The organism is Massilia sp. NBRC 108631 (assembly GCF_059704565.1).
This window is the reverse complement of the sequence record NZ_BAAKJE010000245.1, coordinates 1-101,579: the sequence shown is the minus strand read 5'-3', so window position 1 is coordinate 101,579 and position 101,579 is coordinate 1. Positions and strand designations below refer to the sequence as shown.

Here is a 101,579-nt window from a genome sequence, read left to right as displayed (position 1 = left end):
GAAATCGTTGGTATCACCGACACCGTGAAAACCACCTGCACCGGCGTGGAAATGTTCCGCAAGCTGCTGGACCAGGGTCAGGCCGGCGACAACGTTGGTCTGCTGCTGCGCGGCACCAAGCGTGAAGACGTACAGCGTGGTCAGGTTCTGGCGAAGCCAGGCTCGATCAAGCCGCACAACCACTTCACCGGCGAGATCTATGTTCTGTCGAAAGACGAAGGCGGCCGTCACACCCCGTTCTTCAACAACTATCGTCCACAGTTCTACTTCCGTACGACTGACGTGACCGGTTCGATCGAACTGCCAGCGGACAAAGAAATGGTTATGCCAGGCGACAACGTGTCGATCACCGTCAAGCTGATCAACCCGATCGCGATGGAAGAAGGTCTGCGCTTCGCAATCCGCGAAGGCGGCCGTACCGTCGGCGCCGGCGTGGTAGCCAAGATCCTGGGCTAATCCCCGGCTTTTGACAAGAAGGCAGTGCCGTTCGCGGCGCTGCCTTTTTTTGTCGCAGGGACGAGCATGGCGGCCGTTTTGGTGCTATGATCTCGCCTCTTAGCTGTACAGAGTTCACTTATTGCCGTGCGCGCCCGCGCCGGTTCGTTCTTTTAAGGAATTAACATGTCCGCACCAAACCAAAAAATCCGTATCCGCCTGAAAGCTTTCGACTACAAGCTGATCGACCAGTCCGCTCTGGAAATCGTTGACACCGCGAAGCGCACCGGCGCCGTGGTAAAAGGTCCAGTACCTCTGCCAACCCGCATCCAGCGTTACGACGTGCTGCGTTCCCCGCACGTCAACAAGACCTCGCGCGACCAGTTCGAAATCCGCACCCACCAGCGCCTGATGGACATCGTCGACCCAACCGACAAGACCGTTGACGCGCTGATGAAGCTGGACCTGCCAGCTGGCGTGGACGTAGAAATCAAACTGCAATAATTGATTTCGGCCAGGCGGCGGCCCAACAGCCTGCCGCCAGCCAAGGAAAGGCCGGCCCCTCGCGGGGCCGGCCTTTTTGCATTGTGGGCCGCCGTTGGCCCGCGCTTCACACCACTGCGGCGCGCTGCGCCGGCGGCTTGCGGCCGAGCAGCTGGGACAGTTTGCGCAGGGCGCCGGCCAGCCGGGCCCGTTCGCGGATGCTGCCCAGCGAGATGCGGATGGCGTTCGGCGGGCTGGCGCTGCCGTCGAAGGCGCCGGAGGGCGTGACGGCCAGCCCTTCGGCATGCGCGGCGCGCGCCAGCTGCTCCGGGCTCCAGTAATCCGGCAAGGCCAGCCAGATGTGGATGCCGCCCGGCGCGAATTGCAGGCCGGCCAGGATCTGTGCGGCCAGCTGCCGGCGCGCCTGCGCTTCTTCGCGCACCCCGGCCAGCAGGCGCTGCGCGGTGCCGTCGTGTATCCATTGCGTCACCAGCGCGCCGGCCAGCGGCGAGGGCATCAGCACCAGCGCGCGCAGCGCTTGCAGGAAGCGTTCGCGCACCTGCGCGTCGGGCAGCAGCACGAAGGCGGTGCGCAGGCCGGGCGCCAGGCACTTCGACAGCGTGGCGATGTAGTGCACCCGGCGTGGCGCCAGCTGCGCCAGCGGCGGCGGCGGCGCGGCTTCGCCGCCGTCGGCCAGCAGCCAGTAGGGATCGTCCTCGATGATGGCGGCGCCGCAGCGCGCCGCCGCCAGCACGATCTCGCGGCGGCGCTGCGCCGGCATGGTGTGCGCGGTGGGATTCTGCAAGGTCGGGTTGAGGTAGACCAGGCATGCGCGGTGCGGCTTGCTGTGCTTGCGGCAGGCCTGCTCCAGCGCCTCCGGCCGCATGCCGTGTTGATCCACTTCCACCGCCGCCACGCGCCGTCCCAGCTGCGCGGCGGCCGAGCGCAGGCCGGGATAGATGGCCGGTTCGGCCAGGATTACGTCGCCCGGCTTGCTCAGCGCCAGGATCAGCGCCGCCAGCGCGCATTGCGCGCCTGGACAGGCCACGATATGGTCCTCATCGAGCTTGCCGAACATCGGCGCCAGCCACATCGCCCCTGCGGCGCGGTCGGCCTGGCTGCCGCCGCCCAGCTGGTAGCTCATCAGCAGGTCGCTGTCGGTGCGCATCAGCACCTGGTTCAGGCCCCGCTTCAGCATGTCGTCGAAGTCCGCGCCGGCCGGCGGCGGCGGGATGTTCATGCCCAGGTCCAGCATCGGCGCCAGCTCCACCTTGGGCGCCGCCGCGTAGGTGCCGGCCGCGCCCTTGCCCTGCACCAGCTGGCGCCGCTTGGCCTCGTCGTAGGCGCGCGTGACGGTGGTCAGGTCCACGCCCAGCCGCGCGGCCAGGCTGCGCTGCGGCGGCAGGCGGTCGCCCGGCTGCAGGTGGCCGTCGGACAGCGCGCGTTCGATCGAGTCGGCGATCTGCAGGTAGCGCGGGCCGCCGTTCTGACGCAATTCCCCCAGCCAGGCCAGCTCTTGTATGGATGATGCTTGCGGCATTTGGTCTCGATGTATGGAATTTGTCGTGGAACGGCGTGCGTTGATGGCAAATTATCCCTACAAGGCGCGCCATGCGCAAGCAGCAGGCCCTCGCCCGGCGCTGCCGCCCCAACCGCGTCCCGTACTGTATCCGGGGTGGACTTTGCGGGTGGGCGGCGGTAGAGTCTGCGGGTGTTGAACTTGTGGAATTGTTATGGCGAGAAGTATCCTGATCGTGGAGGATGAACAGGCGATTGCGGACGGCATCGCTTATGCGCTGCGCACCGACGGCTTCGCGCCGCTGCACGTGACGCTGGGCGAGCAGGCGCTGGCGGCCATGTGCGGGGAGCAGGGGCAGCCTGTGCCTGAACTGGTGGTGCTCGATATCGGCCTGCCGGACATGAGCGGACTGGAAGTGTGCCGCCGCCTGCGCCAGTTTTCCGATGCCCCCGTGATCTTCCTGACCGCCCGCAGCGACGAGATCGACCGCGTGGTGGGCCTGGAGATCGGCGCCGACGACTATGTAAGCAAGCCGTTCTCGCCGCGCGAACTGGTGGCGCGCATCCGCGTCATCCTGCGCCGCATGGCGCCGCCGCAGCCGCGCGCAGCGTTGCCGCCCCAGCTTGCGGCCGGCGCCGGCGGCGCATCGGCCCCGGCTGGGCCGGCCGCTTCGCCCGGTTCGCGCAACGTGGCCGGGCTGGAGCTGCGCGCGCTGGAGGCGCGCATCCTGTACTGCGGCCAGGCGCTGGAGCTGACGCGCTATGAATACCTGCTGCTGAAAACGCTGATCGAGCATCCCGGCCACGTGCTGTCGCGCGCCCAGCTGATGGACCGCGTGTGGACCGGTGCGTCCGATACGCTGGACCGCACCGTGGACGCCCACGTGAAGTCGCTGCGCGCCAAGCTGCGCGCGGTGGCCCCCGACGCCGACCCGATCCAGACCCACCGCGGCCTGGGCTACAGCCTGGCCACCGCATGAAAATAGGCTTGCGCATCCTGCTGGGCTACTTCCTGGTGGTGGGCCTGGCGGCGTGGTTCCTGCTGAACGTGTTCATGGCGGAGGTCAAGCCCGGCGTGCGCGCCACCCAGGAGGACACGCTGGTGGGGACCGCCCACCTGCTGGCGGCGGCGGTGGCGGGCGACATGAAGGCCGGCACCTTGCTGTCGTCCGGCGTGCTGGAGCGTATGCGGGACGCCTTGCGCGGCCCCATCCGCGCCAACGTCAGCGGCATCGACCGCGAGCGGCTGGACTACCGCTTCTACATTACCGATGCCAGGGGCATCGTGCTGTACGACAGCGACGGCCGCGACGCCGGCAAGGACTATTCGCGCTGGAACGACGTCTACCTGACCCTGCGCGGCAAGTACGGCGCCCGCAGCACCCGCTCCGATCCGGACGACGAGGACAGCACCGTCATGCACGTGGCCGCGCCCATTGTGGCGCAGGGCAAGCTGATCGGCGTGCTGACCGTGGCCAAGCCCAACGCCAGCGTGCAGGCCTTCGTGGAACGCAGCCAGCAGAGCATCCTGCGCGGCGGCGCGGTGCTGCTGGGACTGTCGCTGCTGATCGGCCTGGCCGTCACGTCCTGGCTGGCGCGCGCGCTGGGCAAGCTGATGGCCTACGTGTCGGCGGTGGAGGCGGGACGCAAGGTGGTGCTGCCGGAACTGGGCAAGAGCGAAATCGGCACGCTGGGCCGGGCGCTGGAGGCCATGCGTGCGCGGCTGGAGGGCAAGGAATACGCGGAGCAGCTGATGCACACGCTGGCGCACGAGCTCAAGTCGCCCATCGCCGCCATCCAGGCGTCGGCCGAGCTGCTGCAGGAGGAGATGGCGGAGCAGGAGCGCCGCCATTTCCTCGGCAATATCGTGAGCCAGAACGCGCGCCAGAAACAGCTGATCGACAAGCTGCTGGCGCTGGTGCGCGTGGAGCAGCAGCAACGCCTGGAGGCTGCCGAGAGCGTCGAACTGCACGCGCTGGCGCGGCAGGCGGGCGCCGATTTCGCCGGGGCGCTGGCCGCCGCCGGCGTGACGCTGGAATACGCCGACGCGGCTCGGGAAGGCGGCGAGGGCGGTGACGGCGGTGACAGCGCTGGCAGCGCGGGTGCGGGTGATGCCGGCGCGCCGCTGCTGGTGCGGGGCGACTCGCTGCTGCTGCGCCAGGCGCTGGGCAACCTGCTGGACAATGCGATCGGCTTTTCGCCGCCGGGCGGGGTGGTCCGCATCGCGCTGTGGCGCGCCCAGAACGAGGCCGGCATCGACGTGTGCGATCAGGGGCCGGGCGTGCCGGCTTATGCGGCCGAGCGCCTGTTCGAGCGTTTCTATTCGCTGCCCCGTCCCGGCGGCGGCAAGAGCACCGGCCTGGGCTTGCCTTTCGTGCGCGAGGTGGCCGCGCTGCACGGCGGCACGGTGACGGTGGCCAGCGCGCCGCAGGGCGGCTGCCGCGCGCGCCTGGTGCTGCCGCTGCCGCTGGCAATCTAGCCCCCGCGCCGCCACTTCATCCCCACTGCATACAGAACGCATCGTCACTTCGCCTGCGTTTTCTAGACTGGCCGCTTTCTAACCAAAGGAAGCGCCATGCAAAAGAAATTGCTTATGAAGGTCTGCATCATTGCCGCGCTGATGCTGCTGCTCTGCATCCCGCTGCTGATGATACAGGCCACCGTCCACGAACGGATGGCTTACCGCGACGAGGCGGCGCGCAGCATCGCCGAGGATTCGGTCGGCGAGCAGACCGTGATCGGCCCGGTGCTGGTCATCCCTTACACGGAGGAGATCGAAACCCGGGTCGGCGGCGCCGGCGACGAGCCGTCGCGCGTGAAGAGCGCCACCGTGCGCCGCCTGCATCTGGTCTACCCGGACGAGTTGAAGGTGAACGGCAACGTCGGCACCGAGCGCCGTTACCGCGGCATCCACCAGGTGCTGGTCTACAACGGCCAGTATGAATTCAGCGGCGGTTTCACCTTGCCGCAGGCGGCCGATCTGCCGCGCAGCGGCGGCACTGCCCGCATCGTGGCGGTGGGGCGGCCGTATGTGTCGCTGCCGGTGGCCGATGTGCGCGGCGTGCGCGCCATCCCGAAAATCAGCTGGAACGGCGCGCTGCTGGAGTTCGGCCAGGGCGCGCTGCTGGGCGCGTGGCAGGGCGGCATGCACGCGCTGCTGCCGGCCGATACGCTGGCGGCGGCTACGGCGGCGGGGGCGGCCCCGGCCAAGTTCAGCTTCAAGCTCAACCTGGCGGGCATGGAACGCCAGCATTTCGTGCCTGTGGGGCGCAACAATGTGGTGGCGCTGACGTCGAACTGGCCGCATCCGCAGTTCGGCGGCCGCTTCCTGCCGGAGGCCCGTACCGTGTCCGAAGCCGGCTTTACCGCCACCTGGCGCGTGCCGTCGCTGGCGTCCAATGTGCAGCAGCTGCTGGCGGTGCAGGCGCAGTCGCAGGAGGGCGCCCCGCCGGCCGCGGCCCACGCGGCAATGGCACGGCGCGCCCCGCCCGGTGCGGCCGATGCACCCGGCGCAGCGGGCGGACAGCTGGACTCGTTCAGCGTGGCCTTCGTCGAGCCGGTCAATATCTACAGCCAGGCCGACCGCGCCAGCAAGTACGGCTTGCTGTTCGTGGCGCTGACCTTCGCCGCCTTCTTCGTATTCGAGATCCTCAAGCGCCTGCCGATCCACCCGGTGCAGTACGCGCTGGTGGGGCTGGCGCTGGCGCTGTTCTTCCTGTTGCTGCTGGGCCTGTCCGAACATGTGGCGTTCGCGCTGGCCTACCTGGGCGCCAGCGCTGCCTGCATTGGCCTGCTGTCCTATTACCTGGGCTATGTGCTGCGCGACCGCTGGCGCGGCCTGGCCTTCGGCAGCGGCCTGATCCTCCTGTATGGCGCGCTGTACGGCCTGCTGATCTCGGAAAGCAACGCGCTGGTGCTGGGCAGCCTGCTGCTGTTCGCCGTGCTGGCGGCGCTGATGGTGGCCACGCGCAAGGTGGACTGGTACCAGATCGGCAATTAAGCGCTAGGCAGGCGCCAACGCAGCGGAGCCGGGCGGGCCGCAGGGACGCCGAGGGGCGCAGCGGGAACATGCCGTACGGCAAAACATGGGATAATTGCCGGCTTTGCATCGTTCCCCCCGATTGGACCCCCGCCCATGCAGTTTCTTTCCCGCCTTCAATCCTGGGCCTGCCGCCGCAGCGCGCCGTTGAACCACCCGCGCGCGGCGCTCCGCCTGTACTGGATCATGCCCATGCTGTTCGGCTTGCTGTCGCTGGTGCTGGGACAGGATGACAACTGGGATTTGCGCAACTACCATCTGTACGGGCCGCACGCCTTCCTGCATGACAAGGTCGGCCTGGACCTGGGGCCGGCCCGCTTCCAGGGCTATTTCAACCCGGCCCTGGACCTCTCGTATTACCTGATGACGCAGTATCTGCCGGGGCCGCTGGTCGGCTTCCTGCTCGGCTGCCTGCACGGCCTGAACTTCGTGCTGCTGTCGGCCATTGCGCGCCAGCTGCTGCCGGCCGCCTCCGCCCGCACCACGCTGCTGCTGGCGCTGGCCTGCACCTGCGCGCCGGCCTTCCTTGGCGAGGTGGGCAATTCCATGGGCGACAACACCACCAGCCTGCTGGTGCTGGGCGCCCTCTACCTGGTGCTGCGCCAGTGGGAGGCCTTGCAGCCGTGGGGCGCGCGGGCGGCGCTGGCGGCGGCCGCTGCCGGCGTGCTGATGGGCCTGGGCCTGGGCTTGAAACTGACCAATGTCACCTACGCGGTGGCGCTGTGCCTGGCCTTTTTCGCCGTGCCGCTGGGGTTCTGGGGCCGCGTGCGGCTGGCCTTTGTGTTCGGCGTCGGCGTGCTGGCGGGCCTGTTTGCGACGGCCGGCTTCTGGCTGCTGAAAATGTGGCAGGTGTTCGGCAACCCGCTGTTCCCGCAGTTTAACAATCTGTTCCGCAGCCCGCTGGCGGCCGAGCGCGGCGTCATCGACACCTATTTCCTGCCCAAGAACCTGGGCGAAACCCTGCTGTGGCCCTTCGTCTTCACGCACGACATGCTGCGCGTGGTGGAAGTGCCGCTGCGCCAGCTGATCTGGCCCATGGCCTACGTGGCCGTGCTGGCGCTGGGCGCGGCCTGGCTGCTGCGCCGCCTGGGCGTGCTGGCGCCGCGCGCGCCGCTGCCGGGGCGCAGCCGCTACTTCCTGCTGTTCTTCTGCCTGGCCTACCTGGCCTGGATGCAGCTGTTCAGCATTTACCGCTACCTGGTGCCGATTGAGCTGCTGGCGCCGCTGGTGGTGTGGTTGTGCCTGCACGCCGTGCTGCCGGCGCCGGCCGCCGCGCGTAGCGGCGCCTGGCTGCTGCTGGCGGCGGCGGTGGCGGTCTGGCCGTTTACCAGCTTCGGCCGCGCCGGCTGGAGCGAGCGCAGCTTCAGCGCCGAGGTGCCGGCGCTGGCGCAGCCGGCGCAGAGCGTGGTCTTCATCGCCCAGCCCCATCCGCCGCTGGCGTGGCTGGCCATGTTCTATCCGGAACAGGTGGCGTTTGCCGGCCTGGGCACGGGCTTCCCGGAGTCGCCGCGCTACCGCGAGCGCATGAAGGCCCTGATGACGGAGCGCAGCGGCCCGCACTACCTGATGCTGGCCGGGGCGCGCAATCCGAAAGCGTCCGGCCTGCGCCGCAAGCGCGACGCGGCCGCGCTGCTGGGCCTGACCGGCAGCCCGGCGGGCTGTGCCCGCCTGACCAGCCTGCTGCGCCGGGTGCGCTTCCAGGTTGACGTGCAGCCGGCGCCGGACGGGCGCTGCACGCTGGAACTGCAGCCGCGCTACCAGCTCGACCTGGCGGCCATGGACCGCGCCGTCGAGGCCGAAGCGGCGCAGCAGGCGCGCCAGTACGGCGTGCTGCTCGAGCCGGGCAGCTGCCGCTCCTATGCCGCCGCGGTGGGCACGGAAGCCTATCCCTACCGGCTGTGCCGGGTGCAAATCGCGCCCTGAGGCCCCGGTTTTGGCGCGCCGCCAGCCCGTGTGCCGCGGCGCGGCAAATAATTGACATACCCCGTACTAAGTTGTTGCGTCAAGAGTCTTTTCGCGCTACACTAGCCGGCTTCGGTATGGATTCCATCTTTTTACGGGCCGTACTAATTTTTGTAGTTAAACAAAGCCCCGCCCAATCGTAGGTGGGAATGGAGAAAAAATGAGCCTAGGCCTCCTCGGTCGCAAGGTTGGCATGATGCGCATCTTCACGGATGATGGGGATTCGATCCCAGTCACCGTGCTGGACGTGTCGAACAACCGCGTTGCGCAAATCAAAACCCCTGAAACGGATGGTTACTCCGCTGTTCAGGTCGTCTTCGGTCAACGTCGCGCTTCCCGCGTGACCAAAGCCGCAGCCGGTCACTACGCTAAAGCTGGTGTTGAAGCCGGTACTCTGTTGAAAGAGTTCCGCGTTGACGCTGCTAAAGCTGCAGAATTGAAAGCTGGTGAAGTTATCGCCGCTTCGCTGTTCGAAGTTGGTCAGAAGATCGACGTTCAGGGCACGAGCATCGGTAAGGGCTACGCCGGTACCATCAAGCGTCACAACTTTGCTTCCGGTCGTCAGACCCACGGTAACTCGCGTTCGCACAACGTACCAGGTTCGATCGGTATGGCGCAGGATCCGGGCCGTGTATTCCCAGGCAAGCGCATGACCGGCCACATGGGTGACGTGACTGTTACCACCCAGAATCTGGAAATCGCTCGTATCGACGCCGACCGTCAGCTGCTGCTGGTCAAGGGCGCGGTACCAGGCGCGAAAAACGGCCAAGTGGTCGTCTCGCCTGCTGTCAAAGTCAAAGCAAAGAAAGGGGCTTAATCGATGGAACTCAAGCTCCTGAATGCTCAAGGTCAAGCATCTTCCAACGTTGCCGCCGCTGACACCGTCTTCGGCCGTGATTACAACGAAGCCCTGATCCACCAGATCGTGGTTGCCTACCAAGCCAATGCTCGCAGCGGCAACCGTAAGCAGAAAGACCGCGAAGAAGTCCACCACACGACCAAGAAGCCATGGCGCCAAAAAGGCACCGGCCGTGCACGTGCTGGTATGTCGTCGTCGCCACTGTGGCGCGGCGGTGGTCGCATCTTCCCGAACTCGCCTGACGAGAACTTCACCCATAAAGTGAACAAGAAGATGTACCGCGCTGGTATCTGCTCGATCCTGTCCCAACTGGCTCGCGAAGAGCGCCTGGTGGTTGTTGAAGACTTCGCCATCGAAGCTCCAAAGACCAAGCTGCTGTCGCAAAAGCTGAACGCCATGGGTCTGGAATCGGTGCTGATCATCGCTGACAACATCGAAGAAAACCTGGAACTGGCTTCCCGTAACCTGCCGAACGTGCTGGTTGTTGAGCCACGTCACGCAGATCCAATGTCGCTGGTCTTCTACAAGAAGATCCTGGTCACCAAAGCGGCACTGGCCAAGATTGAGGAGATGCTGGCATGAGCGCAGTCATCAAACACAGCGAAGAGCGCCTGATGAAGGTGCTGCAGGCTCCGGTCATTTCCGAGAAGGCCACCATGGTCGCGGAAAAGAACGAGCAAATCGTATTCCGCGTACTGCCGGATGCGACCAAGCCTGAGATCAAGGCAGCCGTTGAACTGCTGTTCAAGGTTGAAGTCCTGTCGGTGCAAACCGTCAACCGCGAAGGTAAGGTTAAGCGTTCGGGCCGTTTCATCGGTCGCCGCAACCACACCAAGCGTGCTTTCGTGTGCCTGAAGCCTGGCCAGGAAATCAATTTCTCCGAGGAGGCTAAATAATGGCACTCGTAAAGATGAAGCCAACCTCCCCAGGCCGTCGCGGCATGGTGAAGGTAGTGAACCCGGACCTGTACAAAGGTCGTCCGTTCGCTGCCCTGGTTGAAAAGAAATCCAAAACTGCCGGCCGTAACAACAACGGCCACATCACCACCCGCCACATCGGCGGTGGTCATAAGCAGCACTATCGCCTGATCGACTTCAAGCGTCAGAAGGATGGCATTCCTGCGAAAGTGGAACGTATCGAATACGATCCAAACCGCACCGCGAATATCGCCCTGCTGTGCTACGCCGACGGCGAGCGCCAGTACATCATCGCCACCAAGGGCATGTCCGTTGGCGACGCAGTGATGAACGGTTCGGAAGCGCCGATCAAGTCGGGCAACTGCCTGCCTATCCGTAACATCCCGGTCGGTACCGTGATGCATTGCGTCGAAATGCTGCCAGGTAAGGGTGCCCAGATGGCCCGTACCGCCGGCGCCGGCGTGGTGCTGATGGCCCGCGAAGGCACCTACGCCCAGGTTCGCCTGCGCTCCGGTGAAGTGCGCCGCGTGCACATCGAGTGCCGCGCGACCGTAGGCGAAGTCGGCAATGCCGAACACAGCCTGCGCAAGATCGGTAAGGCTGGCGCGATGCGCTGGCGCGGTGTTCGTCCTACCGTTCGCGGTGTGGTCATGAACCCGGTCGATCACCCGCACGGTGGTGGTGAAGGTAAAACGGCAGCCGGTCGTCATCCAGTGTCCCCATGGGGCCAGCAGACCAAGGGCAAGAAGACTCGCAGCAACAAGCGTACTTCTTCGATGATCGTCTCGCGCCGCGGCAAGAAATAAGGATAAACCATGACTCGTTCATTGAAAAAAGGGCCGTTCTGTGACGCCCACCTGGTGAAAAAAGTCGAAGCCGCGCAAGCGACCAAAGACAAAAAGCCAATCAAAACCTGGTCGCGCCGCTCGACGATCATGCCTGACTTCATCGGTCTGACGATCGCTGTGCACAACGGCAAGCTGCACGTGCCAGTGTATGTTTCCGAGAACATGGTTGGTCACAAGCTCGGCGAATTCGCGCTGACCCGCACGTTCAAGGGCCACGCTGCTGACAAAAAGGCTAAGAAATAATGGAAACCAAAGCTATCCTCAAAGGCGTGCGCCTGTCGGATCAAAAAGGCCGCCTGGTGGCTGATCTGATCCGTGGCAAGAAGGTTGACGCTGCGCTGAACATTCTGCAGTTCAGCCCGAAAAAAGGCGCGGCCATCATCAAGAAGGTTCTGGAGTCCGCAATCGCGAACGCCGAGCACAACGATGGTGCCGACATCGACGAACTGTTCGTGAAAACGATCTACGTCGAAAAGGGCCCGATCCTGAAGCGCTTCACCGCGCGTGCAAAGGGCCGTGGCGACCGCATTTCGAAACAATCCTGTCACGTGTACGTGACTGTCGGTAACTAAGGAGCCACGATGGGTCAGAAAATTCATCCAACCGGTTTCCGTCTGGCGGTCACCCGTAACTGGGCTTCGCGCTGGTACGCAGGCAACGGCAATTTCGCTGCCATGCTGAACGAAGACCTGAAAGCTCGCGCTTTCCTGAAAAAGAAACTGAAGAACGCCTCCGTCGGCCGCATCGTCATCGAGCGTCCGGCCAAGAACGCGCGCTTCACGATCTACAGCTCGCGTCCAGGCGTGGTCATTGGTAAAAAAGGCGAAGACATCGAAGTACTGAAGTCGGCGCTGACCAAGATCATGGGCGTGCCGGTGCATGTGAACATCGAAGAAATCCGCAAGCCGGAAATCGACTCGCAGCTGATCGCCGATTCGATCTCGCAGCAGCTGGAAAAGCGTATCATGTTCCGCCGCGCCATGAAGCGCGCGATGCAAAACGCCATGCGTCTGGGTGCCCTGGGCATCAAGATCATGTCGTCGGGCCGTCTGAACGGCATCGAAATCGCGCGTAAAGAATGGTACCGCGAAGGCCGCGTGCCTCTGCATACCCTGCGCGCCGACATCGACTACGGCACCAGCGAAGCGTCGACCACGTACGGCATCATCGGCGTCAAGGTCTGGGTATACAAGGGCGACCGCTCGCCGACCGGCGAAGCGCCAGTCATCGAGACCCCAGCCGACGAGAAGAAAAGCCGCGGTCCACGCCGCGACGACGGCAAGCCTTCGGGCCGCCCACGTCCAGGTCCAGCCGGTGCTAAACCATCCCCGGCAGGTGCTGCCCGTGTGCGTTCCGCGAAACCGGCCGCCGCTGCACCAGCTGAGAAAGCAGGAGAATAACCATGCTGCAACCAGCACGCAGGAAGTATCGTAAAGAGCAGAAAGGCCGCAACACCGGCATTTCGCACAGCCGCGGCACCGCCGTGTCGTTTGGCGAATTCGGTCTGAAGGCAGTTGCTCGCGGTCGCATCACCGCACGTCAAATCGAAGCAGCGCGTCGCGCCATGACCCGTCACATCAAGCGTGGCGGCCGTATCTGGATTCGCGTCTTCCCGGACAAGCCAATTTCGAACAAGCCTGCCGAAGTCCGTATGGGTAACGGTAAGGGTAATCCAGAGTACTACGTGGCTGAAATCCAGCCAGGTAAAGTACTGTACGAAATGGATGGCGTCGCAGAAGAACTGGCGCGTGAAGCGTTCCGCCTGGCTGCTGCCAAACTGCCTCTGGCTACCACCTTCGTGGTGCGCCAGGTTGGCCAATAATAGGAGTGAAATATGAAAGCATCTGAACTCCGCGGCAAAGACCAGGCAGCTCTGCAAAAAGAGCTGAACGACCTGCTGAAGGCCCAGTTCGGTCTGCGTATGCAAGTCGCTACGCAGCAGCTGAGCAACACTTCGCAGCTCAAGAAGGTACGCCGCGACATCGCGCGTGTGAAGACGGTAATGAATCTGAAGGAAGCCAAATGAACCAACCAGTGAAACAGTCGCTCAAGCGCACGCTGATCGGTAAAGTGGTGTCCGACAAGATGGACAAGACCGTTACCGTTCTGATCGAACGTCACGTGAAGCACCCTCTGTACGGCAAGATCATTGTGCGCTCGGCGAAATACCACGCACACGACGAAACCAACCAAGTCAAAGCCGGTGATACGGTCGAGATCCAGGAAGGCCGTCCGATCTCCAAAACGAAGGCGTGGACGGTGACTCGTGTAGTGCAAGCTGCACAAATCGTTTAATTGACCAGCCGCCGCACTCTTCGGAGTGGGGCGGTTTTCAATTAGTTCTTGCAAGCCCGCAGGTTTTATGTGATACTTGCGGGCTTCGCTCATGTATCGCCGCAAAGTGTCTCTCCGCAGACGCGCACCTGCGGTCAGTACTTGTTCGAAGGTCAAGCACCCAAACAGTGATGCGAATCACTGGCGGGACCAAGACTGACCGAGAGGTCCGCATTGTGTGGATTCTTCGGCTTAAGTTGGGAAAGAGAATACTATGATTCAAACTGAAAGCCGGCTCGAAGTGGCCGACAATACCGGTGCCAAAGAAGTCATGTGCATCAAGGTATTGGGCGGCTCCAAGCGCCGTTATGCTGGCATTGGCGACGTGATCAAGGTAACCGTCAAGGTTGCCCAGCCACGCGGCCGTGTCAAAAAAGGTGAAATTTACAACGCTGTGGTTGTGCGTACCGCTAAAGGTGTGCGCCGCCAAGACGGCTCCCTGGTGAAGTTCGACGGCAACGCCGCCGTGCTGCTGAACGCCAAGCTGGAGCCGATCGGTACCCGCATCTTCGGACCTGTCACGCGCGAACTGCGCACTGAGAAGTTCATGAAGATCGTGTCCCTGGCACCGGAAGTCCTGTAAGGAGTCAGTAAATGGATAAGATTCGTAAAAACGACGAAGTCATCGTTTTGACCGGTAAAGACAAGGGCAAGCGCGGCACCGTGCAACAGCGTGTAGACGCTGAGCATGTCGTGGTTGAGGGCGTCAATGTCGCGAAAAAAGCGCAAAAGCCGAACCCGATGACTGGCGTAACTGGTGGCATCGTTGACAAGACCATGCCTATTCACGTGTCCAACGTTGCTCTGTTCAACGCTGCGACCGGTAAGGCAGATCGCGTAGGCTTCAAGGAAGTGGATGGCAAAAAAGTCCGCGTCTTCAAGTCCTCCGGCGAAGTAGTGAAAGGGTAATAAGAAATGGCCCGTCTGCAAGCAGTCTATAAAGACAAAATCGTTGCCGAGCTGACCGAGAAATTCGGTTACAAGTCGGTGATGGAAGTGCCACGCCTGACCAAGATCACCCTGAACATGGGTGTGGGCGAAGCAATCGCTGACAAGAAAGTCCTGGAGCACGCTGTTGGCGACCTGACCAAGATCGCCGGCCAGAAGCCGGTGACCACCAAGTCGCGCAAAGCTATCGCCGGTTTCAAGATCCGCGAAGGCTATCCGATCGGTACCATGGTGACCCTGCGCGGCGCCCGCATGTACGAGTTCCTGGATCGTTTCATCACCGTGGCCCTGCCGCGCGTGCGTGACTTCCGTGGCGTGTCCGGTCGTTCGTTCGACGGTCGCGGCAACTACAACATCGGTGTTAAAGAACAGATCATCTTCCCAGAGATCGAGTACGACAAGATCGATGCGCTGCGTGGTATGAACATCTCGATCACCACCACCGCGAAGACCGACGACGAAGCGAAAGCTCTGCTCGCCGCCTTTAAATTCCCGTTCAGGAACTAATAGATCATGGCAAAACTCGCACTGATTAACCGTGAACAGAAGCGTGTCGACCTGGCAAACAAATTCGCTGCCAAGCGCGCCTCGCTGAAGGCCATCATCGACGACCAGTCGAAGACGGAAGAAGAGCGTTACGAAGCCCGCCTGAAACTGCAGGCGCTGCCACGTAACTCCGCTCCGACCCGTCAGCGCAACCGTTGCGCCGTCACCGGTCGTCCACGCGGCACCTTCCGTAAATTCGGTCTGGGCCGTATCAAGCTCCGTGAATTCGCCATGCGTGGTGAGATTCCGGGTATGACTAAAGCCAGCTGGTAATAGGAGAACAAGCAATGAGTATGAGCGATCCTATCGCCGATATGCTGACCCGCATTCGCAACGCCCAAGGCGTTCAAAAAACGACCGTGGCCATGCCATCGTCGAAAGTCAAAGTAGCGATTGCCAACGTCCTCAAGGACGAGGGTTACATTGAAGATTTCGCTGTCGCCGAAGCCGGTGGCAAGTCGGAACTCAAAATCGGTTTGAAATATTATGTAGGCCGTCCTGTTATCGAGCGCCTTGAGCGCGTGTCCCGTCCGGGCCTGCGCGTGTACAAGGGCAAGGATGAAATCCCAACCGTGATGAACGGCCTGGGCGTTGCCATCGTGTCGACCCCGCAAGGCGTCATGACCGACCGCAAAGCACGCGCTACCGGCGTCGGCGGCGAAGTCATCTGCTACGTCGCGTAAGGAGCAATAATGTCTCGTGTAGCTAAAATGCCTATCGCTGTGCCAGCTGGCGCTGAAGTCGCCATCTCCGCACAAGCGATCACCGTAAAAGGCCCGCTGGGCGTACTGACCCAGTCCCTGAACGGCCTGGTGAAAGTAGAAAACAACGCTGGCACCCTGTCCTTCGACGTGGCCAACGACAGCCGCGAAGCCAATGCCATGTCCGGCACGCTGCGCGCGCTGGTGAACAACATGGTCACCGGCGTCACCAAGGGCTTCGAGAAGAAGCTGAACCTGGTTGGCGTGGGTTACAAGGCGCAAGCCGCTGGCGACAAGCTGAACCTGTCGCTGGGCTTCTCGCACCCGGTTGTGCACGCGATGCCAGAAGGCGTCACCGTGGCAACCCCAACCCCGACCGAGATCCTGATCAAGGGTATCGACCGTCAAAAGGTTGGCCAGGTGGCCGCTGAAGTTCGCGCTTACCGCGCTCCTGAGCCTTACAAGGGCAAGGGCGTCCGTTATTCGGACGAAGTGGTTAAGATCAAAGAAACCAAGAAGAAGTAATTAGGGGCTGACGATGGATAAAAAAGAATCTCGTCTGCGTCGCGGACGTCAAACCCGGATCAAGATTGCGCAGCTGAAAGTGAACCGCCTGTCGGTACACCGCACCAACCTGCACATCTATGCAAACTTGACCTCCCCGGATGCCAAAGTACTGGTTTCGGCCTCGACCGCGGAAGCGGAAGTGCGCGCAGAACTGGCCGGCAAATCGGGCAAGGGTGGCAACGCCGCCGCCGCCGCACTGGTGGGCAAGCGCGTAGCAGAAAAAGCACTGAAAGCAGGAATCACCGAAGTTGCGTTCGACCGCTCCGGTTTCCGTTACCACGGCCGTGTCAAAGCGCTGGCAGAAGCTGCCCGCGAAGCCGGTCTGAAGTTCTAAGGGTACGATCATGGCAAAAATGCAAGCTAAAATGCAAAGCGACAAGCCGGATGACGGCATGCGCGAAAAAATGATCGCGATCAACCGCGTGACCAAAGTGGTCAAGGGTGGTCGTATCATGGGCTTCGCGGCGCTGACCGTCGTTGGTGACGGCGATGGCCGCATCGGCATGGGTAAAGGCAAATCGAAAGAAGTGCCAGTGGGTGTGCAAAAGGCAATGGAAGAAGCCCGCCGCAACCTGATCAAAGTGCCGCTGAAAAACGGCACGCTGCATCACACCGTCATCGGCCGCCACGGCGCGTCGAAAGTGATGATGATGCCAGCCAAGCCGGGTACCGGCGTGATCGCTGGTGGCGCCATGCGCGCGATCTTCGAGGTAATGGGCGTGACCGACGTGGTGGCGAAATCCACCGGTTCGAGCAACCCATACAACCTGGTGCGCGCGACCCTGGACGGCCTGTCGAAAATCAGTACTGCTGCTGACATCGCTGCGAAACGCGGCAAGTCGGTGGAAGACATCCTGGCTTAAGGGGAAACCACATGAGCACTATCAAAGTCAAACTGGTGAAGGGCCTGATCGGCACTCGTCAAGACCACCGCGCCACCGTGCGTGGCCTGGGTCTGCGCCGCGTCAACTCGGTTTCCGAGCTGCAGGACACCCCATCGGTACGCGGCATGATCACCAAAGTCGCCTACCTCGTGAAAGTCGTATCGTAAGCCTTGGCTTATGATCTGGAGAAATCAATGGAATTGAATACCATTCAACCAGCAGACGGCGCGAAGCACTACAAGCGTCGCGTCGGTCGCGGTATCGGCTCCGGCCTGGGTAAAACCTCCGGCCGTGGTCACAAAGGTCAAAAATCGCGTTCGGGCGGCTTCCATAAAGTCGGTTTCGAAGGCGGTCAGATGCCTCTGCAACGCCGTCTGCCTAAGCGCGGTTTCAAGTCGCTCAACGCCACCTTCAAAGCTGAAGTGCGCCTGTCCGACCTGAACAACCTGCCTACCGGCGAAGTCGACATTCTGGTCCTGAAGCAAGCCGGCGTGCTGGGCGTGCTGGCCCGCGACGTGCGCGTGATCGCCTCCGGCGAAATCACCAAAGCCGTCGTGGTCAAAGGCCTGAAAGTCACCGCGGGCGCGAAAGCGGCCATCGAAGCGGCTGGCGGCTCGGTAGCCTGAGCTGATAGCTAACAGCTAGATCGGAGCGAAAATTGGCGACCAACCCACAACTTGCTAAGAGCGCCGCAGCTGGCTTCCCTTGGGGCCGCCTGTGGTTCCTGCTTGGCGCATTGGTGGTGTATCGTATCGGCGCTCACGTTCCTGTACCGGGTGTCGACCCGGTACAGCTGGCGGCCCTGTTCAAGCAACAGGAAGGCGGCATCCTGGGCATGTTCAACATGTTCTCCGGTGGCGCCTTGTCCCGCTTTACGGTGTTTGCGCTCGGTATCACGCCCTACATCTCGGCCTCGATCATCATGCAGTTGCTGTCGATCGTGTCGCCACAGATGGAGGCGCTGAAGAAGGAGGGCGAATCCGGCCGCCGCAAGATCACCCAGTACACCCGTTATGCGACGGTGGCGCTGGCTCTGTTCCAGGCGCTGGGTGTGTCCGTGGCACTGGAATCGCAGCCTGGTCTGGTGCTGGATCCTGGCCTGGGCTTCCGCTTCGTGACGATCGTGACGCTGTTGACCGGCACCATGTTCCTGATGTGGCTGGGGGAGCAGATTACCGAGCGCGGTCTCGGTAACGGCATCTCCATCATCATCTTCGCCGGTATCGCCGCCGGTCTGCCTGGCGCCCTGGGCGGCTTGTTCTCCCAGGTGTCGACGGGTTCGATTGGCAGCTTCTCGGCCATCCTCATCGTGGTACTGGTCGCCCTGGTGACCTACGCCGTGGTGTTCGTGGAGCGTGGACAGCGCAAGATCCTGGTCAACTACGCCAAGCGTCAAGTCGGCAACAAGATCTACGGTGGCCAAACCAGCCACCTGCCGCTGAAGCTGAACATGGCCGGCGTGATCCCGCCGATCTTCGCATCGTCGATTATCCTGTTCCCGGCTACGCTCGTGGAGTGGTTCTCGAAGGGTGCCGACAAGTCCAGCCCGGTCGTCGGTTTCATGAAAGACCTGGCTGCGTCGTTGAGCCCTGGCGAGCCGATCCATGCGTTGTTGTACGCCATTGCAATCGTGTTCTTCTGTTTCTTCTATACCGCGCTGGTGTTCAACAGCAAGGAAACAGCGGACAACTTGAAGAAGAGCGGGGCCTTTGTGCCAGGGATCCGTCCCGGTGAGCAGACTGCCCGCTACATCGACAAGATCCTGACGCGATTGACGCTGGCCGGTGCCATCTACATCACGCTGGTGTGTTTGTTGCCGGAGTTTATGAATGCCCAGTGGAAGGTCCCCTTCTACTTTGGCGGCACCTCCCTGTTGATTATTGTGGTTGTGACCATGGATTTCATGGCCCAGGTGCAAAACTATGTGATGTCGCAGCAATACGAGTCGCTGCTGCGCAAAGCAAACTTCAAGGGCGGGATTCCGACGCGTTAAGCGCGGCAAACATAACGAAAAATGGCAAAAGACGACGTCATACAGATGCAAGGCGAGATTCTGGAGAATCTCCCCAATGCAACATTTCGAGTGAAGCTGGAAAACGGGCACGTGGTGCTCGGGCACATTTCGGGTAAAATGCGGATGAACTATATCCGCATCCTTCCTGGCGACAAGGTGACGGTCGAACTGACACCTTATGATCTGAGCCGGGCCCGCATCGTGTTCCGGACCAAGTAAATAAACAATCGTACTAGAAGAGAGTGCAAAAATGAAAGTTAACGCTTCAGTCAAGCGCATCTGCCGCAACTGCAAGATCATCAAGCGCAAAGGTGTGGTCCGCGTAATCTGCGTCGAACCGCGTCACAAGCAGCGTCAAGGTTAATAACCGTTATTTATCGAGGAATAACGAATGGCACGTATTGCAGGGGTTAACATCCCAAACCACCAACATACCGTTATCGGCCTGACCGCCATCTACGGTATCGGCCGCCCACGCTCGCAGTTCATCTGCCAGGCGACGGGTGTTCCATCCAACAAGAAGATCAAAGATCTGGACGACAGCGAGCTGGAAAAGCTGCGTGATGAGATCGGCAAGTTCGTAGTTGAAGGCGACCTGCGCCGCGAACTGTCGATGAACATCAAGCGTCTGATGGATCTGGGCTGCTACCGCGGCATGCGTCACCGCAAGGGCCTGCCGGTCCGCGGCCAGCGCACCCGCACCAATGCACGTACCCGCAAGGGCCCGCGCAAAGCCGCTCAATCGCTGAAGAAATAATCTTAGGAAAATATTATGGCTAAGCAACAAAGCAGCGCAGCAGCAGCTCGCGTACGCAAGAAGGTCAAGAAGAACGTTGCAGAAGGCATCGCACACGTTCACGCTTCCTTCAACAACACCATCATCACCATCACCGACCGTCAGGGCAACGCTCTGTCGTGGGCGACCTCCGGTGGCGCTGGCTTCAAGGGTTCGCGTAAATCGACCCCGTTCGCAGCGCAGGTTGCTGCTGAAGCCGCAGGTAAAGTGGCTGTTGAGTGCGGCGTGAAGAACCTGGAAGTGCGCATCAAGGGCCCAGGCCCTGGCCGCGAATCCGCAGTGCGCGCACTGAACAACCTGGGCATCAAGATCACCGAGATCCAGGACGTTACCCCAGTACCGCACAACGGCTGCCGTCCTCCTAAGCGTCGTCGTATCTAATGATGCTGCCGGCGGCGGGGCAACCCGCTCCCGCCGGCGTCGTCCTCTTGGAAGCAAAAAACCGCTGGAACAGTGGGCCGGAAACGGCTATACTGTCCGGCTGTTCTCGCCTGTCGGATGGATTTCGACGGGTTTTTCGTTTTGTCAGCCACCGTCCAAGCTGAAAGTGAGCTGGACTAGCGCCTAACCGCACGCATAGTCGCGCCGCGGCTGGGGCGTCATATTTAAAGGAAAACACCGTGGCACGTTATATCGGACCAAAAGCAAAGCTGTCCCGCCGTGAAGGCACCGACCTGTTCCTGAAGAGCGCCCGCCGCTCCCTGGATTCGAAATGCAAACTGGACGTCAAGCCAGGCCAGCACGGCGTGAAATCGGGCGCCCGCACCTCGGACTTCGGCAACCAGCTGCGCGAAAAGCAAAAAGTAAAACGCATGTACGGCATCCTGGAACGCCAGTTCCGCCGCTACTTCGCCGAAGCCGACCGCCGCAAGGGCAACACCGGCGAAACCCTGCTGTCCCTGCTGGAAACCCGCCTGGACAATGTGGCTTACCGCATGGGCTTCGGCTCGACCCGCGCTGAAGCGCGCCAGCTGGTATCGCACAAAGCCTTCACCGTGAACGGCCAAGTGGTCAACATCGCTTCCTACGCCGTGAAAACCGGTGACGTGATCGCCGTGCGCGAAAAAGCCAAGAAGCAAGTGCGTATCGTTGAAGCGCTGTCGCTGGCGGAACAAGTCGGCATGCCAGCCTGGGTGTCGGTTGACTCCAAGAAAATGGAAGGCACGCTGAAATCGCTGCCAGAGCGTAACGAAATCGCTCACGACGTCAACGAATCGCTGATCGTCGAACTGTACTCGCGTTAATCGCAGTAAGTAGCCTCCGCCCACTGGGTTTCGCCCAGTGGGCTTTTTCACTAATGCCATCAGCCTTATCGGTGTAATGAGCCGAGGGTATTGAAAAGGACATTTCATGCAAAACAGTTTGTTGAAACCACGTATCATCGACGTCGAAGCCCTGGGCGCCGGTCACGCTAAAGTCGTGATGGAGCCGTTCGAGCGTGGCTATGGCCACACCCTGGGCAATGCGCTGCGCCGCGTGCTGCTGTCGTCCATGATCGGCTACGCGCCGACCGAAGTGACGATTGCCGGCGTGGTGCACGAGTACTCGTCGCTGGACGGCGTCCAGGAAGACGTGGTTGACCTGTTGCTGAACCTGAAGGGCGTGGTCTTCAAAGTCCACAACCGTGACTCCGTCACCCTGACCCTGAAGAAGGAAGGCGAAGGCGCCGTCCTGGCATCGGACATCGACCTGCCGCACGACGTCGAGCTGATCAATCCGGACCACGTGATTGCCCACCTGACCGCAGGCGGCAAGCTGGACATGCAGATCAAAGTGGAAAAAGGCCGCGGCTATGTGCCGGGCAACGTCCGCCGCCTGTCCGAAGACACCAATAAGACCATCGGCCGCATCATCCTGGACGCGTCGTTCTCGCCAGTGCGCCGCGTGTCTTACGCCGTGGAATCGGCCCGTGTGGAACAGCGTACCGACCTGGACAAGCTGATCATCAACATCGAAACCAACGGCGTGATCACGCCGGAAGAAGCGATCCGCCAGTCGGCCCGCGTGCTGGTGGACCAGTTGAATGTATTCGCCGCCCTGGAAGGCACGGAAGCGGCCGCCGAAGCGCCATCGCGTGCTCCGCTGGTCGATCCTATCCTGCTGCGTCCGGTGGACGACCTGGAGCTGACCGTACGTTCGGCCAACTGCCTGAAAGCGGAAAACATCTACTACATCGGCGACCTGATCCAGCGTTCGGAAAACGAACTGCTGAAGACGCCGAACCTGGGCCGCAAGTCCTTGAACGAAATCAAGGAAGTGCTCGCTTCGCGTGGCCTGACTCTGGGCATGAAGCTGGAGAACTGGCCGCCTGCCGGCCTGGAGAAGTAATTTTGCTGTACCCGCGCGCGGCATGTGCCGCGCGCGTTTAACCCTTATGAACCGGTCCGCGCCCTGGCGGGCAGCGATAGCTGTCCCCCTGGCGATCGAAGAACCTGGCATTAAACATCATCGAAAGGAAGTACCATGCGTCACCGTCACGGCCTCCGTAAGCTGAACCGTACCTCGTCCCACCGCCTGGCTATGCTGCGCAACATGACCGTTTCCCTGCTGCGTCATGAAGCCATCAAAACCACCGTTCCTAAAGCTAAGGAACTGCGCCGCGTGATCGAGCCGATCCTGACCCTGGGCAAGACCGACACCCTGGCCAACAAGCGCCTGGCTTTCGCTCGCCTGCGCGACCGCGAAATGGTTCTGAAGCTGTTCGCCGAACTGGGCCCACGCTACGCCAACCGCAACGGCGGTTACCTGCGCATCCTGAAAATGGGTTTCCGCGTGGGCGACAACGCGCCGATGGCTTACGTTGAACTGCTGGACCGTCCAGAGATCACCGAAGCTGTTGAAGTTGCCGACGAAGCGTAAATCACGCTGAGTCAGGAAAAAAGCCAGGCGCTGCCTGGCTTTTTTTATGGCCGGGCGGGAAAGCGCGGCCAGGTGTACCATAGGCGGGTTTCAGTTCTCGAAGGCAGTCATGTCCCGCTTTGCCCACTTCCTCGTCCGCCTGCTGGCGTTGACGGTCCTGCTGTTTGCCGCGCCGGCCCGCGCCGAGGAAGACTTCCTCGATCCGGCTGTCGCCTTCAAGTTCTCCGCCCGCATGCTGGACGAGAAAACCGCCAGCGTCACCTATGACATCGCCGACGGCTACTATATGTACCGCGAGCGCTTCATGTTCAAGGCGCAGGGCGCCACGCTGGGCGCGCCGGACATTCCGCCCGGCAAGGTCAAGTTCGACGAAACCTTCAACAAGGACGTGGAAACCTACCGCAAGCAGGTCACCATCACCATCCCGGTCGACACCGCCGGCCCGTTCACCTTGCTGGCCACCTCGCAGGGCTGCTCGGACAAGGGCTTGTGCTACTCGCCGCAGGAGGCCCAGGTCAAGCTGGTGGGCGCCGGCGGCAGCGGCGCGGCCATGTCGCTGCCTGGCGCCGCAGGGCCGGGCGCCGCGTTGGCCGGCGTGGACGCGGCCGGCGCCGGCGGGGTCAGCGAACTGGGCAAGATCGAAGCGGCGCTGCAGGGCGGCCGCCTGCTGGTGATCCTGCCGCTGTTCGCGCTGCTGGGCCTGGGCCTGGCGTTCACCCCCTGCGTGCTGCCCATGGTGCCCATCCTGTCCTCGATCATCGTCGGCGAAGGTGCGCGCAGCAGCCGCGGGCGCGGCCTGCTGCTGTCGCTCACCTATGCGCTGGGCATGGCCATCGTCTACACCGCGCTGGGCGTGGCGGCCGGGCTGATCGGCGAAGGCCTGGCCGCCGCGCTGCAGAACCCCTGGGTGCTGGGCGCCTTCGGCCTGCTGATGGTGGCGCTGTCGCTGTCCATGTTCGGCCTGTACGAACTGCAAGTGCCGGCCGGGCTGCAAAGCCGGCTGAGCACGGTGTCCAGCCGCCAGTCGTCCGGCAAGCTGGCCGGCGTGTTCGCCATGGGCGCCATTTCCGCCCTCATCGTCGGCCCCTGCGTGGCCGCGCCGCTGGCCGGCGCGCTGGTCTACATCAGCCAGACGCGCGACGTGGTCATCGGCGGCGGCGCGCTGTTCGCCATGGCGGTGGGCATGAGCGTGCCGCTGGTGCTGGTGGGCGTCTCGGCCGGCACGCTGCTGCCGCGCGCCGGCGGCTGGATGGACAATGTGAAGAAATTCTTCGGCGTGCTGCTGCTGGCCATGGCGCTGTGGCTGGTGTCGCCGGTGCTGCCGGCCTGGGTGGCCATGCTGGGCTTCGCGCTGCTGGGCATAGGCTACGGCGTCTACCTGCTGACGGCCGGTAGCCGGGGCCGGGCCGGCACGGGCTGGCTGGGCAAGGCGGCGGCCGTGGTGTTCGTCCTGCTGGGGGCGGTGCAACTGGTCGGCGCAGCCACCGGCGGGCGGGACGTGCTGGCGCCGCTGGCCCACCTGGGGCGTGGCGGCGAGCAGCCGGTGCACTTCCAGCGCGTCAAGACCGTGGCCCAGCTGGACGCCGCGCTGGCGCAAACCGGCGGCAAGACCGCCATGCTGGACTTCTACGCCGACTGGTGCGTGTCCTGCAAGGAAATGGAAAAGCTCACCTTCGTCGACCCGGCCGTCAAGGCCAAATTGGCCAACACCGTGCTGCTGCAGGTGGACGTGACCGCCAACGACGAGGACGACAAGGCCATGCTGAAGCGCTTCAAGCTGTTCGGCCCGCCCGGCATCATCTTGTTCAACCCGCAAGGCCAGGAAATCCCGGACTCCCGCGTGGTCGGCTTCCAGAATGCGGAAACCTTCCTGAAATCGCTGGACAAGCTGCAATAAACCAAGGGGCGCCGTGGCGCCCCTTGTGCTTGATGCAAGCCCGATCAGCTATGGTGCATGGCGCCGTGGCCGCCGCCAGGACGGTGGCCGCGTCGGTGGTGGCGCTGGGTGGCTTGGTCGAAGGTCTTCTGCTGCTCGGGCGTCAGCTGGGCGTAGAAGGTCTTCAGCGCGGCCAGGCGGGTTTCATGCTGGGCGATCATCTGCTTGTGCATCTCCAGGCGCCGCTCGGCGCGCTCCGGCGCACTCAGCTGGGCCAGCGCGGCGCGGTCGGCGCGGGCCGCCGGCAGCTTGGGCGCGCTGGCGGCGACGAAGGCGTTCCAGGCCGGTTCCTGCGCCGCCGTCAGCTTCAGCTTGTCGTGCAGCGCGGCCTGGTGCCTGGCCATCATTTCCTTGAATGTGGCCTGGCGCTCGGCGGCCCTGGCGGCGCGCTGCTCCTGGGTCAGGGCCTGGCCGTGGCGGCCCGGGGCCGGGGTGTCGGCGGCGAAGGCGCTGCCGCCCACCGCGCCCAGGCTGAGCACGGCCATGCCGATGATCAGGGATTTGCGTATCGTGTTCATGGTAAGTCCTTTGAGGTTGGGTTCGGTGGCTACACTCGATGTGCACTGCACATGGAGGCCATCTTGGCAGCGCGGTGTTGCCGCTGCATTGCCCCAGCCGCCGCTTTTGTATCAAACTGTTTCGCCGGGACTGCAGCGCTTGCAGATATACAAGCCGATACAAACCCTTATTGGCCTTCCCCCTCCGAACTGAGGATAATTGAGGCATGGAACAAACTTCTACCATCCTGATCGTCGACGACGACCGCGATATCCGCTCCCTGCTGGCCGACTACCTGGAGGCCAATGGCTACCGCGCGCAGTGCGCGGCGGACGGCGGCGCCATGTGGAAACAGCTCGACGAGGCGCGCCCGGACCTGATCGTGCTGGACCTGAACCTGCCCGGCGACGACGGCCTGAGCCTGTGCCGCAAGCTGCGCGCCACGTCGTCGCTGCCGGTCATCATGCTGACCGCCCGCAACGAGCCGCTGGACCGCATCCTGGGCCTGGAAATGGGCGCCGACGACTACCTGCCGAAACCGTTCGAGCCGCGCGAATTGCTAGCCCGCATACGCAGCGTGCTGCGCCGCAGCCACGCCATGCCGTCCAATGCCGGTTCCGACAAGGTGCAGCAGATGCGCTTTTCCAACTGGACCCTGGACCTGACCGCGCGCCACCTGGTGAATCCGGACGGCATCGTCATCATGCTGTCGGGCGCCGAGTTCCGCCTGCTCAAGGTGTTCCTGGAACACCCGAACCGCGTGCTCAACCGCGACCAGCTGCTGAACCTGACCCAGGGCCGCGACGCCGACCCCTTCGACCGATCGATCGACATCCAGATCAGCCGCCTGCGCCAGAAGCTGGGCGAGGACGCGCGGGTGCCGCAAATCATCAAGACCGTGCGCAACGGCGGCTATGTGCTGGCCGGCGCCGTCAGCGTGGAGCCGGGCACGTGAAAGCGTTCCTCAGTTCGATGACGGGCCGCGTGTTCCTGGTGCTGCTGCTCGGCATCGTGGCCTCGGCCACGCTGACGCAATACCTGGCCGTCAACGAACGCCAGCGCACGCTGGAGCGCTACCGCGACTCCTACGCGCTGGACCGCGCGGTGGAACTGCTCTCCACGGTCGGCGTGGTCAAGCCGGAAGGGCGCGCCACCTACCTGAAGATCACCAGCCAGGGCGGCCTGCGGCTGGAAGCGACCAGCGACGCCATCAACACCGCCCACCCGCAATCCGATTTTTCCCGCCACCTGGGCGAGCGCCTGGGGCAGGACTACGTGCTGGCGCCGCTGGCCGAGCGGCCCGCCGCCTGCGACGCGCCGCGCGAGATCAACTCCATCTTCGGCCCGGCCCAATGGCGCGGCACCTGCGAGGCGATCAATGTGGGCATGCCGGACGGCCAGGTGCTGCGCCTGACCATCCTGCCGCCGCGCTCGCCGCCCCCGACCGGCCAGAATGAGCTGCTCAGCCTGCTGCCTTTCCTGTTCAGCATAGTCGGCCTGGCCTACCTGGTCACGCGCATGGCGGTGCGCCCGCTCAAGCAGCTGGCCCAGGCCGCCAAGGACCTGGGCAACGACATCAACCACGCGCCGCTGGAACTGCGCGGCGCCAGCGAGATCCGCCAGGCCAGCGCCGCCTTCAACGCCATGCAGGCGCGCATCCGCCAGCACATCTTCCAGCGCACGCAAATGCTGGCCGCCATCACGCACGACTTGCAGACCCCGCTGACCCGCATGCGGCTGCGGCTGGAAAAAGTGGCCGACGGCGACTTGCAGCAAAAGCTGCTGGGCGACCTGTCGGCCACGCAGCAGATGGTGAAGGAAGGCCTGGACCTGGCGCGCAGCATGGACAGCACCGAAAACATGCAGGCGCTGGACCTGGACTCGCTGCTCGACAGCGTGTGCGCCGACGCGGCCGACGCCGGCCAGGACGTGGCCCTCAAGGGCCGCGCCGCCATGGCGCTGATGGGCCGTCCGCTGGCGATCCGGCGCTGCCTGGTGAACCTGCTGGACAACGCCGTCAAGTACGGCCAGAGCGCCAGCGTGACGGTGGAGCGCATGGTGGGCGCGGCCCGCATCCGCATCCGCGACGCCGGCCCCGGCATTGCCGCCGACCAGCTGGCGCAGGTGTTCGAGCCGTTCTACCGCATCGAGACGTCGCGCTCGCGCGAATCCGGCGGCACCGGCCTGGGCCTGACCATCGCGCGCAACATCGCCGAACAGCACGGCGCCAGCATCGCGCTGGCCAACCACCCGGACGGCGGCCTGGAGGTCACCCTGGTACTGCCCGAATATTACGCCGGGAAATGATTCCCGCTTTGCACTCACCTAAAACAACATGAAAAAGACGACACTGGTAGTTCTGGTGGCTGCGGCCGCCGCGATCGGCGCGGGCGCCTGGTATTTCGGGCAGCCGGCGGCAGCGCCGGCCGGGCAGGCGGGCGCCCAAGGCAAGGGACAGCAGGGGCAGCAGGGACCGACCACGGTCAACGTGGTGGCGCCGCAGCGGCAGGACGTGCCGGTGCTGCTGACCGCCAACGGCACGGTGTCGCCCATCAGCACCGTGGACCTGCACCCGCAAACCACCAGCACCATTGTCAAGGTGCACATCAAGGAAGGCCAGTTCGTCAAACAGGGCGAGCTGATGTTCTCGCTCGACAGCCGCAGCGAACACGCCAACGTGGAGAAAGCCCAGGCCCAGGTGATGCGCGACCGCGCCACCCTGGCCGACCTGGAGCGCCAGTACCAGCGCAGCATGGAGCTGCTGGCGCAGAAATTCATCGCCCAGGGCGCGGTCGACACCCTGCGCAGCCAGGTCGAGCAGGCGCGCGCCGTGCTCAACGCGGATCTCGCCGCCGCCCAGGCTGTCAAAGTGGACGCCAGCTACACCAGCATCCGCGCGCCGCTGACGGGCCGGGTGGGCGCCATCAACGTCTACCCGGGCAGCCTGGTGCAGCTGTCGACCTCGCTCACCACGGTGACCCAGCTGAACCCGATCAATGTCGCCTTCACGCTGCCGGAAAGCGCGCTGGCCGGGCTGCTGGCGGCGCAACAGGCCGGCGCGGTGCCGGTCGAGGTGGAATCGGGCGGCAAGCTGTTCAAGGGCAAGCTGAGCTTCATCGACAACGCAGTCGACCCGATGGCCGGCGTGATCCGGGTGAAGGCCGAGTTCGACAACAGCCAGACCCAGCTCTGGCCGGGCCAGTACGTCGGCGCCAGGCTCACCGTGCAAACGCTGAAAGACGTGCTGGTGGTGCCGCAAAACGCTATCATTAACAACACCAGAGGTACTTTCGTGTACACCGTCGCCCCGGACCAGACCGCCGCGGTGGCCAATATCAAGCGCCTGCACACGTTCGGCCCCTACGCCGCCGTGAGCGGCCTGAACGGCGATGAGAAGGTCATCGTCGAAGGCAAGCAGAACCTGCGTCCCGGCGGCAAGGTGCGCATCGCCGACGCCGCGTCGCCGGACAAGAAAAAGGGCGCGGGCGAGGGCGGCGGGGCTGCCAAGAAAAAGGATAGCGCGGCATGAACCTGTCCGAATTGTGCATACGCCGCCCGGTGATGGTGGTGCTGCTGTCGCTGAGCCTGATCCTGGCCGGCGTGCTGGCCTACGCCCACATCCCGGTCGCCGCGCTGCCCAGCTATAACACCCCGGTCATCAACGTCGGCGCCGACCTGCCCGGGGCCAGCCCGGAAACCATGGCGTCCTCGGTCGCGCTGCCGCTGGAGAAGCAGTTCTCCACGATCGCCGGCCTGAGCATGATCACCTCCACCAGCACCCTGGGCAACACCTCGCTGACGCTGGAGTTCGACACCAGCATCGATGTCAACGAGGCGGCGGTCGATGTGCAGGCCGCGTTGCTGCGCGCGCAGCGTTCGCTGCCGCAGGAAATGACGGACTTGCCGTCCTACCGCAAGGTCAACCCGGCCGACGCGCCGGTGCTGTTCATGACCATGACCTCGCCGTCGCTGAGCCTGTCCGAACTGAACGACTATGCGGAAAACCTGGTCGCGCCCAGCCTGTCGACGCTGCCCGGCGTGGCCCAGGTCACCGTCAACGGCCAGAAGCGCTTCGCGGTGCGCATCCGCGCCAAGGCTGACCTGCTGAACGCGCGCAACATGACGCTGGACGAGCTGGCCGCGGCCATCCGCGCCGCCAACGCCAATACCCCGCTCGGCATCCTGGACGGCCCCAGCCAGACCCTCACCATCCAGGGCAACGCCCAGCTGATGAAGGCGGCCGAGTTCGCCGAACTGATAGTCGCCACCCGCAACGGCCAGCCGGTGCGCCTGAAGGACGTGGCCGAGGCCGAGGACAGCTACCAGTCCGTCAAGACCGCCGGCAGCTACAACGGCGAGCGCTCCATCGTGCTGCTGGTGCAGCGCCAGCCGGACGCCAACACGGTGCAGGTGGTGGACGGCGTGCGCCGGCTGCTGCCGCGCTTCACCGCCCAGCTGCCGGCTTCGGTCAAGATCAACCTGGTCAACGACCGCTCGGTGTCGATCCGTGAAGCCATCCACGACGTCAACCTGACCCTGGCGCTGACCGTGGTGCTGGTGGTGCTGGTGATCTTCCTGTTCCTGCGCAAGGCCGCCGCCACCTTCATCCCGGCCATCACCATGCCGATCTCGCTGCTGGGCGCACTGAGCCTGCTGTACGCCTTCGGCTACAGCCTGGACAACGTGTCCCTGCTCGGCATCACCCTGGCCGTGGGCCTGGTGGTGGACGACGCCATCGTGGTACTGGAAAACATTGTGCGCCACATCGAGCTGGGCAAGAAGCCGCTGCAGGCGGCGCTGGTCGGCTCGCGCGAAATGGGCTTCACCATCATTTCCATTTCGATTTCGCTGGTGGCGGTGTTCATCCCCATCTTCTTCATGCCCGGCGTGATCGGCCTGCTGTTCCATGAATTCGCGGTGGTGGTGGCGCTGTCGGTGCTGGTCTCGGCGGTGGTGTCGCTGACCCTGGTGCCCATGCTGTGCGCGCGCCTGCTGCCGAACGAGGCGCACGCCGCCGCCGGCGACGACACCTTCATCGGCCGCTGGTTCGAGGCCGGCTTCTCGCGCCTGCGCAACGGCTACGCCAGCACGCTGGACATCGCGCTCAAGCACCGCTACGTGGTGCTGGCGCTGGCCATCGGCACCTTCGTGCTGACCGTGGTGCTGTACGCCACCATCCCCAAGGGTTTCTTCCCGGAAGAAGACCTGGGCCAGATCCGCGTCACCACCGAGGCGTCGGAAGACATTTCCTCGGCTGCATTGCTGGAGCTGCAGACCCGGGTGGCGCAGGTCATCATGGCCGACCCCAACGTGCAGGACGTGACGTCCTTCGTCAGCGGCGGCAACGGCGGCCGCATGTTCCTGGTGCTCAAGCCGCGCGGCCAGCGCGCCAAGATGCCGCAGGTACTCGACAGCTTGCGCAAGGCCACCAAGGCGGTGCCCGGCATGGCCGTCTACCTCAGTCCCGTGCAGAACCTGCAGCTGGGCGGCCGCCCCAGCAAGAGCCGCTACCAGTACACGCTGCAGTCGGTCAGCCCGGATGCGCTGAGCGACTGGGCCAACAAGTTCCAGGAGCGCATGCGTTCGGACAACGACTTCCGCGACGTCACCAGCGATTCGCAGAACAAGGGCTTGCAGGCCTCGCTCAAGATCGACCGCGACAAGGCCAACACCCTGGGCGTGGAAATCAGCGCCATCCGCAGCGCGCTCTACCTGGCCTTCGGCGAGCGCCAGGTGTCGACCATCTACTCGTCCGCCGCCAGCTACTTCGTGATCCTGGAGGCGGCCGCCGAGGACCGCCAGTTCGACGACGCGCTGACCAAGATTTCCGTGCGCAACAAGGCCGGCAACCTGGTGCAGCTGTCCAGCTTTGCCAGCGTGGAGCGCACCGTGGGCCCGACCTCGGTCAACCACCAGGGCCAGCTGCAGGCCATCACGCTGTCGTTCAACCTGGCGCCGGACGTGCCGCTGGGCGTGGCCACCAACAAGATCGACAAGATGGCGCTGGACATGGGCCTGCCCGCCTCCATCATCACCACCTACGGCGGCGACGCGGCGGTGTTCCAGAGCTCGCAGGGCAGCCAGCTGATCCTGATCATCGCCGCGCTGGGCGTCATCTACGTGCTGCTGGGCGTGCTCTACGAGAGCTACATCCACCCGCTGACCATCCTGGCCGGCCTGCCGTCGGCGGCGGTGGGGGCCTTGCTGACCTTGCGCATCTTCAACCTGGACCTGACCATGATCGCCATCATCGGCATCCTGATGCTGATCGGTATCGTCAAGAAGAACGCCATCATGATGATCGACTTCGCGCTGGACGCGCAGCGCAACCAGGGCATGGCGCCGGCCGACGCCATCCGCGAAGCCTGCGTGCTGCGCTTCCGCCCCATCATGATGACCACGCTGGCCGCGCTGATGGGCGCCTTGCCGATCGCGCTGGGCCTGGGCGCCGGCGCCGAACTGCGCCAGCCGCTGGGCCTGGCCGTGGTGGGCGGCCTGATCTTCTCGCAGGTGATCACGCTGTACATCACCCCGGTGATCTACCTGTTCCTCGACAAATACAGCGGCAGCGGGCCGATGGACGACGCGGCCCTGGCGGACGAGCCGGAGCCGGCCAAGGCGCCGGTGGAGCTAAAAGCTGTCAGCCTTGCCAAGCACTGATATCATACGGCGGGCCGGAAGATTTCCGGCCCGTTTGCTTTTGGCAATCTTGTGATACATACGGTAACATCCATCAAGACCGGGTCCGGGTAAGCTGGCGTACTCGGGTGTTTGTAAAGAAAGTCCGTTTATCTTGTTCCAGTTCAGCCACACCCACGGGGCCGACCACAGCCACGAATATTGCGAAGCATGCGGCCAGCGGCTGCCTCCGCCCGGCAGCTACGGCTATGGCGGCTATGGCGGGCCGAGCCGGCACAAGCGCATCGGCATCGGCATCTCGATCGCGCTGCACCTGCTCATCGTGCTGTACTACCTGTTCCATCCCCAGCAAAAGATTTCCCTTAAACCGCCCGCCAAGGAAGGCGAGATGGTGTGGGTGGCGCCGCTCAAGGACAAGCCGGCCCCGAAAGCCAAGCCGGAACCGAAGAAGCCCGAAGTGGCCAAGGCGCCGCCGCAGCCGCGCCGCGACAGCAAGGCCGTGGCCAGGAAGACCGCGCCGCCCAAGCTGGAAACCTATGTGCCGCCGGTGCAGGCCACCATGAAGCCGCCGCCGACCCCGGCCGTGGAAGAGGACATGATGGCGCGCGTGGAAGCGGCCCGCAAGCGCCGCGCCGACGCCAATCCGCAGCCGGCGCAGGAGCCGCAGGAAAGCGACGCCGAGCGCGCCAACCGCATCGCGCGCGCCAACATCATGGGCGCCATGGGCCGCAACGCGGCCGGCGAGCGGGAAGACACGGGCGGCATCTTCTCCATCATCAACAAATCGGGGCTGAGCGCGGACATCAAGTTCCGCGGCTGGAACACCAACTTCAAGCGCCAGTGGTCGCAGCAGGTGCATGTCGAACTGGGGACCGATCCGGACATCGAGACGGCCATCGTGCGCCGCATGATAGAGCTGATCCGCAAGGAGAAGCCGGGCGAGTTCCAGTGGGAATCGCACCGCCTGGGCAAGGTGATCACGATGAACGCCGGCCGCCAATACCAGGCCGAACTGGAAGCGTTCCTGCTGAAAGAGTTCTTCCCGAACTACCGGCGATAAAAAAACGGGGCTCGCGCCCCGCTTGCTTGTTCCGTCTGCTTACGCCGCCTTCAGCTTGCGCGCGATGTCGAGCGCGAAGTAGGTCAGCACGCCGTCGGCGCCGGCGCGCTTGAAGGCCAGCATGGCTTCCATCATCACCTTGTCGTGGTCCAGCCAGCCGTTTTGCGCGGCGGCCTTGATCATGGCGTACTCGCCGCTGACCTGGTAGGCGAAGGTCGGCACCTTGAACTCGTCCTTCACGCGGCGCACGATGTCCAGGTAGGGCATGCCGGGTTTCACCATCACCATGTCGGCGCCTTCCTGCAGGTCCAGCGCCACTTCGCGCAGCGCCTCGTTGCCGTTGGCCGGGTCCATCTGGTAGGTGTTCTTGTCGCTCTTGCCGAGGTTTTTGGCGGAACCGACCGCGTCGCGGAAGGGGCCGTAGAACGCCGACGCGTACTTGGCCGAGTAGGCCATGATGCGTGTGTGGATGTGGCCCTTCTCTTCCAGCGCGGCGCGGATGGCGCCGATGCGGCCGTCCATCATGTCCGACGGCGCCACCACGTCCACCCCGGCGTCCGCCTGGCACAGGGCCTGGCGCACCAGCATGGCGGTGGTGACGTCGTTGAGCACATAGCCGTTGTCGTCGATCAGGCCGTCCTGGCCGTGGCTGGTGTACGGGTCCAGCGCCACGTCGGTCAGGATGCCCAGTTCCGGGAAGGCCTGTTTCAGGGCGCGCACGGCGCGCGGCACCAGGCCGTCCGGATTGGTCGCCTCGATGCCGTCCGGCGTTTTCAGCGCCGCGTCGATCACCGGGAACAGCGCCAGCACCGGGATGCCCAGCGCCACGCATTCCTCCGCCACCGTCAGCAGCAGGTCCACCGACACGCGCTCCACGCCCGGCATCGAGGCCACCGGCTCGCGCTGGTTCGTGCCTTCGAGGATGAAGACCGGGTAGATCAGGTCGGACGCGGTGACGGCGTTCTCGCGCATCAGCGCGCGCGAGAACGGGTCGCGGCGCATACGGCGCATGCGGATGGCGGGGAAGGGCGTGTGGTGGGCCATGGCTACAGTTTTTCCTTTGCTGGTTTAGTCTTCCGGCGTCTCGTCCGGTGTATCGATGAGCTCTGCCTGGGCGGCGGCGTCGTCTTCGGCCAGGCCGGCCAGTTCGACGATCTTGGCGGTGGCTTCTTCCAGGCCGACGCGCTTGAGCGCCGAGAACAGCTGCACGGTGAACGGGAAGCCTTCGCCGTCCTCGTCCACGTAGCTGGCCAGCTTGGCTTGCGCCTGGCGCAGCACGGTGGTCGATTCGCTGCGGGTCAGCTTGTCAACCTTGGTCAGGATGCAATGGATCGGCTTGCCGGTCGGGGCGAACCATTCCAGCATCTGGATGTCCAGGTCGGTGAACGGGCGGCGCGAATCCATGATCAGGATCAGTGCGGCCAGCTGTTCGCGCTGCTGCACATAGTCGCCCAGCAGGCGCTGCCAGTACAGCTTGGTATTCCCGGACACTTCGGCGTAGCCGTAGCCGGGCAAGTCCACCAGCATGGCCTGGATTTCCTCGACCTTGGTCGGGTCCTTGCGGTGCATCGCCACGTGGGCGCCGCCGATCGAGAAGAAGTTGATGTGCTGGGTGCGGCCCGGCGTCTTGGACGCGAACGCCAGTCCCTTCTGGTTGCACAGGATATTGATGGAGGTCGACTTGCCGGCGTTGGAGCGGCCGGCAAAGGCGATTTCGGGCACCGTGGTATTGGGCAATTCACGCAAGTGATTCACGGTGGTAAAGAAGCGGGCTTGCCAGAGTTTGGACATGGGGAGGGGTGGGCAGAAATGCAACAAAGAAAGCTAAAAGCGCGAAAAGCTATTGTACAATAAGGGGTTACGAATTGTTGCCATGTAAAAAAGCAAATCAGCGCGCAAACAAAAGTTCAGCGAGCGGCAAAATAATACATCGCAGTCCCACCATTTTTTTCACTAGTCTCAGGGTGTTTGAATGAATCGTGCGTTTTCACCGTTGGTAAAGTCCTTGCTCCTCGCAGTGTTGGCCGTTTCGGGTGTCGCATCGGCTGCCGAACATGCTGCTCCCGCCAAAGTAGATCCTGCCAAAGGCTCCACCCTGTATGCCGACGGCGACAACGCCCGCGGCCTGCCGGCGTGCGTCTCCTGCCACGGCGCGGCGGGCAACTCCACTATCGCGGCCAACCCCAAGCTGGCCGGCCAGCCGGAAGCCTACCTCTACAAGCAACTGGTGAATTTCGCCTCGCCGTCGCGCAACAACCCGGTGATGAGCACCTACGCCAAGATGCTGACCGACGATGAAAAGAAGAACATTTCGGCCTATCTGAGCGCGCAGGTGCAAAAAGCGGGCGCGGCCAAGAACAAGGACACCGTTGAGCTGGGCAAGAAGATCTATCGCGGCGGCATTGCCGAGAAGAACGTACCAGCCTGCGCCAGCTGCCATGGCCCTGCCGGCGGCGGCATTCCTGCCCTGTACCCGCGCCTGGCCGGCCAGCACCAGGATTACACGGTGGGCCAGCTGACCGCCTTCCGTGGTGAAGGCCGCAAGAACAGCGCCGAGATGAGCACCATCGCCAAGCGCCTGTCGGACGACGAGATGAAGGCGGTAGCCGACTACGTGGCCGGCCTGAAGTAATTCCGTGTATTTATGCGCCGATATGGCGCTTATCAGTCCGTGAATATCGAAAAGAGGGCGGCCGCGTGAGCGGGCTGCCCTTTTTGTTGGTATTCTGCTGCCAGTCCTTTTTGAGATAGTGTCCGCATGAGCACCACCAGCACCGCCGGTATCAAACTGAAAACCCGCCGGCCAGCCTTCGACGCGACCGTCGAATTGCTGTCGTCGATGCGCTTCGCCATCAGCCTGCTGACCATGATCGCCATCGCCTCCGTGATCGGCACGGTGATGAAGCAGAACGAGCCGATGTCCAACTATGTAAACCAGTTCGGGCCGTTCTGGTTCGAAGTGTTCAACAAGGTGGGGCTGTACGCCGTGTACTCGGCGTGGTGGTTCCTGGCCATCATGGGCTTCCTGGTGGTGTCGACCACGCTGTGCATTGTGCGCAACACGCCCAAGATGATGAAGGATATGCGCAGCTGGCGCGAGAACGTGCGCGAGCAGTCGCTGCTGAACTTCCACCACAAGAATGACTGGAACTCGCCGCTGCCGCGCGCCGCGCTGGCGCAGCAGATGGCGCAGCGCCTCGGCCACGCCGGCTACCGGGCCAAAATCGTCGAGAAAGAGCACGCCACCCTGGTCACCGCCAAGCGCGGCGCGGGCGCCAAGTTCGGCTACATTTTCGCCCACACCGCCATCGTGGTGATCTGCATCGGCGGCCTGCTTGATTCGGACATGCCGATCCGCTTCCAGGAATGGTTCATGGGCAAGAGCCCGTTCGCCGGCAGCGGCGTCATCGCCGAGATCCCGGCCCAGCACCGCCTCGGCCTGGGCAACCCCACCTACCGCGCCAACACTGCCATCCCCGAGGGGCAGGCCAGCAACACGGCCATCATTCCGCGCGCGGACGGGGTGCTGATCCAGGAGTTGCCGTTCACCATCCTGCTCAAGAAATTCAATATCGACTTCTACAGCACCGGCATGCCCAAGCTGTTCGCCAGCGAAGTGGAAGTGCGCGACCATGAAACCGGCAAGACCTTCAGCTCGGTGATCGAAGTCAACAAGCCGCTGGTCTACAAGGGCCTGGCGGTGTACCAGTCCAGTTTCGAGGACGGCGGCACCAAGCTCAAGCTCAAGGGCTACCCGATGGCGGGCGCCGGCAAGGACAGCTTCGACCTCACCGGCGAGGTCAACTCGGCCACGCCGCTGGCGCTGGGCCAGAGCCAGCAATACAGCGTCGAGTGGAGCGGCTTCCGCCCCTTCAACGTGGAAAACATGGCCTCCCAGGATGCGCGTTCCGTGGCCCAGGGCGAAAAGCTGGAGCAAAGCTTCGCGCGCGGCCTGGACAAGCAGCTCGGCTCGGCCGCCAAGAATGCCAACAACAAGGATTTGAAGAACGTCGGCCCGAGCGTGCAGTACAAGCTGCGCGACAAGACCGGCCAGGCGCGCGAATTCCAGAACTACATGCAGCCGGTGACGGTGGACGGCGCCACCGTGTTCCTGGCCGGCGTGCGCGCCAGCCCGGCCGACCCGTTCAGCTACCTGCGCATCCCGGCCGACGACGATTACACCGTCAAGGAATGGATGCGATTGCGCGCCGCGCTGCACGACCCGGCGCTGCGCGCCATCGCCGCCGAACGCTATGCGCGCCGCGCCATGCCGGGCGGCGCCGACGCGGCCAAGCCTTCTGCCGGCCAGGCCGCCGGCGGCGCCGTGCTGCGCGACCAGCTGGCGCTATCGTCGGCGCGCAGCCTGAACATGTTCGCCGGCGCCGAGGCGGGCCAGGACAAGGACGGCGGCGCGGCAACGGGCGGCTTCATGGCCATCTCGCGCTTCCTCGAGAAAGTGCCGCAAGCGGAACAGGAGAAAGCCGCCGACATTTTCATGAAGATCCTGAACGGCAGCATGTGGGAGCTGTGGCAGGCCGCGCGCGAGAAGGATGGCCTGGCCCCGCTGGAAGGCAACGAGAAGCATGGCCGCTTCCTGCAGCTGGCCACCAACGCGCTGTCCGACGCCACCTTCTACGGCGCCCCGGTCTACCTGCAGCTGGACGAATTCAACGAAGTCAAGGCCTCGGTGTTCCAGGTGACCAAGTCGCCGGGCAAGAACGTGGTCTACCTGGGCTGCCTGTTCCTGGTGCTGGGCGTGTTCTCGATGTTCTACATCCGCGAGCGCCGCCTGTGGGTATGGATCAAGGACGGCGCCGAAGGCGGGGCGCATGCGCTGATGGCCATGAGCACGCAGCGCAAGACCCTCGACTTCGACAAGGAATTTGCAGACTTGAAGGAAAAGCTGCCGCAATCGGCGTAAGCTGCATGGCATGGAGCAGTACTGGAGACCAATATGGAAATGACACAAACCCAAACCTATAGCCAGACGCCGGGCTATTTCAAGCGCCTGAACGCCTTCGACTGGCTGTTCGCGCTGGCGCTGGCCGGCGGTGCGCTGTTCGCGCTGAACCGCTACGGCGCCTATATGGACATCTACGAAAAAGTGATCCTGCTGGCGGCCGCGCCGTCGTTCGCGGCGCTGGGCTGGCACTGGAAACCGGTGCGCTGGTTCCTGCCGCTGGCCTTTGCGCTGGCGCTGCTGGCCGTGTCCTTGTACAGCGGCAACCTGGACGCCGCCAACCAGAAATTCTGGCTCAAGTACATGCTGTCCAGCCAGTCCGCCATTTTGTGGATGAGCACGTTCTTCTTCCTGTCCACGCTGTTCTACTGGATCGGCCTGGTGGGCCATTCCTCGATGGGCTTCGTGGTCGGCTCCAAGCTGTGCTGGGCGGCGCTGGTGATCGGCATCACCGGCATGCTGGTGCGCTGGTACGAATCCTACCTGATCGGCGCGGACGTGGGCCACATTCCCATCTCCAACCTGTATGAAGTGTTCATCCTGTTCGCGCTGATCACGGCCATGTTCTACCTGTACTACGAAGCCCACTACAAGACGCAGCAGCTGGGCCCCTTCGTGCTGCTGGTGATCTCGGCGGCGGTGGCCTTCCTGCTGTGGTACACCGTGTCGCGCGACGCGGCCGACATCCAGCCCCTGGTGCCGGCGCTGCAAAGCTGGTGGATGAAGATCCACGTGCCGGCCAATTTCATCGGCTATGGCACCTTCGCGCTGGCCTCCATGGTGGGCTGGGCCTACCTGCTCAAGCACGAGAAGATCCGCACCCTGTGGCAGGCGCTGGTGATCGCCCCCATCGTGCTGCTGGCGCTGGCCTGGCTGATCGCCTACGTCTCGGGCGCCGGCGAAGCGGTCATCAAGGGCATGGTCAATGCCAGCCGCTTCACGGCCGTGCTGGTGGTGCTGTTCGCGGTCACCAACCTGATGCGCGACCGCCTGGTGGCGCGCCTGCCGGACGCCGAAACGCTGGAAGACGTGATGTACAAGGCCATTTCGGCCGGCTTCGCCTTCTTCACCATCGCCACCATCCTGGGCGCGCTGTGGGCGGCCGAAGCGTGGGGCGGCTACTGGTCGTGGGACCCGAAAGAAACCTGGGCGCTGATTGTCTGGCTCAACTATGCAGCCTGGCTGCACATGCGCCTGATGTCCGGCCTGCGCGGCAAGGTAGCGGCCTGGTGGGCGCTGGTGGGCCTGCTGGTGACCACCTTCGCCTTCCTGGGCGTCAATATGTTCCTGTCCGGCCTGCATTCCTACGGCAAGCTGTAAACGCCGGCTGCTGCGGCGCCAAGCCCCCGCTCACGCCAGTGACCGGGGGCTTTTTGTATGGCTTTGTATCCGCTTTTCGGCGGACACAGACGCATACAAATGCGAGATATCGCGCCTGTGGCGGATTGGTGTAAGGTTACCCCTGTCTCGTTCGACAAAGCCAGACGAGTCCCTTTACTCCCGGAGTCATCATGTTGATCAAACGTAGCCCGAACGGTATCGACCTGCCGTTCTCGTCAGAAATTACCCCGCGCGCGATCTTTGAGTCGCGCCGCAGCTTCATCCAGCAGATGGCGGTGGGGTCCATCGCCGGCGGCGCGCTGCTCGAGATGGCCACGCGGCAAGCCTTCGCGCAGGGCACGCCCGGCAAGCTGGGCGCCAAGCTCAATCCCGCCTATTCCGCGCTCGACAAGCAGACCGCGTTCAAGGACGCCACCACCTATAACAATTTCTACGAATTCGGCACCGGCAAGGACGACCCGGCGCGCAACGCCCACACGCTGAAACCGCGCCCGTGGACCGTCAGCATCGAAGGCGAGGTCAAGAAGCCCCTGACCCTGGACCTGGACCAGCTGCTCAAGCTGGCGCCGCTGGAAGAGCGCGTCTACCGGCTGCGCTGCGTGGAAGGCTGGTCGATGGTGATCCCGTGGGTGGGCTATTCGCTGTCCGAGCTGATCAAGAAAGTGGAGCCCACCGGCAACGCCAAATACGTCGAATTCATCTCGCTGGCCGACAAGGCCCAGATGCCGGGCGTGGGCAGCCGCGTGCTGACCTGGCCCTACCGCGAAGGCCTGCGCATGGACGAAGCCATGCACCCGCTGGCGCTGCTCACGCTGGGCATGTACGGCGACGTGCTGCCCAACCAGAACGGCGCGCCGGTGCGCATCGTCACGCCGTGGAAATACGGCTTCAAGTCGGCCAAGTCCATCGTCAAGATCCGCTTCGTCAAGGACCAGCCGCGCACCGCGTGGAACGACGCCGCGCCGTCCGAATACGGCTTCTACTCCAACGTGAATCCTGACGTGGACCACCCGCGCTGGTCGCAGGCTTCCGAGCGCCGCATCGGCGAAGACGGCTTCCTGGTGCGCAAGCGCAAAACGCTGATGTTCAACGGCTACAACGACGTGGCGCCGCTGTACGCCGGCATGGACCTGAAGAAGTTCTTCTGACATGGCCTTCACTCCCACCGCGAAGCAGGTGACGGCGCTGAAGGCGGCGGTGTTCGTGCTGTCGCTGCTGCCGTTCTTCAACCTGGTCTGGCTCACGGCCAGCGGCCAGCTGGTCGAGCCGCTGCAGTACATCACGCGCGCCACCGGCGACTGGACCTTGTACTTCCTGTGCATCACGCTGGCGGTGACGCCGCTGCGGCGCCTGACGAAATGGAACTGGCTGCTCAAGCTGCGCCGCATGGTGGGGCTGTACGCCTTCTTCTACGGCCTGCTGCACTTCACCACCTTCCTGTGGTTCGACCATTTCTTCGACGTGCAGGAAATGCTCAAGGACGTGGTCAAGCGGCCCTTCATCACGGTCGGCTTTATCGCCTTCGTGCTGCTGATTCCGCTGGCCGTGACCAGCACCAACGGCATGGTGCGCCGCCTGGGCGGCAAGCGCTGGCAGTGGCTGCACCGGCTGGTGTACGTGATCGCCCCGCTGGGCATCTTGCACTTCTGGTGGATGAAAGCGGCCAAGCACGACTTCTCGCAGCCCATCATCTTCGGCCTGGTGGTGCTGGCGCTGCTGGGCGTGCGGGTGTACTGGGCGCGCAGCAAGGCGGCCGCGGCGGGTTACGCGGGCGCCGCCCGCTAAGCCGCCGCTGCGGCGTTACTTGATCACGGACTCCAGCGCGAACAGGTCGGCCGGGTTTTCGCGCTGGCGCACCACGTGCACCTGGGTGCCGTCGACGATCAGCTCGGCCGCGCGGCCGCGCGTGTTGTAGTTGGACGCCATCGTCATGCCGTAGGCGCCGGCCGTCTTCATCACCAGCAGGTCGCCTTCCTTGACCGCCAGCGCGCGGTCGCGCGCCAGCCAGTCGCCGGACTCGCAGATCGGACCGACCACGTCGTACAGCGCGCCGCCGTCGGCCTGCACCACCGGCTGCATGTCCATCCACGCCTGGTACAGTGCCGGGCGCGCCATGTCGTTCATGGCCGCGTCGACGATGCAGAAGTTCTTTTCCTCGCCATGCTTGATGAACTCGACCTTGGTCAGCAGCACGCCGGTGTTGCCGACGATGGAGCGGCCCGGCTCGAAAATCACCTTGATCGGCCGGCCGGCGTGGCGCTCGGCGCGCCACGCGTCCACGCGCGCGAACACGCGGCCCAGGTAGTCGGCCACCGCCACCGGCGCGCCGTCTTCCTCGTCGCCGTAGTCCACGCCGATGCCGCCGCCCAGGTCCAGGTGGTGCAGGTGGATGCCCTCGTCGCCCAGCGCGTCGATCAGCTCGATCAGCTTGTCCAGCGCTTCCAGCAGCGGCGCGTCGTCCAGCAGCTGCGAGCCGATGTGGCAGTCGATGCCGGCCACGTCCAGGTGCGGCAGCTGCGCCGCCGCGCGGTAGGTGGCCAGCGCGTCGCTGAAGGCCACGCCGAACTTGCTGGCCTTCAGGCCGGTGGCGATATAGGGGTGGGTCTTGGGATCGACGTTGGGATTTACGCGCAGCGACACGCGCGCGCGCCGGCCCATGCTGCCGGCCACGTCGTTCAGGCGGTGCAGTTCCGGGATCGACTCCACGTTGAAGCACAGGATGTCGTGCTGCAGCGCCAGGCGCATCTCTTCCACGCTCTTGCCCACGCCGGAGAAGATCACCTTCTTCGGGTCGCCGCCGGCGGCGATCACGCGCAGCAGCTCGCCGCCCGACACGATGTCGAAGCCCGCGCCCTGGCGCGCCAGCAGGTCCAGGATGGCCAGGTTGGAGTTGGCTTTCATGGCGTAGCAGACCAGCGCATCGCGCCCTCGGCAAGCATCGGCGTATGATGCAAAGTTATCGAGCAGCTGCGCTTTGGAATACACGTAGGCTGGGGTGCCGTACTGTTCGGCGATGGCGCTCAGCGAGACGCCTTCGGCGTGCAGCACGCCGTTCTGGTAAGAAAATTGCGACATGGAATGGCTTATTTAGCGGACGATTGTTGGGATGCGGGAGGAGTCGAAGGCACGGGGGCGGACGGCGGCGCCACGCCGGGTTTGCCCTGGGTATTGGCAGAGGCGGGTTTGGCAGGCTGTTTGGGTAAATACAGCGGGCCTTGCTGGCCGCAGCCGCCCAGCAGGGCGGCGGTGCAGGCCAGCGCGGTGAATTGCAGCGCTAATGTGGACTTCACGATTAAAATCACAGTTTGACTAGAGAGCTTGGAGTGTAGCATGACCGAAACAGAATTTTTGACCCTGGCCGACGCCACCCTGAACGCCATCGAGGCCGCGCTGGACCGCCTGAACGACCAGGACATGGTGGACGTCGAATGCAAGCGCAGCGGCAACGTGCTGGAAATCGAGTTCATCGACAACGGCTCCAAGGTCATCGTCAACAGCCAGGCGCCGATGCAGGAGCTGTGGGTGGCCGCCCGGTCCGGCGGCTTCCACTACAAGCGCATCGACGGCCGCTGGATCAACACCCGCGACGGTTCGGAACTGTTCGCGGCGCTGTCCGACATCACCACCGCCCAGGGCGGCGCGCCGGTGGTGATCAGCGAAGCATGAAGAAAGGGGCCGGCGGCCCCTTTTTCTTGGCTTAGAACAACTCGTTCTTGACCGCGTCCTTGGCCTTCTCCTCGGCCGGCGTGGCGCGCGTGGCGCCTTCCAGGCTGGTCACGCCGGTGCCCGGCGGATTCTCCGCGTAGTAGTACTCGCCGTCCACCACGATCATGCCTTCCGGCACGGCCCGCTCTTCGATCGGGATATTTTTCAGCGCCTTGCCCATGTAGCCGATCCAGATCGGCAGCGCCAGGCCGCCGCCGGTTTCGCGGTTGCCCAGGTTTTTCGGCTGGTCGTAGCCGATCCAGGCCACGCCCACCAGCTTGGACTGGTAGCCGGCGAACCAGGCGTCGATCGAATCGTTGGTGGTGCCGGTCTTGCCGGCGATGTCGGGCCGTTTCAGCGACAGCGCCTTGGTGGCCGTGCCGAAGCGCACCACGTCCTTCATCATGCTGTCCATCAGGAAGGCGTTGCGCTCGTCGATGACGCGGTTGGCGTCCACCCCGGCGCGGTCCGGATTGGCTTGCGACAGCACCTTGCCGTTGGCGTCCGTCACCTTCGAGATCAGATACGGCGACACCCGGTAGCCGCCGTTGGCGAACACCGCGTAGGCGCCGGCCATCTGCAGCGGCGTCACCGCGCCGGCGCCCAGCGCCAGGGTCAGGTAGGGCGGGTTCTTCTCCGCCTCGAAGCCGAAGCGGGTGGTGTACTCCTGGCCGTACTTGGCGCCGATGCGGTGCAGGATGCGGATCGAAATCATGTTCTTGGACTTGGTCAGGCCGCGCCGCATGGTCATCGGGCCTTCGTACTTGCCGTCGTAGTTCTTCGGTTCCCAGGCCTGGCCGCCGGTCTGGCCGGCGTCGAAGGAAATCGGCGCGTCGTTGATGACGGTGGCCGGCGACAGGCCGCGCTCCAGCGAGGCCGAGTAGATGAAGGGCTTGAACGAGGAGCCGGGCTGGCGCCACGCTTGCGTCACGTGGTTGAACTTGTTGCGGTTGTAGTCGAAGCCGCCCACCATGGCCTTGATGGCGCCGTCCTCGGTGGAGGCGGCCACGAAGGCCGATTCGATTTCCGGCATCTGGGTGATTTCCCAGTCCTTCTCCTGGCGCATGACGCGGATCACGGCGCCGCGGCGGATGCGCTTGTTCGGCGCCGCCTTCTCCGACAGCCAGGACTTGCCCATGTCCAGCCCGGCGCCGGTGATGGCGATCTCCTCGCCGGTGGCGGTCACCGCCGTCACCTTCTGCGGCGTGGCGTTCAGCACCATGGCGGCCACGATGTCGTCGCTGTCCGGATGCCCGGCCAGTTCGGACTCGATGGCGTCGTCCGCCTCTTCCTTGTTGGCCGGGATGGCGATGTAGGCTTCCGGGCCGCGGTAGGCGTGGCGCTTCTCGTATTCCATCACGCCCCGGCGCAGCGCCAGGTAGGCCGCGTCCTGGTCGGCCTTGGTGATGGTGGTAAACACGTTCAGGCCGCGCGTGTAGGTGTCTTCCTTGAACTGCTCGTAGACCAGCTGGCGCGCCATCTCGGCCACGTACTCGGCATGCACGCCGAACTCGCTGCTGTCGGTCTTCACTTTCAGCGGCTCGGCCTTGGCGGCCTGGAACTGCGCGTCGCTGATATAGCCCAGCTGCGCCATGCGCACCAGGATGTATTGCTGGCGGGTGCGCGCGCGCTTGGGATTGACCACCGGGTTGTAGGCCGACGGCGCTTTCGGCAGGCCGGCCAGCATGGCCGCCTCGGCCACGCTAATGTCTTTCAGATTCTTGCCGAAATAGATCTGTGCGGCCGACGAGAAACCGTAGGCGCGCTGGCCCAGGTAGATCTGGTTCATATACACCTCGAGGATCTGGTCCTTGCTGAGGTTTTTCTCGATTTTCCACGCCAGCAGGATCTCGTAGATCTTGCGCTTGAAGGTTTGCTCGCTGGACAGGAAGAAGTTGCGCGCCACCTGCTGCGTGATGGTGGAGGCGCCCTGGCGCGCGCCGCCGGTGGCGTTGTGCACCGCCGCGCGCAGGATGCCGGCGTAATCGATGCCGCCGTGGTCGTAGAAGCGGTCGTCCTCGATCGCCAGCACGGCCTTTTTCATCACGTCCGGGATTTCCTGGATGCGCACCAGGTTGCGGCGCTCTTCGCCGAACTCGCCGATCAGCACATTGTCGGCCGAGAAGATGCGCAGTGGCATCTTGGGACGGTAGTCGGTCAGCGAATCCAGCTCGGGCAGGTTGGGGTAGGCCATCGCCAGGCCGAACACCACCAGCAGTACCGCGACCATCGCCAGGCCCAGCAAGGAGGCCAGCGCGGTCAGCAGGATTTTCTTGGAACGGGAAGGGGAGGCTTTGGCAGATTGGGCAGTGCTCATGCGCTTGGCTCTTTCGCTATGGTTTCGCTATGGTTATCCGGCCCATTATAAGCGAGCCCAGATAGCAGCGGCGCCTTCCGCATCCTACCGGAAATCAGGAAATATTAACTCTGAGTAACAAAACAACTTAGTTGTTCTTGCGCTCACACAGAGGGAAAACGGGGCGGAGAAAGTGTGGCGAAACGCGCACAGACGGCCAATTGTGCGCAGTAGAAATACCTTTACACTGGATTCATCTTATTGCTAGGATTTAATGTACCGCATCACTTCTGTCTCCTAAACGCTGGTTTTCAAACGAGTTCCCTTATGCATTCAACCACAGGTGTTGCAATATGAACCTGGATCTCGGCAGCCTGTTCGGTGGCGGCAACCCCCCGCTGATCGGCGTGGACATCAGCACCTCCAGCGTGCGCCTGGTGGAACTGTCGCAGGCGGGCAAGGAAGGCTGGCGCCTGGAGCGCTACGCCGCCGAGCCGCTGCCGCGCGGCGCCGTGGTGGACGGTAATATCGAGAACATGGAGCAGGTGGTCGACGCGCTGCGCCGCGTGTGGAAGAAAAGCGGCACGCGCGCCAAGCTGGCCGCGCTGGGCATGCCGCCGGCCTCCGTGATCACCAAGAAGATCGTGCTGCCGGCCGGCATGGCCGAGGACCAGCTGGAAGTGCAGGTGGAATCGGAAGCCAGCCAGTACATCCCGTTCGCGCTGGACGAGGTCAGCCTCGATTTCGACGTGATCGGCCCGGCGCCCAATTCCCCCGACGATATCGAGGTGATGCTGGCCGCCTCGCGCCGCGAAAAGGTCGAGGACCGGGTCGCCATCGCCGAGGCCTCCGGCCTGAAGGCCACCGTGATGGACGTCGAGTCCTACGCCGCGCGCGCCGCGCTGGACCGGGTGCTGGTGCAGTTGCCGGAAGGCGGCGCCGGCCAGATCGTGGCGCTGTTCCAGATTGGCGCTCAGGTCACCCATATTTCGGTGCTGCTGGACGGCGCCACCATATACGAGCGCGAGGCGCCGTTCGGCGGCAACGCGCTGACCCAGGAGATCGTGCGCAGCTACGGCATGGCCTTCGACGAGGCCGAGACGCGCAAGAAGTCGGGCGAGCTGCCGGACAGCTACGGCGCCGACATCCTTGCGCCCTTCCTCGAAAGCGCCGCGCTGGAAGTGACGCGCGCGATCCAGTTCTTCTACACCTCCACGCCCTATACCCGGGTCGACCAGCTGTTCCTGGCCGGCGGCTGTGCGCTGATCCCGGGCCTGCTCGACATCGTGGCCAGCCGCAGCAAGATTTCCAGCGCCGTCATTTCGCCGTTCAAGGGCATGCAGCTGGGACCGGGCGTGCGCGAGCAAGCCTTGCGCGCCGAGGCGCCGGCCTACCTGGTGGCCTGCGGCCTGGCCATGCGGAGGTTTGGCTGATGATCCATATTAATCTGCTGCCGCACCGCGAGGCCAAGCGCAAGCAAAAGAAGGCGGCGTTCTACGCACTGCTGGTGCTGGGCGCGCTGATCGGCGCGGCCATCGTGCTGGCCGTGGGCGGCTACAACGCGCGCGGCATCTCGATCCAGGAGCAGCGCAACAAGGTCATCAAGGACGCCATCGTGGTGCTGGACAAGAAGATCGTCGAGATCGCCACGCTGAAGCAGGAAATCGAAGCGCTCAAGGCGCGCCAGCAGGCCGTCGAGGACTTGCAGGGCGACCGCAACCAGCCGGTGTTCCTGCTGGACGAACTGGTCAAGAACATGCCGCCCGGGGTCTACCTGCGCGCCTTCAAGCAGGAGGGCCAGAAGGTCACGCTGCTGGGCTATGCGCAGTCGCAGGAGCGGGTCTCGGAGCTGCTGCGCAACGTGGCCGGGGTCTCGCCGTGGCTGGAGCGGCCGGACCTGATCGAAGTCAAGTCGACCGGCCTGGGCCAGGGCAAGACGGCCAAGAAGGTGGTGGAGTTCAACATGATCGTCAGCATCAAGCGTCCGCGCGACAAGGACAAGCCGGCCGACGGCAAGCCGGGCGCCAAACCTGCGGCCGGCGCCAACGCCGGCGCAATGGCTGCGGCCAGGAACTGAGGGCCGACCATGGCGATAGATATCAAAGATGCGAGCGCCGCCCTGGCGGACCAGTTCCGCGGCCTGGGCGGCCGCCATCCCGGCCAGTGGCCGCTGGCGCCGCGCCTGCTGTGCGCGGTGGCCATGGTGGTGGGCGTGTCGGCGCTGGGCTATTTCGCCTACTGGAGCGGCCAGTTCGAGGCCAAGGAAGCGCTGGTGGCCGAGGAGCAGCGGCTGCGCGGCGAATACACCATCAAGACCCAGCAGGCGGTCAACCTGGAAGCGCTGCGGGCCCAGAAAGCACAAGTGGACCAGTACGTGGAACGGCTGCAGAAACAGCTGCCGAGCAAGGCCGAGATGGCCGCGCTGCTGTCGGACATCAACCAGGCCGGCCTCGGGCGCGGCCTGCAGTTCGAACTGTTCAAGCCGGGCCAGGTGGTGGTGCGCGACTACTACGCCGAGCTGCCGATCGACATCAAGGTGTCCGGCAACTACCACGACATCGGCGCCTTCGCCAGCGACATGGCCAACCTGCCGCGCATCGTCACGCTGAACAATATGGCGCTGACGGCCGGCAAGGACGGCAACCTGACCCTGGACGCGGTGGCCAAGACCTTCCGCTATCTGGACCCCGACGAAGTGGCGGCGCAGCGCAAGGCGGCCGCCGACAAGAAAAAGGCGGCCAAAAAATGAGCAAGCGCCTTGATACGCTGCGTGATAAGCGGCACGCCCTCGCGCTGGCCGGGCTGCTGGCGCTGGCCGGCTGCGGCGACAGCGACGTGCAGGAAGTGCGCGACTGGATGAAGCAGGTCGACGGCCAGGCCGTGGTGGCCGTCAAGCCGATCAGCGAGCCGAAGACGTTCGTGCCTTACGCCTATGCGGCGCAGCAGGAAATCGACCCGTTCAGCCCCAACAAGCTGCTGGCCGAGCTGGCGCGGCTGGACCGCAAGCCGGGCGGCGGCCTCAAGCCGGACATGGAGCGCCGCAAGGAGTTCCTCGAGACCTTCCCGCTCGACACCGTGAAAATGGTGGGCACGATGGAAAAGGCCAAGGTGGTGTACGCCCTGCTGCAGGTCGACAAGGCGGTGTACCAGGTGCGCGCCGGCCAGCACGTGGGCCAGAACTACGGCCTGATCACCGGCATCACCGAGGACGCCGTAAACGTCAAGGAAATTGTCCAGGATGCCACCGGCGACTGGGTCGAACGCATGTCGAAGCTGGAACTGCAGGAAAGCAAGGAGAACCAAAAATGAACCGCCTTTACACTTCCGCGTTCCGACAGAGGCTGCCGGGCGCCGCCATGCTGGCGGCGCTGTGCTGCGCCATGCTGGCCTGGATCCCGGCCCGGGCCCAGCCGGGCAACGCCATCGAATCGATCACCACCAACCAGCAGGGCGCCAACGTGATCGTCAAGATCGCGCTGAAGAACGCGCCGGAAAAACTGCCGATCGGCTTTGCCATCACCAACCCGCCGCGCATCGCGCTCGACTTCGGCGCCACCGTCAACGCCAGCGGCAAGACCACCCAGGAAATCAATCAGGGCGAGCTGCGCAGCGTCAACGTGGTGCAGGCCGGCGAGCGCTCGCGCCTGGTGTTCAACCTGAAACGCAGCCTGAACTACGCCACCGCCATCGACGGCAACGCCGTCATCCTCACCATCGACGGTTCCGGCGGCCTGGCCACGGCGGTCGACGCCACCGGCTTGCCGGTCAAGCAGCCGGCGGCGCCCGCGGCGGCGGGCAAGCAGCAATTGCGCGACCTGGACTTCCGGCGCGGCGCCAACGGCGAAGGCCGCGTGGTGGTGGACTTGCCGAACAGCCAGGTGGCAGTCGACGTGCGCCCCACCGCCGCCGGCCTGGTGATCGATTTCCTCAAGACCGGCCTGCCGGAGACCCTGCGCCGCCGCCTGGACGTGACCGACTTCGGCACGCCGGTGTCGCAGATCACCACCGTGCCGCAAGGCGACAATGTGCGCATGACCATCGAGGCCAAGGGCCTGTGGGAGCAGAGCGTGTACCAGAGCGACACCCAGCTGGTGGTGGACGTCAAGCCGATCAAGGAAGACCCCAACAAGCTGACCCAGGGCACCCAGGGCTACCGCGGCGAAAAGCTGTCGTTCAATTTCCAGAACGTGGAAGTGCGCGCCGCGCTGCAAGCGATCGCCGACATTTCCGGCCTGAACATCATCACCAGCGACAGCGTGGCCGGCAACCTGACCCTGCGCCTGAAGGAAGTGCCGTGGGACCAGGCGCTGGACGTGGTGCTGCAGGCCAAGGGCCTGGACATGCGCAAGAACGGCTCGGTGCTGTGGATCGCGCCCAAGGAAGAACTGCTGACCAAGGAAAAACTGGAGCTCGAGCAGCGCGCCCAGATCGCCGACCTGGAGCCGCTGAAGTCGGAAATCTTCCAGCTCAATTACCAGAAGGCCGAATCGTTCAAGACCGTGTTCGGCCTGGACGGCGCGGCCGACGCCAAGAACCGCGTGCTGTCGCGCCGCGGCAGCGCCATCATCGAGCCGCGCACCAACCAGCTGTTCGTCACCGACATCGCTTCCAAGCTGGATGACATCCGCAAGCTGATCGCCAAGACCGACATCGCCTCCAAGCAGGTGCTGATCGAGGCCCGCATTGTCGAGGCCAGCGACTCCTTCACCCGCAACCTGGGCGCCAAGCTGGGCTTTGCCGACATGCGCACCATCCGCGGCGGCGACGCCGGCTACCAGCTGGGCGGCGGCAACACCCGCATCGGCATCGGCGGCAACCTGACCGGCGTGGGCCAGACCACCGGCCAGGTCAGCATCGCCAACGCCAACGACAGCTTCAACAACACCCAGTTCGTCAACCTGCCGGCCGCGCCCATCAACGGCGCCGCCGCCGGCAGCCTGGCCATCAGCCTGTTCTCCTCGGCCGCCAACCGCTTCCTGAACCTGGAACTGTCGGCGCTGGAGGCGGACGGCACCGGCAAGATCGTCTCCAGCCCGCGCGTGGTGACGGCCGACAAGACCGTGGCCATCATCGAGCAGGGCCTGGAACTGCCTTACCAGGTGGCCACCAGCAGCGGCGCCACCTCCATCGTGTTCCGCAAGGCCAACCTGCGGCTGGAAGTGACGCCGCAGATCACGCCGGACGGCAACGTGGTGATCGACGTGGACGTAAACAAGGACAGCGTGGGCCAGGAAACCCGGGCCGGCTTCGCCATCGACACCAAGCACGTGAAGACCCAGGTGATGGTTGACAACGGCGGCACCGTGGTGCTGGGCGGCATTTACCAGCAGACCGAGCGCAACAGCGTGAGCAAGGTGCCGCTGCTGGGCGACGTACCGGTGCTGGGCTATCTGTTCCGCACCAATTCGCGCACCAACGACAAGACCGAATTGCTGGTCTTTATCACGCCGAAGATTGTCGCCGAGCGGCTGTCCGCACGCTGAGCCCCGGCCCGCTAACGCAACCAGATTTTTTATGATTACAACGGAAAACAGCATGATGAAAAAATTCAAGGAATGGCTGGCACTGTCGCTGTGCGCGGGCCTGCTGGCGGCGTGCGGCGGCGGCGGCGGCAATCCCGGCGCGGTCAATCCGGGCGGCGGCGGCGGCACCACCACACCGGTGGTGCAGACGCCCACCATCGCGCTGGCGCTGGTCAACAGCGGCGGCACGGCCAGCAATGCGCTGACCAGCGTGGCGCCGTTGACGGCGCGCGCCACCGTCAAGGACAAGGACGGCAAGGTGGTGCCGAACGCGCTGGTGACCTTCGCCTCCAACAGCGCGCCGGGCGGCTCGCCGCTGGTGGTGTTTTCCCCGTCGGCCGGGACCACGCTGACCGACGCCAACGGCGTGGCCACCGTCACCATGCGCCCGGCCAGCCTGGTCGTCAGCGGCGCGGGCACCGTCACCGCCTCGAGCACCGTGGGCGGCACCAACGTGTCGGCGGACGCCAACTACAGCGTCGGCGCCACCGCGATCACGCTCAGCCCCCTGCGCCTGTCGCCGGCCACCATCGGCGCCTACGGCTCGTCCGTGATCGCGGTCGACGTGCTGACCGGCACCACCAAGTACACCGAACAGCAAATGACGGTCAACTTCACGTCGGCCTGCGTCACCGCCGGCAAGGCCACCCTGGCCGCCACCGCGCCCACCAGCAACGGCACCGCGCAAGTGGTGTTCCGCGACCAGGGCTGCGGCAATAACGACGTGGTTACCGCCACCCTCAACAGCGGCGCGGCCACCCCGGCCACCGCCAGCGCCACGCTGACCGTGGCCAGCCCGTCGGCAGCGTCGGTGCAGTTCGTGGGCGCGGCGCCGGTCAGCCAGTCCATCGTCATCAAGGGCGAGGGCGGTTTCGGCCGTACCGAAACGGCCACCCTGACCTTCAAGGTGGTGGACATCTTCGGCAAGCCGCTTGCGGCCCAGCAGGTCAACTTCAGCAAGGCGGCCGGCGTGGACGTGACCATCAACAAGGCCAGCGACAGCACCGACGCCAACGGCGAAGTGATCACCACCGTCAACTCGGGCAGCACGCCGACCTCGTTCCGCATCACCGCCACGCTGGCGGCCAACCCGGCCGTGTCCACCATCTCGGACTCCATCGTGGTCACCACCGGCAAGCCGGTGCAGCAAGCCTTCTCGCTCAGCGTGGGCAGCCCGAACGTGGAAGGCTGGACCTTCGACAGCGGCCCGGTCACCCCGGCCACCACGGTCAGCATCCTGGTGGCCGACCAGGCCGGCAATCCGGTACCGGACGGCCTGCCGGTGGTGTTCCAGAGCAACCTGGCGTCGGTGGGCTCGTCCAGCAAGGGCGCCTGCAACACCGTCAACGGCGGCTGCTCGGTGGACTTCCGCACCCAGAACCCGCGCACCGCGCTGCCCAACCTGCCCGTCACGCCATGCAACTCCGGCAGCGGCCCCGGCGTCAGCGGCGACAGCCCCCGCACCGGCCTGGCCACCATCTGCGCCAGCACCACCGACGGCACCAACACGCTGTTCGCCAAGACCGGCATCTTCCTGAGCGGCAGCTTCGCCGACAACGTGTGGTTCTCCGACACCGCCAGCCCGACCGCGGTACGCCTGAGCGGCGCCGAGTTCGACCTGGGCACCGTGGGCGCCAACGATTCGCGCGTGTTCACCCTGCAGCTGAACGACATCAACAACAATCCGATGCCGGCCGGCACCCGCGTGGACATTTCCAACCCCGTCAACGCGGCCGCCACCGGCGTCTCGCCTGCCACGGTGCAGGGCGTCTTCCCCGGCGCCGGCATCGACAGCAACACGGTGCGCGTGGGGTCCTCGCACGTGGTCACGGTGGGCAGCGTGCAGCCGAAACCTTGCCTGACGGCACTAAATGCAACTTTCAACGTGACTATCACCACGCCGCGCAACAATGTAACCAGTTATCCGTTTAAACTGCGGTTCAGCTGCCCGTAAGGAGGCGGCTGCGGCACCGGCCCCGGCCGGTGTCCGCTTAACTGAAAATTGGATCATTAGTGGCTGATACTTACGGCAGTAACATTTATCTGGTCGGACTGATGGGGGCGGGAAAGACCACCATAGGCCGCATCCTGGCTCGCAAACTGGGCTTGACCTTCATCGATTCGGACCACGAGATCGAGGCCCGCACCGGCGCCTCCATCCCGTGGATCTTCGAGATCGAGGGCGAGCAGAGTTTCCGCCGCCGCGAAGCCGACGTGATCCGCGACCTGACCGCCCAGCGCGGCGTGGTGCTGGCCACCGGCGGCGGCGCCATCCTCAATCCCGACAGCCGGGCCCTGCTGCGCGAGCGCGGCACGGTGATCTACCTGCGCGCCAGCATCAATTCCATCCTCGCGCGCACCGCGCACGACAAGAACCGCCCGCTGCTGCAAACGGCCGATCCGCGCAAAAAGCTGGAAGAACTGATGGCCCAGCGCGAGCCGCTCTACGAGGAAATGGCCCACATCGTCGTCGATACCGGCCGACCTAACGTACAATCGATGGTTCACTCAATTCTGAACCAGCTGGACGCGCTGGCTTGCCAGGCCGCGCCCAACTGTGTCACCACGGCACAACCATCGATGAACGAACAAACCACCATCCTCCTGAACGTCGAACTGGGCGAGCGCAGCTACCCCATTTCCATCGGACCGTCCCTGCTGGCCGACGGCGCGCTGCTGGCGCGCTACGTGGCCGGCAGCAAGGTCGCCATCGTCACCAACACCACCGTCGCGCCGCTCTACCTGGACGGCGTGCGCAGCGCGCTGCAGGCGCACGGCAAGGACATCATCGAGATCATCCTGCCGGACGGTGAAGAGTACAAGACCTGGGACAGCCTGATGACGGTGTTCGACACCCTGCTGGCTGCCAAGGCCGACCGCAAGACCACCTTGCTGGCGCTGGGCGGCGGCGTGATCGGCGACCTGACCGGCTACGCGGCCGCCAGCTATATGCGCGGGGTGGACTTCATCCAGGTGCCGACCACCTTGCTGAGCCAGGTCGATTCCTCGGTGGGCGGCAAGACCGGCATCAACCATCCGCTGGGCAAGAACATGATAGGCGCGTTCTACCAGCCGCGCGTGGTGATCGCCGACACGTCGACCCTGGAAACCCTGCCGGACCGCGAACTGTCGGCCGGCCTGGCCGAGGTGATCAAGCACGGCGCCATCATCGACGCCGAGTTCTTCGACTGGATCGAAGCGAACATCGGCCTGCTGGTGGCGCGCGACAAGGGCGCGCTGGCCTACGCCATCGCCCGCTCCTGCGAAATCAAGGCCGACGTGGTGCGCCAGGACGAGCGCGAGGGCGGCCTGCGCGCCATCCTCAATTTCGGCCACACCTTCGGCCACGCCATTGAAAACGGCCTGGGCTACGGCAACTGGCTGCACGGCGAAGCGGTCGGCTGCGGCATGGTGATGGCGGCCGACCTGTCGCGCCGCATGGGCCTGGTCGACGACGCCACGGTGGCGCGCGTGCGCGCGCTGGTGGCCGCCGCCGGCCTGCCCACCGTGGCGCCCGACCTGGGCACGGCGCGCTGGCTGGAGCTGATGGAAGTGGACAAGAAGAACGAGGGCGGCGCCATCAAGTTCATCCTGCTCAAGCCGCTGGGCAGCCCCAGCATCACCAACGCGCCGCAGGACCTGCTGCTGGAGACCCTGGCCGCCTGCGTGCAGGCCGGCTGAGATGAGCAGCGAAGCCCACCTCGCCCCGTACGCCGTGCATTCGGACCAGGGCGTGGGGCGCCGCTATCCGGAAACGCCGCACGCTTCGCGCAGCCAGTACCAGCGCGACCGCGACCGCATCATCCATTCGACGGCGTTCCGCCGTCTTGAATACAAGACCCAGGTCTTCCTCAACCACGAGGGCGACCTGTTCCGCACCCGCCTCACGCACAGCCTGGAAGTGGCGCAAGTGGGCCGCTCGCTGGCGCGCAACCTGCGCCTGAACGAGGACCTGGTGGAAGCGGTGGCGTTGGCGCACGACCTGGGCCACACGCCCTTCGGCCACGTGGGCCAGGACGTGCTCAACGACTGCATGCGCGAGCACGGCGGCTTCGAGCACAACCTGCAAAGCCTGCGCGTGGTCGACACGCTGGAAGAACAGTACGGCGCCTTCGACGGCCTGAACCTGATGTTTGAAACCCGCGAAGGCATCCTCAAGCACTGCTCGCTGGCCAACGCCAAGTTGCTGGGGCCGGTGGCGCAGCGCTTCATCGACCGCACCCAGCCCTCGCTGGAAGCGCAGTTGACCAATCTGGCCGACGAGATCGCCTACAACAGCCACGACATCGACGACGGCCTGCGTTCCGGGCTGATCACGATAGCGCAGCTGGAGCAGGTGGAATTCTTCGCCCGGCTGTGGCGCGACGTGCAGCGCGCGCATCCCGGCCTGAGCGGCCGGCGCGCCATCTATGAAACCCTGCGCCGCCTGATCACGGCGCTGGCCGACGACCTGCTGGCCACCTCCGGCCAGCTGCTGCTGGACGCCGCGCCGAAGAATCTGGACGAGGTGCGCCGGGCGCCGCCGCTGATCCGTTTCTCGGACCAGATGCGCAAGGACGCCACCGAGCTGAAGCGCTTCCTGCGCGCCAACCTGTACCGGCATTACAAGGTCAACCGCATGCGGGTGAAAGCCAGCCGCATCCTGCGCGAGCTGTTCGAGGCCTTCATGGCCGCCCCGGTGCTGCTGCCGCCCGACTACGTCGATGCCAGCGGCGACGCCACCGCGCAGGCGCGCAAGATCGCCGACTACATCGCCGGCATGACCGACCGCTACGCCATCCGCGAACACCGCCGCCTGTTCTCGCTCGAAGAACTGTAGCGTCACCTGATCCGCGTCAAGCGCCGTGTGCGCGCCACTTGATCGCCGCCCTTGCGCGGCGCATGATGAACGCATGGCCACCACCCTGTCGGTTGTGATCGCGGCCGCCAGCACCACGCTGGCGGTGCTGCGCATGGCGGGATAGCCGCGCCGGCTAGAACATGCGCGCCTGCGCGGCGGCGCTGTCGCCCAGCAGTTCGAGCAGCAGCTTCTTGACGGGGGCGGGCAGGGCGGCGTCGGCCGCGCGGGACGCGTCCAGCCAGACGTGGCGGCCATCGGCGGCGAACGGCGCGCGCTCGGCCAGGGTCACCAGCAGCGGCGCGATGTGCAGCTTGTAGTGCGTGAACACATGCGTGACCGTCATCAGCCGCTCGTGCGACTCCATCTGCCCGAACACATGCACCGCAGCCAGCAGCGCCGCCTGGTCCGCCGGCGGGATGTCGTCGTCCTCGGCCAGCGTGTGGCCGTCCAGCTCCGGCAGGGACAGCAGGCCGCCCCAGATGCCGGTTGCCGGCCGCTGCTCCAGCAGCACCTGGCCCCGGTCGATGATCACCAGCATGGTGGCGTGCTTCTCCGGCGTCGCCTTCTTCGGCTTGCGCACCGGCAGTTCCTTGGTGCGGCCGGTGGCGAACGCCACGCAGCGCGGCTGCATCGGACAGCGGCCGCAGTCCGGGCTGCTGCGCGTGCACAAGGTGGCGCCCATGTCCATCAGCCCCTGCGTGTACGACTCGATGCCCTGCTCGGGCAGCAGCGCCTCGGCGCGCAGCCACATGGCCTGTTCCACCTGCTTCTCGCCGGGGTAGGCGGCTATGCCGAACACGCGCGCGAACACGCGCTTGACGTTGCCGTCCATGATGGCCGCGCGCGCGCCGCCGGAAAACGCCGCGATGGCGGCCGCCGTCGAGCGGCCGATGCCGGGCAGCTCGGCCAGCAGCGCCGGGTCGGACGGGAACACGCCGCCGTACTCGGCCACCACGCGCTGCGCGCACTTGTGCAGGTTGCGCGCGCGGGTGTAGTAGCCCAGGCCGCTCCACTGCGCCATCACGTCCTCCACCGGCGCCTCGGCCAGCGAGCGCAGGGTGGGGAAGCGCGCCAGGAAGCGCGCGTAGTAGCCCAGCACGGCGGACACCTGGGTCTGCTGCAGCATGATTTCCGACAGCCACACCAGGTAGGCGTCGCGCGTGTTCTGCCACGGCAGCGTGTGGCGGCCATGTTGCTGCTGCCAGGCGATCAGGTCGGCGGAAAAAGTGGGGTCGGCATAGTCCGCCGCGCCTTCGGGCGCCAGCGGATGGGTCAAACGTTTCATGGAATTCCTTGGATTATGCGGCGGCGTCCAGCGCCACGAACTCCGCATTGATGGCGATGCTGATATTGCCGGACAGTTCGGTGAGCCGCGCCTTGAGCTGCTCCAGCTCGGCCTGGCTGCGCTCGAAGGCCTCGATCTTCTGTTCCAGGCTGTCGGTCGCGTCGTGGATGCGCTGGATCGACGCCAGCCGGTGCTTGAGCTGGTCCTTGTGCTGCCGGATCTGCGCCTCCAGCGGCGCCATGATCACCTTCAGCCACGCCTCCACGTCCGCGTTGGCCGCCTTCAGGCAGCGCTTCACGGCCGAGGCGATGGAGTCGAAGAAGCGCTCCATCAGCACCACGCGGCTGGTCATCAGCAGGGTCACGGTGCCGAACTGGGCGTCGTAGATGTCCTCGATGTCGGCAATCTCGTCGCGGTAGCGCTCCAGCGAAAACGGCATCGGCGGCGCCAGCGTCAGGCCATGCTCGCTGGAGAATTTACGGTACATCACTTCCATCATGTCGCGGATTTCGGTGGTCTTGTGCTCGGACGCCTGCAAGTCGCGCTTGATATTGTCGAAGAAGATTTTCACCGCCTCGCGCATGCCGGTCGAAAAGCGGCTGCGGTCCATGGCCGCGCGCACGCCCAGCACGTGGTCGCGCAGGATGTCCATGCCCAGGCTGGTGTACAGCTCGGTGGACAGGCGCGTGAACACGGCGCGCGTGGCCTGCAGCTTGAACAGGCTGCTGTCGAACTCTTTCTTCTCCACGTCGATGCGGCGCATCATGTGCGCCACCACGCTCTGGTTCTTGCCGCGCAGGCTTTTCAGTTCGTGCAGCTGCTCCATGATGCCGCGCAGGCGCGCGCCCACCAGCGCCTGCTGCGCGCCGCTCAGCGTGCCCAGTTCTTGCGCCAGCTGCTTGCGCACGATGTCCTTCTTGGCCGGGATCAGCTCATTGAACAGCGCTTTTTCCAGCAGGCCGAGGCGGCTTTTCTCCAGCAGCGCCGCGTCGCTGTTGATCTTGCCCACCAGCGCCTTCTGCGCCGACACCGGGAACACCTGGCGCGGCTCCAGGGCCAGCATGTGCGCCGCGTGCTCCTGCTGGCGCGCGATCTCGGCGTTGACCTCGGCGTCGCTGCGCAGCTCGTCCCACATGCTGTCGATCTTGTTCAGCACCACCAGCCGGCCCGCGCCGTTGCCGATGTGCTTGCGCCACACTTCGATGTCGCTCTTGGTCACGCCGGTGTCGGCCGCCAGGATGAACAGCACCGCGTGCGCGTGCGGGATCAGGTTCAGGGTCAGCTCGGGCTCGGTGCCGATGGCGTTCAGCCCGGGCGTGTCCAGGATCACCAGGCCCTGCTTGAGCAAGGGGTGCGGGAAGTTGATGATGGCGTGGCGCCACAGCGAAATCTCGACCATGCCGTCGTCGTCCAGCGTGACCTGCATGTCCGGGTCGTCCTCGTCGTACAGGCCATAGCGTTTGGCTTCCGCCACGCTCACGTGGCGCGTCAGGCTCACCTGCCGGAACACCTCGTGCATGGCGGCCGGCGAGTCCAGCTCCAGCGGCAGCATGGTCCAGGCCGAGGCGTGTTCGCGGTAGTCGCTGGTGGACAGGTTCTCGGCCCGCGTTTCGATGGGCAGCAGGCGGATGCAGGCCGGCCACGCCGGGTCGTACATCAGCTCGGTGGGGCACATGGTGGTGCGCCCGGCGGCGGACGGCAGGATGCGCTGGCCGTAGTCGGCGAAAAAGATGGAGTTGATCAGTTCGGATTTGCCGCGCGAGAATTCGGCCACGAAGGCCACCGACAGCTTGTCGTCGGCCAGCCGCGCCAGGGTGCGCGCCACGCGCTGCTCGGTGGCGGCGTCGGCCAGTTCGGCGCCGTGCAGCCACGCCTGGTACTGCTGCAACGCCACCACCACGCCGTGGCGCCACGCACTGTACTGTTCAAGATCCCTGACCATGCTTCCCTCTTATTTCTGGCACTGCACACAATAGAAGGTCGAACGCTGCCCCTGCTTGACCTGGCGCACCGGCGTGCCGCACACGCGGCAGGGCATGCCGGTACGATCATAGACGAAATAGCTCTGCTGGAAGTAGCCGGACTGGCCATTGACGCTGATAAAGTCGCGCAAGGTGCTGCCGCCCTGGACGATGGCCTCGGCCAGCACGTCGCGGATGGCCTGCGCCAGCTTCTGGTAGCGCGCCAGGCTGATGCGGCGGGCCGGCGTCTTCGGATTGATGCCGGCGCGGAACAGGCTTTCCGAGCAGTAGATATTGCCCACGCCCACCACGATGTCGCCTGCCAGCAGCACCTGTTTGACGGCCGCGCCGCGCGTGCGCGTCATGCGGTGCAGCAGCTCGCCGGTGAAGGCGCCCTCCAGCGGCTCCACGCCCAGGCCGCGCAGCAGCAGGTGTTCCTCCAGCGCGCCGTCGGCGCTGGCGTGCCACAGCACGGCGCCGAAACGGCGCGGGTCGGTCATGCGCAGGATCTGCGGCCCGCCGCCGGCGTGCGCGCCCACCACGAGGTCAAAATGATCATGTTTTTGCGGCGGGATGCCGGGCGGCAGCACGCGCAGGTGGCCCGACATGCCGAGGTGGATGATCAGCGTGCCGTGCTCGAACTTGAGCAGCAGGTACTTGCCGCGCCGGCCGGTGGCGGTCACCGTGCGGCCGGCCAGCGCCTGCTCCAGTCCGGCCGGGAAGGGCCAGCGCAGGCCGCTGCGCCGCAGCACCACGCCGCGCACGGTGCGGCCTTCGATATGGGGCGCCACCCCGCGCCGGGTGACTTCAACTTCTGGTAATTCTGGCATGGATCGCTTTAAATTAGCTTTAAATAACTTTCGTTACACCTGCAAACGGACGATGACGGTGGCTTGGCGTAAAATCAGGCTAGTTTCCGACCAGTCAGGACTATCCTTTGAAAAACGCACTCGTCATTGTAACCCTCTCCGCAGTGCTTTCCGCTTGCTCCGTTGCGCCGCAAAAACAAGCCGATACGGCCGATCAGCCCGTTCCCGCTGCCGGGCCGGAAACCCGCGACACGCCGGCCATGCAGGCCGTGGCCGCCGCCGCCGCCGTGCAGGCCACCGAGCCCTTGCCCAGCGTCGAGCTGACCAGCGACCTGTTCTACAAGCTGACCAAGGCCGAACTGGACTTCAAGCGTGGCCAGTGGCAAAGCGCCTACGTGACCATGATGGTGCTGGCCCAGCAGACGCGCGACCCGCGCCTGGCCCAGCGTTCGGCCGAAATGGCGCTGGCCGCCAAGCAGGGCGGCGAGGCCATGGCGGCCATCCGCCTGTGGCGCGAGCTGGCGCCGGAGTCCGACGAGGCGGCCCAGTATTTCCTCGGTTTTTCCGTGCTGGGCGACGACCTGAGCGAAGCCGAGCAGGTGTTCGCGCAACGCCTGAAGGCCGCGCCTGCCAATTCGCGCGGCCTGGCCATGTTCCAGATGCAGCAATTCCTGCTGCGCGCCAAGGACAAGGCCGCCGCCTTCGCGCTGATGGAGCGCGTGCTGAAACCGTACGGCCAGACGCTGGAGGCGCATCTGGTCCTGGCCCAGGGCGCCTACGCCAACAACGACGCCGAACGCGCCGCCAGGGAAGCGCAGCAAGCCATGCGCATCAAGCCCGATTCCGAACTGGCGCTGCTGACCATGGCGCAGGTGACGCCCGATGCGGACGCGGTGACCAGGATGGTCAACGGCTTCCTCGCCAAGTATCCGAATTCGCGCGAAGTGCGCGCGGCCTACGCGCGCATGCTGGTCGAGCAGAAGCAGTACGACAAGGCGCGCGAGCAGTTCCAGTTCCTGCTGAAAAGCCAGCCCGACAATCCGGCCACGCTGTATGCGCTGGGCATCATGTCGATGCAGGGCAACGACACGGCCGCCGCCGAAGGCTACTTCAAGCACTTCGTGGAAGTGGTGGACAAGGAGGGCGGCGACGAGCGCGACCCCACCAAGGCGCTGCTGATCCTGTCGCAGATCGCCGAGGAGCGCGGCGACTACGCGGCCGCCCAGTCGTGGCTGGAGCAGATCGACGGCGGCGAGCCGCGCTTGCTGCTGACGGTCAAGCTCAAGCGCGCCCAGCTGGCCGCGCGCATGGGCGACCTGGCCGGTGCGCGCAAGCAGCTGACCGAGATCAAGAGCGAAGACCCGGCCGAACTGGCCCAGGTGGCGCAGACCGACGCCCAGCTGCTGCGCGACGCCGGCCGCAGCGGCGACGCCTACGCGGTGCTCGAAGACGGCGTGCTGCGCTACCCGAACAGCCCCGACCTGCTATACGACTTTGCGCTGGCGGCCGAGAAGCTGGGCAAGATGGAATTGATGGAAACCAGCTTGCGCAAGGTGATGGAAATTGCCCCGGACAACCACCATGCCTACAACGCGCTGGGCTATTCGCTGGCCGACCGCAACCTGCGCCTGGAGGAAGCCTATACGCTGGTCGAGAAGGCCATGCAGATGGCGCCCAACGATCCCTTCATCATGGACAGCATGGGCTGGGTGCAGTTCCGCCTGGGCCGCCTGAAGGAAGCCGAAGCGCTGCTGCGCCAGGCCTACACGCTGCGCAACGATCCCGAGATCGCCGTGCACCTGGGCGAAGTGCTGTGGGCGCAGGGCGACCAGGGCGGCGCGCAGAAGCTGTGGCGCGAGGCGCGCGCCAAGGATCCGCAGAACGACGCGCTGAAGAGCACGCTGGCGCGCCTGAATACGAGTTTGTGATGGAGAGCTTATGATGCGCACACCGATAGCCTCCATGCTTTGCGCGGGCGGCCTGAGCCTGCTGTTGTCCGGCTGCGCCAGCCTGGGCGGCGGGGCGGGAGGGGCAGGCACTCCCGCTGCGCCGCCGCCTTCCGGCGCTGCCGTTGCACCTTACCGCGACACGCTGGAGCTGGCCGGCAAGCTGTCGGTCACCTACAGCCGTGACGGCAAGCAGGACTCCAGCCATGTGCGCTTTATCTGGGAGCAAAGCCCGCAGCGCACCGACGTCACCATCACCGCGCCGCCGCTGAACCAGACCGTGGCCACCATCAGCGTCACGCCGCAGGAAGCGGTGCTGACCGAGAGCGGCAAGGCGCCGCGCCGCGCCGCCGACATCGGCGCGCTGAGCGCGCAGGCGCTGGGCTGGACCATGCCGGTGTCCGGCCTGCGCGAATGGCTGCAGGGCTATGCCACCGCCGCCGGCGGCCAGCGCTTCGTCGCCAGCCCGGCCGCCAACACCGTGACCACCGCCGACGGCTGGCGCATCACCTATGTGTCGTGGCAGGATGGCGCCCCCGGCGCGCCGCCGCGGCCCAAGCGCATCGACGCCGAGCACGGCGCCATCGGCACGCTGGATGAGATGTCCATCCGCATTGTCCTCGACTCACCGCAAGCATAATGACCGAACTGAAGAATCTCCCGGCCCCGGCCAAACTGAACCTGTTCCTGCACGTGACCGGCCGCCGCGCCGACGGCTACCACATGCTGCAAACCGCCTTCCAGCTGATCGGCCGGGGCGACCTGCTGCACATCCGCGTGCGCACCGACGGCCAGCTGCGCCGCAGCAACGACATTCCCGGCGTGCCGGAGCAGCAGGACCTGGTGATCCGCGCGGCCGCGCTGCTGCAAGCCGAGGCGCTGCGCCGCAGCGGCGTGCTGCACGGCGCCGACATCACGGTGGACAAGGTGCTCCCCATGGGCGGCGGCCTGGGCGGCGGTTCGTCCGACGCGGCCACCACCTTGATGGCATTGAACACGCTGTGGAACGTGGGATTGGACCAGCAAGAGCTGATGGCGCTGGGCTTGCCGCTGGGTGCGGACATCCCGTTTTTCATCTTCGGCGAGACCGCCTTTGCCGAAGGCGTGGGCGAGGCGCTGCAGCCGCTGGCGGCGCCGGATTGCTGGTACGTGGTGATCGAGCCGGGCGCTTCTGTGCCCACTGCGGAAATATTTTGCTCGGAGCATTTGACAAGGAACACTCCGCCCATCATAATAGCGGACTTTTCCAGCCACTACGAAAATCGAAACGATTGGAAGCAGTTTGGCCGGAATGATTTGCAGCAAGTAGCGTCCAGTATTTACCCGCCGGTAGCAAAGGCGATAGAATGGCTGGCAGCTTACGGAGATGCCAGGATGACTGGTTCCGGTGCTTGTGTGTTTTGTGCCTTTGCAGATGAAGGCCGGGCCGATGCGGTACTCGAAAGAGCGCAGGGGGTCTGGACTGCCTGGAAGGCCAAAGCGCTGAAGCGGCATCCGATCTTCGACATGTTGTGAGTGAAAAAAAGATTTTGCTTTTCGTTAGTTCGGTAGTATAATAATCGCCGTCATAACGACAAGCAGCAAGTTACAGCAGGGGAATCGCCAAGCTGGTTAAGGCACTGGATTTTGATTCCAGCATACCAAGGTTCGAATCCTTGTTCCCCTGCCACCCATTTTTCTTGAGTCTGTCGATGCATCAGCGTCCAGTCAAGATAAAATACAGGTGCCCACGGCACCGAAGCTCGCAGCGCCGGATAGCGGTTTGTCCGGCGATCAATCAAGATATCAACGCTTACTTCTCTGGGACTCCCCATGGCTTACGAAAACCTGATGGTTTTTACCGGCAACGCTAATCCTGCGCTGGCTGAAGGAGTCGCAAAAAACCTCGGCATTCCTCTCGGCAAAGCAGTCGTCTCGAAATTCTCGGACGGCGAAGTCATGGTCGAAATCAACGAAAACGTTCGTGGTAAAGACGTGTTCGTGCTGCAATCGACCTGCGCACCGACCAACGATAGCCTGATGGAACTGATTCTGATGGTCGATGCGCTGAAACGCGCCTCCGCAGGCCGTATCACTGCCGCCATCCCATATTTCGGCTACGCCCGCCAGGACCGCCGCCCCCGCTCGGCGCGTGTTGCGATTTCGGCAAAGGTAGTGGCCAACATGCTGGAAAGCGCCGGCGTTGAGCGCGTCCTGATCATGGATCTGCACGCAGACCAGATCCAGGGTTTCTTCGATATTCCAGTCGATAACATCTACGCTTCCCCTATCCTGCTGGGCGACCTGCAGAAGAAGGACAATGAAGACCTGCTGGTCGTGTCGCCCGACGTCGGCGGCGTGGTGCGCGCCCGCGCCCTGGCAAAGCGCCTGGGCTGCGACCTGGCCATCATCGACAAGCGCCGTCCGAAAGCCAACGTTTCCGAAGTGATGAACATCATCGGTGAAGTCGAAGGCCGCAACTGCGTCATCATGGACGATATGGTCGATACCGCCGGCACCCTGGTGAAAGCTGCCGAAGTGCTGAAAGAGCGCGGCGCCAAGAAAGTGGTGGCGTATTGCACCCACGCCGTGCTGTCCGGCCCGGCGATCGACCGTATTTCCGGCTCGTCGCTGGACGAACTGGTGGTGACCGACACGATTCCGCTGTCCGACGCCGCCAAAGCCTGCGGCAAGATCCGCCAGCTGACCTGCGCACCGCTGCTGGCCGAGACGTTCAAACGCATCATCAAGGGCGATTCCGTGATCTCCCTGTTCATCGACTAAGTTCGGCTCAGTTCGGCTTGTTTCGGTAGACAACAACAGTTTTTAGCGGCGGCGCGACCGGTTTTCGACCGGTTGCGCCGCTGTTTTTCCGGAGCGCCCTGGTCGCGGGGCGCTTCTTCACAACAGGGCGCGAGCCTTGTTTATTATTGGAGTCTCAAATGAAAGTAGTTGCATTCAAACGCGAACTGCAGGGCACGGGTGCGAGCCGCCGCCTGCGTATTTCCGGCCAAACCCCAGGCATCGTGTACGGCGGCGCTGAAGCCCCGATCACCATCTCCCTGGACCACAACGCGCTGTACCACGCGCTGAAAAAAGAAGTGTTCCACTCGTCCATCCTGGACCTGGAAATCGACGGCAAGACCCAGCAAGTTCTGCTGCGCGACTTCCAGATGCACGCTTACAAGCAACTGGTACTGCACGCTGACTTCCAGCGCGTTGACGCAAACACCAAGCTGCACAAGAAAGTGGCACTGCACTTCATCAACGCCGACGTATCGCCAGCCGTGAAACTGCACGGCGCATCGATCAGCCACGTGCTGTCCGAGCTGGACGTTTCCTGCGTTGCAGGCGACCTGCCGGAATTCGTGAACGTTGACCTGGCCAACATCGACGTGGGCCACTCGATCCACGTGTCGGACCTGGTTCTGCCAAAAGGCGTGACCGCTGTTACCCACGGCAAAAACCAGACCGTAGCCACCGCTTCGGTACCAGCTGGCCACGTGTCCGCTGAAGCGACCGCAGCAGCTGCTCCAGCAGCCGATGCCAAGCCAGCCAAAGGCAAGAAGTAATCTTTTACTTCCTTTGAAGTAAAATAAAAAACCCCGCTCGCGGGGTTTTTTTATATCTGGAAGAAACCATGTCCATCCGCCTGATCGTCGGCCTCGGCAACCCCGGCCCCGACTACGAACAAACCCGCCACAACGCCGGCTTCTGGCTGGTCGATAACCTGGCCAACAGCCTGGGCGCGCGCCTGCAGCGCGAAACCCGCTTCAACGCGCTGATGGCCAAGACCGCCATCGCCGGCAAGGAACTGTGGCTGCTGGAACCGCAGACCTATATGAACCGCTCCGGCCAGTCGGTGGGCGGGCTGGCGCGCTTTTACAAGATCAACCCGGATGAAGTGCTGGTGGTGCACGACGAACTGGACATGATGCCCGGCGTGGCCAAGCTGAAGAAGGGCGGCTCCTCGGGCGGCCACAACGGCCTGAAGGACATTACCGCCGCGCTCGGCACGCAGGACTACTGGCGCCTTCGCATCGGCATCGGCCATCCGCGCACGCTCAGCCTGCAGCAGGCGGTGGCCGACTTCGTGCTGCACCGCCCGCGCCGCGACGAGCAGCTGCTGATCGATGAAGCGATCGAGAAAAGCCTGAAGATCGTTCCGCTGGTGTGCGAAGGCAAGTTCCCGCTGGCCACTACCCAACTGCATACCGCATAGGCGGCATGCGAGCGGCTCAGGCCGCGGCGGTTTGCGGCGCCGGCTTGCTGGCGTCGAAGTAGTAGCTGACGCGCTTGCGCGGACTGAGATAGACGTACACTTCCGGCGGCACCATCCCGGGCCGCAGCGCCTTGACGATGTTCAGCTCGGGCTCCAGGTCCAGGTCCACCATGATGGCTTCCAGGCGCGGCACATCCTTGTCGTACACCACCACCATTGGTTTCATCGGCCGCGCCGTGTTCACGGTCGCCACCATGCCGGTCATGCCATTCGACAGTTGCACCACGGTGCCGGGCGGGTACACGCCCAGGCAGCGGATGAACATCTGCAGCAGGCGCGGATCGAACTTGGCGCGGTGCTTGGCGAACATCATCGACAGCGCCTCGTGCGGCGTGAGCGCGTGCGCCAGGTTGAATGGATTGCACAGCTCGTCGTAGTAGTTGGCGATGGCCACGATGCGCGCCAGCACGCCGATGCCTTCCCCCTTCAGCTTGCGCGGATAGCCGCTGCCGTCGAACAACTCGTGGTGGTCGTGGATCACCGCCGCCACCGCCGGCATGCACTGCAGGCGCTGCGCCATCTCCGCGCCGTACTGCGCGTGCATCTCGTACAGGTTCTGTTCGGCCGTGGTGTACGGTTCCGGCTTGCTGAGGATCTTGTCCGGAATGTTTTTGCGGCCGATGTCGTGCAGCAGCGCGCCCAGGCCCAGCAGATTGGCCACCTCGGGCGGCAGATTGACTTCGCGCGCGATCATCATCGACAGCATCGTCACGTTGAGCGAGTGGAAATACAGCTCCTCGTTGCCGGCCGTGTCGCCCATGACATGGATCGCCAGTTCCGGCGCGCACAGGATGGCGTCGGTGATCTGCGTGACCAGGCCGGTGGCCTGCTTGACCGACTCCTCGGGCCGCGAGAACAGGTGCTTCTCGATTTCGCGGATGGCGCGCGCGGTGTGGGTAAAGGCGCGCTCGACGCGTTCGGCGTCCGCGCGGCGCAGCTGCATGCGTTCCAGCATGGCGCGCTTGGCTTGCAGCGCGGGCGACGCTGCCGCCGCCGCTGCCGCCGCCGCCACGGCTGCCGCCGAGTCCGCCGCGCCCTTGCCGGATGCCGTGGCCGCCTGCGCGTCTTCCTGCGGCGCCACATCGCTCAGCTCCGGCTTGTAGCGCACCGAAGGCAGGCCCAGGCTGCGCAAGGTGCTGATCTGGTCTTCGGACTTGATCTTGAAATGGCTGAATGCAAACGGGTGCTCGAACCACTTCAGGTCCAGCTCGACATACAGCCCGACGCGCAGCTGATCCATCGTAACCGTCAACTCATCCAAGTCGGCTCCCCCCACAGGCTTGCATTGCAGAAGTTGTGGTTATGCAAATTTATCCAATTGTAAGTGTATACGAGAAGCATCGCCGGCGGTTGCTTATGGCCAGCGGCCGGCCAGGAAATCCATGGCGGCCCGGGCCGGCGGCGGTACCGGCCGTTGCGGACACACACCGTATACGCCGGTCGGGCGGCCGCTCCACTGCGGTAGCACCTGTAGCAGCTCCCCATTACGCAGCGCCGCCGCCACCGTTGCGCTGGACAAAAAGGCGATGCCCAGGCCGTCGATGGCGAACTGCCGGATGGCGTCGCCATTGTCGGCGCGGATACGGCCCTGGGGACGCAGGCTGCGTTCGCCGTCCGGGCCGGTCAGGCGCCACAGCTCGGCGTCGCGGTTCACGGCCAGGTTCAGGCACGCGTGCCGGCTGAGCCCGGCCACGTCGGCCGGTGCGCCATGCTGCTCCAGGTAGCGGGGCGCCGCCACCAGCAGGCGGCGGTTGTCCATCAGCTTGCGCGCCACCAGCGCCGAATCGTCCAGGCGGCCGATGCGGATGGCCAGGCCGACCCCTTCGGCCACCAGGTCCACATAGCGGTCCGTCATCATGAGGTCAAGCTCGATGCCGGGGTAGCGGCGCAGGAATGCGGCCACGTGCGGCACCACGTGGGTGCGTCCGAACGAAACCGGCACACTGAGCCGCAGCTGCCCGCGCGGCTGGGACGGTTCCGCATACTGATGGCTGGCCGTCTCGTAGGCGCCGCGCAACTGCGCAAAGGCGCTGCCGCATTCGGCGTACAGCGCCTGGCCGGCGGCGGTCAGCGACATGGCGCGCGTGCTGCGGTTCAGCAACTGCGTGCCCAGTTCCTGCTCCAGCGCTTTCACCAGCCGGCTCACGGAGGAGGGCGTCATGCGCAATGCCTGCGCCGCGCGCGCAAAACTGTGGTGGTCGACCACGCACGTGAAAGCGCGTAGCAAATGGAGCGGAGGCTGCTGCATTCGTTCTTCCATGGAAGGTATGTGCTGATTCTACAGCTATTATCGCCGGCCATCGCCATGGCTAGACTAGCTTGCATGACCCAACTATTTCATATCGACGCGTTCACCTCCATCCCGTTTCGCGGCAACCCCGCCGGCGTGGTGCTGGCTGCCGACGGACTGAGCGCACGGCAGATGCAGGACCTGGCGCGCGAGCTCAAGCATTCCGAAACCGCCTTTGTCATGCAGCCCAGGAAAGGAGCGCAGGATGAAGCGCACGACGTTTACATCCGCTACTTCACGCCCACCACCGAAGTGCCCATCTGCGGCCACGCCACCATCGCCGCCCACTACGCGCGCGCAGTGGCGATGCAGCTGGGCAGCGTGGAACTGCAGCAGAAGACCGGCGCCGGCGTGCAGCGCATCCGCGTGGAGCGGCAAGCGGACGGGGACTACCGCATAGTCATGCGGCAGGGGCCGTTATCCTTCGGTCTGCCCTTGTCCGCCGCGACCCGCCGCGCGGTGGCGGCTGCGCTGGGGCTGGACGACAGCGCTTTTGCGCCGGGCTTGCCGCTGCAAATCGTCTCCACCGGCCATTCGAAAGTGATGGTGCCGCTGCGTGCCGGCGTGGCGCTGGACGCCATCGTTCCCGACCATGCCGCGCTGGCCGCACTGAGCGCCGACGTCGGCTGCAACGGCTGGTTCCCGTTTCAGCTGCGCGCCTGCGGCACCGCCACCGATGGCCGCATGTTCGCGCCCGCCATCGGCATCCCGGAAGACCCCGTCACCGGCAATGCCAACGGCCCGCTCGGCGCCTACCTGGTGCGGCACGGCCTGATGGCGCACGACGGCCAGCTGCTGCGCTTCCAGGGGCACCAGGGCCGTGCCCTGCGCCGCGACGGCGTGGTCCACGTGGAGGTGGCGATAGCGCAGGGCGCGCCGCAGCAAGTGTCGATCAGCGGCGGCGCGGTGATCCTGTTTTGCGCGCCGCTCGATCTCACCCGGCTTGCTGGGACTTCCAGTACTCCAGCGGCGGCTTGCCCACCAGCTGCGTGAACCCGCGCGTGAAGTGCGCCTGGTCGAAAAAGCCCAGCCGCGCAGCCAGCGCGGCCAGGTCCGGAGCCGCCGCGCGGCCCAGCTGCCAGGTGGCTTCGTGCAGCCGGAAGCGCTGGATCACCCACTTCGGCGACACGCCCACATAGTTGCTGAACAGCCGCTGCAGCGTGCGCTCCTCGATGCCGAGCAGGTCCGACAAGGCCGCCACGCTGACCGGGCCGTCTTCGGCGGCAGCAGCTGCCACCGCGCGCTGCGCCAGCAGCGCGCGCGGGTCGGCCGGCGGCAGCACGGCCGCCAGCAAGGCCTCGGCCGCCTGCACCATATCGGTATCGCTGCGCGCCTCGCCAGCATCGCCGCCGTTGCCCCCCGCTTCCGCGCCAAGCACGCGCCGCTCGGCCTCCACGCCGGCCACGCCCAACATCCCGTCCACCGGCATGGTGCGGTCCGCCAGCCGGGACAGCGGGTGCGGCAGAAAGGGCCGCAGTCCGCCCGGCTTGAAGCGTACCCCCAGCACCTTGCCCGCGCCCTCCACCTTGCGCTCGAACGCGCCGCGCACCACGCCGTGGATGGCCGTGTTGCCGCGGTCGAACACCAGGTGGGCGTTCGGATACGGCAGCACGCGCTGGGTTTGCGGCGGCCCTCCGTTCCTGTCCCATTGCACCACCCAGTGGTAGTCGACAAAAGGCTGCAGCGCGGGCGAGGGCGGATAGCTTGCCAGCCGGATGCGGCGCGCCGCTGCCGCCGGATCCACAACCCCTTTCGGCATCGGCGCACCACCGTTGTCGGTTTTTTCCAATCTTTTCTCCTGGTCCTGAAATACAGTGCCGCTTTCCGATTGATAAAAGAGCGCCATGAAATCCAGCCTGTCCACCCTGGCCGCCGTTGCCGCCCTCGCTTGCCTGCCGGTCCGCGCCGAACCCGCTGCCCAGCACGCGGCCGGCACGTTTGAAGTCAAGATGTCGCCAGCCTCGGCGCCGCAGCATGAGGGCCGCACAGCCACCGGGCGCATGTTACTTGAAAAACAATACTCCGGCGACCTGCAAGCCACCGGCAAAGGCGAAATGCTGACCGCCATGACCGACACCCAGGGTTCCGCCGCCTATGTCGCCATCGAGCGCGTCACCGGTACGCTGAAGGGCAAGGCCGGCAGTTTCGTGATCCAGCATTCAGGTGCCATGCACGGCGGCGACAGCCAGCTGGCCGTGACCATCGTGCCCGATTCCGGCACCGGCGAGCTGGCCGGCATCAGCGGCCGCATGGCGCTCAAGCAGGTGGACCGGCAGCATCACTATCAGCTGGACTTCGTGTTGCCCTGACCCTGCTGCCATCGGGCATTCGATATGTGCTTGACTTCTGACACCTGTAAGATATTATTGACATATCAAATCAATAACCAGGAGCGGTCCATGCAAGAGGTGTCATTGTTCCGGCTGTATGCGCTGCGCGCGGTCTACCTGCTGATCGTTGTTGGACTGGCCCTGGTCGTCTGGCCGGGCATACTCCACCACAGCAAGCCGTGGGAGCTGATGGAGGGCGTGGTGCTGTGCATGCTCGCCGCGTTCTCGCTGCTGTGCGCGCTTGGCCTGCGCTACCCGCTGCAGATGCTGCCGGTGCTGCTGTGGGAACTGATCTGGAAAGTGCTGTGGCTGTCGCTGGTCGCGCTGCCGGCCTGGAAGTCCGGCAGTATGAGCCAGGCCGTGCTGGAAAACACCATCGCCTGCCTGGTGGTGATCGTGGTCCCGCTGGCCATGCCGTGGCGCTACGTGGTCGACCACTATCTGAAAAAATCCGGCGACCGCTGGCGCCTGGCCGGCAATTAACATGCGAATATAGGGGCTATGAAAAATACCCTCGCATGCCTGCCCCTGGTCCTGGCGGCAGTGTTCCCGGCCATGGCCGCCAAGGCGCAGGACGGCGCGCCGCTCAAGGCGCAAGTCGCCAGCCGCATCAATGCCATGTACCCGCAGCTGGAAACGGTCTACAAGGATTTGCACGCCCACCCTGAAATTGCCTTCCAGGAGGTGCGTACCGCTGCCAAACTGGCTGGCGAGATGCGCGCGCTTGGCTTCGAGGTGACCGAAGGCGTCGGCAAGACCGGGCTGGTGGCGATCTTCAAGAACGGACCCGGCCCCACCGTGATGGTGCGCACCGAGTTGGACGCGCTGCCGATGGAGGAAAAAACCGGCCTGCCGTACGCCAGCAAGGCCCGCACCCGCTCCGGCGGCGCCGAAACCTACGTCATGCACAGCTGCGGCCATGACATCCACATGGCCAGCTGGCTGGGCGCGGCGCGCGCCTTGGTGGAACTCAAATCGCAATGGCAGGGCAGCCTGATGTTCATTGCGCAGCCCGCCGAGGAAACCGTGTCCGGCGCCAAAGCCATGCTGGAGGACGGCCTGTTCAAGCGCTTCCCCAAGCCGGACGTGGCGTTCGCCCTGCATTCCTGGCCGACTGCGCACGGCACCGTCGGCTACAACGTCGGCGCGGTGTCATCGAATTCGGATGCCCTCGAGATCGTGTTCAAGGGGCGCGGCGGCCATGGTTCTGCGCCGGACAAGGCGCTGGACCCGATCACCATCGCCGCGCGCTTCGTGGTGGACGTGCAGACCGTGGTCAGCCGCGAGAAGGACCCCAAGGAATTCGGCGTGGTCACCATCGGCGCCATCCAGGGCGGCACCGTGGGCAACATCATTCCGGACAGCGTGCTGGTGCGCGGCACCATCCGTTCCTACAGCCCGGCTGTGCGCGCCAAGCTGCTGGACGGCGTGCGGCGCGTAGCCAATGCGTCGGCCGCCATGGCGGGCGCCCCGGCGCCGGACGTGGAGCTCAAGTCCGGCGGCCAGGCCATCATCAATAACGACGCGCTGGTGCGCAAGACGGAGGCGGTGCTGAAGGACGCGCTGGGCGCCGCCAACGTCGGCCTGATCGCGCCGATGACGGCCAGCGAAGACTTCTCCGAGTACGTCAACCAGGGCGTGCCGGGCATGTTCTTCTTCACCGGCGTCTATCCCGCCAAGGCGGTGGCCGAGGCCGAAACGGCCGGCGGCAGGCCGCTGGCCTTCAACCACTCGCCGTTCTATGCGCCGGTGCCCGAGCCTTCCATCAAGACCGCCGCGCAGGCCATGAGCCTGGCGGTGTTGAGCGCGCTGGCGCGCTAGCGGGCCGGCCATGCCCAGCGTGCAAACCGCGCAGCCCGCGTTCTGGCGCGACGCCGCGCTGCCCTTCATCGAGGCGCGCTCGATACGCGGCGGCCGCGACCTGTGCTACGCGCGGCATACGCACGACACCTTCTCCATCGGCGCCATCACCGGCGGCGTGAGCACCTACTGGAACCGGCGCAGCAAGGAAACCGTGGGCGCGGGCAGCGTGGTGGTGATCAACCCGGAGGACGCGCATGCCTGCAATCCGGCCGCCGGCCAGCCGTGGTCGTACCGCATGTTTTATGTGGACGTGGCCTGGCTGACCGCGCTGCAGCATGAACTCGGTTTCAGCCGCAATGCCGATTTCAGGGCGTTTTCGACCACCTCAAGCACCGCGCTGTTCGCGGGCTTGAACCGGCTCTACGACACCGTGACCTCGGCGCACGCCGACGGCTTGCAGAAGCAGAGTGCGGCGCTCGCCTTCTTCATGGACATGCAGCAGGCGCTGGACCCGGCGCCGGTCGCGCTGGCCGGCGCCAACGGCAAGCTGCTGCGGGCCGCCGAATTCATCAGCGACAATTGCACCCGCCTGCTGAGCCTGGAAGACATCTGCGCCGCCGCCGGCCTGTCGCCGTCCTATCTGATCCGCGCCTTCAAGAGCCAGTTCGGCATGACGCCGCACGCCTACCTGGTCAACCGGCGCGTCCAGTACGGCCAGGCGCGGCTCAGGCGCGGCGCCGCGATTGCCGACGCCGCCATCGAAAGCGGCTTCGCGGACCAGGCCCATTTCCAGCGCGCCTTCAAGCAGCTTGTCGCTGCAACGCCGGGGCAGTACCGGGGCCGATAAGGTCCACCACGGCCTGGAATAGCCGGGCCGGCTGTTCCGCGATCCGGTTCAGCACGTAGAGAAAATATTCCTCGCCGAAGATGGCGTACTCGCGCGTCTGGAACCCGCGCCGGCGCAGCGCGTCCAGGCCATCCGCGCCCAGTCCGAACAGTGTTTCGAATTCCGATTGCCGCGGCGACAGTTCCTGCTGCAGGATGAAGCCGGCCAGGTCGTTCTGCAACTGCACGTCGTGTGTGGCGAGCGCGCATGGGTGGCCACTGGCAAGCAGGGTCTGCGCAAACCGGCGGTAGGCGGCTGCCAGTTCCGGGCTGTGGCGGTCCCAGGCAATCGCGGGCGACTCGAGGAAGGCGCCCTTGACCAGGCGTATGCGGCCCGGCAACTCCATCAGCTGCGGCAAGTCCTGCGCGCTGCGGTGCAGTTTGGCCGGCAGCGTGATGCCCACGTTGTCCAGTCCGGCCTCGGCATGCAGCCGCCGGTAGGTGGCATAGATCAGGCTGGCCCGGTCCGCGCCCTCCATCGAAATCATTACCTCGCGGCCGGCGCCGGCCGCGGCGCTGGCAATGCGCCTGGCGTTGCGGTAGCCCAGTTCCGGGTCCACCAGCAAGCCGACGTGGGACAAGTCCAGCGAAACCGAGCACTGCAGGTTTTCGTGCGCGAGCGCGGCCGCCAGTTGCAGGAAGACTTCCGTGTCGGTGTTGGCCTTGGCCTCGTCGCGGCAGCTTTCGCCCACATACTCCGCCGATCCGGCATGCCCGCGCGCGCTGACAGCGTGCAGGTGCCGCACCAGGTCGGCCACGGTGTGCCCCGCCAGATAGCGCGCAGCCACGCGGTGGATGTACGGGCGCAGCTGGGGATCGCTGCAGAAGCGTTCTTTTGCCTGTTCGTTGAGCGCCAAAGCGCGCAGGCTGTCGGCTGCCTGCACCATCAAATCCGGGGTCTGCATAATCCATTCCTTTCAAAATTTCGGAAAGGCCATCGTATGGGGCGCGCCGGGCCGCCGTATTGAAGGAAATTGCCTTCTGCCGGCGCCGGAAAGACTATGGTATTGCAGAAATGCAAAGCAAATTGCGCCAAAGATATTAATATTTCAAGGAATCATGTCTATCTTGGCCCGTATCTCGTTTCGCCTGCTACTTTCCTTACTCTGCCTCGCACCGGCCGGCGGCATGGCCGCGCCGGCCGCCACCGTGGCAGACTGGAACACAGGCATGCCGAGGCCGAAGCGGCTCTGAAGCGTGTCGTAGAAATCGAAGAGAAGGCAGATCCGGACCACCAGAGTGGGGTGTTGATGAATCTGGGCCAGCATTACGCGTCGCAGAAGCGCTACTGACGCCGCCGGGCGCGCGCGTGCCGGCCTAGGACTTGTTGGACTGCAGCGTAAAGCCGATCAGGCGCGCCACCACCGCCGCCAGATACATCAGCCCGACCAGCATCTCCACGCTGGCGATGGCCCGCGCATGCGAGGTCAGCGGGATCACGTCGCCGATGCCGGTGCTCGACAGCAGCGCAAAGCTCAGGTAGTTCAGCTCGGTCCACGTGCGCGGGGCGGCGGCGTTCACCGCTGCGCCGAAGGTGCCCGGCTGCAGCGCCTGGACCAGGATGAACACGTGCGTGAAGGCCCACGCCAGCAGCGTGAACGCGGCGCCGGCCGCGAACAGTTCGTCTGTCGTGGCCAGTCGGTCCTCCATCATGTAGGCCACCAGGCTGGCGGCGGCATAGAAATAGAACGCCGCCTCCAGCGCGGACGACCAGGGCAGCAGCCCCGGCAGGTCGAACGCCATCTGCAAGCCCAGCAGGATGATCACGGGGCCGGCGATGCTGGCGCTGACCCAGGCATGGCCCGGCGTGCGCCGCACCATGCGCGTGGCCACCACCAGCACCAGGATGCCGAACATATTGAAGATGATGTGGCCGCCGCGCACGGTTTCGATAAACGGATACAGCAGCATGCCCAGCAACTGCGTCAGCAGCAGCACGGCTGACGGATGGCGCTTGGTGCTATGCACCAGGGGAAACGGATTCATGGTTCAAGCCCCGGACAGCGTCGCAAGCACGCCGCGCACCGCAGCCGGGATCGGGACGGCGCGGTTGCTGGCGCGCTCGACGTAGACGTGGACGAAATGGCCGGCCGCGCACGGCTGCTCGTCGTCGTTGCGGAACAGCGCGATCTCATAGCGCACGCTGGAATTGCCCAGCTTGGCCACCCGGATGCCGGCATGGACAGTGTCCGGGAAGGAGATGGAACGGAAATAGGCGCAGCCGCTGTCAACCACGAACCCGACCACCTCGCCCTTGTGGATGTCCAGCACGCCGCGTTCGATCAGGAACTGGTTCACGGCCGTGTCGAAGTAGGAATAATAAACAACGTTGTTGACATGGCCATACACGTCATTGTCCATCCAGCGGGTGGCGATGGGCAGGAAATGGGGAAACTGCGAGCGTTTGGCGTCGCGCATCGTCATGGAAGCTCCTGGTTCTGAGGTACAATTGATCCTTACGCGCGGGCAATCGGCGCAGCAAAACAATACCATCATTAAAGGTTTTTCATGAGTCTCCAATGCGGCATCGTCGGCCTGCCTAACGTCGGCAAGTCCACTCTTTTCAATGCACTGACCAAGGCCGGCATCCCGGCTGAAAACTATCCGTTCTGCACCATCGAGCCGAACGTCGGCGTGGTGGAAGTGCCGGACCCGCGCATGGCCGCGCTGGCCGAGATCGTCAAGCCCGAGCGCATGGTCAACGCCATCGTCGAGTTCGTCGACATCGCCGGCCTGGTGGCCGGTGCTTCGCAAGGCGAGGGCCTGGGCAACCAGTTCCTGTCGCACATCCGCGAAACCGACGCCATCGTCAACGTGGTGCGCTGCTTTGAAGATGAAAACGTGATCCACGTTGCCGGCAAAGTCAGCCCGCTGGACGATATCGAAGTGATTCAAACCGAATTGGCGCTGGCCGACTTGGGCACCGCTGAAAAAGCGCTGCACCGCGAAAACAAGAAAGCCCGCTCCGGCGATAAAGACGCAGCGAAACTGGTTGCTCTGCTGGAAAAGATAATCCCGCAGCTGAACGAAGCCAAGCCGGTGCGCGCCATGGGCCTGGACGCGGATCAAATGGCGATCATTAAATCGCTGTGCCTGATTACCGCGAAGCCGGCCATGTATGTGGCCAACGTTTCCGATACCGGTTTCACCAATAATCCGCTGCTGGACCAACTGACCGAATACGCGAAATCGCAGAATGCGCCTATCGTCGCCATTTGCGCTTCGATTGAAGCCGAGATTGCCGACCTGGATGACGCCGATAAAGTGGAATTCCTGTCCGATATGGGGATGGAAGAGCCTGGCCTGGACCGTCTGATCCGCGCCGCCTATAAACTGCTGGGCTTGCAGACTTATTTCACCGCCGGCGTAAAAGAAGTGCGCGCCTGGACCATCCATATCGGCGACACCGCCCCGCAGGCAGCCGGTGTTATTCACACCGATTTCGAACGCGGCTTTATCCGTGCGCAGACCATTGCCTATGACGATTACATCGCCCTCAAGGGCGAAGCAGGCGCCAAGGAAGCGGGCAAGATGCGCGCCGAGGGCAAGGAATATGTGGTCAAGGATGGCGACGTGCTGAACTTCCTGTTCAACGTCTAAATACCCTTAGCGGCCTCGGCCGCAGAAAAAAGCCGCGAGAGATCGCGGCTTTTTTTTCGCCCTTTTTCCGCCGGATTACCCCCGCGCACTCAAATCTGGCGCGAACACGCCAGAAACTGGCATAAAACGGCCGCGCCAGGGCCTTAAAACAATGCGCCGGGCCGGCGTTACTGCGCCGCCGCCGGTTTCGCTTCGAATTCCCTGACCGCCTTGCTGAACTGCTCCATCAGCGGATTCGGTACCGCCAGGGACAGCTGGTAGTGTTCGATCTCGAATCCGCTGGCGGTCCGGCGAATAACTCCGCTGGCCTGGCAGATGCCCATTTGTGTGTTCAGCTGCTCATCGAACCACGCGTAGCTTTTATTTGCCGAGAAATATACGTTGCGTTTAATAGCGGTAAATGACCACGCCTTGTTACGGTCGAAAAACGGCTTGGCCCATACTTTAAACTGGTCGCGGGTCCATATTTCAGTTTTATCGGTGCCGATATAAATACCGTTGGGCGCCATTTTATCGAAATACACCGGATCGGCATTGGCGGCATCCTTATGCCATTGGTCCATAAAAGTATTGATTTGCTGGCGGAAAGTTGCGTCGGCGTCGGCCGATTGCGCGGCGGCGCCGTAGCTCATCAGGAAAAAAGCGAGGGCGGCAAGCAATTGCTTCATGGGGGCTCCGGAAAAAATGTGTAAAGCGAGCATACACCAGGGCGGGCGCCGGGCTGGCCTGGCTGTATAATCGTCGGGTTCGCCGGCCACCGGCCCTTTAGCTTCTCCTCACCACAGAAAACGAAATCTCATGGCTTCATCCAACGATAACGTCAGCATGGCGCTGTTCTGCGACTTCGAAAACGTCGCCCTCGGCGTGCGCGACGCCAATTACGAAAAATTCGACATCAAGCCCGTGCTGGAGCGTTTATTGCTCAAAGGCAGCATCGTGGTCAAAAAGGCGTATTGCGACTGGGACCGCTACAAGGGTTTCAAGGCGCCCATGCATGAGGGCAATTTCGAACTGATTGAAATTCCGCACGTGCGTCAATCGGGCAAGAATTCGGCCGACATCCGCATGGTGGTGGACGCGCTGGACCTGTGCTACACCAAGTCCCACGTGAACACTTTTGTCATCATTTCCGGCGACTCGGACTTCTCGCCGCTGGTCTCCAAACTGCGCGAGAACAACAAGAAAGTGATCGGCGTCGGCGTCAAGCAGTCCACCTCGGACTTGCTGGTGGCCAACTGCGACGAGTTCATTTTCTACGACGACCTGGTGCGCGAGATCCGCCGCGCCGCCGCCAAGCGCGACACCCGCGAAGGCCAGCCTGCCGTCAAACGCACCCCGGAAGAGGAAAAAGGCCGCCGCGAGGAAATGGACAAGCGCCGCCGCGAAGCCGTGGACATGGCGGTCGAGACCTTCGATGCGCTGGTGTCCGAGCGTGGCGACTCCGGCAAGATCTGGGCGTCCGTGCTGAAAGAGGCGATCAAGCGCCGCAAGCCGGACTTCAGCGAGTCCTATTACGGTTTCCGCACCTTCGGCAACCTGCTGGAGGAAGCCAAGGCGCGCGGCCTGCTGGAATTCGGCCGCGACGAGAAATCCGGCGCCTATGTCTACCGCAGCAGCGGCGCGGGCGAGCAGGGTTCGGGCGAAGGGTCGGGCAACGTGTCCGCGCCGGTGCAGCACGAGGCGGCCGAGGGCGGCCGCCATGAAGGCCGCCGTGGCCGTGGCCGTGGCCGCAGCCGTGGCGGCGAGCGCCACGCCAGCCATGAGCCGGTATCCGAGGAAGTGTCCGCCGAACTGCAGCTGGCGCAGGACGAGAACGCCTACGCGGAAGCGGAAGCCGTGCATGCGGCCGACGACTCGGCCTACGCGCAGCAAGCCGTAGCTGACCAGCCGGACGCGCAGCAGGTGCAGGCGCACGCGCAGGCAAGCCCAATGCTCGGCAGCAGCGAGCAGGACGACCTGGACGAGGAAGAGCGCGCGCTGGATGCCGCAGCGGCAGCCATCGCCAACTCGGCCGGCGGCAATCAGCGCCAGCTCGGCCGCGACGGCCAGCCCAAGCGCAGTGCGGCCAAGATGCCGGCCCGCCAGGCGAAAGCGCAGCAGAAAGCCGCCCAGTCGGCGACGGCGGGCGACGTCTGGGCCAAGGGCAAGGGCCGGGGCAAACCGGTGCAGGGCGGCAACCAGCGCGGCAAATCCGGCCAGCCGGCGCCGCAAGCGCAGGCGTCCTTCGCGCAGGCAGGCGCAGCGCAGGCCGGCCAGGCAGCGGGCCGGTCGGACGTGCCGGCCGCCGTGCCAGTCGCGCAGCCAGCCGTGCAGCCAGCTGACCATGCCGGCGTTCAGCCGGGCGATCACGCTGAATTGCCGGTCGTCCAGCCGGCCGTGCAGCCATCCGCCCGCGCGGGTGGACGTGCCGCTGGCCGCCAGCAAGCCAGCCGCCAGCCGGCGGCGCCGCAGGCTGCCGAGGCCGTGCTCGCACCGGTAGCGGACAGCGCCGCCGCCGAAGCGGATGCGATGGCCAAGCCGGCCGCCAAGCCGCGCAGCCGTGCTGCGGCCAAGGGCCGTGCCAAGGCGGGCGAATCGCGCATCACCGAAGCGGCTGCGGAAGCTGCCACGGCGAGCGCGGCGCCAGCGGCGGCAGAGGCGGACCAGGCGCTGGAGACAGCGGCCGACAAGCCCAAGTCCGGCCGGGCCGCTGCCGCGCGCGCGCGCGCCGCCAAGCCGGTGGTTGCCAGCGGCGACGCGGAAGGCGGCGACCAGCCCGCCCGCAAGCCGGCCGCCCGCCGCCCGCGCAAGGCGGAGTAAGTTGCTCCCTGTCATATCCTCCACCGGGGGATATGGCTTCCCGCGCGACCCTGCGCACGGGGAACCATGGTCCGTATCTTCGCAATCGGGCCGTGCTGTGGTTTCCCGCGATTTACTGCCAGACACTTTGCTGCCATACTGCCAACTTGAATAACATTTTGGCAGTGGCCGTCCGCGCGCTGCCTGCGGCGGTCAGCATGGCTATCCTCTCCGAAATCAACCTTTATCCGATCAAATCCTGTGCCGGCATGTCGCTGCGTTCGGCCACGCTGACCAGCGCCGGGCTGATGAAGGAGCAGATCTACGACCGCGAGTGGATGGTGGTGGATGACGCCGGCGCGGCGCTGACCCAGCGCGAACATCCGCGCATGGCGCTGATCGTGCCCCGCCTGAAGGCCGATACGCTGGAACTGCGCGCGCCGGGCATGCTGCGCCTGGAAATCGAACTGGGCCTGCCCGACCCCGAACTGGCTCCGCAGCGCACCGTGCAAGTGTGGGACGACCAGGTGCTGGCCTACGACTGCGACGCCACCACCGCCGCCTGGTTCAGCAATTTCCTGGGCCTGCCGTGCCGCCTGGTGCGCTTCCACGCCAACGCCACCCGCGCCGTATCGCAGAAATGGACCCAGGGCGTGGCCGCCACCACCATGTTCTCCGACGGCTACCCGATGCTGGTGGCGGGCAGCGCCTCGCTGGCCGACCTGAATGGCAAGCTGGTCCAGGCTGGCCGCCAGGCCATCCCCATGAACCGCTTCCGTCCCAACCTGGTGCTGGACGGCATCGAAGCGTTCGAAGAAGACTACGCCGAAGATTTCCGCGTCGGCGGCGCCGTGCTGAAACCGGTCAAGCCCTGTCCGCGCTGCCCCATGCCCTCGATCGACCAGGCCACCGGCGAATTCGGTCCCGACCCGCTCGACATCATGGCCGGCTACCGCGCCAAGCCCGAGGTGGACGGCGCGCTGTGCTTCGGCATGAACAGCATCCTGCTCGAAGGCGATGGCCAGGAATTGCGCGTGGGCCAGGAAATCGACGTCAACCTGGCGTTCTAGCCATGACCAGCAAACAGCCCCAAGCAAGCGACCTGGTTGCGGAAAACCAGGCACTGCGCACGCGCATGGCGTATTTGCTGGAGCAGGCCGAGCGCAACCACAACATCATGATGCGGCACCAGGCCTTTGACCTGGAAATCGTCAGCGCCTCCACGTTCCCGGAACTGGTGGGCACCATCTTCCGCACGCTGCCCATCATTTCGGAACTGGAAGCGGTGACCCTGACCCTGATCGACGAAGGCGGCGACATCCACACCGTGATGGGCAAGCTGGGCGTCAATTTCGCCGAGTTCCCGGACCTGCTCTTCGTCGAGGAAGTGGACGGGCTGGGCTTCGACCTGGGGCGCCGCAACGCCTATTCGCCCATCCCCCGGCCGCTGCTGGGCATGTACGACGCCTTCAAGCACGGCCACGCCTTTCCGCGTCCGCCGGAAGGGCTGCAAAGCGTGGCGCTGGTGCCGCTGCTGCGCAACAAGCGCATCATCGGCAGCCTGAACCTGGGCAGCGTGGACCCCACGCGCTTCACGCCCAGCCTGGGCACCGACTTCATCGAGCACATGGCATCCATCATCGCCATCTGCCTGGAGAACGTGATCTCCAACGAAATGCTCAAGTACATCGGCCTGACCGATTCGCTGACGGGCGTCTACAACCGGCGCTATATGGACCGGCGCCTGCTGGAGGAAATTGCGCGCGCGCGGCGCCAGGCCTACGACATCTCCCTCATGTACATCGACATCGACCACTTCAAGCGGGTCAACGACACGGTGGGCCACCAGGGCGGCGACGAAGTGCTGCGCGAAGTGGCGCAGCGCATCAAGGCCGAGCTGCGACTGTCGGACGCGCTGGCGCGCTTCGGCGGGGAAGAGTTCGTGGTGCTGCTGATCAACGCCGACCTGGACAGCTCCACCTTTGTGGCCGAGCGCATCCGCGCCGGCATAGCCGCCAGCATGATAGACGTGTCGCCCAGCGTGCGGGTTTCCATCACCGCCTCGATCGGCGTGGCCTGCCTGGACCGCAGCGACGCCGGCGCCACGCCCGAAGCCGCCGCCATGGAACTGATCGCCCAGGCCGACTCCGCGCTCTACCAAGCCAAGGACAGCGGCCGCAACCGCGTGCTCCCCTACCGTCCCGACGCCTGATACCCCGCTAAAGCAAGCTCAGCCGCATTGCACCAACCTCGGGGTCTGACCCCGAGGTTGGTGCAATGCGGCTCAGGCCGGTTGTAGGAGAGTTGGAAGGGTTGTCGGAATCAGGCGAGCAGCTGGCTTTCGGCGCGGGCGACGGCGTCGGCGGCGCCGCGCAGCACGACCACGTCGCCAGCTTGCAGCACCGTGCCGGGCGTGGCGTCGATGCCGCTCTTGCCGCGCCGGATGGAGGCGATCTCGGCGCCCGCTTCGCCTAGCGCCAGCTCGCCCAGCATCTTGCCGATGCAGCTGGCGTTCTCGCCCAGCGTGACCGAGTGCAGGCGCAGCATGTCGTCGTCCTCGCCGGCGTCGCTGGCGCCGTGGAACCAGCCGCGCAGCGACGCGTAGCGCGCTTCGCGCGCCACCTGCACGCGGTGCACCACGCGCCGCAGCGGCACGCCCAGCATCACCAGCGCGTGCGAGGCCAGCATCAGGCTGCCTTCCATCAGTTCCGGCACCACTTCGGCCGCGCCGGCCGCTTTCAGGCGGTCCAGGTCGGTATCGTCATGGCTGCGCACGATCACCGGCAGCGCCGGCGCCAGCTCGTGCACCAGGTGCAGCACGCGCAGCGCCGACGGCGTGCTGGCGTAGGTGATCACCACCGCGCTGGCGCGGTAGATGCCGGCCGCGATCAGGCTTTCGCGCCGCCCGGCGTCGCCGTAGGATACGTTGGCGCCGGCCGTCTGCGCCTCCTGCACCCGCTCCGGGTCCAGGTCCAGTGCGTGGTAGGCGATGTCCTCTTCACTCAATAGCGTGGCCAGGCTCTGGCCGCTGCGCCCGAAGCCGGCCACGATCACGTGCTTTTGCGTGCTCATGGTGCGCGTGGCGATCTTGGTCAGCGCCAGCGACTGCATCATCCATTCGTTGCTGGACACTTTCATCACCAGCTTGTCGGAATGGTCGATGACGAACGGCGCCAGCAGCATCGACAGCACCATCGACGCCAGCACCACCTGGATGATGAACGGGTCCATCAGCGCCACGCCGCCGGCCAGGTTGAGCAGCACGAAGCCGAATTCGCCCGCCTGCGCCAGCGCCAGGCCGGTGCGCATCGAGACGCCGTCGGACGAGCCGAACAGCTTGGCCAGCCCGGCGATCAGCGCGAACTTGAGCAGCACCGGCCCGGCCAGCAGCACCAGCACCAGCCACCAGTTCTCCAGCACCAGGCGCAAATTGAGCAGCATGCCGACGTTGATGAAGAACAGCCCCAGCAGCACATCGCGGAAGGGCTTGATGTCTTCCTCCACCTGGTGCTTGTATTCGGTTTCCGAGATCAGCATGCCGGCCACGAAGGCGCCCAGCGCCATGGACAGCCCGGCCTTCTCGGTGATCCAGGCCGCGCCCAAGGTGATCAGCAGCAGGTTCAGCATGAACAGCTCCTGCGAGCGGCGCTTGACCACGATGGCGAACCAGCCGCGCACCAGCTTCTGGCCAACGAACAGCAGCAGCACCAGCACGATGACGGCCTTGCCGCCGGCCCAGGCCAGCGTTTCGAGCAGGTCGTCCGGGTTTTTCGCCAGCGAGGGGATCAGGATCAGCAGCGGCACCACGGCCAGGTCCTGGAACAGCAGGATGCCCATGATCTTGCGGCCGTGTTCGCTTTCCAGCTCCAGCCGTTCGGTGATCATCTTCACCACGATGGCGGTGGACGACATGGCCAGCGCGCCGCCCAGCGCGAACGAGGCTTGCCAGCTGATGTTGATGCCGGGCAGCTGCCAGGCCAGCAGCCAGCCCAGCAGCATGGTGGCGGCGATGGTGGCCGTCACCTGCGCCATGCCCAGCCCGAACACGATGCCGCGCATGGCCATCAGCTTGGGCAGCGAGAATTCCAGGCCGATCGAGAACATCAGGAACACCACGCCGAACTCGGCCAGGATATGGCTCGCCTCGCTCTGCTCGGCCAGGCCCAGCGCGTGCGGCCCGATCAGGATGCCCACCGTCAGATAGCCCAGCATGGGCGGCAGGTGCATCATGCGGAACGCCACCACGCCCAGTACGGCGCTGCCGAGCAGCAAGAGGGTCAGTTCAAGCGGTGAAAACATGCGGCGGTTCCATTTAAGGGCTGATCCCGTTGTTTGTTGGGACTGGCAAGTTTTTTGCTTTCGCAATTCGGCTATACTTCCGGCATGAGTGTAACCGATGGAATTCCCATGCTGAAAGCTTTTGACAACAACACGGCCGAACGCGCGCTGGCGCTGGCCCGAGAAACCCTGCAGATCGAGGCGGACGCCATTACCGCCATGCATGCGCGCCTGGCCACCGACGACAGCGTCGGCAAGGCGGTCGCGCTGCTGCTGAACTGCAAAGGCCGGGTCGTGGTGTCGGGCATCGGCAAATCCGGCCACATCGCGCGCAAGATCGCCGCCACGCTGGCCTCGACCGGTACCCCGGCCCTGTTCGTACACCCGGCCGAGGCGGCGCACGGCGACCTGGGCATGGTGACGGCGGAAGACGCCTTCATCGCCATCTCGTATTCCGGCGAAAGCGCGGAGCTGATGGCCATCCTGCCGGTGGTCAAGCGCATGGGCAGCACCCTTATTTCCATGACCGGCAAGCCCGGCTCCAGCCTGGCCAAGCTGGCCGACGTGCACCTGGACGTGTCGGTGGCCAAGGAGGCCTGCCCGATGAACCTGGCGCCCACCGCCAGCACCACCGTCACCCTGGCGCTGGGCGACGCGCTGGCCGTGGCGCTGCTGGACCTGCGCGGCTTCAAGGAAGAAGACTTCGCCCGCTCGCACCCGGGCGGCGCGCTGGGCCGCCGCCTGCTGACCCATGTGCGCGACGTGATGCGCAGCGGCGACGCGATTCCGTCCGTGGGCCTGGACACCCGCCTGCCGGACGCGCTGCTGGAAATCACCCAGAAGGGCATGGGCATGACCGCCATCGTCGATGCCGACAACCGCCCGGTGGGCGTGTTTACCGACGGCGACTTGCGCCGCATGATAGAAAAAGTGCAGGACTTTAGCAAGGTGATCATCCGCGACGTGATGCACGCCAATCCGCGCAGCATTTCGCCGGACAAGCTGGCGGTGGACGCGGTGGCCATCATGGAGCAGTTCCGCATCAATCAAATGCTGGTGGTGGACGCCGAGGGCAAGCTGGCCGGCGCGCTGCACATCCACGACCTGACGCGCGCCAAGGTGATCTGATGAACAAGGCCTACAATCTTGAAAATGTGGCACGCGCGGCCAACATCAAGCTGATGATCTTCGACGTGGACGGCGTGCTCACCGACGGCAGCCTGCATTACGGCCCGGACGGGGAAGTGATGAAGACTTTCAACGTGCACGACGGCCTGGGCATCAAGCTGCTGCAGGAGGCCGGCATCCTGACGGCCATCATCAGCGCGCGCCGCTCGCCGCAGGTGACGGCCCGCGCGCGCGACCTGGGCATCGAGTTCGTGCACCAGGGCGGCCACGACAAGCTGACCCCGTTCAACGACCTGCTGGCCAAGACCGGCCTGCAGGCCGGGCAGGTGTGCTTTATCGGCGACGACGTGGTGGACCTGACGATACTGAAGCGTGTCGGCTTCGCGGTGGGCGTGCCGAACGGCCGCGCCGATGTGCTGAGCCGGGTGCATCACGTGACCGAGGCCCACGGCGGGCGCGGGGCGGTGCGCGAGGTGTGCGAATTCGTGCTGCGCGCCACCGGCAATTACGATAAGGTCATGGCCCAGTTCCTGGTCTGAGAAGGTAGATGATGCGGAGATTTAACCATGCGTAAGCGTACTGCGCACCGCTGGCGCTTGAGCATCACCCTGGTGATCGCGGTGTTTGTTGCCTTTGGCACGTTCTGGCTGTTGCAGCTGCTGAACCGGGGCGAGGAAGACATGCTGGCCGACAAGCGCCTGAACGAGCCCGACTACATCATCGAGCAGTTCAGCGTGGTGCGCATGACCAAGGAAGGCAAGCCGAGCTACATCGTGTCGGGCGACAAGCTGGTGCACCGCCCGATCGACGACGCCTCGGAGATCGACAAGCCGATGGTGCGCAACTTGAGCAGCACCCATCCGCCGATGGACATGACGGCGGAGCGCGCCCGCGTGGACGAGAACAACACGCGCGTGCAGCTGAAGGGCAATGTGAAGATAGACCGCGCGGCCCAGGGCAAGAGCCCGGCCATGCAGATGACGACGCAGGCGCTCACCGTCTACCCGGACGAGGACCGCATGGAAACCGACCAGCCGGTGCAGATCGTGCAGGGCGGCGCCACGGCGACCGGCGCCGGCATGAAGGCGAACAACGCCACGCGCCAGGTGTCGCTGAATGGACGCGGCCGGATTGTGTATCCGCCGCCGCAAACTAAATAGTGAATGGACAGACGATGAAAAAACTCCTGATTTCGGCGCTGCTGCTGTGCGCGGCCGGACTGGTGCAGGCCGAGAAGGCCGACTCCACCAAGCCCACGCTGATCGACTATGACAACGCGGACGTCGACGACGTCAAGCAGATCAGCACCTTCACCGGCAATGTGGTGCTCACGCGCGGCACCTTGCTGATGAAGGCGGCCAAGGCGGTGGTGACCAAGGATCCGGAAGGCTACCAGTATGTCACCTTGACCAGCGCCGGCGGCAAGCCCACCACCTTCCGCCAGAAACGCGACGGCGAAGGCGACCAGTGGATGGAAGGCGAAGCCGAACGCATCGAGTACGACGGCAAGAACGAACTGGTGAAGCTGTTCTCGCGCGCCAAGGTGCGCCGCCTGGAAGGCAGCAAGCCGAGCGACGAGGTGGCCGGCGAATTCATTTCCTACGACAGCCGTCGCGAGCAGTTCAGCGTGCGCAACACCGTCAGCGGCGAAGGCAAGACCGGCGGCGGGCGCGGCACCATGGTGATCCAGCCGTCCACGCCCAAGCCAGCCGCCCCGGCCGTGCCGGCGCAGCAGCCGCCGGCGGGGAAATAACGATGGCTGAAGCAATCCCAAGCTGCACCAGCACCCTGGTGGTGCGCGGCCTGCAGAAAAGCTACGGCAAGCGCCAGGTGGTGCACGACGTGTCGCTGCAGGTGGAATGCGGCGAAGTGGTGGGCCTGCTGGGCCCGAACGGCGCCGGCAAGACCACCTCCTTCTACATGATCGTCGGCCTGGTGCCGTCGGACGCGGGCAGCATCGATATCGCCGGCGTGGACGTGTCGAGCATGCCGATCCACCAGCGCGCCACGCTCGGCTTGTCCTACCTGCCGCAGGAAGCGTCGGTGTTCCGCAAGCTGACGGTGGAGGACAACATCCGCGCCGTGCTGGAGATCCAGCGCGTAAACGGCAAGGCACTGAGCAAGGCCGAGATCGACGAGCGCCTGGACCGCCTGCTGGCCGACCTGCAAATCGAGAAACTGCGCGAGAACCAGGCGCTGTCGCTGTCGGGCGGCGAGCGCAGGCGCGTGGAAATCGCGCGCGCGCTGGCCACCAACCCGCGCTTCGTGCTGCTCGACGAACCGTTTGCCGGCGTCGATCCGATCGCCGTGATCGAGATCCAGCGCATCGTGCGCTTCCTCAAGGAGCGCGGCATCGGCGTGCTGATCACCGACCACAACGTGCGCGAGACGCTGGGCATCTGCGACCGCGCCTACATCATCAACCAGGGCAGCGTGCTGGCGTCCGGCCGTCCGGACGATATCATCGCCGACGAATCGGTGCGGCGCGTCTACCTCGGCGAACACTTCCGCATGTAAGCCCGCCATGAAACAGTCACTGCAACTCCGCACCTCTCAGCACCTGGCGCTGACGCCGCAACTGCAGCAGTCGATTCGACTGCTGCAGCTGTCCACGCTGGAGCTGCACCAGGAACTGGAGCAGTTGCTCGGCGAGAACCCCTTGCTGGAACGGCTGGACGACCCGCTGGACCGCTCGCTGCGGCTGCTGGGCGACGGCGCCATCAACCCGACCCAGTCCACCGGCGCGGACGCCTCGCCGGCCGAAGTGGGCGCACCGGCGCAGGACAGCGCACCGGCCGGCGAGGGCGATCCCTTCGAGGGCGCCAGCGGCGACGGCGACAGCGCCAGCGGCGCCGAGGCCGATACCGACTGGAGCGACGCCGGCCGCAGCAAGGCGCCGGACGACGAGGACTCGCGCCCGCAGCTCGAAGCGAGCCACTGCACCCTGCGCGAGCACCTGATGGAGCAGATGCGCGTGACCGTGCAGCAGCCGCGCGACCGCGTGCTGATGGAACTGATCATCGATGCGCTGGACGAAAACGGCTACCTCGAAGAGCCGCTGGAGGAAATCCATGCGCGCCTGCCGGAAGAGGCGGACGTGGAGCTCGAGGAACTGCAGACGGCGCTCACGCTGCTGCAAAGTTTCGACCCTATCGGCGTGGGCGCGCGCAGCGCGTCCGAGTGCCTGGCGCTGCAGATCAAGCGCATGCCCGGGGTGCCGCTGGTGACGCGCCGCATGGCCATCTGCATCGTGGAAAAGCACCTGGCCTGGTTCGCGCAGCGCGAATTCAACAAGCTGAAAAAAGCCCTCGACTGCGACGACGAAGACCTGCGCGAAGCGCAGGCGGTGATCCGCCAGTGCAATCCGCATCCGGGCGCCGAGTTCGCCTCCGACGTATCCGACTACGTGGTGCCGGACGTGATCGTGAAGAAGGCGCGCAACGGCTGGCAGGTCACGTTGAACAACGACGTGATGCCGCGCCTGCGCGTGAACGCGCTGTACGCCAACATGCTCAAGCAGGGCAAGGGCGAGTCGGCCATGGGCGCGCAGCTGCAGGAAGCCAAGTGGCTGATCAAGAATATGCGCCAGCGTTTCGACACCATTTTGCGCGTGGCGCAGGCGATAGTAGAAAGACAAAAGAACTTTTTCAGCCATGGCGCCGTTGCCATGAGACCCCTTGTGTTGCGTGAAATTGCTGATACACTGGGACTACACGAGAGCACTATTTCTCGCGTAACAACTCAGAAATACATGCTGACTCCGCATGGGATGTTTGAGTTGAAATATTTCTTTGGCAGTCACGTCGCCACCGAAGCAGGAGGAGAAGCATCCTCGACGGCGATACGGGCGCTGATTGTGCAATTGACAGGAGCTGAAGACCCGAAAAATCCTTTATCCGACAGTAAGATTGCGGACATGCTGGGTGAACAGGGCATGGTAATTGCGCGACGGACTGTTGCCAAATATCGCGAAGCCTTGAAAATCCCTCCGGTAAGTCTGCGTAAAGCTTTGTAGTTTTACTTGGGTTCCCCTGCGCGCCAAAAACACCAAAGCGTACGAACCCTTATCTTTAGGAGTGTGTATGAATCTCACCATCAGTGGACATCATCTCGAAGTGACCCCCGCCATCCGTGAATACGTGCAGAACAAGCTGGAACGGGTCAAGCGCCATTTCGATCAAGTTATTGATATTGCTGTCATCCTGACTGTAGATAACCTCACCGAGAAAGACAAAAGGCAGAAGGCCGAGATCAACCTGCGAATGTCCGGCAAGACTGTGTACGTGGAAAGCCTGTCGCAAGACCTGTATGCTGCCATCGATACGCTGATCGACAAACTGGACCGCCAAGTGATGAAGTACAAAGCCAAGGTGCAGGAGCATGGCCACGACGCCATCAAGCACCTCCCGGACACGTACGAACCTGCCCCGACCGCATAACGGGTCACCGGCACTCCCAACAAAGGGCGCATCTGGCGCCCTTTTTTGCGGCCGCGCTAAAATGGGGCTCTAACAATTCCAGAGACATCCAGCATGAGCGAGCACGTCCTTACCCAGGTTGCCAACGGCACCGGCTTCATCACCCTCGACCGCCCCAAGGCGCTCAATTCCCTGTCCCTCGATATGGTGCGCAGCCTGACCGCCGTGCTGCTGGACTGGCGCGGCGACAGCAGCGTCGCCGCCGTGGTGATCCGCAGCAGCAGCGCAAAGGCCCTGTGCGCCGGCGGCGACATCCGCTTCTTCCACGAGGTGGGCAACGCCACGCCGCAGGGCGGCAGCGCGCTGCTGGAGGACTTCTTCACCGAGGAGTACGCGCTCAACCACCTGATCCACTATTACCCTAAACCGTATATCGCGTTAATGGACGGCGTGGTGATGGGCGGCGGCATGGGCATTGCGCAGGGCGGTCCGGGCTGCCGCGTGCGCATCGTCACGGACCGCACGAAGATGGCCATGCCGGAAGTGAATATCGGCCTGTTCCCGGACGTGGGCGGCAGCCATTTCCTGTCGCGCGCGCCGGGCAGCCTGGGGCGCTACCTGGGCCTGACCGGGCTGACCGTGGGCGCGGCCGACGCGCTGTACGTGGGCCTGGCGGACCATTATGTGCCGGCCGATGCCTGGGACGCGCTGCGCGACCTGCTGGAGGCGGTGCCGGGCGCCGAACTGCCGCAAGCAATCGATGCTTTCGCGGCGCCGTTCCATGCCGGCGCCGGCGTGCTGGAAGCTGAGCGTGCCACCATCGAGCGGCACTTCGCGGCCGGCAGCGTGGCGGCCATCATGGCTTCGCTGGCGGCCGACGATGGCGTGTTCGCGCAGGCGGCGCTCAAAGCCATGCAAAGCCGTTCGCCGCTGATGATGTGCGTGACGCTGGAACTATTGAACCGCGGCGCGGCGCTGGACGTGGCGGACTGCCTGCGCATGGAGCGCAACCTGGTGCGGCGCAATTTCGAACATGGCGAAGTGCTGGAAGGCGTGCGCGCGCTGGTGATCGACAAGGACAACGCGCCCAAGTGGTCGCCCGCAACGGTGGCGCAAGTAACGCCCGGGATGGTGGCAGGATTCTTCGCACCGCCGTGGCCGGCGCACGCGCATCCGCTGCGCCACCTGTGATGGCACGCGGTCTGCGCAGGGCGGGGTAGCGAAGCGTAACCCGCCGTTACGACTGTTCCCGATGGCGCAAGACAACTTGCTCCGTCGGGTGGAAGTGCCGGGCCAGGCGTTCGGCCATGTACACCGAGCGGTGCTGGCCGCCGGTGCAGCCCACCGCCACCGTCAGGTAGCTGCGGTTGTCGGTCTTGAACGACGGCAGCCATTTGCTGACGAAATCGCGGATGTCCTTGAACATCTCCTCCGCGCTGGGCTGCGCGTCCAGGAAGGCGATCACCGGCGCGTCGCGTCCCGTCATCGGGCGCAGGGCCAGGTCGTAATAGGGATTGGGAATGGCCCGCACGTCGAACACGAAGTCCGCGTCCAGCGGCACCCCCACCTTGAAGGCGAACGATTCGAAGAACAGCGTCAGCGGCGCATTCTCGCTTTGTACCAGGTCCTTGATCCAGGCGCGCAGCTTGTTGGCGCTCAGCTCCGAGGTGTCGATCACGTGGCCGAGCTGCTCGATGGCCGACAGCCGCTCGCGCTCTTCGGAAATGCACTCGATCAGGGTGCGGCGCGCGGCCGGATTCTGGCCCGGCTTCAGCTCGTGCGACAGCGGATGGCTGCGGCGCGTTTCCGAGAAGCGCGCCACCAGCGAATGGGTATTCGCCGTCAGGTACATGATCTTGACGTCGTGGCCCTGCTGGCGCAAGGCCTGCACGGCGTCCGGCAGGTTGACCAGCGACTCGGCGCTGCGCGCGTCGACCGCCACGGCCAGCGCCTGCGTGCCTTCGTCGGTCAGCTGCGACACCAGTTGCGACAGCAAGGCCGGCGGCAAATTGTCCACGCAATAATAGCCCGTGTCCTCAAGGACATTCAGGGCGACGGATTTTCCGGAGCCGGATATACCGGTGATGAGAACGATACGCATAGCTAAAGATAATACATCAAGACTACGCGATAGGTGCGCTGGCGAACAAATCCCCGCGCGAGTGCTGCGCCTGCGGAACGGATGGACCGTGCAAGGTCCAGCTCCTAGTCGCCACTCATGGCTTGCCGTTGCCGCTCCATGAACTCCTGCAGCGTATCGATGCCGCGCAGTTGCAGGATGGTGTTGCGCACGGCCGCTTCCAGCAGCACCGCGATGTTGCGGCCGGCCGCCACCGGGATCACCACCTTGCGGATCGGCAGGCCCAGCACGTCCTCGGTGGGGAACTGGAACGGCAGCCGCTCCACTTCCTCCTCCAGCGCCGAACGCCGCACCAGGTGCACGATCAGCTTCAGGCGCATCTTGCGGCGCACCGCCGTCTCGCCGAAGATGGCCTTGATGTCCAGCAGTCCCAGCCCGCGCACTTCCAGCAGGTTTTGCAGCAGGGCAGGGCAGCGGCCCTCTATCATATTGGGCGCAATGCGCGCGAACTCCACCGCATCGTCGGCCACCAGGCCGTGCGAGCGCGAAATCAGCTCCAGCCCCAGCTCCGACTTGCCCAGGCCCGAATCGCCGGTAATCAGCACGCCCACGCCCAGCACGTCCATGAACACGCCGTGCATGATGATGCGCTGCGCCAGCTTTTTCGACAGGTACACGCGCAAGAAGTCAATCACCTGCGCCGCCGGCAGCGGCGTGGAAAACAGCGGGATGTTCTTTTCGTCGCAGATGGCGAGGATATCGGGTGGCGTTTCCAGCCCTTGCGCGATGATCAGCGCGGGCGGCCCGCCAGCGATGAGCTCGCTGATGACGTGCGCGCGCGTGAGCGACTTGAGGCGCTGGTAGTAATTGATTTCCTGGTGCCCGAACACCTGGATGCGGCCCGGGTGGATGGTGTTCAAGTGGCCGACCTGGTCGGCCGCCGAGGCCACATCGCCCGAAATCAGGCGCTCGCCGCCGGGAAAGCCGGCGAACCAGCCGAGCTGCAACGTTTCACGATTATCGTCGTACAGGCGTTGTATCGTCAGGGGCGTTTGCAGCATGGCATCTCAGTTCAGGAATGGCGGATGCCCTAGTTTAACTGCTTTTAGCGTGCTCTAGCCTGCAGCTTGCAAGCTAGGCTGCCAATTGACGATGCGGCTGTGTACCGATTGCGGGTCCGGGTCGGTGGCCAGCGCGTTGCGGAAGCCGTCGTCCGAGAACATTTCTGCAATCTCCGACAGGATTTCCAGGTGCTGCTGCGTCACATGGTCCGGGATCAACAGGAAGAACAGCAGGCTGACCGGCTTGCCATCCGGCGATTCGAACGGGATAGGCTCGGCCAGGCGCACGAACGCCGCCAGCGGCGACTTCAGGCTCTTCATGCCCTTGATGCGCCCGTGCGGCACGGCGACGCCGTGGCCCAGGCCGGTGGAGCCCAGGCGCTCGCGCGCGAACAGGTTGTCCGACACGGTGGAGCGGGCGATGCCGCAGTTGTTCTCAAAAATCAGGCCGGCTTGCTCGAAAGCGCGCTTCTTGCTGGAAACCTCCAGATCGAGCTGGACGTTTTCGAGGGATAGGATTTTGCTCAGGTTGTTCATAACGCGACGTGGAATGGTGCAGCGCACAAATGGGGCTTGCGAGCAGAATTATAGGCTTGTTTTTTTGCCGTGTAACTTGAATTCGCTTGCGCCATGGCTGGCTCCGCAATCCGCCGCAGTCCGCTGGGGGCAGGCCGTAGCGTTGTTAAATAAGCACTGGCAGAGATATTAGCTATTTCCGCGTCAAATACAAGACAAATGCCAGTTTTTTGTCAGGGACCAGGCGGATTCACCGATTTTTGAATGTCTTTTTCCAGCATCGGCTGCAGCTTTGAAAACCGCAACCTTTATTGATTCATTGTAAGACAAATTCGCCCCGCGTGTAACCCAATTCGACCGGGCGCGCAGACCTTACTGCCGGGCATTGCGCAGGTTGGACGGCTTGATGCCGGTGCTATAGTTGGCGCGCCAGGGATTGATGTCCAGGCCGCCGCGCCGCGTATACCGTGCATATACGGCCAACTGGGTCGGTTTGCAATGGCGCAGGATGTCGGTAAAGATGCGTTCCACGCATTGCTCGTGGAATTCGTTGTGCTCGCGGAAACCGATGAGGTAGCGCAGCAGGCTTTCCTGGTCGATTTGCGGCCCGGCGTAGCTGATCTGCACGCTGCCCCAGTCCGGCTGGCCGGTGACCAGGCAGTTCGATTTGAGCAGGTGGGAAATGAATACTTCCTCCACCGGCAAGTCGTCGAAGTTGGCCTTCAGTACTTGCGGCTGCGGCGCGTAGTTGTCCACGTCGATGTCCAGGCGGTCCAGCAGCAGGCCTTCCAGCTCGCCCATTTCCAGCTTGGCGAAATCTTCCTGCAAGGTGATGACCACGTGCACGCTGGCGCCGGCCGCGGCCGACAGGTCCTGCACCATCAAGGAACGCAGTGCTTCCTCGTTGGCCAGGCGGGTCTGGTTGAAGGAGTTCAGGTAGAGCTTGAAGGACTTCGATTCGATGATGTTGGGCGAATCGGCCGGGAAGGTGATCTTGGCCACGGCCACCTGCGGCTTGCCGCGCATGTTCAGCCACGACAGTTCGTAGGCGTTCCAGATGTCCACGCCGAAGAAGGGCAGCGTGCCCTGCAGGCCCAGTTCATCGCGTTTGCCCTGGCGCGGGATGGGGAACAGCAGTTCCGGCGCGTAATCGGTGCGGTAGGCGGAGTTTTTGCCCAGCGGGGACAGGTCGGCGGTATTGGTCATGATGGCAATGATGAAGGTGAGGCGGAGCGCGAAGCGTGCATGGTAGCGCAAATGCGGCGCGGCGGCAGCAGCGCGCAGAGATGGCCGATATGGCATTGCGCCTGCACTGGCGCTGGGCGCCGTCCTACAGGTCGCTATCGGCGCGTCCTATGGGCGGACGCGGCAAGGCGGCTTACAGTCATGGCCAACAACACCAACTACAGGAGCACCGCATGAAACACAAAATCAACGCACTGATCTGCGCGTCCGCCATTGCGGCGTTCACCATCGCCGGCTGCAAGGACCGCGAACCGGATGTGCCTTCGCCCACCGTGGCGGCGGATGCGCGCATGGCGCCGGCCACGCCGGCGCCACCTCCGGTTTCTTCCGCGCTGCCGGGCGCGCCGGTGGATGCCAGCGGCGCTTCAGGCACGGCCGGCAGCGCGGGCTCGGGCTCCGAAACCGTGACCGACAAGGCGCCCGCGACACCCAGCGGCCAGACCGCCGGCACCGGCAGCGGCAACGTCGGCAACCGGGGCAAACCGCACAACTATGACCGCTGAACAGTGAGCCTGGTTGCCGAGCCGGGATGTTGAGCGTGGCGCTAGCCCAGGAACAGCTTGTAGACCGGGTTCTGCGACTCGTCCCAGTAACGGTAGCCAAGCTTGGCCAGGAACTGGGTGAACTCGTCCATCTCGTCCGGCGGCACCTGCAGGCCGATCAGGATGCGGCCCACGTCGCCGCCTTGCGAGCGGTAGTGGCACAGCGAGATGTTCCAGTTCGGCGCCATCGAATCGAGGAAGCGCATCAGCGCGCCCGGACGCTCGGGGAACTCGAAGCGGTACAGCAGCTCGTCCTTGGCCAGGGCGCTCTTGCCGCCCACCAGGTGGCGCAAGTGCGACTTGGCCAGTTCATCGTGCGTCAGGTCCAGCGTCTTGAAGTCGGCTGCCTCGAAGCTGCGCGCCACCGTGCCCGATTCGCCCCGGTCCGACACCTGCACGCCGACGAACACGTGCGCTTCCTTCTCGTCGCTGATGCGGTAGTTGAACTCGGTCACATTGCGCGGACCGACCAGCGCGCAGAAGCGCTTGAAGCTGCCGCGCTGCTCCGGCAGGGTCACCGCGAACACCGCCTCGCGCGACTCGCCCAGCTCGGCGCGTTCGGCCACGAAGCGCAGCCGGTCGAAGTTCATGTTGGCGCCGCTGGCGATGGTGATCAGGGTTTCGTTCTGGACCGGGTCCCTGGTCAGCGCCGCGCGTTCCACGTAAGCCTTGGCGCCGGCAATGGCCAGCGCGCCGGACGGCTCCAGGATGCTGCGCGTGTCGGTGAACACGTCCTTGATGGCCGCGCACACCGCGTCGGTGTCGACGATGACGATGTCGTCCACGTACAGCTGCGCCAGGCGGAAGGTTTCCTCGCCCACCAGGCGCACCGCGGTGCCGTCGGCGAACAGGCCCACGTCGGCCAGGGTCACGCGCTCGCCCGCCTTCAGGCTCTTGCCCATGGCGTCCGAGTCGAAGGTGTGCACGCCGATGATCTTGATGTCCGGCCGCACCTGCTTGACATAGGCCGCCACGCCGGCCAGCAGCCCGCCGCCGCCGATGGGCACGAAGATGGCGTGGATCGGGCCGGCGTGCTGGCGCAGGATCTCCATGCCGATGGTGCCCTGGCCGGCGATCACGTCCGGGTCGTCGAAGGGATGGACGAAGGTCAGGTTCTGTTCTTTTTCCAGCGTCAGCGCGTGGTTGTAGGCGTCCGTGTACGACTCGCCGTGCAGGATCACTTCCACGCCGGGACCGCCGCGCGTGCGCACCGCGTCGACCTTCACCTGGGGCGTGGTGGTCGGCATCACGATCACGGCGCGGCAGCCCATCTTGTTGGCCGAGAAGGCCAGGCCCTGGGCGTGGTTGCCGGCCGAGGCGCAGATCACGCCGCGCTTCAGCTGGCCGTCGCTCAGGTGCGCCATCTTGTTGTACGCGCCCCGAATCTTGAAACTGAACACGTCCTGCATGTCTTCGCGCTTGAAATAAATCCGGTTCTGGTAGCGCTGCGACAGGGTCGGCGCCAGCTCAAGCGGCGTTTCGTGGGCCACGTCGTAGACGCGGGCGGTCAGGATTTTCTTCAGGTAGTCGATAGTCATAGTCTGCATGGTTTAGTCTGGGACGGTGCCCTGGTGCGTAGTGCAAGGACATGCTTTTCAACGGCGGGTAACCGGGAAGGGGCGGGCGCTAAACGGCGTACTGTTGTGTAGTACCTCACGCGCCATGCCGACTCATTATAATGGCAAGATGATTGAATCCACCATCCAGTGGCTGCTGGAGCAGCTGTCCGCACCGGAAGTCGGCCTGACTTCGGTCTTCTTCGTCAGCTTTGTTTCCGCCACCCTGGTGCCCATGGGCTCCGAGCCCATGGTGTTTGCCACCATCAAGGCCAACCCCGAACTGTTCTGGCCCGCCATTGCCGTGGCCACCCTGGGCAATACGCTGGGCGGCGCGGTCGACTACTGGATCGGCTACCGCGCCAAGGTGGCCTTTGCCAAGGAACGCGAAAGCCGCTGGTTCCGCTGGCTGGCCCGCTATGGCGCCAAGACCATGCTGCTGTCCTGGGTGCCCGGCATCGGCGATCCGCTGTGCACGCTGGGCGGCTGGCTCAAGCTGCCGTTCTGGCCGGCCATCGGCTATATGGCCATAGGCAAGTGCGCGCGCTACCTCACCATGACCACCCTGTTGCTGTATGTGCCGGACGGCGTGTGGAAAACCATTGCCACTGCGCTGGGCGGATGAATTTGGCTTAGGCGCCTTTTCATCGCACAAAAAATGGTAAAAACGCGTTGAATGGCAGGAAATTGTTTGGAAAAGGCCATTTTTCGAATTTTTGTCGGCTGTTTGACGTTTGCGTAACCCTTTGCGGCCTAAGGCTGTTGGGGCGTGGTGCAGCGCAATAAGATAGAATGTCCTTCCTTAGGGTCAGTCCGCAGCACATCCAACATGAACGCCCCAGCACAAATCCAAGCTCTCCTCGCCGAAACGCCAAACGGTCCCGCAGCCACGCGCCTGCGCGAAATCCCCTATAACTACACGTCGTTTTCCGATCGCGAGATCGTCATCCGGCTGCTGGGAGAGGACTCTTGGCGCGTGCTCGACGAACTGCGCAGCGCGCGCCAGACCGGCCGCTCGGCGCGCATGCTGTACGAGGTGCTGGGCGATATCTGGGCCGTGCGCCGCAATCCCTATCTGCAGGACGACCTGCTGGATAACCCGAAGCGGCGCCAGGAACTGATCGACGCGCTGCATCACCGTCTGGCCGAAGTGGACAAACGCCGCGTCTCCGTGGACGGCGCCGAAGCCGACCAGACCCGCAGCCGCAACGTGGAACAGCTGCTGAAGGCAGCCAGCGGCGCCGTGGAAGCGTTCGGCGAGGAATTCCGCCAGACCTACGACCTGCGCAAGCGCACCACCAAGGTGCTGGGCCGCTACACCGAGAAGCACAACATCTGCTTCGACGGCATGAAGCGCATCTCGCACGTGACCGACGCCACCGACTGGCGCGTCGAATACCCGTTCGTGGTGCTGACGCCGGATACCGAAGACGAGATGGCCGGCCTGGTGAAAGGCTGCATCGAGCTGGGGCTGACCATCATCCCGCGCGGCGGCGGCACCGGCTACACCGGCGGCGCCATTCCGCTCACGCCGCTGTCGGCAGTCATCAATACCGAAAAGCTGCTCGACCTGGGCAAGGTCGAGATGAAGGTGCTGCCCGGCCTGGACAAGGAATACGCCACCATCTACTCGGGCGCCGGCGTCATCACCAACAAAGTGTCCGAAGCGGCCGAGAAGGCCGGCTTCGTGTTCGCGGTGGACCCGACCTCGGCGCACGCCTCCTGCATCGGCGGCAATATCGCCATGAACGCGGGCGGCAAGAAAGCCGTGCTGTGGGGCACCGCGCTGGACAACCTGGCCTCGTGGAAGATGGTCGACCCGAACGGCGACTGGCTGGAAGTCACGCGCCTGGACCACAACCTGTCCAAGATCCACGACACGCCGCTGGCGCGCTTCAAGCTGGAATGGACCCACCCGAACGCGCGCGGCGAGTCGAAAGGCGAGCCGTTCAAGACCGAGATCCTGGAGATCGCCGGCCGCGTATTCCGCAAGGAAGGCCTGGGCAAGGATGTGACCGACAAATTCCTGGCCGGCCTGCCGGGCATCCAGAAAGAGGGCTGCGACGGCTTGATCACGTCGGCGCGCTGGATCCTGCACAAGATGCCCAAGCACACCCGCACCGTGTGCCTGGAGTTCTTCGGCCAGGCGCGCGACGCGATTCCGTCCATCGTTGAAATCAAGGACTACCTGGACGGCCTGCCGGCCACCGGCGAAAAATTCGCCACGCTGCGCCTGGCCGGCTTGGAACACCTGGACGAGCGCTACCTGCGCGCGGTGGGCTACGCCACCAAATCGAAGCGCGGCGTGCTGCCGAAGATGGCGCTGTTCGGCGACATCGTCGGCGACGACGAGGACGCGGTGGCGATTGCCGCCTCGGAAGTGGTGCGCCTGGCCAACACCCGCGTGGGCGAAGGCTTCGTGGCCGTGAGCCCGGAAGCGCGCAAGAAATTCTGGCTGGACCGCGCCCGCACCGCCGCCATCGCCAAGCACACCAACGCCTTCAAGATCAATGAAGACGTGGTGATCCCGCTGAACCGCATGGGCGAGTACACCGACGGCATCGAGCGCATCAACGTCGAGCTGTCGATCACCAACAAGCTGGAACTGGCGGGCGAACTGCGCGCCTTCTTCGAGGCTGGCAATCTGCCGGTAGGGAAAAGCGACGACGCCTCCGACGACAAGGTGGGCGACGCCGAAATGCTGGGCGACCGCGCACAGCAGGCGCTGGCCCTGCTGGAGCAGGTGCAGCAGCGCTGGACCTTCACGCAGGACAATCTGGACCAGCCGCTGGCCGCCGTGCGCGAGCAACTGCGCGCACTGGGCCTGGGCGCGCTGGACGCGGCCTTCGACGAGCGCCTGGTGCGCCAGCCGGACGCCACCCTGTTCGACGTGGTGCAGGACCGCACCGTGCGCGTGAGCTGGAAGCAGGAAATCCGCGCCGTGCTGCGCCAGATCTTCAACGGCGCCGCCTTCAAGCTGATCCTGGACGAAGCGGCCGCCATCCACAAGCGCGTGCTGCGCGGGCGCGTGTTCGTGGCGCTGCACATGCACGCCGGCGACGGCAACGTGCACACCAACCTGCCGGTGAACTCGGACCATTACGAGATGCTGCAGCTGGCGCACAAGGCCGTGGCGCGCATCATGAAGCTGGCCCGTTCGCTGAACGGCGTAATTTCAGGCGAGCACGGCATCGGCATCACCAAGCTGGAGTTCCTGACCGAAGACGAAATCGTCAACTTCCGCGAGTACAAGCTGCGGGTGGATCCGGAAGGCCGCTTCAACAAGGGCAAGCTGCTCAACCTGCCGGGCATGGACGCCGACTTGTCGAACGCCTATACCCCGTCCTTCGGGCTGATGGGCCACGAATCGCTGATCATGCAGCAAAGCGACATCGGCGAAATCGCCAACAGCGTCAAGGACTGCCTGCGCTGCGGCAAATGCAAACCGGTGTGCTCGACCCACGTGCCGCGCGCCAACCTGCTGTACTCGCCGCGCGACAAGATCCTGGCGACGTCCTCGCTGATCGAAGCTTTCCTGTACGAAGAGCAGACCCGGCGCGGCATCTCCATCAAGCACTGGGAAGAATTCGAAGACGTGGCCGACCACTGCACGGTATGCCATAAATGCGTCACGCCCTGTCCGGTCAACATCGACTTCGGCGACGTGTCGATGAACATGCGCAACCTGCTGCGCAAGATGGACAAGCGCAGCTTCAATCCCGGCAAGGCGGCGGCCATGTTCTTCCTGAACGCCACCGACCCGACCACCATCAATACGGTGCGCCAGGGCATGGTAGGCGTGGCCTACAAGGCACAGCGGCTGGGCAACGATGTGCTGAAGAAGTTCGCCAAGAGCCAGACCAAGGCGCCGCCGCCGACCGTCGGCAAGCCGCCGATCAAAGAGCAGGTGATCCACTTCATCAACAAGAAGATGCCGGGCAACCTGCCGAAGAAGACCGCGCGCGCGCTGCTCGACATCGAAGACAACAAGATGATCCCCATCATCCGCGACCCGAAGAAAACCACGGCCGACACCGAAGCCGTGTTCTACTTCCCGGGCTGCGGTTCGGAGCGCCTGTTCTCGCAAGTGGGCCTGGCCACGCAGGCCATGCTGTGGGAAGTGGGGGTGCAGACCGTGCTGCCGCCTGGCTACCTGTGCTGCGGCTACCCGCAGCGCGGCGCCGGCGACTTCGACAAGGCCGACAAGATGGTGACGGACAACCGCGTGCTGTTCCATCGCATGGCCAACACCCTGAACTACCTGGACATCAAGACCGTGGTGGTATCGTGCGGCACCTGCTACGACCAGCTGGCGTCCTACGAGTTCGAGAAGATCTTCCCGGGCTGCCGCATCATGGACATCCATGAGTACCTGCTGGAGAAGAACGTCAAGCTGGAAAGCGTGACCGGCACCCGTTACATGTACCACGATCCTTGCCACTCGCCGATGAAGATGCAGGACCCGCTGAAAACGGTGAATTCGCTGATCACCACCGTGGACGCCACCAAGATCGAGAAGAACGACCGCTGCTGCGGCGACTCCGGCACCCTGATGGCGGCGCGTCCGGACATTTCGACCCAGGTGCGCTTCCGCAAGGAAGAGGAAATGGTCAAGGGCGCCGACAAGCTGCGCGCCGACGGCTTCACCGGCGAGGTGAAGGTGCTGACCAGCTGCCCGGCCTGTCTGGGCGGCGTATCGCGCTACAGCGAAGACGCGGGCACCACGGCCGACTACATTGTGGTGGAAATCGCCAAGCACCTGCTGGGCGAGAACTGGATGCCGGACTACGTGGCCAAGGCCAACAACGGCGGCATCGAGCGGGTGCTGGTATGACGCAGGCGGCGCGCCCCTGCGACTTGTGCACGCTGCTGGCCGCGCCGTCCGACGCGCTGGTCTGGCATGACGACAAGCTCAGCGTGGTGCTGGTGAACGAGGCCAGTTATCCTGGCTTCGTACGCGTGGTGTGGAACCGGCACGTCAAGGAAATGACGGATTTGGCGCCGGCCGACCGCATGCACGTGATGAACGCCGTGTGGCAGGTGGAGGCGGCGGTGCGCGAGGTGATGGCGCCGGAAAAGGTCAACCTGGCCAGTTTCGGCAACATGACGCCGCATGTGCACTGGCACGTGATCCCGCGCTACACGGACGACGTGCACTTCCCGAACCCCACCTGGGGCGAGGCGCAGCGCGCGCCGGATCCGGCCGCGCTGGCCGCGCGCAGCGCGTTGCTGGTACAGTTACGTGCATCCATCATCGCGAAACTGTCATCATGAAACAACCCACCGGCCTCACCGTCCAC

At 64.6% G+C, this 101,579-nt stretch carries 105 protein-coding genes and 1 tRNA gene; 83 read left to right on the top strand and 23 right to left on the bottom strand.

Features of this window, described 5'->3' with window-relative positions; genetic code table 11:
• On the top strand, window positions 1-456 hold a 456-nt coding region (locus tag AC6H42_RS26735), incomplete at its 5' end, for an EF-Tu C-terminal domain-related protein (RefSeq protein WP_497549331.1).
• Between the two features lie 165 nt (window positions 457-621).
• Window positions 622-939: a 30S ribosomal protein S10 gene (gene rpsJ, locus AC6H42_RS26730; protein ID WP_028101676.1), complete on the top strand. Its 318-nt coding sequence runs from the start codon at window positions 622-624 to the stop codon at window positions 937-939.
• A gap of 106 nt (window positions 940-1,045) precedes the next feature.
• On the opposite strand, the gene AC6H42_RS26725 is transcribed toward rpsJ, so the two are convergent.
• Entirely contained in the window at window positions 1,046-2,458 is a 1,413-nt protein-coding gene (locus AC6H42_RS26725; RefSeq protein ID WP_497549330.1) for an aminotransferase-like domain-containing protein, read from the bottom strand.
• A gap of 193 nt (window positions 2,459-2,651) precedes the next feature.
• On the opposite strand from AC6H42_RS26725, the gene creB reads away from it, so the two are divergent.
• From creB to dsbD, 33 genes are all read left to right on the top strand, one after another.
• Complete coding sequence (gene creB / locus AC6H42_RS26720) at window positions 2,652-3,416, top strand: two-component system response regulator CreB (protein ID WP_057158350.1); 765 nt, start codon at window positions 2,652-2,654, stop codon at window positions 3,414-3,416.
• Window positions 3,413-4,915 (top strand): two-component system sensor histidine kinase CreC, encoded by a 1,503-nt coding sequence (gene creC / locus AC6H42_RS26715; RefSeq protein WP_497549329.1) that lies wholly within the window; start codon window positions 3,413-3,415, stop codon window positions 4,913-4,915. The genes creB and creC overlap by 4 nt, the downstream gene beginning before the upstream one ends.
• 96 nt (window positions 4,916-5,011) lie before the next feature.
• On the top strand, window positions 5,012-6,436 hold the full coding sequence (gene creD / locus AC6H42_RS26710) for a cell envelope integrity protein CreD (RefSeq protein ID WP_082552205.1): 1,425 nt from the start codon (window positions 5,012-5,014) through the stop codon (window positions 6,434-6,436).
• Window positions 6,437-6,571: 135 nt separating this feature from the next.
• Window positions 6,572-8,398, top strand: a complete 1,827-nt coding sequence (locus AC6H42_RS26705) for a hypothetical protein (protein ID WP_497549328.1) — start codon at window positions 6,572-6,574, stop codon at window positions 8,396-8,398.
• 199 nt (window positions 8,399-8,597) lie between these two features.
• Window positions 8,598-9,254, top strand: a complete 657-nt coding sequence (gene rplC, locus AC6H42_RS26700; RefSeq protein ID WP_056404304.1) for a 50S ribosomal protein L3 — start codon at window positions 8,598-8,600, stop codon at window positions 9,252-9,254.
• Between the two features lie 3 nt (window positions 9,255-9,257).
• Window positions 9,258-9,878, top strand: a complete 621-nt coding sequence (gene rplD, locus AC6H42_RS26695) for a 50S ribosomal protein L4 (RefSeq protein WP_056404301.1) — start codon at window positions 9,258-9,260, stop codon at window positions 9,876-9,878.
• On the top strand, window positions 9,875-10,192 hold the full coding sequence (gene rplW, locus AC6H42_RS26690) for a 50S ribosomal protein L23 (RefSeq protein WP_056404300.1): 318 nt from the start codon (window positions 9,875-9,877) through the stop codon (window positions 10,190-10,192). Before rplD ends, rplW begins: the two co-directional genes overlap by 4 nt.
• Window positions 10,192-11,019 carry a 50S ribosomal protein L2 gene (gene rplB / locus AC6H42_RS26685; RefSeq protein WP_057158347.1) on the top strand — a complete coding sequence of 276 codons (828 nt, stop codon included), beginning with the start codon at window positions 10,192-10,194 and terminating at the stop codon, window positions 11,017-11,019. Before rplW ends, rplB begins: the two co-directional genes overlap by 1 nt.
• Before the next feature lie 9 nt (window positions 11,020-11,028).
• Complete coding sequence (gene rpsS, locus AC6H42_RS26680) at window positions 11,029-11,304, top strand: 30S ribosomal protein S19 (protein WP_050409767.1); 276 nt, start codon at window positions 11,029-11,031, stop codon at window positions 11,302-11,304.
• Window positions 11,301-11,633, top strand: coding sequence for a 50S ribosomal protein L22 (gene rplV, locus AC6H42_RS26675; protein WP_177307311.1), 333 nt, complete (start codon window positions 11,301-11,303; stop codon window positions 11,631-11,633). The genes rpsS and rplV overlap by 4 nt, the downstream gene beginning before the upstream one ends.
• A 9-nt stretch (window positions 11,634-11,642) precedes the next feature.
• Entirely contained in the window at window positions 11,643-12,461 is an 819-nt protein-coding gene (gene rpsC / locus AC6H42_RS26670; protein ID WP_057158346.1) for a 30S ribosomal protein S3, read from the top strand.
• Between the two features lie 2 nt (window positions 12,462-12,463).
• Complete coding sequence (rplP, locus tag AC6H42_RS26665; protein WP_056404292.1) at window positions 12,464-12,883, top strand: 50S ribosomal protein L16; 420 nt, start codon at window positions 12,464-12,466, stop codon at window positions 12,881-12,883.
• A 12-nt stretch (window positions 12,884-12,895) separates the two neighbouring features.
• On the top strand, window positions 12,896-13,087 hold the full coding sequence (gene rpmC, locus AC6H42_RS26660) for a 50S ribosomal protein L29 (RefSeq protein WP_056404290.1): 192 nt from the start codon (window positions 12,896-12,898) through the stop codon (window positions 13,085-13,087).
• Window positions 13,084-13,356 carry a 30S ribosomal protein S17 gene (gene rpsQ, locus AC6H42_RS26655; RefSeq protein WP_056404288.1) on the top strand — a complete coding sequence of 91 codons (273 nt, stop codon included), beginning with the start codon at window positions 13,084-13,086 and terminating at the stop codon, window positions 13,354-13,356. Before rpmC ends, rpsQ begins: the two co-directional genes overlap by 4 nt.
• 253 nt (window positions 13,357-13,609) lie before the next feature.
• On the top strand, window positions 13,610-13,978 hold the full coding sequence (rplN, locus tag AC6H42_RS26650) for a 50S ribosomal protein L14 (RefSeq protein WP_050409761.1): 369 nt from the start codon (window positions 13,610-13,612) through the stop codon (window positions 13,976-13,978).
• An 11-nt stretch (window positions 13,979-13,989) separates the two neighbouring features.
• Window positions 13,990-14,304 carry a 50S ribosomal protein L24 gene (gene rplX, locus AC6H42_RS26645; RefSeq protein WP_057158345.1) on the top strand — a complete coding sequence of 105 codons (315 nt, stop codon included), beginning with the start codon at window positions 13,990-13,992 and terminating at the stop codon, window positions 14,302-14,304.
• 6 nt (window positions 14,305-14,310) lie between these two features.
• The gene (rplE, locus tag AC6H42_RS26640) at window positions 14,311-14,850 is read left to right on the top strand and encodes a 50S ribosomal protein L5 (protein WP_056404284.1); all 540 of its coding nucleotides are present in this window, start codon (window positions 14,311-14,313) and stop codon (window positions 14,848-14,850) included.
• Between the two features lie 6 nt (window positions 14,851-14,856).
• Window positions 14,857-15,162, top strand: coding sequence for a 30S ribosomal protein S14 (gene rpsN, locus AC6H42_RS26635; RefSeq protein ID WP_056404282.1), 306 nt, complete (start codon window positions 14,857-14,859; stop codon window positions 15,160-15,162).
• 14 nt (window positions 15,163-15,176) lie between these two features.
• The gene (rpsH, locus tag AC6H42_RS26630) at window positions 15,177-15,572 is read left to right on the top strand and encodes a 30S ribosomal protein S8 (RefSeq protein ID WP_056404280.1); all 396 of its coding nucleotides are present in this window, start codon (window positions 15,177-15,179) and stop codon (window positions 15,570-15,572) included.
• 9 nt (window positions 15,573-15,581) lie between these two features.
• Entirely contained in the window at window positions 15,582-16,115 is a 534-nt protein-coding gene (gene rplF, locus AC6H42_RS26625) for a 50S ribosomal protein L6 (protein ID WP_057158344.1), read from the top strand.
• Window positions 16,116-16,128: 13 nt separating this feature from the next.
• A complete protein-coding gene (gene rplR / locus AC6H42_RS26620; RefSeq protein ID WP_028833785.1) occupies window positions 16,129-16,491 on the top strand; it encodes a 50S ribosomal protein L18 in 363 nt (120 codons plus the stop codon).
• Window positions 16,492-16,501: 10 nt separating this feature from the next.
• Window positions 16,502-17,020 carry a 30S ribosomal protein S5 gene (gene rpsE / locus AC6H42_RS26615; RefSeq protein WP_049817602.1) on the top strand — a complete coding sequence of 173 codons (519 nt, stop codon included), beginning with the start codon at window positions 16,502-16,504 and terminating at the stop codon, window positions 17,018-17,020.
• Between the two features lie 11 nt (window positions 17,021-17,031).
• On the top strand, window positions 17,032-17,208 hold the full coding sequence (gene rpmD / locus AC6H42_RS26610; RefSeq protein WP_050409754.1) for a 50S ribosomal protein L30: 177 nt from the start codon (window positions 17,032-17,034) through the stop codon (window positions 17,206-17,208).
• A 27-nt stretch (window positions 17,209-17,235) separates the two neighbouring features.
• Window positions 17,236-17,667, top strand: coding sequence for a 50S ribosomal protein L15 (gene rplO, locus AC6H42_RS26605; protein ID WP_056404276.1), 432 nt, complete (start codon window positions 17,236-17,238; stop codon window positions 17,665-17,667).
• Window positions 17,668-17,699: 32 nt separating this feature from the next.
• A complete protein-coding gene (gene secY / locus AC6H42_RS26600) occupies window positions 17,700-19,034 on the top strand; it encodes a preprotein translocase subunit SecY (RefSeq protein ID WP_057158343.1) in 1,335 nt (444 codons plus the stop codon).
• A gap of 21 nt (window positions 19,035-19,055) precedes the next feature.
• Window positions 19,056-19,274: a translation initiation factor IF-1 gene (gene infA, locus AC6H42_RS26595; protein WP_005663428.1), complete on the top strand. Its 219-nt coding sequence runs from the start codon at window positions 19,056-19,058 to the stop codon at window positions 19,272-19,274.
• Window positions 19,275-19,305: 31 nt separating this feature from the next.
• The gene (gene rpmJ / locus AC6H42_RS26590; protein WP_005663407.1) at window positions 19,306-19,419 is read left to right on the top strand and encodes a 50S ribosomal protein L36; all 114 of its coding nucleotides are present in this window, start codon (window positions 19,306-19,308) and stop codon (window positions 19,417-19,419) included.
• A gap of 27 nt (window positions 19,420-19,446) precedes the next feature.
• Window positions 19,447-19,812: a 30S ribosomal protein S13 gene (gene rpsM / locus AC6H42_RS26585; RefSeq protein ID WP_056404273.1), complete on the top strand. Its 366-nt coding sequence runs from the start codon at window positions 19,447-19,449 to the stop codon at window positions 19,810-19,812.
• Between the two features lie 15 nt (window positions 19,813-19,827).
• On the top strand, window positions 19,828-20,232 hold the full coding sequence (gene rpsK / locus AC6H42_RS26580; RefSeq protein ID WP_008444339.1) for a 30S ribosomal protein S11: 405 nt from the start codon (window positions 19,828-19,830) through the stop codon (window positions 20,230-20,232).
• A gap of 239 nt (window positions 20,233-20,471) precedes the next feature.
• A complete protein-coding gene (gene rpsD, locus AC6H42_RS26575; protein WP_057158342.1) occupies window positions 20,472-21,095 on the top strand; it encodes a 30S ribosomal protein S4 in 624 nt (207 codons plus the stop codon).
• A gap of 106 nt (window positions 21,096-21,201) precedes the next feature.
• Window positions 21,202-22,179: a DNA-directed RNA polymerase subunit alpha gene (locus AC6H42_RS26570; protein ID WP_026354946.1), complete on the top strand. Its 978-nt coding sequence runs from the start codon at window positions 21,202-21,204 to the stop codon at window positions 22,177-22,179.
• A 135-nt stretch (window positions 22,180-22,314) separates the two neighbouring features.
• A complete protein-coding gene (rplQ, locus tag AC6H42_RS26565; protein WP_056404269.1) occupies window positions 22,315-22,710 on the top strand; it encodes a 50S ribosomal protein L17 in 396 nt (131 codons plus the stop codon).
• Between the two features lie 109 nt (window positions 22,711-22,819).
• On the top strand, window positions 22,820-24,607 hold the full coding sequence (gene dsbD / locus AC6H42_RS26560) for a protein-disulfide reductase DsbD (RefSeq protein WP_497549327.1): 1,788 nt from the start codon (window positions 22,820-22,822) through the stop codon (window positions 24,605-24,607).
• Window positions 24,608-24,651: 44 nt separating this feature from the next.
• Here the strand turns inward: dsbD and AC6H42_RS26555 are convergent, their stop codons facing one another.
• On the bottom strand, window positions 24,652-25,164 hold the full coding sequence (locus AC6H42_RS26555; protein ID WP_057158340.1) for a Spy/CpxP family protein refolding chaperone: 513 nt from the start codon (window positions 25,162-25,164) through the stop codon (window positions 24,652-24,654).
• A 206-nt stretch (window positions 25,165-25,370) separates the two neighbouring features.
• Here AC6H42_RS26555 and AC6H42_RS26550 point away from each other — a divergent pair, with 206 nt between their 5' ends.
• From AC6H42_RS26550 to AC6H42_RS26530, 5 genes are all read left to right on the top strand, one after another.
• Window positions 25,371-26,099 carry a response regulator gene (locus tag AC6H42_RS26550; protein ID WP_057158339.1) on the top strand — a complete coding sequence of 243 codons (729 nt, stop codon included), beginning with the start codon at window positions 25,371-25,373 and terminating at the stop codon, window positions 26,097-26,099.
• A complete protein-coding gene (locus AC6H42_RS26545) occupies window positions 26,096-27,451 on the top strand; it encodes an ATP-binding protein (protein WP_057158338.1) in 1,356 nt (451 codons plus the stop codon). The genes AC6H42_RS26550 and AC6H42_RS26545 overlap by 4 nt, the downstream gene beginning before the upstream one ends.
• A 28-nt stretch (window positions 27,452-27,479) precedes the next feature.
• Complete coding sequence (locus tag AC6H42_RS26540) at window positions 27,480-28,673, top strand: efflux RND transporter periplasmic adaptor subunit (protein ID WP_057158337.1); 1,194 nt, start codon at window positions 27,480-27,482, stop codon at window positions 28,671-28,673.
• Window positions 28,670-31,804 (top strand): efflux RND transporter permease subunit, encoded by a 3,135-nt coding sequence (locus tag AC6H42_RS26535; RefSeq protein ID WP_057158336.1) that lies wholly within the window; start codon window positions 28,670-28,672, stop codon window positions 31,802-31,804. The genes AC6H42_RS26540 and AC6H42_RS26535 overlap by 4 nt, the downstream gene beginning before the upstream one ends.
• Before the next feature lie 133 nt (window positions 31,805-31,937).
• Entirely contained in the window at window positions 31,938-32,843 is a 906-nt protein-coding gene (locus AC6H42_RS26530; RefSeq protein WP_497549326.1) for a cell envelope integrity TolA family protein, read from the top strand.
• Window positions 32,844-32,882: 39 nt separating this feature from the next.
• Here AC6H42_RS26530 and hemB read toward each other — a convergent pair whose 3' ends face one another.
• Both hemB and yihA read right to left on the bottom strand, forming a co-directional pair.
• Window positions 32,883-33,887, bottom strand: coding sequence for a porphobilinogen synthase (gene hemB, locus AC6H42_RS26525; protein WP_057158334.1), 1,005 nt, complete (start codon window positions 33,885-33,887; stop codon window positions 32,883-32,885).
• A gap of 24 nt (window positions 33,888-33,911) precedes the next feature.
• Window positions 33,912-34,634, bottom strand: a complete 723-nt coding sequence (yihA, locus tag AC6H42_RS26520) for a ribosome biogenesis GTP-binding protein YihA/YsxC (protein ID WP_057158333.1) — start codon at window positions 34,632-34,634, stop codon at window positions 33,912-33,914.
• A gap of 181 nt (window positions 34,635-34,815) precedes the next feature.
• On the opposite strand from yihA, the gene AC6H42_RS26515 reads away from it, so the two are divergent.
• The 5 genes from AC6H42_RS26515 to msrQ all read left to right on the top strand — a co-directional run bounded on the left by AC6H42_RS26515 (window position 34,816) and on the right by msrQ (window position 40,929).
• The gene (locus tag AC6H42_RS26515) at window positions 34,816-35,475 is read left to right on the top strand and encodes a c-type cytochrome (RefSeq protein WP_057158332.1); all 660 of its coding nucleotides are present in this window, start codon (window positions 34,816-34,818) and stop codon (window positions 35,473-35,475) included.
• 126 nt (window positions 35,476-35,601) lie between these two features.
• Window positions 35,602-37,764, top strand: coding sequence for a cytochrome c biogenesis protein ResB (locus tag AC6H42_RS26510; RefSeq protein ID WP_057158331.1), 2,163 nt, complete (start codon window positions 35,602-35,604; stop codon window positions 37,762-37,764).
• A 39-nt stretch (window positions 37,765-37,803) separates the two neighbouring features.
• Window positions 37,804-39,123 carry a c-type cytochrome biogenesis protein CcsB gene (gene ccsB / locus AC6H42_RS26505; protein WP_057158375.1) on the top strand — a complete coding sequence of 440 codons (1,320 nt, stop codon included), beginning with the start codon at window positions 37,804-37,806 and terminating at the stop codon, window positions 39,121-39,123.
• 191 nt (window positions 39,124-39,314) lie between these two features.
• Window positions 39,315-40,292 carry a protein-methionine-sulfoxide reductase catalytic subunit MsrP gene (gene msrP, locus AC6H42_RS26500; protein WP_497549325.1) on the top strand — a complete coding sequence of 326 codons (978 nt, stop codon included), beginning with the start codon at window positions 39,315-39,317 and terminating at the stop codon, window positions 40,290-40,292.
• Window position 40,293: 1 nt separating this feature from the next.
• The gene (msrQ, locus tag AC6H42_RS26495; protein WP_057158329.1) at window positions 40,294-40,929 is read left to right on the top strand and encodes a protein-methionine-sulfoxide reductase heme-binding subunit MsrQ; all 636 of its coding nucleotides are present in this window, start codon (window positions 40,294-40,296) and stop codon (window positions 40,927-40,929) included.
• 15 nt (window positions 40,930-40,944) lie between these two features.
• Here msrQ and lysA read toward each other — a convergent pair whose 3' ends face one another.
• Window positions 40,945-42,219 carry a diaminopimelate decarboxylase gene (gene lysA / locus AC6H42_RS26490; protein WP_057158328.1) on the bottom strand — a complete coding sequence of 425 codons (1,275 nt, stop codon included), beginning with the start codon at window positions 42,217-42,219 and terminating at the stop codon, window positions 40,945-40,947.
• An 8-nt stretch (window positions 42,220-42,227) separates the two neighbouring features.
• Complete coding sequence (gene lptM / locus AC6H42_RS26485) at window positions 42,228-42,434, bottom strand: LPS translocon maturation chaperone LptM (protein WP_229418371.1); 207 nt, start codon at window positions 42,432-42,434, stop codon at window positions 42,228-42,230.
• A gap of 40 nt (window positions 42,435-42,474) precedes the next feature.
• Between lptM and cyaY the strand changes: the two genes are divergently transcribed.
• The gene (cyaY, locus tag AC6H42_RS26480) at window positions 42,475-42,810 is read left to right on the top strand and encodes an iron donor protein CyaY (RefSeq protein ID WP_057158327.1); all 336 of its coding nucleotides are present in this window, start codon (window positions 42,475-42,477) and stop codon (window positions 42,808-42,810) included.
• A gap of 31 nt (window positions 42,811-42,841) precedes the next feature.
• Here the strand turns inward: cyaY and AC6H42_RS26475 are convergent, their stop codons facing one another.
• Window positions 42,842-45,166, bottom strand: coding sequence for a penicillin-binding protein 1A (locus AC6H42_RS26475; RefSeq protein WP_057158326.1), 2,325 nt, complete (start codon window positions 45,164-45,166; stop codon window positions 42,842-42,844).
• Window positions 45,167-45,498: 332 nt separating this feature from the next.
• Here AC6H42_RS26475 and AC6H42_RS26470 point away from each other — a divergent pair, with 332 nt between their 5' ends.
• The 8 genes from AC6H42_RS26470 to AC6H42_RS26435 all read left to right on the top strand — a co-directional run bounded on the left by AC6H42_RS26470 (window position 45,499) and on the right by AC6H42_RS26435 (window position 55,486).
• Complete coding sequence (locus tag AC6H42_RS26470; RefSeq protein ID WP_057158325.1) at window positions 45,499-46,578, top strand: pilus assembly protein PilM; 1,080 nt, start codon at window positions 45,499-45,501, stop codon at window positions 46,576-46,578.
• Window positions 46,578-47,222 (top strand): PilN domain-containing protein, encoded by a 645-nt coding sequence (locus AC6H42_RS26465; RefSeq protein WP_057158324.1) that lies wholly within the window; start codon window positions 46,578-46,580, stop codon window positions 47,220-47,222. Before AC6H42_RS26470 ends, AC6H42_RS26465 begins: the two co-directional genes overlap by 1 nt.
• Window positions 47,223-47,231: 9 nt before the next feature.
• Entirely contained in the window at window positions 47,232-47,894 is a 663-nt protein-coding gene (locus tag AC6H42_RS26460) for a type IV pilus inner membrane component PilO (RefSeq protein ID WP_057158323.1), read from the top strand.
• Window positions 47,891-48,454, top strand: coding sequence for a pilus assembly protein PilP (locus AC6H42_RS26455; protein WP_497549324.1), 564 nt, complete (start codon window positions 47,891-47,893; stop codon window positions 48,452-48,454). Before AC6H42_RS26460 ends, AC6H42_RS26455 begins: the two co-directional genes overlap by 4 nt.
• Before the next feature lie 47 nt (window positions 48,455-48,501).
• Window positions 48,502-50,628: a type IV pilus secretin PilQ gene (locus AC6H42_RS26450; RefSeq protein WP_057158374.1), complete on the top strand. Its 2,127-nt coding sequence runs from the start codon at window positions 48,502-48,504 to the stop codon at window positions 50,626-50,628.
• 52 nt (window positions 50,629-50,680) lie between these two features.
• Complete coding sequence (locus AC6H42_RS26445; protein ID WP_497549323.1) at window positions 50,681-52,621, top strand: hypothetical protein; 1,941 nt, start codon at window positions 50,681-50,683, stop codon at window positions 52,619-52,621.
• 101 nt (window positions 52,622-52,722) lie between these two features.
• Window positions 52,723-54,348 (top strand): bifunctional shikimate kinase/3-dehydroquinate synthase AroKB, encoded by a 1,626-nt coding sequence (gene aroKB, locus AC6H42_RS26440; RefSeq protein ID WP_057158320.1) that lies wholly within the window; start codon window positions 52,723-52,725, stop codon window positions 54,346-54,348.
• A gap of 1 nt (window position 54,349) precedes the next feature.
• Complete coding sequence (locus tag AC6H42_RS26435; RefSeq protein WP_497549322.1) at window positions 54,350-55,486, top strand: deoxyguanosinetriphosphate triphosphohydrolase; 1,137 nt, start codon at window positions 54,350-54,352, stop codon at window positions 55,484-55,486.
• Window positions 55,487-55,640: 154 nt separating this feature from the next.
• Here the strand turns inward: AC6H42_RS26435 and mutY are convergent, their stop codons facing one another.
• Genes mutY through mutM form a run of 3 tightly spaced genes read right to left on the bottom strand, consistent with a single transcriptional unit; the run spans window position 55,641 to window position 59,583 of the window.
• Window positions 55,641-56,792 carry an A/G-specific adenine glycosylase gene (gene mutY, locus AC6H42_RS26430; protein ID WP_497549321.1) on the bottom strand — a complete coding sequence of 384 codons (1,152 nt, stop codon included), beginning with the start codon at window positions 56,790-56,792 and terminating at the stop codon, window positions 55,641-55,643.
• Window positions 56,793-56,805: 13 nt separating this feature from the next.
• Entirely contained in the window at window positions 56,806-58,734 is a 1,929-nt protein-coding gene (locus AC6H42_RS26425; protein ID WP_497549320.1) for a dynamin family protein, read from the bottom strand.
• 9 nt (window positions 58,735-58,743) lie between these two features.
• A complete protein-coding gene (mutM, locus tag AC6H42_RS26420) occupies window positions 58,744-59,583 on the bottom strand; it encodes a bifunctional DNA-formamidopyrimidine glycosylase/DNA-(apurinic or apyrimidinic site) lyase (RefSeq protein WP_057158316.1) in 840 nt (279 codons plus the stop codon).
• Between the two features lie 107 nt (window positions 59,584-59,690).
• Here mutM and AC6H42_RS26415 point away from each other — a divergent pair, with 107 nt between their 5' ends.
• From AC6H42_RS26415 to pth, 7 genes are all read left to right on the top strand, one after another.
• Entirely contained in the window at window positions 59,691-61,490 is a 1,800-nt protein-coding gene (locus AC6H42_RS26415) for a tetratricopeptide repeat protein (protein ID WP_057158315.1), read from the top strand.
• Between the two features lie 10 nt (window positions 61,491-61,500).
• Window positions 61,501-62,148 carry a lipoprotein insertase outer membrane protein LolB gene (locus AC6H42_RS26410; RefSeq protein ID WP_497549319.1) on the top strand — a complete coding sequence of 216 codons (648 nt, stop codon included), beginning with the start codon at window positions 61,501-61,503 and terminating at the stop codon, window positions 62,146-62,148.
• Window positions 62,148-63,023 carry a 4-(cytidine 5'-diphospho)-2-C-methyl-D-erythritol kinase gene (gene ispE / locus AC6H42_RS26405; protein WP_497549318.1) on the top strand — a complete coding sequence of 292 codons (876 nt, stop codon included), beginning with the start codon at window positions 62,148-62,150 and terminating at the stop codon, window positions 63,021-63,023. The genes AC6H42_RS26410 and ispE overlap by 1 nt, the downstream gene beginning before the upstream one ends.
• 77 nt (window positions 63,024-63,100) lie before the next feature.
• Window positions 63,101-63,177: transfer RNA gene (locus tag AC6H42_RS26400), tRNA-Gln, on the top strand.
• Between the two features lie 143 nt (window positions 63,178-63,320).
• On the top strand, window positions 63,321-64,271 hold the full coding sequence (locus AC6H42_RS26395; RefSeq protein WP_057158312.1) for a ribose-phosphate pyrophosphokinase: 951 nt from the start codon (window positions 63,321-63,323) through the stop codon (window positions 64,269-64,271).
• 158 nt (window positions 64,272-64,429) lie between these two features.
• The gene (locus AC6H42_RS26390) at window positions 64,430-65,059 is read left to right on the top strand and encodes a 50S ribosomal protein L25/general stress protein Ctc (protein ID WP_057158311.1); all 630 of its coding nucleotides are present in this window, start codon (window positions 64,430-64,432) and stop codon (window positions 65,057-65,059) included.
• Window positions 65,060-65,127: 68 nt separating this feature from the next.
• Window positions 65,128-65,709, top strand: coding sequence for an aminoacyl-tRNA hydrolase (gene pth / locus AC6H42_RS26385; protein ID WP_057158310.1), 582 nt, complete (start codon window positions 65,128-65,130; stop codon window positions 65,707-65,709).
• 16 nt (window positions 65,710-65,725) lie between these two features.
• Here pth and AC6H42_RS26380 read toward each other — a convergent pair whose 3' ends face one another.
• Window positions 65,726-67,009: an HD-GYP domain-containing protein gene (locus AC6H42_RS26380; RefSeq protein ID WP_497549317.1), complete on the bottom strand. Its 1,284-nt coding sequence runs from the start codon at window positions 67,007-67,009 to the stop codon at window positions 65,726-65,728.
• A gap of 114 nt (window positions 67,010-67,123) precedes the next feature.
• On the bottom strand, window positions 67,124-68,017 hold the full coding sequence (locus AC6H42_RS26375; protein ID WP_057158308.1) for a LysR family transcriptional regulator: 894 nt from the start codon (window positions 68,015-68,017) through the stop codon (window positions 67,124-67,126).
• 75 nt (window positions 68,018-68,092) lie between these two features.
• Here AC6H42_RS26375 and AC6H42_RS26370 point away from each other — a divergent pair, with 75 nt between their 5' ends.
• The gene (locus AC6H42_RS26370; RefSeq protein WP_057158307.1) at window positions 68,093-69,052 is read left to right on the top strand and encodes a PhzF family isomerase; all 960 of its coding nucleotides are present in this window, start codon (window positions 68,093-68,095) and stop codon (window positions 69,050-69,052) included.
• Here the strand turns inward: AC6H42_RS26370 and AC6H42_RS26365 are convergent.
• Window positions 68,994-69,848: an AraC family transcriptional regulator gene (locus AC6H42_RS26365; protein ID WP_497549316.1), complete on the bottom strand. Its 855-nt coding sequence runs from the start codon at window positions 69,846-69,848 to the stop codon at window positions 68,994-68,996. The genes AC6H42_RS26370 and AC6H42_RS26365 overlap by 59 nt on opposite strands.
• 55 nt (window positions 69,849-69,903) lie before the next feature.
• Between AC6H42_RS26365 and AC6H42_RS26360 the strand changes: the two genes are divergently transcribed.
• The 4 genes from AC6H42_RS26360 to AC6H42_RS26345 all read left to right on the top strand — a co-directional run bounded on the left by AC6H42_RS26360 (window position 69,904) and on the right by AC6H42_RS26345 (window position 73,039).
• Window positions 69,904-70,368, top strand: coding sequence for a DUF3224 domain-containing protein (locus tag AC6H42_RS26360; protein ID WP_082552202.1), 465 nt, complete (start codon window positions 69,904-69,906; stop codon window positions 70,366-70,368).
• 90 nt (window positions 70,369-70,458) lie between these two features.
• Window positions 70,459-70,872, top strand: coding sequence for a hypothetical protein (locus AC6H42_RS26355; RefSeq protein WP_057158305.1), 414 nt, complete (start codon window positions 70,459-70,461; stop codon window positions 70,870-70,872).
• A gap of 18 nt (window positions 70,873-70,890) precedes the next feature.
• The gene (locus tag AC6H42_RS26350) at window positions 70,891-72,210 is read left to right on the top strand and encodes an amidohydrolase (RefSeq protein ID WP_497549315.1); all 1,320 of its coding nucleotides are present in this window, start codon (window positions 70,891-70,893) and stop codon (window positions 72,208-72,210) included.
• 10 nt (window positions 72,211-72,220) lie between these two features.
• Window positions 72,221-73,039, top strand: a complete 819-nt coding sequence (locus AC6H42_RS26345; protein ID WP_057158303.1) for an AraC family transcriptional regulator — start codon at window positions 72,221-72,223, stop codon at window positions 73,037-73,039.
• Here the strand turns inward: AC6H42_RS26345 and AC6H42_RS26340 are convergent.
• On the bottom strand, window positions 72,993-73,982 hold the full coding sequence (locus AC6H42_RS26340) for a proline dehydrogenase family protein (protein ID WP_057158302.1): 990 nt from the start codon (window positions 73,980-73,982) through the stop codon (window positions 72,993-72,995). The two genes, AC6H42_RS26345 and AC6H42_RS26340, sit on opposite strands and share 47 nt — an antisense overlap.
• Window positions 73,983-74,078: 96 nt before the next feature.
• Here AC6H42_RS26340 and AC6H42_RS26335 point away from each other — a divergent pair, with 96 nt between their 5' ends.
• Complete coding sequence (locus AC6H42_RS26335) at window positions 74,079-74,369, top strand: hypothetical protein (protein ID WP_157201175.1); 291 nt, start codon at window positions 74,079-74,081, stop codon at window positions 74,367-74,369.
• Window positions 74,370-74,394: 25 nt separating this feature from the next.
• On the opposite strand, the gene AC6H42_RS26330 is transcribed toward AC6H42_RS26335, so the two are convergent.
• Together AC6H42_RS26330 and AC6H42_RS26325 are read right to left on the bottom strand one after the other, a co-directional pair.
• Window positions 74,395-75,063, bottom strand: a complete 669-nt coding sequence (locus AC6H42_RS26330; RefSeq protein ID WP_057158300.1) for an ion channel — start codon at window positions 75,061-75,063, stop codon at window positions 74,395-74,397.
• 3 nt (window positions 75,064-75,066) lie between these two features.
• Window positions 75,067-75,495: an acyl-CoA thioesterase gene (locus AC6H42_RS26325; RefSeq protein WP_229418374.1), complete on the bottom strand. Its 429-nt coding sequence runs from the start codon at window positions 75,493-75,495 to the stop codon at window positions 75,067-75,069.
• Window positions 75,496-75,585: 90 nt separating this feature from the next.
• On the opposite strand from AC6H42_RS26325, the gene ychF reads away from it, so the two are divergent.
• On the top strand, window positions 75,586-76,677 hold the full coding sequence (gene ychF, locus AC6H42_RS26320) for a redox-regulated ATPase YchF (protein WP_057158298.1): 1,092 nt from the start codon (window positions 75,586-75,588) through the stop codon (window positions 76,675-76,677).
• A gap of 167 nt (window positions 76,678-76,844) precedes the next feature.
• Here ychF and AC6H42_RS26315 read toward each other — a convergent pair whose 3' ends face one another.
• Window positions 76,845-77,345, bottom strand: a complete 501-nt coding sequence (locus tag AC6H42_RS26315; RefSeq protein ID WP_497549314.1) for a nuclear transport factor 2 family protein — start codon at window positions 77,343-77,345, stop codon at window positions 76,845-76,847.
• Window positions 77,346-77,475: 130 nt separating this feature from the next.
• Here AC6H42_RS26315 and AC6H42_RS26310 point away from each other — a divergent pair, with 130 nt between their 5' ends.
• The 3 genes from AC6H42_RS26310 (at window position 77,476) to AC6H42_RS26300 (ending at window position 81,667) form a co-directional block, all read left to right on the top strand.
• Window positions 77,476-79,476, top strand: a complete 2,001-nt coding sequence (locus tag AC6H42_RS26310) for an NYN domain-containing protein (RefSeq protein ID WP_497549313.1) — start codon at window positions 77,476-77,478, stop codon at window positions 79,474-79,476.
• Window positions 79,477-79,673: 197 nt separating this feature from the next.
• Complete coding sequence (locus tag AC6H42_RS26305; protein ID WP_057158372.1) at window positions 79,674-80,525, top strand: MOSC domain-containing protein; 852 nt, start codon at window positions 79,674-79,676, stop codon at window positions 80,523-80,525.
• Between the two features lie 2 nt (window positions 80,526-80,527).
• A complete protein-coding gene (locus AC6H42_RS26300; protein ID WP_497549312.1) occupies window positions 80,528-81,667 on the top strand; it encodes a GGDEF domain-containing protein in 1,140 nt (379 codons plus the stop codon).
• 110 nt (window positions 81,668-81,777) lie between these two features.
• On the opposite strand, the gene AC6H42_RS26295 is transcribed toward AC6H42_RS26300, so the two are convergent.
• The gene (locus AC6H42_RS26295) at window positions 81,778-83,754 is read right to left on the bottom strand and encodes a monovalent cation:proton antiporter family protein (protein ID WP_497549311.1); all 1,977 of its coding nucleotides are present in this window, start codon (window positions 83,752-83,754) and stop codon (window positions 81,778-81,780) included.
• A gap of 108 nt (window positions 83,755-83,862) precedes the next feature.
• Here AC6H42_RS26295 and AC6H42_RS26290 point away from each other — a divergent pair, with 108 nt between their 5' ends.
• From AC6H42_RS26290 to AC6H42_RS26255, 8 genes are all read left to right on the top strand, one after another.
• On the top strand, window positions 83,863-84,861 hold the full coding sequence (locus AC6H42_RS26290) for a KpsF/GutQ family sugar-phosphate isomerase (RefSeq protein WP_057158294.1): 999 nt from the start codon (window positions 83,863-83,865) through the stop codon (window positions 84,859-84,861).
• Window positions 84,861-85,400: a KdsC family phosphatase gene (locus tag AC6H42_RS26285; RefSeq protein WP_057158293.1), complete on the top strand. Its 540-nt coding sequence runs from the start codon at window positions 84,861-84,863 to the stop codon at window positions 85,398-85,400. Before AC6H42_RS26290 ends, AC6H42_RS26285 begins: the two co-directional genes overlap by 1 nt.
• A 27-nt stretch (window positions 85,401-85,427) precedes the next feature.
• A complete protein-coding gene (gene lptC / locus AC6H42_RS26280; protein ID WP_057158292.1) occupies window positions 85,428-86,021 on the top strand; it encodes an LPS export ABC transporter periplasmic protein LptC in 594 nt (197 codons plus the stop codon).
• Between the two features lie 14 nt (window positions 86,022-86,035).
• Window positions 86,036-86,614 carry a lipopolysaccharide transport periplasmic protein LptA gene (lptA, locus tag AC6H42_RS26275; protein ID WP_057158291.1) on the top strand — a complete coding sequence of 193 codons (579 nt, stop codon included), beginning with the start codon at window positions 86,036-86,038 and terminating at the stop codon, window positions 86,612-86,614.
• Window positions 86,615-86,616: 2 nt separating this feature from the next.
• The gene (gene lptB / locus AC6H42_RS26270; protein ID WP_057158290.1) at window positions 86,617-87,378 is read left to right on the top strand and encodes an LPS export ABC transporter ATP-binding protein; all 762 of its coding nucleotides are present in this window, start codon (window positions 86,617-86,619) and stop codon (window positions 87,376-87,378) included.
• 7 nt (window positions 87,379-87,385) lie between these two features.
• Window positions 87,386-88,876, top strand: coding sequence for an RNA polymerase factor sigma-54 (locus tag AC6H42_RS26265; RefSeq protein ID WP_057158289.1), 1,491 nt, complete (start codon window positions 87,386-87,388; stop codon window positions 88,874-88,876).
• Window positions 88,877-88,943: 67 nt separating this feature from the next.
• Window positions 88,944-89,300: a ribosome hibernation-promoting factor, HPF/YfiA family gene (hpf, locus tag AC6H42_RS26260; RefSeq protein ID WP_057158288.1), complete on the top strand. Its 357-nt coding sequence runs from the start codon at window positions 88,944-88,946 to the stop codon at window positions 89,298-89,300.
• A gap of 93 nt (window positions 89,301-89,393) precedes the next feature.
• The gene (locus tag AC6H42_RS26255; protein WP_497549310.1) at window positions 89,394-90,470 is read left to right on the top strand and encodes an enoyl-CoA hydratase/isomerase family protein; all 1,077 of its coding nucleotides are present in this window, start codon (window positions 89,394-89,396) and stop codon (window positions 90,468-90,470) included.
• A 46-nt stretch (window positions 90,471-90,516) separates the two neighbouring features.
• On the opposite strand, the gene rapZ is transcribed toward AC6H42_RS26255, so the two are convergent.
• The 4 genes from rapZ to queF all read right to left on the bottom strand — a co-directional run bounded on the left by rapZ (window position 90,517) and on the right by queF (window position 94,142).
• Window positions 90,517-91,380 (bottom strand): RNase adapter RapZ, encoded by an 864-nt coding sequence (rapZ, locus tag AC6H42_RS26250; protein ID WP_057158286.1) that lies wholly within the window; start codon window positions 91,378-91,380, stop codon window positions 90,517-90,519.
• A gap of 104 nt (window positions 91,381-91,484) precedes the next feature.
• Window positions 91,485-92,420 (bottom strand): HPr(Ser) kinase/phosphatase, encoded by a 936-nt coding sequence (gene hprK / locus AC6H42_RS26245; RefSeq protein WP_056404135.1) that lies wholly within the window; start codon window positions 92,418-92,420, stop codon window positions 91,485-91,487.
• Between the two features lie 54 nt (window positions 92,421-92,474).
• Window positions 92,475-92,957, bottom strand: coding sequence for a PTS sugar transporter subunit IIA (locus AC6H42_RS26240; RefSeq protein ID WP_057158285.1), 483 nt, complete (start codon window positions 92,955-92,957; stop codon window positions 92,475-92,477).
• 351 nt (window positions 92,958-93,308) lie between these two features.
• On the bottom strand, window positions 93,309-94,142 hold the full coding sequence (gene queF / locus AC6H42_RS26235; RefSeq protein WP_057158371.1) for an NADPH-dependent 7-cyano-7-deazaguanine reductase QueF: 834 nt from the start codon (window positions 94,140-94,142) through the stop codon (window positions 93,309-93,311).
• A gap of 212 nt (window positions 94,143-94,354) precedes the next feature.
• Here queF and AC6H42_RS26230 point away from each other — a divergent pair, with 212 nt between their 5' ends.
• Entirely contained in the window at window positions 94,355-94,684 is a 330-nt protein-coding gene (locus AC6H42_RS26230) for a hypothetical protein (RefSeq protein ID WP_057158284.1), read from the top strand.
• A 41-nt stretch (window positions 94,685-94,725) separates the two neighbouring features.
• Here the strand turns inward: AC6H42_RS26230 and ilvA are convergent, their stop codons facing one another.
• Window positions 94,726-96,261 (bottom strand): threonine ammonia-lyase, biosynthetic, encoded by a 1,536-nt coding sequence (gene ilvA, locus AC6H42_RS26225; protein WP_057158283.1) that lies wholly within the window; start codon window positions 96,259-96,261, stop codon window positions 94,726-94,728.
• Window positions 96,262-96,409: 148 nt separating this feature from the next.
• On the opposite strand from ilvA, the gene AC6H42_RS26220 reads away from it, so the two are divergent.
• The 3 genes from AC6H42_RS26220 to AC6H42_RS26210 all read left to right on the top strand — a co-directional run bounded on the left by AC6H42_RS26220 (window position 96,410) and on the right by AC6H42_RS26210 (window position 101,553).
• Window positions 96,410-96,904: a YqaA family protein gene (locus AC6H42_RS26220; protein WP_057158282.1), complete on the top strand. Its 495-nt coding sequence runs from the start codon at window positions 96,410-96,412 to the stop codon at window positions 96,902-96,904.
• 204 nt (window positions 96,905-97,108) lie between these two features.
• Window positions 97,109-101,113: a DUF3683 domain-containing protein gene (locus tag AC6H42_RS26215; RefSeq protein WP_057158281.1), complete on the top strand. Its 4,005-nt coding sequence runs from the start codon at window positions 97,109-97,111 to the stop codon at window positions 101,111-101,113.
• Window positions 101,110-101,553 (top strand): HIT family protein, encoded by a 444-nt coding sequence (locus AC6H42_RS26210; RefSeq protein ID WP_057158280.1) that lies wholly within the window; start codon window positions 101,110-101,112, stop codon window positions 101,551-101,553. Before AC6H42_RS26215 ends, AC6H42_RS26210 begins: the two co-directional genes overlap by 4 nt.
• Window positions 101,554-101,579 lie beyond the last annotated feature (26 nt).

Excerpts from the sequence above, each read along its gene's own strand:
- queF (WP_057158371.1), bottom strand. The coding sequence starts at position 94,142 with ATGACCAATACCGCCGACCTGTCCCCGCTGGGCAAAAACTCCGCCTAC.
- rpsH (WP_056404280.1), top strand. The coding sequence starts at position 15,177 with ATGAGTATGAGCGATCCTATCGCCGATATGCTGACCCGCATTCGCAAC.
- rplP (WP_056404292.1), top strand. The coding sequence starts at position 12,464 with ATGCTGCAACCAGCACGCAGGAAGTATCGTAAAGAGCAGAAAGGCCGC.
- AC6H42_RS26395 (WP_057158312.1), top strand. The coding sequence starts at position 63,321 with ATGGCTTACGAAAACCTGATGGTTTTTACCGGCAACGCTAATCCTGCG.
- AC6H42_RS26435 (WP_497549322.1), top strand. The coding sequence starts at position 54,350 with ATGAGCAGCGAAGCCCACCTCGCCCCGTACGCCGTGCATTCGGACCAG.
- rplW (WP_056404300.1), top strand. The coding sequence starts at position 9,875 with ATGAGCGCAGTCATCAAACACAGCGAAGAGCGCCTGATGAAGGTGCTG.
- AC6H42_RS26220 (WP_057158282.1), top strand. The coding sequence starts at position 96,410 with ATGATTGAATCCACCATCCAGTGGCTGCTGGAGCAGCTGTCCGCACCG.
- AC6H42_RS26450 (WP_057158374.1), top strand. The coding sequence starts at position 48,502 with ATGCTGGCGGCGCTGTGCTGCGCCATGCTGGCCTGGATCCCGGCCCGG.
- AC6H42_RS26535 (WP_057158336.1), top strand. The coding sequence starts at position 28,670 with ATGAACCTGTCCGAATTGTGCATACGCCGCCCGGTGATGGTGGTGCTG.
- rplO (WP_056404276.1), top strand. The coding sequence starts at position 17,236 with ATGGAATTGAATACCATTCAACCAGCAGACGGCGCGAAGCACTACAAG.
- AC6H42_RS26315 (WP_497549314.1), bottom strand. The coding sequence starts at position 77,345 with ATGAAGCAATTGCTTGCCGCCCTCGCTTTTTTCCTGATGAGCTACGGC.
- pth (WP_057158310.1), top strand. The coding sequence starts at position 65,128 with ATGTCCATCCGCCTGATCGTCGGCCTCGGCAACCCCGGCCCCGACTAC.
- ychF (WP_057158298.1), top strand. The coding sequence starts at position 75,586 with ATGAGTCTCCAATGCGGCATCGTCGGCCTGCCTAACGTCGGCAAGTCC.
- infA (WP_005663428.1), top strand. The coding sequence starts at position 19,056 with ATGGCAAAAGACGACGTCATACAGATGCAAGGCGAGATTCTGGAGAAT.
- AC6H42_RS26255 (WP_497549310.1), top strand. The coding sequence starts at position 89,394 with ATGAGCGAGCACGTCCTTACCCAGGTTGCCAACGGCACCGGCTTCATC.
- rpsM (WP_056404273.1), top strand. The coding sequence starts at position 19,447 with ATGGCACGTATTGCAGGGGTTAACATCCCAAACCACCAACATACCGTT.
- creD (WP_082552205.1), top strand. The coding sequence starts at position 5,012 with ATGCAAAAGAAATTGCTTATGAAGGTCTGCATCATTGCCGCGCTGATG.
- AC6H42_RS26290 (WP_057158294.1), top strand. The coding sequence starts at position 83,863 with ATGCTGAAAGCTTTTGACAACAACACGGCCGAACGCGCGCTGGCGCTG.
- creC (WP_497549329.1), top strand. The coding sequence starts at position 3,413 with ATGAAAATAGGCTTGCGCATCCTGCTGGGCTACTTCCTGGTGGTGGGC.
- cyaY (WP_057158327.1), top strand. The coding sequence starts at position 42,475 with ATGACCGAAACAGAATTTTTGACCCTGGCCGACGCCACCCTGAACGCC.
- AC6H42_RS26475 (WP_057158326.1), bottom strand. The coding sequence starts at position 45,166 with ATGAGCACTGCCCAATCTGCCAAAGCCTCCCCTTCCCGTTCCAAGAAA.
- mutY (WP_497549321.1), bottom strand. The coding sequence starts at position 56,792 with ATGAAACGTTTGACCCATCCGCTGGCGCCCGAAGGCGCGGCGGACTAT.
- lptB (WP_057158290.1), top strand. The coding sequence starts at position 86,617 with ATGGCTGAAGCAATCCCAAGCTGCACCAGCACCCTGGTGGTGCGCGGC.
- msrP (WP_497549325.1), top strand. The coding sequence starts at position 39,315 with ATGTTGATCAAACGTAGCCCGAACGGTATCGACCTGCCGTTCTCGTCA.
- AC6H42_RS26510 (WP_057158331.1), top strand. The coding sequence starts at position 35,602 with ATGAGCACCACCAGCACCGCCGGTATCAAACTGAAAACCCGCCGGCCA.
- AC6H42_RS26725 (WP_497549330.1), bottom strand. The coding sequence starts at position 2,458 with ATGCCGCAAGCATCATCCATACAAGAGCTGGCCTGGCTGGGGGAATTG.
- AC6H42_RS26295 (WP_497549311.1), bottom strand. The coding sequence starts at position 83,754 with ATGTTTTCACCGCTTGAACTGACCCTCTTGCTGCTCGGCAGCGCCGTA.
- AC6H42_RS26310 (WP_497549313.1), top strand. The coding sequence starts at position 77,476 with ATGGCTTCATCCAACGATAACGTCAGCATGGCGCTGTTCTGCGACTTC.
- rplE (WP_056404284.1), top strand. The coding sequence starts at position 14,311 with ATGGCCCGTCTGCAAGCAGTCTATAAAGACAAAATCGTTGCCGAGCTG.
- AC6H42_RS26470 (WP_057158325.1), top strand. The coding sequence starts at position 45,499 with ATGAACCTGGATCTCGGCAGCCTGTTCGGTGGCGGCAACCCCCCGCTG.
- AC6H42_RS26550 (WP_057158339.1), top strand. The coding sequence starts at position 25,371 with ATGGAACAAACTTCTACCATCCTGATCGTCGACGACGACCGCGATATC.
- AC6H42_RS26455 (WP_497549324.1), top strand. The coding sequence starts at position 47,891 with ATGAGCAAGCGCCTTGATACGCTGCGTGATAAGCGGCACGCCCTCGCG.
- lptA (WP_057158291.1), top strand. The coding sequence starts at position 86,036 with ATGAAAAAACTCCTGATTTCGGCGCTGCTGCTGTGCGCGGCCGGACTG.
- AC6H42_RS26300 (WP_497549312.1), top strand. The coding sequence starts at position 80,528 with ATGACCAGCAAACAGCCCCAAGCAAGCGACCTGGTTGCGGAAAACCAG.
- rapZ (WP_057158286.1), bottom strand. The coding sequence starts at position 91,380 with ATGCGTATCGTTCTCATCACCGGTATATCCGGCTCCGGAAAATCCGTC.
- AC6H42_RS26210 (WP_057158280.1), top strand. The coding sequence starts at position 101,110 with ATGACGCAGGCGGCGCGCCCCTGCGACTTGTGCACGCTGCTGGCCGCG.
- AC6H42_RS26375 (WP_057158308.1), bottom strand. The coding sequence starts at position 68,017 with ATGCAGCAGCCTCCGCTCCATTTGCTACGCGCTTTCACGTGCGTGGTC.
- aroKB (WP_057158320.1), top strand. The coding sequence starts at position 52,723 with ATGGGGGCGGGAAAGACCACCATAGGCCGCATCCTGGCTCGCAAACTG.
- hpf (WP_057158288.1), top strand. The coding sequence starts at position 88,944 with ATGAATCTCACCATCAGTGGACATCATCTCGAAGTGACCCCCGCCATC.
- AC6H42_RS26355 (WP_057158305.1), top strand. The coding sequence starts at position 70,459 with ATGCAAGAGGTGTCATTGTTCCGGCTGTATGCGCTGCGCGCGGTCTAC.
- hemB (WP_057158334.1), bottom strand. The coding sequence starts at position 33,887 with ATGGCCCACCACACGCCCTTCCCCGCCATCCGCATGCGCCGTATGCGC.
- AC6H42_RS26335 (WP_157201175.1), top strand. The coding sequence starts at position 74,079 with ATGGTATTGCAGAAATGCAAAGCAAATTGCGCCAAAGATATTAATATT.
- AC6H42_RS26425 (WP_497549320.1), bottom strand. The coding sequence starts at position 58,734 with ATGGTCAGGGATCTTGAACAGTACAGTGCGTGGCGCCACGGCGTGGTG.
- rpmD (WP_050409754.1), top strand. The coding sequence starts at position 17,032 with ATGAGCACTATCAAAGTCAAACTGGTGAAGGGCCTGATCGGCACTCGT.
- AC6H42_RS26555 (WP_057158340.1), bottom strand. The coding sequence starts at position 25,164 with ATGAACACGATACGCAAATCCCTGATCATCGGCATGGCCGTGCTCAGC.
- rplQ (WP_056404269.1), top strand. The coding sequence starts at position 22,315 with ATGCGTCACCGTCACGGCCTCCGTAAGCTGAACCGTACCTCGTCCCAC.
- AC6H42_RS26340 (WP_057158302.1), bottom strand. The coding sequence starts at position 73,982 with ATGCAGACCCCGGATTTGATGGTGCAGGCAGCCGACAGCCTGCGCGCT.
- AC6H42_RS26705 (WP_497549328.1), top strand. The coding sequence starts at position 6,572 with ATGCAGTTTCTTTCCCGCCTTCAATCCTGGGCCTGCCGCCGCAGCGCG.
- rpsN (WP_056404282.1), top strand. The coding sequence starts at position 14,857 with ATGGCAAAACTCGCACTGATTAACCGTGAACAGAAGCGTGTCGACCTG.
- AC6H42_RS26360 (WP_082552202.1), top strand. The coding sequence starts at position 69,904 with ATGAAATCCAGCCTGTCCACCCTGGCCGCCGTTGCCGCCCTCGCTTGC.
- rpsQ (WP_056404288.1), top strand. The coding sequence starts at position 13,084 with ATGAACCAACCAGTGAAACAGTCGCTCAAGCGCACGCTGATCGGTAAA.
- rpsK (WP_008444339.1), top strand. The coding sequence starts at position 19,828 with ATGGCTAAGCAACAAAGCAGCGCAGCAGCAGCTCGCGTACGCAAGAAG.
- ccsB (WP_057158375.1), top strand. The coding sequence starts at position 37,804 with ATGACACAAACCCAAACCTATAGCCAGACGCCGGGCTATTTCAAGCGC.
- AC6H42_RS26240 (WP_057158285.1), bottom strand. The coding sequence starts at position 92,957 with ATGAACAACCTGAGCAAAATCCTATCCCTCGAAAACGTCCAGCTCGAT.
- rplR (WP_028833785.1), top strand. The coding sequence starts at position 16,129 with ATGGATAAAAAAGAATCTCGTCTGCGTCGCGGACGTCAAACCCGGATC.
- AC6H42_RS26515 (WP_057158332.1), top strand. The coding sequence starts at position 34,816 with ATGAATCGTGCGTTTTCACCGTTGGTAAAGTCCTTGCTCCTCGCAGTG.
- rpsE (WP_049817602.1), top strand. The coding sequence starts at position 16,502 with ATGGCAAAAATGCAAGCTAAAATGCAAAGCGACAAGCCGGATGACGGC.
- AC6H42_RS26460 (WP_057158323.1), top strand. The coding sequence starts at position 47,232 with ATGGCGATAGATATCAAAGATGCGAGCGCCGCCCTGGCGGACCAGTTC.
- AC6H42_RS26345 (WP_057158303.1), top strand. The coding sequence starts at position 72,221 with ATGCCCAGCGTGCAAACCGCGCAGCCCGCGTTCTGGCGCGACGCCGCG.
- rplX (WP_057158345.1), top strand. The coding sequence starts at position 13,990 with ATGGATAAGATTCGTAAAAACGACGAAGTCATCGTTTTGACCGGTAAA.
- AC6H42_RS26390 (WP_057158311.1), top strand. The coding sequence starts at position 64,430 with ATGAAAGTAGTTGCATTCAAACGCGAACTGCAGGGCACGGGTGCGAGC.
- AC6H42_RS26265 (WP_057158289.1), top strand. The coding sequence starts at position 87,386 with ATGAAACAGTCACTGCAACTCCGCACCTCTCAGCACCTGGCGCTGACG.
- creB (WP_057158350.1), top strand. The coding sequence starts at position 2,652 with ATGGCGAGAAGTATCCTGATCGTGGAGGATGAACAGGCGATTGCGGAC.
- AC6H42_RS26445 (WP_497549323.1), top strand. The coding sequence starts at position 50,681 with ATGATGAAAAAATTCAAGGAATGGCTGGCACTGTCGCTGTGCGCGGGC.
- rpmC (WP_056404290.1), top strand. The coding sequence starts at position 12,896 with ATGAAAGCATCTGAACTCCGCGGCAAAGACCAGGCAGCTCTGCAAAAA.
- rplF (WP_057158344.1), top strand. The coding sequence starts at position 15,582 with ATGTCTCGTGTAGCTAAAATGCCTATCGCTGTGCCAGCTGGCGCTGAA.
- AC6H42_RS26570 (WP_026354946.1), top strand. The coding sequence starts at position 21,202 with ATGCAAAACAGTTTGTTGAAACCACGTATCATCGACGTCGAAGCCCTG.
- ispE (WP_497549318.1), top strand. The coding sequence starts at position 62,148 with ATGACCGAACTGAAGAATCTCCCGGCCCCGGCCAAACTGAACCTGTTC.
- rpsC (WP_057158346.1), top strand. The coding sequence starts at position 11,643 with ATGGGTCAGAAAATTCATCCAACCGGTTTCCGTCTGGCGGTCACCCGT.
- rpsS (WP_050409767.1), top strand. The coding sequence starts at position 11,029 with ATGACTCGTTCATTGAAAAAAGGGCCGTTCTGTGACGCCCACCTGGTG.
- rplD (WP_056404301.1), top strand. The coding sequence starts at position 9,258 with ATGGAACTCAAGCTCCTGAATGCTCAAGGTCAAGCATCTTCCAACGTT.
- AC6H42_RS26350 (WP_497549315.1), top strand. The coding sequence starts at position 70,891 with ATGAAAAATACCCTCGCATGCCTGCCCCTGGTCCTGGCGGCAGTGTTC.
- AC6H42_RS26380 (WP_497549317.1), bottom strand. The coding sequence starts at position 67,009 with ATGGATCAGCTGCGCGTCGGGCTGTATGTCGAGCTGGACCTGAAGTGG.
- AC6H42_RS26230 (WP_057158284.1), top strand. The coding sequence starts at position 94,355 with ATGAAACACAAAATCAACGCACTGATCTGCGCGTCCGCCATTGCGGCG.
- lptC (WP_057158292.1), top strand. The coding sequence starts at position 85,428 with ATGCGTAAGCGTACTGCGCACCGCTGGCGCTTGAGCATCACCCTGGTG.
- ilvA (WP_057158283.1), bottom strand. The coding sequence starts at position 96,261 with ATGACTATCGACTACCTGAAGAAAATCCTGACCGCCCGCGTCTACGAC.
- rplN (WP_050409761.1), top strand. The coding sequence starts at position 13,610 with ATGATTCAAACTGAAAGCCGGCTCGAAGTGGCCGACAATACCGGTGCC.
- AC6H42_RS26410 (WP_497549319.1), top strand. The coding sequence starts at position 61,501 with ATGATGCGCACACCGATAGCCTCCATGCTTTGCGCGGGCGGCCTGAGC.
- rpsJ (WP_028101676.1), top strand. The coding sequence starts at position 622 with ATGTCCGCACCAAACCAAAAAATCCGTATCCGCCTGAAAGCTTTCGAC.
- hprK (WP_056404135.1), bottom strand. The coding sequence starts at position 92,420 with ATGCTGCAAACGCCCCTGACGATACAACGCCTGTACGACGATAATCGT.
- AC6H42_RS26370 (WP_057158307.1), top strand. The coding sequence starts at position 68,093 with ATGACCCAACTATTTCATATCGACGCGTTCACCTCCATCCCGTTTCGC.
- AC6H42_RS26285 (WP_057158293.1), top strand. The coding sequence starts at position 84,861 with ATGAACAAGGCCTACAATCTTGAAAATGTGGCACGCGCGGCCAACATC.
- rpmJ (WP_005663407.1), top strand. The coding sequence starts at position 19,306 with ATGAAAGTTAACGCTTCAGTCAAGCGCATCTGCCGCAACTGCAAGATC.
- yihA (WP_057158333.1), bottom strand. The coding sequence starts at position 34,634 with ATGTCCAAACTCTGGCAAGCCCGCTTCTTTACCACCGTGAATCACTTG.
- AC6H42_RS26465 (WP_057158324.1), top strand. The coding sequence starts at position 46,578 with ATGATCCATATTAATCTGCTGCCGCACCGCGAGGCCAAGCGCAAGCAA.
- rplC (WP_056404304.1), top strand. The coding sequence starts at position 8,598 with ATGAGCCTAGGCCTCCTCGGTCGCAAGGTTGGCATGATGCGCATCTTC.
- lysA (WP_057158328.1), bottom strand. The coding sequence starts at position 42,219 with ATGTCGCAATTTTCTTACCAGAACGGCGTGCTGCACGCCGAAGGCGTC.
- AC6H42_RS26330 (WP_057158300.1), bottom strand. The coding sequence starts at position 75,063 with ATGAATCCGTTTCCCCTGGTGCATAGCACCAAGCGCCATCCGTCAGCC.
- AC6H42_RS26215 (WP_057158281.1), top strand. The coding sequence starts at position 97,109 with ATGAACGCCCCAGCACAAATCCAAGCTCTCCTCGCCGAAACGCCAAAC.
- AC6H42_RS26305 (WP_057158372.1), top strand. The coding sequence starts at position 79,674 with ATGGCTATCCTCTCCGAAATCAACCTTTATCCGATCAAATCCTGTGCC.
- dsbD (WP_497549327.1), top strand. The coding sequence starts at position 22,820 with ATGTCCCGCTTTGCCCACTTCCTCGTCCGCCTGCTGGCGTTGACGGTC.
- rplB (WP_057158347.1), top strand. The coding sequence starts at position 10,192 with ATGGCACTCGTAAAGATGAAGCCAACCTCCCCAGGCCGTCGCGGCATG.
- AC6H42_RS26325 (WP_229418374.1), bottom strand. The coding sequence starts at position 75,495 with ATGCGCGACGCCAAACGCTCGCAGTTTCCCCATTTCCTGCCCATCGCC.
- mutM (WP_057158316.1), bottom strand. The coding sequence starts at position 59,583 with ATGCCAGAATTACCAGAAGTTGAAGTCACCCGGCGCGGGGTGGCGCCC.
- AC6H42_RS26540 (WP_057158337.1), top strand. The coding sequence starts at position 27,480 with ATGAAAAAGACGACACTGGTAGTTCTGGTGGCTGCGGCCGCCGCGATC.
- msrQ (WP_057158329.1), top strand. The coding sequence starts at position 40,294 with ATGGCCTTCACTCCCACCGCGAAGCAGGTGACGGCGCTGAAGGCGGCG.